The following is a 115,343-nucleotide window of genomic DNA, read 5'->3' on the forward strand; positions in this document are numbered from 1 at the left end:
CGGTCGGCATCGAGGACGTCGCGGACCTGCTCCGCGACCTGGAACGCGGGCTCGCCGCGGTGCGGTCCGCAGACGCAGCCACCGGCCTGGAGGCGCGAGGAGCGTCGGACGCGCACCGCACGGCAGTCGGTGGGCAGGCCCTCGACCGGCAGGAGCGCTGAATGGCCGAGCTGCAGCACTTCGGGTACTTCTTCTCGCGCGGCTTCGGCCCGCAGGCGTGGGGACGGTCCGACTGGGACTGGGGGCACGACTGGACGAAACCGGACCTGTACCAGCAGTCCGTCCGGACGCTCGAGCAGGCCGGCATGGACCTGGTCATCGCCGAGGACGCCGTCTCGCTCGGCTCCCCCGCGACCCTCGACCTGCGCATCCGGCAGGCGTACGGCGGCCCGAAGCACGACCCTCTGCTGCTCGCCCCGTACCTGTTCGCCGCCACCTCGCACATCGGCATCGCTCCGACCGTCAACGCGGGGATCACCCCGCCGTACCTGGCGGCCCGGCAGTTCGCGACCCTGGCGCACCTGTCCTCGGACCGGCTCGGGATCAACGTCGTCACCGACGTCGGCAGCGCACGGCACGCCGGCCTGCCGCCGCTGCCGCACGACCAGGCGTACGACCGCGCCGAGGAGTGGATCACCCTGCTCCGCCGGCTCTGGCACTCGTGGGGTGACGCGTACGTCGGCGCACCGGACTCCTGGCACTTCGCGGACGGCGACGCCCTGGACGCGTTCCATCACGAAGGCGCCCACTTCACCGCGGACGGTCCGCTCAACGCCCTGCCGCTGGCGTCGGACCCCGTGGTCGTCTCCCCCGGTGGCTCGGGTCGAGGGCTCGCGTTCGCTGGCACCCACTCGGACGTGCAGCTCGCGCTCGCGCCGCTGTCCGCCGACGCGGTGACGGACTACCGCGCCCGGGTGCTCGCGGCTGCGGAAGCCGCAGGGCGGTCGACCGCGGACCTGCGGATCCTGTTCGTGCTCAAGCCCGTGATCGTGTCCTCGCCGGAGGAGGCCGACCGCATCGTCGCGGCATCCGAGCACCCCTCCGACGACGCGCTGCGTGCGGCGGCGATCGCGTGGTCGAGTGACTCCGAGACCGACCTGCTCGCGCTGGACCTGGACGCACCGGTGCCCGACGGGACCTTCGGCGAGCACGTCTCGGCCGGCACGATCCGCGGGCTGCTCGGGGACACCCCGGACGCACCGCTGCGCGAGCTGCTCACCCGCAAGGCGCGGCAGGGGCGGATCCGGTCACGCTCGGGTTTCGTGGGGACCGCCGATGAGTTCGCGGACTTCATCGAGGAGCTCGGCAGCGACGCCGACAACGACGGCATCATCTTCTCGGGCGACCTGCACCCGGCGCAGATCCACCGGATGCTCGGCGACCTGGTGCCCGTGCTCCGGCGCCGTGGGCTCCTGCGACGGGAGTACGGCGCCGGAGGGATCCGGGCGAACCTGTTCGACTTCTAGCGGGGCGGCTGCGAGCTACTGCTTCTTGGACTTCTTGGAATCGTCCTGCTTCTTGGACTTCTTCTTGAGGTCGTCCTGCTTCTTGGACTTCTTCTTGACGTCGTCCTTCTTCTTGGACTTCTTCTCGTCGTCGTCCTTCTTGGACTTCTTCTTGGACTTCTTCTTCTCGTCGTCCTGCTTCTTCGACTTCGCCTTGCTCGCACCCGCCGGCAGCGGCAGGACGGCCGACACGGCCTCCGGCGACTCCACCCCGTCGATCGGCTCGACGACCACTGCCGAGCCGGTGTCCAGCTCGACGTCGACCGCGTGCTCCTCGAGCACCGGTGCCAGGGCATCGGCGACCCGCTCGACCGACAGGACCGCGTCCGCCTCGGCCAGTCGGAGCAACGCCTGCGCGGTCCGCACCCGGGTGGTCGTCTTGCGCTCGAGGACGTCGGACCGCGCCCCTTGAAGGAACGTGCGCAGCGCGCGTTCCACGGTGGAACGCCCGCGCGGGGCAGCGCGGTCGAGCCGATCGAGTTCCCCGGCGACGCCGGAGACGTCGTCGGCGACGTGCTCGTGGCGGACCGACTCGATGAGCGCGGCGATGGCGGCCGCGGCACGTTCGACCCCGGCGGAGCGCTGGTCGAGCACGACGAGCATCTCGACCACCGAGCCGTACGTCACGGTCTCGAGCCGCACCGGTTCGGCACCACGACCGCGCACGACCAGGCGGGTGTCGGGGTTCGGCAGCCATGTGGCGAGGGCGGCGACCGTGGCGACGGAGCCGACGATCCGCTCGTACTCGCTGAGCACCACTCGTTCCTGCTCCCGCAGACGGACACGGATCGCGATCTCCTGCACCACGTGCTGACCTCTCGTTCGGGTTCGACGCGAGCGTGTTCTGCGCGCCTGTTCCGGAGCGTAGTCCTCGGACGTGGCGGAACAGCGAACGCCCCGGCACTGTCCAGGGGACGGTGCCGGGGCGTTCAGGTGGCGCAGCATGACAGCGGCTCGTCGTCCGGCGAATGGTGGAGATGGGGGGAATCGAACCCCCGTCCATCGCTGCAATTCGACGTCTTCTACGGGCGTATCCGGATGGTTCGTTCTGCTCGGCCCCGTCCTTTGCTACCGGCTTCTAGGACGACGGGCCCAGTCTCAGTGCAAGTCCCGCACGGCCCTGAGGCGCAACCGTGCAGCAAGTCCTCTGGATGACGCCGGGATCAGGTTAGAAGACGGTCACCTGGCCGACGGACTTCATGTGCTGGGCTGCTTACGCAGCGAGAGCGAAGTCAGTGCGCTTGGAATTGGCACTTGTTGTTTTCCACGGATCGTTAACGAGATAACCGTGGGTCCTCGGCCCGCTTCCCGTCGGCACACAGGCAATGTCGAAACCGATCATCCCCATGCGGGCCGGACGTGCGAGCCGCTGTCACGCTGTTCAGTTGCCAATGCTCCTGTCGGAGCAGTCCCTCAGTCTAGCCGAGGAGGCGCATCGGCGCTACTCGCCGACGCGGTTCCGGGTGCGCATGGCCCGCTCGGCCTCACGCTTGTCGGTCTTCTCGCGCAGGGCCTGACGCTTGTCGAACTCGCGCTTGCCCTTCGCCACGGCGATCTCGATCTTGGCGCGACCGTCGTGGAAGTAGATCTGCAGCGGCACGAGGGTGTAGCCGCCCTGGGCAGTCTTGTGCGAGATCTTCACGATCTGCTGCTTGTGCAGGAGCAGCTTGCGCTTCCGTCGGGGCGAGTGGTTGTTCCACGTGCCCTCGGTGTACTCCGGGATGTGTACGGCGTCGATCCACGCTTCGCCACCGTCGATGTAGGCGTACCCGTCGACCAGGGACGCGCGCCCCATCCGCAGCGACTTCACCTCGGTGCCGGACAGGACCATGCCCGCTTCGTACGTGTCCTCGATGAGGTAGTCGTGCCGGGCGCGACGGTTCGTCGCGACGATCTTCTCCCCGCGTTCCTTCGCCATGACGACTCCTCTCGATGGTGACCGGTGCAGTGCGCTGCACGGGTGGTTCCGCGCAGCCCCACAGACTACTCAACACGAAGCGGGCGGCGCACCTTCCCGGCGCGCCGCCCGTTCGCGGATGCTGGCTGCGTCAGACCTTCAGGTACCGGCGGATGGCGATCGACGCCGACGCCGCGGCGAGGAGCACCCCGATCACGATCACCGCCGGGACCACGATGGCCGCGTCGCCCATGCCGATGAACGCCGTGCCGGTGAAGCGCTCCGCCAGGAAGTTCCGGACGAAGAACCAGACCACGGCGGTGATCGCGCCTCCGGCCAGGACGGCTCCGATGGCGGCGGCGATCACCCCCTCGAGCACGAACGGTGTCTGGATGAACCGGTTCGACGCACCGACGAGCCGCATGATGCCGAGCTCTCGCCGTCGACTGAACGCCGACAGGCGGATCGTCGTCGCGATGAGCAGCACCGCCGCCACGAGCATGAGCGCCGCGATGCCGATCGCCGTGTACGACGAGGCGTTGAGCAGGTTGAAGATCGGCTGCAGGTACCCGCGTTGATCGACGACGCTCTGCACGCCGGCGACCTTCGACAGGCTCTCGACCAGGACGTCGGCCTGCGAGGGGTTCTTCAGGTTCACCCAGAAGGTCTCGTTCAGGTACTCCGGCTTGACGAACTCCGTCGCCGCCGAGTCCTTGAACTGCTCCTTGAAGCGGGTGAATGCCTGGTCCTGGTTCTCGTAGTAGGTCTTCTCGATGTACGGCTTGAGCGTCGACGAGTCGAGCTGCGCCTGGACCTGCTCGCGCTGGTCCGCGGTGGCCTTCGCGCCGGTGCAGTTGCCCGTGGTGTCGGTGTCGGTGCACAGGTAGACGGCGACCTGCGCCCGGTCGTACCAGTACCCCTTCATCTGGTTGATCTGCATCTGGAGCAGGATCGCCGTACCGACGAAGGTCAGGGAGATGAAGGTCACGAGGACGACGGAGACGACCATCGACGCATTGCGCCGCAGGCCCGAGCCGACCTCGGACATGACGAGCCCGAGCCTCATCGGATGAGCCCCGGGATCGTCTGGATGCCGGTGGTGTTGGACACGGTGCCTCGCTGGATCGGGACGGCCTGGGTCTGGTAGCCGCCGGACTGTTCGTCGCGCAGGACGGTGCCGTTCGAGAGCTCGATGACCCGACGCTGCATCTGGTTCACGATGCTGGCGTCGTGGGTCGCCATCAGCACGGTGGTGCCTCCCTGGTTGATGCGTTCGAGGAGCGCCATGATGCCGGCGGACGTGGTGGGGTCCAGGTTCCCGGTGGGCTCGTCGGCCAGCAGGATCGCCGGCTTGTTCACGACGGCGCGGGCGATGGCCACGCGCTGCTGCTCACCACCGGAGAGTTCGTGCGGCATGCGGGTGGCCTTGCCGGCGAGACCGACGAGCTTCAGCACGTCGGTCACGGCCTCACTGATGAAGCCCTTGCTCTTGCCGATCACCTGCAGCGAGAACGCCACGTTGTCGAACACGTTCTTGTTCGGCAGCAGACGGAAGTCCTGGAAGACCACGCCGAGGTTCCGGCGGAAGTAGGGGACCTTCCGCGATGCCAGGGACCCGAGGCGCTGCCCGAGCACGTGGATCTGCCCGCTGGTGGGCTTCTCCTCCTTGAGCACGAGGCGCAGGAAGCTGGACTTGCCGGAACCGGACGCGCCCACGAGGAACACGAACTCGCCCTTGAGGATCTCGAGGGTGAGGTTGTCGAGCGCCGGACTCGGGTTGCCCGAGTAGACCTTGGTGACCTGGTCGAATTTGATCATGACCGGATCAGGGTAGGTCGCCCCGCTCGGAAAGCAAGCGAGGCGCGCGGCTCACGAACCCCTACTCGGCGGCGGATTGCTTGCGCCAGCGGATGCCCGCGTTGATGAAGCCGTCCAGATCGCCGTCGAACACGGCTGAGGGGTTGTTCACCTCGTGCTCCGTCCGGAGGTCCTTGACCATCTGGTACGGCGCCAGGACGTAGGAGCGGATCTGGTCACCCCAGCTCGCCGTGATGTTGCCGGCGAGTTCCTTCTTCTTCGCGTTCTCCTCTTCCTTCTTGAGGAGGAGCAGGCGTGACTGCAGCACGCGCATGGCGGCCGCACGGTTCTGGATCTGCGACTTCTCGTTCTGCATCGAGACGACGGTGCCGGTCGGGATGTGCGTCAGGCGCACCGCGGAATCGGTCGTGTTGACGGACTGCCCGCCGGGGCCCGACGAGCGGAACACGTCGACGCGGATGTCGTTCTCGGGGATGTCGATGACCGCGGTCTCCGGCATGAGCGGGATGACTTCGACCGCGGCAAAGGACGTCTGGCGCTTGCCCGCGGCACCGAACGGCGACATCCGCACCAGGCGGTGGGTGCCGGCCTCGACCGACAGCGTGCCGAACGCGTGCGGGGCGTCGATCTCGAACGTCGCGGACTTGATGCCCGCTTCTTCGGCGTACGAGGTGTCCATCACGGTGGTCTTGTAGCCGTGCTGTTCGGCGTACCGGAGGTACATGCGGAGGAGCATCTCGGCGAAGTCCGCCGCGTCGACGCCGCCGGCGCCGGCCCGGATCGTGATGACCGCCGGACGGTCGTCGTACTCGCCGTCGAGGAGCGTCTGCACCTCGAAGTCGCCGATCATCTTCTGAATCGCCTTGAGCTCGGCGAGCGCTTCGTCGGCGGACTCCTGGTCGTCGCCCTCGTTCGCCATCTCGACCAGCACCTCGAGGTCGTCGATGCGCTGCTCGGTGTCGGTGATCTTCTTCAGCTCCGACTGGCGGTGCGAGAGCGCGCTCGTCACCTGCTGCGCGTGGTCGACGTCGTCCCAGAGGTCCTGGGCCCCGGCCTGCTCGCTGAGGTCGGCGATCTCACGCTGCAGGCGGTCGACGTCGACCACCGAGCGGATGTTGCCGAAGGTCTCGCGAAGGGCGGAGAGCTGCTCGGTGAAGTCCAGTTCGACCATGGTCATCGATCCTACCGGCGCGAGTCCGACTCGGCCGACCGGGAGGCCCGGTGTGGGTCCGCCCCGCTGGTCACGGTCCCTCTCCGCGTGCCTCGCACCCCGCCCCGGCCCCGGGTGAGCGGCGCTTCGTCATCCGGGCCTGCGGTGCGACCTGGCGATCGCGTACCGTCGCAGCCGCACGCCCCCGCGGCGCTCGGTCGACAACAGGACGGCGTCGTAGTGCTCCAACACTCCGATGGAGCCGTCGTCGTCATCGCGGCAGACGGCGACCACCGGGTCGATCCCGACGCGCGAGGCGTGCGCGAGCACCTGGCCCAGCGCCCACGTCGCCACGCCCCGGCCCCTCGCCGACGGGCGGATCCCGTACCCGACGTGGCCGAATCGCTGCACGCCGGCCGCGTCTCCCGGGGCCCGGAGCGCGATCCCGCCCAGGACGCGGCCGTCCTCGACGATCCACCAGAGCGCCCCGGGTCTGGCGTGCAGTCGGCCCACCCAGGCGCGGAAGCCGTCCTCGTCGCCGACGTCGTCGTGGGCGGTGATCCCGAAACCGTCCTCGTGCACGCCCGACCCCCACTCGGCATGCGCTTCGGCCCATGCCTCGTACAACGCCGTCTGCGGTCTCACCAACTCGAGCATGTCCAAGTATCACAACGATGCGGGTCGGCCACGAGCCCCCGGTGGACATCGCGTCGGTTGCTTTGACTGCGTCGCGAGAGGCGCTGCCGAGCTACCATCGCGCGGTGGCTGGAACAGGTCTGCTCGCAGCGAGCATCGCGGTGTTGATGGGCACCGTCGCGATCTTCGTGTGGCGTGTACGGGACCCGATCTGGGTGCGTGACGCTCGGCTCACTCAGAACGCCAGTCCCGTGTCCAGTCTGCTCATGCTCGTCTTCGGTGCGCTCGTGACAGCCCTCGTCCTCGCCCTCGGGGTCTTCTGGATCGCAACCGGGCACACCGTCGTCGGGTGGGCGATGGTCTGTCTCGCTGCGACCGCCCTCTCGCACGTCTCGGTCGGCGCCTGGATCCGACGGCGGCCGCTTCCGTAGGCCGGTGGTCGAGCAGAGGATGCCCGGGGTCGACCACTACCGCCCGAGCAGCGGCTCCCGCGATGCCATCCCCGCGGCACCGGCCCGTGCGACAGCATCGGGCAGCGCCGTCAGGAACGCGTCGACGTCGGCATCGGTCGTCGTGTGGCCGAGCGTGATCCGGAGCGCGCCACGGGCATCCTGCTCCGACAGTCCCATCGCGAGCAGCACGTGCGACGCCTCGGGCACACCGGCCTGGCACGCCGACCCCGTCGAGACCGCGACCCCGGCGGCGTCGAGCAGGAACAGGAGCGAGTCGCCCTCGCAGCCGGGGAACGTGAAGTGCGCGTTGCCCGGCAGGCGGTCGACGGGGTCCCCCATCAACATCGCGGCGGGGACGGCCGCACGGACCCCGGCGACCAGACGGTCCCGCAGGGCGACGAGTGACGGGTGCGGCATCGGCTCGGCGACGACCGCGCTGGCCGCCACGCCGAAGGCCGCAGCCGCCGGGGCGTCCTGTGTGCCGCTCCGCACCTGCCGCTGCTGCCCACCACCGTGGATGAGGGGCTCGACGGTGGCCTTCCGTCCGAGCACGAGCGCACCGATGCCGACGGGCCCGCCGACCTTGTGCGCGGAGACGCTGAGGGCGTCGAGGCCGGACGCGGCGAACGACACCGGCACCTGCCCGTAGGCGGCGACCGCGTCGCTGTGCACGGGCACGCCGGCGGCGTGCGCGAGCTCGACGATCCGTGACACGGGCTGGATGGTGCCCACCTCGTTGTTCGCCCACAGGAACGTGACCAGGGCGACGTCCGAGGCGTCGGCGAGCCGTGCCTCCAGTCCGGCGAGGTCGACGCGACCCTGCGCGTCCAACGGGACCACGTCGATCACGGCGCCCTCGTGGGTCTCCAACCAGGTCAGGGTGTCGACCGTGGCGTGGTGCTCGCCGCCCGGGACGACGATGCGGGGCCGCTGGCGGTCGCGCTGGCGAGCCCAGAACAGGCCCTTCACGGCGAGGTTGATGCTCTCGGTGCCGCCGGAGGTGAACACGACCTCCACCGGGTCGGCGTCGAGCGAGCGGGCGACGGCGGCGCGACCGTCCTCGAGCAGCATCTTGGCGCGTTGACCGGCGCTGTGGATGGACGACGGGTTGCCGACGGTGCCCAGGGCATCGGTGAAGGCGGCGAGCGCCTCCGGCAGGATCGGCGTCGTCGCGGCGTGGTCGAGGTAGACCGACAAATGCACCCCCTGGATCGAGCAGTGTCCAGGATACGCGCCGGTCCTCGTACCCTTGTCGCGTGCACGAGACAGCGATCGACCTCACGCCGGGGTTCTCCCTGGGCGGGACCGTCCCCCGGTTCACCCTGCGGTCCGCGACGGCGACGAGCATCGTCCTGGTCGTGGCGGGCGCGGGGAGCGCCGAAGGCGCGGACGGGCACGACCGCTCCGACGGCCGGCCGACCCGGCACCCGCTCGAGCGCGTCCCCGACACGGACGTGTGGACCGGCGAGGTCCCCGGGGTCGTGCCCGGCGACCGCTACCACCTGCTCGTCGACGGGCCGGTCGGGCCGCGGCACGAGTTCGACCCGACGCGTCCGCTGCTCGACCCGTACGCTCGTGGCATCCTGCCGACCGGCGACGACGAGGCCGCCGGACCACGCTGGACCAGCGTGGTCGTCGACGACGCCTTCGACTGGGGCGGCGTCGTGAAGCCGCAGGTCCCGCTCGACCGTGCCGTCGTGTACGAGGCGAACGTCCGCACCCTGACGGCCGCGAACCCGCACCTGCCGGAACACCTGCGCGGCACGTACGCCGGGGTCGCCCACGAGAGCACGATCGCGCACCTGCACCGCATCGGCGTCACCACGCTCGAGCTGCTGCCCGTGCAGGCCTTCGACACCGAGCGGTGGCTCCGCGACGCCGGCCGGCAGAACGCCTGGGGCTACAACACGCTCGGGTTCTTCGCCCCGCACGCCGCGCACGCCTCGGCGCCGGCGCAGCAGGAGGGCGCCGACGCCGTCCTGCGCGAGTTCAAGGGCATGGTCCGGCTGCTGCACGAGGCCGGCATCCAGGTCGTCCTGGACGTCGTCTACAACCACACCGCGGAAGAGGGCCTGGGTGGTCCGACGACGAGTCTGCGCGGCATCGACGGCGCGAACCGCTACCGCTGGGCGCAGACCGACCCGCCCCGCCGGGACACCTACTACGACACCACCGGGTGCGGGAACACGCTCGACACCTCGGTCGAGGCGACGGCGGACCTCATCGTCGACAGCCTGGTGTACTGGGCACGCGAGGTGCAGGTCGACGGCTTCCGCTTCGACCTGATGGCCGCCCTGGCCCGCGACGGCGAGCACCGGTTCGACCCGTCGCACCCGCTGCTCGAGCGCATCCGGAACCACCCCGACCTGCAGGACACCCTGGTGATCGCCGAGCCGTGGGACGTCGGCCCGGACGGCTGGAAGACCGGTGCCTTCGGCGCGGCCGGTCACCGCACGAGCGAGTGGAACGACGGGTTCCGCGACACGGTCCGCCAGTTCTGGCTCACCGACATCGCCGAGGAGCGCCGCACCGGCCTGCCGCAGACCGGGATCGGCCGGCTGGCTGAGGCGTTGTCGGGGTCGAGGAGTGTCTTCGGTGCCGACCGCGGCCCGCTGGCGAGCGTCAACTTCGTCACCGCGCACGACGGCTTCACCCTGCTCGACCTGGTGTCGTACGACGGCAAGCACAACGAGGCCAACGGCGAGGACAACCGCGACGGCTCGAACGACAACCGCTCGTTCAACCACGGCATCGAGGGCGACACCGCCGACCGCGGGGTCCGTGCCGCGCGTGGGCGGTCGATGCGCAACCTGGTGGCGACCCTGATGCTGTCCGCCGGGGTGCCGATGCTCACCGCCGGCGACGAGCGGAGCCGCACGCAGCACGGCAACAACAACGCCTACGTGGTGTCTGACGACCTGACCCCGGTGGACTGGTCCGACGACGAGGACGCCGAGACGATGACCGAGGCCGTCGCCGCGCTGGCACGGTTCCGGCAGGCGCACCCGTCGCTCCGCCCCACCCGCTTCGGCGTCGAGGGGCAGGAGACCCCCGGGGCCTCGCGGATGTCCTGGTACGGGCCGGACGGGCACCCGATGACGATCGAGGGTTGGGACCAGCCCGTGCACCGCGCCCTGCAGTACTTCGTCGAGTCGACGCCGGAGCACGAGCCCTTCGACCGCGTCCTGGTGGTCGTGCACGGCAGCGGCCGCACCCGCGACCTGACCCTGCCGGTCCGCGAGGACGTCTTCGCGTACCGCCTGGCCTGGTCGAGCGAGAAGCACCGCGACCACGAGCGCCTCCGTCCCGCCGGGCAGGTCTTCACCGCCTACGGCCCCGGCATCCACCTGTTCGAGGTGGCGTAGCGCCGAGCAGGCGGGTGCGGCCCGGCGTCGCGAACGGGTGGCGGACGGGAGGCCCGTGGCGGCCCCGCCACGGGCCTCCCGTCCGGTCCTCAACAGGGTCCACGGCGCGCCCGGCCCGCCACAGCGGGCCGATCCGTCCGGTCCTCAACAGGGTCCACGGCGCGCCCGGCCCGCCACAGCGGGCCGATTCCGGGGAACGCGGAGCCGCTCGCCGGGTAGCGTCGCTTCCGTGGCCACCGCAGACCGACCCCGCCGCCCGAAGATCGGGCGCATCCCGATCACCGAGCTCGCCCCGAGGACGCCGAACGGCTTCCCCGGCAAGGCATTCGACGGCGAGGTGATCACGTTCGGTGCAACCGTCTTCCGAGAAGGACACGGCATCATCGGCGCCGACCTCGTCCTCGAACGCCCAGACGGTGGAACTCGCACCGTCCCCATGACCCTCGGTGCCCCCGGCACCGACCGCTACGAAGCCACGGTGCAGGTCGACCACGTCGGCGTCTGGACGTGGCACGTCGAGTCGTACTCCGACGACTGGGCGAGCTGGCTGCACGGCGCACGTCTGAAGATCGCGGCCGGCGTCGACACCGAGGCGACGCTGCTCGACGGCGCCGTGCTGCTCGACCGGCTGGCCGAGGAGACCGACTCCCCCGCCGCCACCCGTGCCGCCGCACGCGTCCGGGACACCGACCTCGACCCGGCCGAACGCCTGGCCGCCGTCGACGACCCACGCATCGTCGCCGAGGTCGAGGAAGCCCCGCTCACCTCGCTCCGGACCCACTCCGCCACCCAGCTGCTCGACGTCGAACGCACCCGCGCCGGCGTCGGCGCCTGGTACGAGTTCTTCCCCCGCTCAGAAGGTGCGAAGAAGAACCCCGACGGCTCCTGGAAGAGCGGCGACTTCCGCACCGCGGCCCGCCGTCTGCCCGCCGTCGCCCGGATGGGCTTCGACGTCATCTACCTGCCGCCGATCCACCCCATCGGCACCACCGCCCGCAAGGGGCCGAACAACACGCTCACGCCCGGGCCGCACGACCCCGGCAGCCCGTGGGCGATCGGCTCCCCTGACGGCGGGCACGACGCGATCCACCCCGACCTCGGCACCGAGGACGACTTCCGCGACTTCGTCGAGACGGCGAAGAACACCGGCATGGAGGTCGCGCTGGACTTCGCGCTGCAGTGCTCCCCCGACCACCCCTGGGTCACCCAGCACCCGGAGTGGTTCACGCAGCGTGCCGACGGCTCCATCGCGACCGCCGAGAACCCCCCGAAGCGGTACCAGGACATCTACCCGATCCAGTTCGACACCGACCCCGAGGGTCTGGTCACCGAGGTCGAGCGTGTCCTGCGCCACTGGATCGACTTCGGCATCCGGATCTTCCGCGTCGACAACCCGCACACCAAGCCGCTCTGGTTCTGGGAACGCGTCATCCGCGAGATCCGCGACGAACACCCCGACACCGTGTTCCTCGCCGAGGCGTTCACCCGCCCGGCGATGATGCGCGCGCTCGCCGAAGCCGGGTTCCAGCAGTCGTACTCGTACTTCACCTGGCGCAACACGAAGGACGAGATCGAGGACTACTTCACGGAGCTCTCCCACGAGACGAGCGACTACCTGCGCCCGAACCTCTTCGTGAACACCCCCGACATCCTCACCGAGTACCTGCAGTTCGGCGGCCGTGCCGGCTACAAGGTGCGCGCGGCGCTCGCCGCCACCGGTGCGCCGACGTGGGGCATGTACGCCGGGTACGAGCTCTTCGAGGACGTCGCCCGTCCGGGCTCGGAAGAGAACATCGACAACGAGAAGTACGAGTACAAGCCGCGTGACTTCGCCCTGGCCGAGGCAGAGGGTGCGTCGCTCGCGCCGTACGTGACGATGCTCAACCGCCTCCGAGCGGCGCACCCCGCGCTGCGACAGCTGCGGAACCTGCACGTGCACGCCGCCGAGGACCCGGCGATCGTCGTCTACTCGAAGCACCTGTCGGGCGAGTACATCCGGTCAGGACGCCCCGACACCGTGATCGTGGTCGCCAACGTCGACCCGCACTCCGCCCGTGAGACCACCGTGCACCTGGACCTCGCTGCACTCGGTCTGCCGACCGAGGGCCTGTTCGACGTCCGCGACGTCGTGACCGGTCAGCGCTGGACCTGGGGCGCGTCGAACTACGTCCGCCTGGATGCGTTCCAGGAGCCCGTGCACCTGCTCGTCGTGGAAGGACCCCACCGATGACCCCCGAACCGACCGACCCCACGAAGCGCGGACCGGCCGTCCCACCCGTACCGCCTCCGCCGCCGGCCGTGCCGCGGTACGAGCCGAAGGTGTCCGCGCCGGACGAGGACCTGCCCGGCGCTCCGCCGGCGCAGCGCGAGGCGCCCGACCGCGGCGTGGCGGAGTCCGCCACGCTCGCCGGGCATCCTGTCGACCCGACGCACCCGCGGCAGCCGTCCGTCGCAGCCGCGGCACCGTCGGACGCCCCGACGGCCCCGACCGGAGGCGCTGCACCCGTGGTCCGGCCTGCCTCCGTCGAGGCTCCGGCCGCCCCGAGCGCCGCTGCTTCGGCGCCGGCTCCGGCTGAGGTGTCGGCATCGACTCCGGCTGACGCCTCAGCTGCTGCCCCTGCCCCTGCCGGTACGGCCACGGATCCGCGTCCGGCTCCGATCGAGGACTGGCTGCGTCTGCAGGTGGCCGAGGGCCGCTGGTCCCAGCCGCACGACGTGCTCGGCCCGCACCCGGTCGACGGCGGCACCAGTGTCCGCGTCGTCCGGCACCTGGCCCGCGCGGTGCGCCTCGTGCGCCCCGACGGCGACGACATCGAGCTCACCCACGAGGGCGACGGGCTCTGGGCCGGCGCCACCGCCGATCCGCTCGGTCGCTACCGCGTCGAGTCGGAGTACGACTCCGACGAGTCCACGGACGAAGACGACGCCACCTGGACCACCGACGACGCGTACCGGTTCGCCCCGACGCTCGGCGAGCTCGACCTGCACCTGTTCGGCGAGGGCCGTGACGAGCAGCTCTGGCACCACCTCGGCGCACACGCCCGCACGGTCGACGGCGTCGACGGTGTCGCGTTCGCCGTCTGGGCGCCCCGGGCGACCGCCGTCCGCGTGATCGGCGACTTCGAGGGCTGGGAAGGCCGCACCACCGCGATGCGCCGTCTGAGCGACCTCGGCGTCTGGGAGCTGTTCTGGCCCGGCGCGGTCGTCGGGCAGCGCTACAAGTTCCAGATCCTCACCGACTCCGGTTGGGTGGAGCGGGCCGACCCGTTCGCCCGCGAGGCCGAGATCGCGCCGGCGACCGCCTCCGTCATCACCGAGTCCACGTACGCGTGGTCCGAGGGTGACGCCGCGTGGATGGAGCGCCGCGCGCAGACCACCACGCACGACGCCCCGATGAGCGTCTACGAGGTGCACCTCGGCTCCTGGCGCCCCGGTCTGTCGTACCGCGAGGTCGCCGACCAGCTCATCGGGCACGTGGAGTACACCGGCTTCACCCACGTGGAGTTCCTGCCGCTCGCCGAGCACCCCTTCGGCGGCTCGTGGGGCTACCAGGTCACCGGGTACTACGCACCGACAGCACGTTTCGGTTCGCCCGACGACCTGCGCTACCTGATCGACCGCCTGCACTCCGCGGGCATCGGCGTGATCATGGACTGGGTCCCCGGGCACTTCCCGAAGGACGAGTGGGCGCTCGGTCGCTTCGACGGCTACGCACTGTTCGAGCACCCGGACCCCCGCCGCGGTGAGCAGCTCGACTGGGGCACGTACGTGTTCGACTTCGGGCAGCCGCAGGTGCGCAACTTCCTGGTCGCGAACGCGCTGTACTGGCTCGAGGAGTTCCACATCGACGGCCTGCGGGTCGACGCGGTGGCCTCGATGCTGTACCTCGACTACTCCCGCACCGACTGGCTGCCGAACATCCACGGTGGCCGCGAGAACCTCGACGCGATCTCGTTCCTGCAGGAGACGAACGCGACGGCGTACAAGCGCTACCCCGGCATCGTGATGATCGCGGAGGAGAGCACCTCGTGGCCGGGCGTGACCCAGCCGACGAGCGCCGGTGGGCTCGGCTTCGGGCAGAAGTGGAACATGGGGTGGATGCACGACTCGCTCGAGTACGTGCAGCGCGACCCCGCGTACCGCAGTTACCACCACGACGAGATCACGTTCTCGTTCGTCTACGCGTTCAGCGAGCAGTTCACGCTGCCGATCAGCCACGACGAGGTCGTGCACGGCAAGGGCTCCCTGTACGGCAAGATGCCCGGCGACGAGTGGCAGAAGCTCGCCAACGTTCGTGCGTACCTGGCGTTCATGTGGGCGCACCCCGGCAAGCAGCTGCTCTTCATGGGCCAGGAGTTCGCGCAGCCCGCCGAGTGGTCCGAGGCGAAGGGCCTCGACTGGTGGCTCCTCGACCAGCCCGGCCACCGAGGTGTGCAGGACCTCGTCGCGGAGCTCAACCGCGTGTACAAGGACTCCCCTGCGCTCTGGACGCACGACTCGACAGCCGACGGCTTCGAGTGGCTCGAGGGCGGCGACGCACCGCACTCGACGCTCGGGTTCCTGCGGAAGGACGGCGACGATCGGGTCGCGGTGTTCGTGAACTTCTCCGGCGTGCCGGTGGAACGTCGCTTCGGGCTGCCGACCGCCGGTGATTGGCACGAGGTGCTCAACACCGATGCTGCCGAGTACGGCGGGTCCGGAGTCGGCAACCTCGGCGTCGTCACGGCGGAGGACACCCCGTGGGCGGGCCGCCCGGCCTCGGCGCACCTCGTGGTGCCGCCGCTCGGCGCCGTCTGGCTGAAGCTGGCCCAGTAGCCCGGCCAGCGTCCTCGACGCGACCGATGAACAGACGGGAGGCCCGGTGCCAGCTGGCACCGGGCCTCCCGTCTGTCTCGTGGGGTCAGTACAGGGCGTTCGCCAGGCGGCGACGCGCCGCGACGACGCGCGGGTCCTCGCTGCCGATGAGCTCGAAGTACTCGACGAGCCGGACACGCAGGGCCTCACGGTCGTCCCCGAACACCGTCGGTACGAGGTCGAGCAGCCGCCCGAAGGCGTCGTCGACGTGCCCGCCCGAGATGTCGAGGTCGGCGACCGCCAGCTGTGCCTGGACGTCCTGCGGGCCGGCGGCTGCTGCCGCCCGGATCTCGTCGGCCGTCCGACCGTTGAGCCGGTCGAGCAGTGACACCTGCGCGAGCCCGGCCACGGCCATCTGGTCGTGCGGGTCCTGCAGGATGGCGGTCTTGTACTCCTCGATCGCGCTGGCGTAGTCACCCCGCTCGATTGCGTCGTACGCGGCCTGGTGGTGCGGCGGGAGCGGCTCCGGCTCCGGCTCGCCCTGCTCGGCGTCAGCGGATGCGACTGCGCCGTCGACGGTCACGCGACCGGCCACGCCGTTCTGCTCGGCGGCCTGGAGCACCTGCTCGTAGACATCACGGACCTGCGCCTCGGGCAGCGCCCCGACGAAGAGCCCGAGCGGGCGTCCGCCGATCACGGCGGCCACGGTCGGGATCGACTGCGCCTGGAACGCCTGCACGAGCTGCGGGTTCGTGTCGGCGTCCACCTTGGCGAGCACCACGCGGCCGTCGTACTCTGCGGTGAGCTGCTCGAGGATCGGCGAGAGCTGCTTGCACGGCCCGCACCACTCGGCCCAGATGTCCACGATGACCGGGACGACGTTCGACAGCTCCAGGACATCCTGGAACGTCGCGTCGGTGACGTCGATCACGAGCGACGGGACGGTCAGGTCGGCACCGTTCACGGTGCCGGCTTCCGTGCCGGGAGCGGCTCCGCTGGCGGAACCCGCCGGGGCCGGAGCACCGGACGGCTGGGGCGGCCGCTGTGCGCGGTCGACGAGCGACGACAGGTCCACGGCTCCGCGGAGCCCGGACGGGGTCGGGGGGATGTTGCTCATTGCACCTCACTTGCTGCGGTCAGGCCCTGTGTGAACCCGAGCAGGACCACTTTGCCATCCGAGGCGACCGGCGGCACGTAGAAGAGCAACTGGACGCTGTAGGTCGCGCTGATGCCCTTCTTGCTCGTGTCCACGCCGGACAGTGCCTTGACGGCACCCTCGGTGTTCACCTCGGCACCCGACGCGGTCGGGGTCACCTTCTCGATCTCGTCCAGGTCCGCGGAGACCAGGGCGCCGGCGTCGTCCGTCGCGATGGCGACTGCGGAGTCGGCGGGCACCTCGGACGAGTACTCGATCTTCGCCGTGTCCGGCAGGGCCTTGGCCTTCTTGTCCTTGTACGCCTTGCCGATGGTGGTGCGGAGCGCGTCGCCCTCGGTCGCGAACAGGTCGGCGTACTCACTGGCGGTGTCCTTCGACAGGATGTCGCCGTAGGCGGTCGCGACCTGGTCGGGCTGGATCGTCAGGAGCTTCGACTCCGGCGCGAGCAGTGCTGCACCGATCGTCGTCGGGGCGAGGCTCGGGATCTTCGCGTCGGCCTCGAGCGAGACGTCGTACGCCACCTTGTACGGATCGCGGGCAGTGTCCTGCACCAGGGTCAGGGCCTGCGGTGCGGACTTGGCGTCACAGTCCTCGGCGACGATCGTGAAGACCGTGCGCGGCCAGGTGTCGGTCTGCTGCGGCAGCGCGACGCACACCTGCGCGGCCGAGATCGCCGGCGGTGCCTTGACGTCCGAGTCCTTGCCGCGGATCGAGTAGTTCGCCAGACGGAGATCGAGCGCCGCTCCGGAGAACCGGGTCCGGACCAGGTCGCGGTCGCGGGCCCCGTCGGCCTGCTCGGCGACGGCGGCGGTGCGCTGCACGATGCGGGTGATCTGCTGCTTGGTCGCAGCCGTCGGCTCCGTGGTCTCAGCAGCCCCCGTGGCGGTGGCCGTCGGGGTCGGCGTGGCGAGCGACGGGTCGCCACCCTGCGGCCAGTAGTCCGAGGAACAGCCGGCCAGGGTCAGGGCGCCGACGAGCAGCACCGGGACGCCGACGAGCGCACGCGTGCCGCGACGACCGCGGCGCGGCACCTGGGCTCCGGCGGCGGCGGCTCGACGGGACGCACGCACCCGCGGCGGGCGGCTGCCACCACTGCGACGGCGGGGACCGCGGCCACGGCGCTGGTGCAGGAAGGCGAGGACGAGCAGCACGAGACCTCCGAGGACGAACACGCCGCCGGCCACGAGCAGCGGACCTACCGCCGGCGTCGCGGTGTCCTGCGGCCAGGTGACGGACACGTCGCTCGGCGCTGCGGCCTTGCCGTCGCTCACGACGAGGACCGAGACGTCCTGCGGCAGGCGGACCGTGAACTGTCCGGCACCGTCGTACTCCTGGTACCAGAGGTCGCTGCCCTTCGGCGAGGGGACGCTGGTCTCGCTGCCCGAGGTCGACCCGATCAGCGAGCCCTTCTCGGCGTCGAAGCGGAGCGTGGTGTGCTCGGCGTCACCGATCCAGGCATCCACGTCGGCGGTCTTGCCGTAGGCCGCGAAGACCTTGCCGGAGCCGGACACGTTGATGCGCTGGTAGCCCGGGTTGGCGTTGAGCGTCGTCCCCGGGATCACGGTCACCGGGGCGGAACTGGTCGTCGAGCTCTCGGCCACGAGCGAGGACGGCGGCGCGAACACGGTCCGCTGTCCCACCGCCAGCGCCACGAGCAGCAGACCGATGACGAAACTGACGATCGCCAGGACGAATCGCACGAACTCTCTCCCTACCGCGCCGGGGTGGGGATGTCGGCGCGCGAATCAGCGACTCAGGATAGCGAGCAACGCTGGACAGCGCATCAATCCGCGCTGTCGCCGGACTCAGACGACCCGCTCCGGCCGCCACTACAATCGACCGCGGGCCGATCCAGGCCCTCCGCCGAGCACCCAGGAGCGACACGTGGCGAACGACGAGGCCGAGTTCGGGACCGAGCTGCGGGGGTACCGCCGCGACGAGGTGGAGCGTTCGCTGAACGACCTGCGCCGCGAGCTCATCAAGTCGAACAACGACCGCGCCGACGCCGCGAAGGAGATCCGTCTCCTGCAGGCCCGGGTCTCCGAACTGCAGGGCGAGCTCGACGAGGCCGGCACGCCCACGTACAGCGGACTGGGCACCCGCCTCGAGTCCACCTTGCGTGTGGCCGAGGAGCAGTCGACCCGGCTCATCAGCCAGGCGGACATCGACGCCCAGCGGCTCCGAGCCTCGAGCCGCGCCGAAGCCGAGCGCACCGTCCGCGAGGCCCAGGAGGAAGCGCGCGACACCCTCGAGGACGCCCGCACCCGCGCCACCAACGAACTGACCCGCGCCCGCGCCGAGGCAGCCGACACCGTCGAACGTGCCCGCGCCGAGGCCGGTCTGCTCACGCAGGACGCCCGCAACGAAGCCGCCTCGATCCGCGGGGCCGCCGTGACCGAGGCCGCCGAGGTCCGTTCCGTCGCCATCCGCGAGACGAACGCACTGCGCGCGCAGGTCGAGCACGAGGTCGCCGAGCTCCGCGAGATCGCCCAGCGCGAGTCCGCCGACGCCCGCACCGCCGCGGCCGAGCTCGACCGCGAGACCGAGCACCGCCGTTCCGTCTTCGAGGCCGACCACACCCGCCGCACCGAGGACCTCGACCGCGAGGAGACGACCCGGCGCGAGGCCCTCGAGCGCGAGGTCACCGAGGGCCGTGCCGCCTGGCACCGTGAGCGTGACGAGGAGCAGCAGGCACACGCCCTGGCACTCGAGACCGGTCGCGCCGAACTCGAGTCCGAGGTCACCCGCCGTCGCGCCGAGCTCGACACCGAGGTCGCGGACCGCCGCCGCGAGCTCGACGAGGAACTCGCCGCCGCCCGCGCCCAGTGGGACCGCGAACTGGCCGCAGCCCGCACCGCGCTCGAGCAGGAGATCGAGGCGGCCCACGCCCAGCTCCGTGTCGACGAGGAGCAGACCCGGGTCGAGAACGCGCGCCTGGTGCAGGAGACCGCCGACCGGATCGCCCGTGAGCTCGAGGAGCACGACGCCCGGATCGCGCAGGAGCGCGCCGAGGCCGACGCGGCAGCCGAGCGTGCCGTCCGGGAGCACGAGAACGCCATCGCCGCCCGACGCGAGCGCGAGCACGCCGAGGTCGACACCGAGATCGCCGACCGTCGCACCGCCGAGCTGGGGGTGCTCGAGGCCGAGCGCACCGCCCTGCGGCAGGAGATCGACACGGCCCGCGCCGCCCTGGTCAAGGAACGTGACGAGGTGCGCGCCGAGATCGCCCGGGAGCGCGACGAAGCGCGCACGACGCTCGAGTCGGAACTCGCGTCCCGCCGCGACGACGCCGAGCAGGACTACCTGCGGAAGCACCACGAGACCGTGACCGAGACGCAGAAGTACCTGGACGAGGCCAACCTGCAGCTCGCCGAGGCCACCCGCCGCGCGACCGAGGCCCGCGAGCGCGCCGAACGCCTGCAGCAGGAGGCCGACGACCTCGAGCGCACCAGCACGGCCGAGGCCCAGGAGCACGCCCGCACCATCATCGCCGACGCGCAGGACCGCGTGCACCGGATGGTCGCCGACGCCGAGGAGCGCACCGCCGGCGTCATCGCCGAGGCCGAGGACCGCCTGGCGGCGATCCGCACCGAACGCGAAGCCGTCGCTGGCTACCTCGAGAACCTCCGCGGGGTCCTCACGAACGCCACGGGCCTGCTCGGCACGGCACCCGCCGCAGCGTCCGCTGCGGACGCTGACGACGACGTGGACGCGACCGACCGCTGACGGTCCACGGCCTGGAGGCGTGACCCGCGCCTCCAGGCCGTCCCACCTGGTGCAGGTGGCGGGCTGCAGGGCTTCGTGCGGACGTGGTCAGACGGGCCAGTTGGTCGGCAGCGGGGCGCTGCCCGGCACGACGAGGTCGGCGATCGCGTCGAGGACGATCCGCACGTACCGCTCCCCCACCCACAGGTGCTTCGCGCCGGCCACGGGCACGACCCGGACGTTCGGGGCGAGCGCGAACCGTGCCGCGGCGGCTTCGGGCTGCAGGAAGTCGTCGTGTTCCGGGACGAGCGCCACGACCGGGACACCGACGGCAGCCCAGCGGGCGAGCTCCTCGTCCGAGGTGCGGTGCAGCGGTGGCGACAGCAGGACGACGCCGTCGACCGTGCCGGCCTCGACGTGTTCGAGCGCGTGCTTGAGGATCACCTCGGTGCCGAAGGACCACCCCACCAGCCACGGCGTCGGCAGGCCGCGGTCGGCGACCTCGGCGACGGCCGCGCGCAGGTCGAAGCCCTCGGACACGCCCTCGCCGAAGACACCCTCGGACGTGCCCCGGGGCGACGTGACGGACCGGAAGTTGAAGCGCAGCACCGCGATGTCGGCGAGGGCGGGCAACCGTGCGGCGGCCTTCTTGAGCACGTGCGAGTCCATGAACCCGTGCGCGGTCGGCAGCGGGTGGAGCGTGACGATGGTCCCGCGAGCCGGGGTGTCGGCAGGCTCGGCGAGCTCACCGACGAGCGTCAGGTGGTCGTCCGTGACGAGCTCGACCTCGGTGCGACGGGCCGGTAGCTCGGTGGCCGATCGGATCTCGGTGTCGTGCGTCACGTCACGCTCGGTCATGCGATGCTCCAGCAGTGGTTGTGCCAGTGCCGGCGCGACGCCAGGTCGGCAGCGTCACCGAGCACGCCGTCCGCACGCCAGACCACCACGTGGGCGGTGCCGGGCAGGACGGTTCCGCCGCACCCCGGGCAGATGTACTCCTTCTGCGCCGACGCGGCCGAGATCGGCTGCACCTGGTACTCACGACCGTGGCGGACCTCGGTGCGCTTCCACGAGCTCATCAGCCGGTCGAGGGTGGTCTCCTCGTCAGGCTCGACCTCGCGACCACGGGGACGCCGCGGTCGGTTGCTGCGCGGCACCCGAGCAGCCGATCAGTACCAGTTGTTGGCCTGGCTGTGCCCCCAGGCACCGCAGGGGGTGCCGTAGACGCCGGCGATGTAGTTGAGACCCCAGGTGATCTGCGTCGCCGGGTTGGTCTGCCAGTCGGCGCCGGCCGTGGCCATCTTGCTGCCGGGGAGGGCCTGCGGGATGCCGTACGCACCGCTGGGGTTGTAGGCGTTCACCCGCCAGCCGGACTCCTTGTTCCACAGCGAGACCAGGCAGTTGTACTGATCGGTGCCCCAGCCACGAGCCGTGACCTGCTGCAGGGCGATGGCCTGCGCGCTGCCCGGGTCGGGCGTCGCGGCGGTCGCGGCGAGCGTGTTGGCGGCCGAGACCGGCTGGGTCTCGGTGGCCGCAGCGTCCGCGCTGTCGTCGGTGGTCTCGGCGTCGGCGTCGGCCTCTTCGACGACGGGCTTGACGACCTTCGGGGCCGGGACGGTGACGTCGTAGCCGTCACGGTCGGCGGCGGCCACGGCGTAGGTGCCGTGCGCGGTGTACTGCTGCGGCGCCTGCGGAGTCTTCACGAGCACCGGGGTGTCGACGGCGGCCTGTGCCACGTCGGCCTGCAGCGGGTTGAACAGCGAGCCGCCGACGAAGAGAAATACGCCGACGAAGGACATCATCGGTGCGACCGCACGCTTGCGGGTCACAGCGTTCACCGACGAAGCGGCGGGCTTGCCGAGCTTCGGCGTCGCGCGGCGCTGCACCGTCGCGGTGCGCTGCTTCGCGGGACGCTGGTCAGCGTCAACCAGGGCATCGTGGGCGAAGGACGCCACACGCTCGTCGGAGACGCGGTTCGCCGCCACCGACTTCGGCATGGCGACCGGACCCGTCGCCGCGGGCGCTGCCTGCGGGGTCACCCCGAACGCCGACGTCTCCGTCGTGCGGGTTCGCTGCATTGCCGCGCGGCGCTCACCGGAAGCCTGGAGGCTGAGGTGCTCGCGGGTATCGCGGTCGGAGCTTGAGTCTGCCGTGTGCCTGCCCATGAGTAGGACCAGGGTAACGGAACGATCACGGAAAGCGAAGCACCTGGGGACAGCGCGTCGTCACCGGACAGCGAGCATCACTTCGACGACGGCGTCGAGCAGCGCATCGACCTGCGCCTCGCGGTACCCGCCGTGCTTCGGGCGGAAGACGATCGAGCGGACCTCGGTGAGGCTGAGCGGCTTGCCCTCGCGGAAGTACCCGGCCAGCCGGGCAGCGAACGCGTCGACGTCCTTCGGGTGGTACCCGGTGCCGAGCACGCTGACCCGGCTGAACCGTTGCCCGTCGGGCCGTTCGAGCCGCGCCACGACGTCGGAGGCCTTCGTCCGCGCCTCGGCGTACCAGGCCTTCTTGCCCACCTCGCTCATCTCCCGCTCACGCTCGCGGGCCGCGAAGGCGTCCTCGAGTCGCTCGAGTGCGGCGTCGACGTGCGACGTGGAGTACCCGCCCTTGCGCATCGAGAACGCCGTGGCGCGGATCTTCGCGGCTTCGATGCCGGGGGCGCTGTCGTCGGCGGAGTACGCGCGCCGGGCGTCCTCGAGGAAACGCTCGACTTCGTCGACGTCGTAACCGAGGGCGGAACGGGCTGCGGTCGGGAAGGTGGTGGCCACGGCGTCATTCTGCCAGTCCCCCGCCATGGCACAACCTGGACGCGCTGAGTGCGGCGTTCAGCCCGGGACGGGCGCGGTCAGTGGTTGACGATCAGGTACAGCACGTAGGCGACCGCGGCGGACGGCAGGATGCTGTCGATGCGGTCGAGCAGGCCACCGTGTCCGGGCAGGAACGACGAGATGTCCTTGATGCCGAGGTCACGCTTGATCATCGACTCGGTCAGGTCGCCGAGCGTGGCCGAACCGGAGATGAGCACACCGAGCAGGACACCGGTCCACCAGGGCAGCCCGAGCATGAACACGGCCACCAGGATGCCGACGACGATGCTCGCCGCCACGGACCCGGCGAAGCCCTCCACGTCTTCTTGGGGCTGATGCGCGGAGCCATCGGGTGCTTGCCGAGGTTCAGCCCGGTGGCGTACGCGCCGGTGTCGACCGCGACGACGACGAGGATGAACCCGATCACCCAGAGGTTGCCGTCGGGCTGGGCGGAGAGCAGCACGACGCACGCGCCGAGCAGCGAGATGTAGGCCTGGACGAACAGCCCGTTCGTGAGGTCTCGGGCGACGTTGCCGGCCGGGGGCTTCTGCCGCGCGAGGGCGACCTCGACCAGTCGCCAGGCGCTGATCAGGACGATGCCGCCGAGCAGGGTGAACAGCGCCGCCACCTGCCCGAGCAGGAACGCCGCCGGCACGACCGCGATCGCGACGGCGACGCTCGGGATCCGCGGGACGTCGCGCCCGGCGAACCGCATCGCACTCGTCAGCTCGTAGACGCCGACCCCGAGCAGGAACGCCGCGACCACCATGAAGGAGGGCGTGAACAGGAGCAGCGTGCCGAGCATCACGACCGCGAACGCGAGCGCGATGCCGATCGCCGCCGGCAGGTTGCGCCCGGTCCGCGCGGTCAGCGCTTCGTTGCGCGCGCCGAAGTCGGCCTTCCGCTGGCGGAGCTGCGCCTCGAAGTCGGTGCGCGCCGCTCGTGCACGCGCATCGAAGTCCTGACGGAGCCCCTTCTTCACGGGCCCGCTCGACGCGGGCCCGTGCTCTGCTGTGGGGCGGTCCTCGCCCTGGTCGGAGCGACGCATCAGACCTCGAGGAGTTCGGCTTCCTTCTTCTTCAGCGCGTCGTCGATCTGGTCGACGTGCTTCTTCGTCAGGGCCTCGAGGTCCTTGTCGCCACGCGAGATCTCGTCGTCGGAGATCTCACCCTTGAGCGCGTCGAGGTCGTCCTTGGCCTTGCGGCGGATGTTCCGGATGACGACCTTGTGGTCCTCGCCCTTCGTCCGCACGAGCTTCACGAACTCCCTGCGGCGGTCCTTGGTGAGCTCCGGGATCGTCACGCGGACGATGTCGCCGTCGTTCGTCGGGCTGGCGCCGAGGTTCGGGAACGTCGCGATGGAGCGTTCGATCTCCTTGAGCGCCGACTTGTCGTACGGCGTGACGATGAGCGTGCGGGCCTCGGGCGTCTGCAGGGACGCGAGCTGCGCGAGCGGCGTCGGCGTGCCGTAGTAGTCGACCGGGATCTTCTGGAAGAGCGCGGCGTTGATCCGGCCGGTACGGACGGTCGAGAAGTCGTCCTTGGCGACCTCCACGGCCTTCGCCATCTTCTCGGTGGCTTCGGTCAGGACATCACTGATCACGGTGTTACTCCTTCGGTACTGGCGTCGAGTCTAGTCAGCGCCGGGGGTCAGTTGCTGACGACGGTGCCGATGCGCTCGCCACGGATCGCGGCCTGGACGTTGCCGTCGCCCTCCATGCCGAAGACGTGCATCGGCATGCCGTTGTCCATGCAGAGTGAGAACGCGGTGGCGTCGACGACCTTGAGGCCCTTCAACAGCGCGTCCTGGTAGGTCACGTGGTGCAGTTTCTCAGCGGTGGCGTCCTTCTTCGGGTCGGCGGTGTACACGCCGTCCACGCCGTTCTTGGCGACGAGGACCTCGTCCGCCTTGATCTCGAGCGCACGCTGCGCCGCCACCGTGTCGGTGGAGAAGTACGGCAGTCCGGCACCGGCGCCGAAGATGACGACCCGGCCCTTCTCGAGGTGCCGCTCGGCGCGCCGCGGGATGTACGGCTCGGCGACCTGGGTCATCGCGATGGCGGACTGCACCCGGGTTGCAGCTCCCGCCTGCTCGAGGAAGTCCTGCAGCGCGAGAGCGTTCATCACCGTGCCGAGCATGCCCATGTAGTCGGCGCGCCCGCGGTCCATGCCGCGCTGCGAGAGCTCGGCTCCGCGGAAGAAGTTGCCCCCGCCGACGACGATCGCGATCTCGACCTCGCGCGCGGCGACGGCGATCTCCTTGGCGATGGTGCCGATCACGTCGGGGTTCACCCCGAGGGAGCCGGCGCCGAACGCCTCTCCCGACAGCTTCAGCAGAACGCGGCGTCGTCCGGTCTTCTCGTCGGTCATCTGGTCCGCACCCTTCGTCGTGGTCTCGTGGAAATGTACTCGCGGATGTGTCGCGCGCGTGTCGTGCCGGCGCGCGCGAAAAACGGGGCCAGGAACCTGGTTGGTTCCTGACCCCGTCACGGGTTCGTTACGCGCCGACCTTGACGCGGGCGAAGCCCTGGATCGTGATGCCGGCGTTCTCGGCGGCCTTCGCGACGGAGATCTTGTTGTCCTTCGCGTAGTCCTGGTCGAGGAGCGACACCTGCTTGATGTAGGCGTTCACCCGGCCCTCGACGATCTTCGGGAGCGCAGCCTCGGGCTTGCCCTCTTCGCGCGTGATCGCCTCGACGGTCGCACGCTCCTTCTCGATGGCCTCGGCCGGGACCTCGTCGCGGGTCAGGTACGTCGGGTTCGCGAACGCGACGTGCTGTGCGATCGAACGTGCCTCGGCGGCGTTGTCACCCTCGTACGCGATGACGACGGCGATCTGCGGCGGCAGGTCCTGGCTGGTCTTGTGCAGGTAGATCTCGAAGGCCGAGCCCTCGACACGGCGGACCGTGCGGACCTCGAGCTTCTCGCCCAGCGCAGCAGCCGACTCGTTGACGACCTCGAGGACGGTCTTGCCGTCCAGCGGTGCGGCGTTGGCGGCGGCGACGTCGGCGGCACCGGCAGCGGCGACCGCGCCCAGCACCTTGTCGGCGAGGGTCGTGAACTTCTCGTTCTTCGCGACGAAGTCGGTCTCGCTCGCGAGCTCGACGACCGTGGCGGCGCCGTTCTCGGAGGTCGCGACGACGACGCCTTCAGAGGTGGCACGGTCGTCGCGCTTGGCGACGGCCTTCGCACCCTTGATGCGGAGCAGCTCGACGGCCTTGTCGTAGTCGCCGTCGGCCTCGACGAGCGCGTTCTTCGCGTCCATCATGCCGGCGCCGAGGTCCTCGCGGAGCTTCTTCACGTCAGCAGCGGTGAAGTTTGCCATTGACTGGAGTCCTTTCTGGACTGTACGTGTGTGGAGAGTGGTGTGCAGTCGGGGCGCCGGACCCGGTGGGGTCCGGCGCCCCGGCGACTCACTCGGCGGGGGTGGTCTCCGCGGCTGCCTCGGCCTCGGCCGTCGGCTCCGCGTTCTTCGCCTCGTCGGCGATCGGCTCGCCGATCTCCTTCGCGGCGACCTGCGCGTCGGCATCGTTCTCCTCGACCGGGGCGGCGGGCGCCTCGGTCGTGGCGGCGGTCTCGCCACCGAGGAGCTCCTGCTCCCACTCGGCGAGGGGCTCGCTGGCCTCGTCCTCGTCGCCGCCGTTGTGGCGGGTCTTCAGGCCCTCGGCCGCGGCGTCGGCGACGATGCGGGTCAGGAGGCCGACGGAGCGGATCGCGTCGTCGTTGCCCGGGATCGGGTACGTGATCTCGTCGGGGTCGCAGTTGGTGTCGAGGATGCCGATGATCGGGATACCGAGCTTCTGCGCCTCGTCGACGGCGAGGTGCTCCTTCTTGGTGTCGACGATCCAGAGCGCGCTCGGGGTCCGCGTGAGGTTGCGGATACCACCGAGGGTCTTGTGGAGCTTGTCCAGCTCGCGCTTCTTGATGAGGAGCTCCTTCTTGGTGAAGCCCTTCGTCGTGTCGTCGAAGTCGATCTCCTCGAGCTCCTTCATGCGCGCGAGGCGCTTGGAGACCGTCTGGAAGTTCGTGAGCAGACCGCCGAGCCAACGCTGGTTGACGTACGGCTGGCCGACGCGGGTCGCCTGCTCGGCGATGGAGCCCTGGGCCTGCTTCTTGGTGCCCACGAAGAGGATCGTGCCACCGTGCGCGACCGTCTCCTTGACGAAGTCGTACGCGCGGTCGATGAAGGCCAGCGACTGCTGCAGGTCGATGATGTGGATGCCCGAGCGCTCGGCGAGGATGAATCGCTTCACCTTCGGGTTCCACCGACGGGTCTGGTGTCCGAAGTGGACGCCGCTGTCGAGCAGCTGGCGGATGGTGACGACGGCCATGTGCCGTCCTCCTTCTGTGTTCTCGGCGCGCAGCCGTGCTCTCGCACGTCGCTGCGGACCTGTTGCGGTTGTGTCGATCACGACCGTCGGTCGTGGTCCCTGGTGTCCTGGCACGCGACCGCCTGCTCGCGAGAGCAGGACCGGTGGTCGGGTACCGAGCCCCTGAGGGCTTGGTGGACACGCGAAGTCAGCGCGCGTCAGCACGCTGCTGGATAGATGCTAACAGAACGGAGGCCCGGATCACGCTCGCCTCGCGGCTGACGTGGTCCGGGCCTCCTGACCGGTGATCCGTGCGGAACGGACGCGGTGCGACCGGCCGATCAGGCCTTGGCGTCCACCGTGTCGCCGTCGGCGGAGATGCCCATCTCCTCGAGCGAGCGGCCCTTGGTCTCCGGGATCTTGGCGATGACGAAGAACAGCGACAGCAGCGCGAACAGCGCGTAGATGCCGTACGTGACCGTCAGGTTGAAGCCCGAGAGCACCGGGAACGAGATCGTCACGATGAAGTTCGCGATCCAGTTGGCGGCCGAGCCGACGCCCAGCGCCGTGGCGCGGATGCGGTTCGGGAACATCTCGCCGAGCAGGACCCACATGAGCGGACCCCACGTCGCGCCGAAGGACACCACGAAGAGGTTCGCGAAGACCAGCGCGATGACGCCCCACGAGCCGGGAAGGCTCGGGCTGCCGTCGACGATCGTCGCCTGCGAGAACGCGATGGCGACCATGGTGAGCGAGACGAACATGCCCGCGGAACCGGCGACGAGCAGCGGCTTGCGGCCGACCTTGTCGACCAGGAAGATCGCCACGAAGGTGACGGCGACGTTGACCACCGAGGTGATCGTGGAGATGAGGAACGAGTCCTCCTCCTTGAAGCCGACGGCCTGCCAGAGCGTCGTCGAGTAGTAGAAGATCACGTTGATGCCGACGAACTGCTGCAGCACGGCCAGGATGATGCCCACCCAGACGATCGGCTGGAGCCCGAAGCGGTTGCCCCGGATGGAGCCCTTCTTCTCGTTGGCTTCCTTCTTGATGCCGTCCTGGATCTCCTCGAGGCTCGTGTTCACGGTGTCGCGCGGGACGATCTTGCCCATCACGACGCGCGCATCGTCAGCACGGCCCTTGGTGAGCAGGTAGCGCGGGGACTCCGGCAGCGTGATCGCCAGGACGCCGTAGACGACCGAGGGGATCACCCCGACCAGGAACATCCAGCGCCAGGCGGCCAGACCCCAGACCTCGGCCGAGGCGCTGCCCGCGGTGACGGCGAAGAGCTGGTCGGACAGGAGCGCGGCGAAGATACCGAGCGTGATCGCCAGCTGCTGGAACGAGGCCAGCCGCCCGCGGATCGCCTTCGGGGACACCTCGGAGATGTACGCCGGTGCGATGACCGACGCGGTACCGATGCCGAGACCGCCGACGAGACGCCAGATCACGAGGTCCCACGTCGCGAACGCGAACGCCGAACCGATCGACGAGACGAAGAACAGCACGGCGGCCCAGAACATGATCCGGGTGCGGCCGTAGCGGTCGGCGAGGCGGCCGGCGAAGTAGGCGCCGAACGCGCAGCCGATCAGGGCCGATGCGACCGCGAAACCGCTGGCCGCGTCGGAGAGGTCGAACTCGCCCTTGATCGCGTCGACGGCGCCGTTGATGACGGACGAGTCGAAGCCGAACAGGAAGCCACCGACCGCCGCCGCGATGGCGAACAGGGTGACCTTCCCCTTGAACGCACGGTCTTCGCCGTGCCCGGTGGTCGTGGTGGACACGATGCTCCTGGGTTCTGCCGCCGTGCAGTTGTGCAGCACGGTGCCCCGGCGGTCGGCTGGTTCGCCGTCCGAGCGGCGTTGCGTGTTCCGGAGCGGCCCCGACTGTACTCCTCGCTCGGGATCTGGTCATAACCGGGGCGCGATCGGGACGGCGTGCGGTCGGTGCTGTCGCATCCGCCGCCCTCTTTTCCCTCCCCAGGCCTGGAGGCGCGACTCCCCCTCCACGGATCGCCCCCGCCCGCATCGGGGCCGGGTTCCGCCGCCCAGGCTGGGGAGATGCGATCGAGCGCACGTCCCGTCCTGCTGTCCGTGGTGTGCGCGGCGGTGCTGAGCGGGACGGTGCTGAGCGGAACCGTGGTGTTCGTTGCTGCGTCGTCGACCGGAGCCGGGTCGTCCGCGGACGCTGCGACCGATCGGGGCCGGGTCGAGGCTCGCTGGGTCTGGCCCACCGGATCGCGGGTGGTCGAGCGCGCGTGGGAGGCACCGTCCTCGGACTACGGCGCCGGCCACCGGGGCCTCGACGTCCCGGGCGCCCTCGGCAGCACTGCCTCGGCGGTGGACGACGGCACCGTGGCGTTCGCCGGCGCGGTCGGCGGCCGCACCGTCGTGACGATCGACCACGGCGACGGGCTGGTCAGCACGCTCGACTCGGTGACGCCCCTGGTGGCCGCCGGTGACGAGGTCGTGCGGGGCGCGCCGGTCGGCCGCGTCTCGGTCGGGCACTGTCCGACGTCGGCGCCGTGCCTGCATCTGGGTGCTCGCGTGGACGGTCACTACGTCGATCCGATGGCGTACCTTCCACCAGCCGAGTGGCCGGTGCTGTTGCCCGAGTCGGCCTGGCCCGGGTGAGCGGAGCCGACCGGGACGTACATCGGCGCACCGTCAGGCGCGCGGGTGTGCCGTCCGGTAGACCTCGCGCAGCCGGGCCGACGACACGTGCGTGTAGATCTGCGTCGTGCCGAGGCTGGCGTGTCCGAGGAGTTCCTGCACCGCGCGCAGGTCCGCTCCCCCGTCGAGCAGGTGCGTCGCCGCGGTGTGCCGGAAGGTGTGCGGCCCGCTCGGCCCCTCGCCCGGCAGGTCACCGAGCAACCGCGCCACCACGCGGTAGGCGCTGCGGACGCCGAGTCGCGTGCCACGGTCGCCGAGGAACAGCGCCGTGCCTGCCGGTCCCTCGGCCCGTGCGGCGAGGGCGGGCCGTCCGCGCTCGAGCCACGCCTCGAGTGCGTCCCGCGCCGGCACCCCGAACGGCACCACGCGTTCCTTGCCGCCCTTGCCGAGCACCCGCACGGTCAGGCGTCCCCGATCGACGTCGGTCACGTCGATGCCGACGAGCTCGCTGACCCGGATGGCCGCCGCGTACAGGAGCTCGACCAGGGCCAGGTCCCGCAGCGCCGTCGGATCGTCCGTCGCCGCTCGGGCACCGAGCCCGTCGAGCAGGGCGCGCACCTGGTCGGCCGACACCACGCGGGGAAGGTGTGCCCCACCCTTCGGGGCCCGGAGCCGGACCCCGGCGTCCGCCGCTGTCGCCCCGGTCTCGCTCGCCCAACGCGTGAACGCCCGCACGGACGAGGACCGCCGAGCGATGGTCGACCGGGCGAGCCCCCGGTGGTCGGCATCCCACAGCCAGTCACGCAGGAGCTCGAGCTCGACGTCGGCGACGCGGTCGACCCCTCGGGCGTCCGCGAACGCCACGAGCTGCTCGAGGTCGTTGGCGTACGCGCGGAGAGTCTGCTCGCTGAGGCCCCGCGCATGCCGGGCGTGCCCGAGGAAGGCGTCCACCGCCACCACGAGTCGACCGTCCGTCCGCGCAACCACGACGTCAGCGTACGGCTGCCGACCGTCATGCCCGACCCCACCCGCCGCCGCTCGCGACGACGAGTCCCTGCAGCTGCGCCAGCGCGAGCGCGTCGGCGACGTCGGACGTCGACATCCCGGCCCGGCGGGCGATCTCCGCCTCGGGCAGGGCGCGACGACCGAGCGCGTCGAGCACCCGGAGCACATCGGGGTCCTGCCGACCGGACAGGAGCGGTTCGTCCGGCACCGCTCCCCCGCTCATCCCGGTCGCCGGTCTCGCCGCCGCGACCGGATCGCCGGGGTGCACGACGATCTGCGCCCGCCCCTGTGCGATGAGTCGATGGCACCCGACCGATGCCGAGGACGCGAACGCACCCGGGACCGCGAACACCGGGCGACCGAGCTGCGCGGCGTGGTGGGCCGTGTTGAGCGCGCCGGACCGGGCGCCGGCCTCGACCACGACCGTGACGTCGGCGAGCGCGGCGATCAGCCGGTTCCGGGCGAGGAAACGCCACCGCGTCGGTCGCGTCCCCGGTGCGGACTCGGCGAGCAACGCCCCCTGCCGCGCCACGTTCTGGAGCAGCTGTGCGTTCCCCGCCGGGTAGAGCTGGTCGATGCCACCGGCCAGGACGGCGACCGTGGGCGTCCCGGCGGCGACGGCGACACGGTGCGCCACCGCGTCGATGCCGTAGGCACCCCCGCTCACGATGCGGACTCCCGCGTCCGCCGCCGTCGAGGTGATCTCCGCCGCGGCCTCAGCACCCGCCACCGTGTTCGCCCGGGACCCCACGACACCCAACGCCGACATCCCGTCGCCGAGGCGTGCACCCGAGCTGCGCGTCCAGAGGACCACCGGCGCGTGCGGCCCGAGGTCGTCCATCGCCGACGGCCACCCGTCGCTCTCGGGGACAAGGAGCCCGGCACCGACAGCACCGGCGGCCGCGAGCACGTCGCCCACCTCGACAGCGGCCAATCGGGGCCGCCAGCGTTCCACCGCGGTCTGCAGCACACCGAGCAGCACCGCGGGGTCCTCGGCACCCGGCACCTCGGCGTCGACGCAACATCCCAGCAGCGAATCGAAGTCCCCGTCCGCCGCGAGCAGCACCGCACCGAGCGCGCGCTCGGGTCCGAGGCCGGTGAGGAGCTCTCCGGCGACGGAGTCCCCCGGTTCGACGATGGCCGACCAGGCGACGCGGGCCGCGGCCTGCACCGGGTCCACCGCGGCGCCGCGGGGCCCGAGCAGGCGCGCCACGGTGTCGAGGAGCTCCGTGCCCGCCGGCATCACAGCGCGCTCCGCAGGGCAAGGGCACCGCGGACGTGCGCACCCGTGGGCCGCTCCACCGCGTCGAGGTCGGCCAGCGTCCACGCCAGTCGCATCACGCGGTCCCAGCCGCGCATCGTCAGGGTGCCGAGGTCGAGTGCGCGGTCGAGGTCTGCCGTCGACCCGGGTTCGATGCGCCCCTCGGCCCGGAGCCACGTCCCGGTGACCTCGGCGTTGCGCGTCCATCCCGTCCCGTGCAGTCGCTCCGCCATCCGGGCGCGGGCCGCCGCGACCGCTGCACGCGCGACCGCCGTGGTCGGGGTGTTGCCGTCCGCGTCCCGCATCCGGCCCGTCGTCACCCGGGGCACCCGTACCCGGATGTCCATCCGGTCCAGCAGCGGCCCCGACATCCGGCCGAGGTACCGGCGGACGGTGCTCGGGGAGCACTCGCACGGTTGCCCGTGTGCACCACCGGCGTTGCCGCACGGGCAGGGGTTCGCCGCCAGGACGACCTGGCATCGTGCGGGGAACTCGGCCGCTCCCGCCGCACGGTGGATCGTGATCCGCCCGGACTCGAGCGGTTGCCGGAGCGCGTCGAGCACGGCCCGTGGGAACTCCGGTGCCTCGTCGAGGAACAGGATGCCCCCGGTGGCGCGCGACACGGCTCCGGGGCGCAGGACCCCGGATCCGCCGCCGATGAGCGACACCGCCGACGCGGAGTGGTGCGGGGCTTCCCACGGTGGCTTCGTGCTCCACGACGCGGGGCCCAGCCCGGCGACGGACCGGACCGCGGCCACCTCGAGCGCGGTCTCGTCGTCGAGGTCGGGCAGCAACCCGGGCAGCCGTTCGGCGAGCATGGTCTTGCCGGCGCCCGGCGGCCCGAGCAGGAGTGCGTGGTGTCCACCGGCCGCCGCCGCGATGAGCGCTCGGACGCCGACCGGGTTCCCCACGACGTCCGACAGCTCGGCCACGGGACGCGGCACAGCCGTGACCGGAACCGGCAGCACCGGATCGACCTCGACCGTCGGCAGGAGCGCCCCGGCATCGATCGCCGCCGCACGCAACGAGTCCACACCACGGATCCGGACCCCGCTGACCACACGGGCCTCGGTCAGGTTGCCGACGGGCAGGACGACACGGTCCACACCGGCGTCGCGCGCGGCGATCAGCATCGGGATCACGCCGGGGACCGGACGCACCCGCCCGTCGAGGCCGAGCTCGCCGATGTAGACGATGCGCTCCGAGACGTCCGGCGCGAGACCGGCACCGGCGAGCACGGCCATCGCGATGGCGAGGTCGAACCCCGAACCGCGTTTCGGGATCGCCGCCGGGGTCAGGTTCACGGTGATCCGGCGGGCGGGCAGCGGACACCCCGCGTTCGCCGCTGCGGATCGCACGCGTTCCCGTGCCTCACCCAGCGAGGTGTCGGGCAGACCGATGATGCTGAACGTCGGGAGCTGACTGGTCAGGTGCGCTTCGACCTCGATGCGCCGACCGGTGACACCGAGGAGCGCGACCGCGGCAGCGCGCCCGATGCCGGTCACAGCACACCTGCCAGGTGCTCGACGACGGTGCGGGGACCGTCGACGTGGACCGCGATGACGTCCACCCGGACGGCACGCGCCGAGGTCTCGGGGTGCGCGTCGAACCACTCGGGCACGAGTCGCCGCATCCGGCTGAGCTTGGTCGCCGTGATCGCCTCGAACGGGTGACCGGTCGCGGCGCCGGAACGGGTCTTCACCTCGATGAAGGCGAGCGTGCAGGAATCCCACGCGACGATGTCGATCTCACCACGGGCACATCGCCAGTTCCGCTCGAGCACACGGAATCCCCGTGCTTCGAGCCAGGCCACCGCTCGTTCTTCACCGAATCGTCCGAGTCGGCCGTTCCGGAGCGACCGCCCCGGTGCGCGTTGCACGTCGTGTTCCATGTCGTTGCCTCCACGACAACGATCTCCGGAACGAACACCCCGATCGGCGGATGCGGAGAGTCTGTGGAATCAGTGCGGGCCAATTGCTCCTGTGGAGGAAGAAGAAGGACCCGGGCGATCGAGATCACCCAGGTCCTGCTGCAACGAGCGTCAGTGCGCTGCTGCGTAAGCTTCCTGCACCTGCGTCGAGATGCGGCCGCGGGACGAGACTTCGTACCCGTTCTCCTTGGCCCACTCGCGGATCTTGCCGAGTTCTTCCGAGTTGCCGCGCCTGGGGGCGGACTTCGGGGCGGAACCGCCGCCGGTGCGACGACCGGAGACCTTGCGCGCTGCGGCGATGTAGTCGGAGATCGCCTCGCGGAACTTGTCGACGTTGTCGTTCGACAGGTCGATCTCGTACGACGAGCCGTCGAACGCGAATTCGACCGTCCGGCCTTCACCGGTGGTGATGGGGGAATCGTCGAGGTCGTCGACGAGCTGGACGGTGACCTTCTGTGCCATGGGGTGCTCCTGTTCGTGGGGCGGTTATTTCCCCATCAGAATAGCGCCAACAATTCTCCGCCGTTCCGGATCAGCGGCGATTCATCGAGAAAGAAGCAGGAGAAAGGAAATTGACGATCACTCGTCGAGTGCGAGTTCCTTCGGCAGTTCGAGTTCCCGCGTCGTGAGTTCCTCGACGTTCACGTCCTTGAACGTGAGTACCCGGACACCCTTGACGAACCGGTCGGAACGGTAGACGTCCCAGACCCAGACGTCGTTCATCGTCAGTTCGAAGTAGAAGTCGTGCTCCGTGTCACGGCGCACGAGTTCGACCTCGTTCGCCAGGTAGAAACGGCGCTCCGTCTCGACCACGTAACGGAACTGCGACACCACGTCGCGGTACTCGCGGTACAGGGCCAGCTCGACCTCGCGGTCGTAGTCGTCGAATTCGTCCTCATCCATTGCGCCCACAGTCTACGGCGACGGAGGCCCGTGCGGACGACCGGCTCAACCGGCGACGGCGTCGAGTTCGTCGAACCCGTCCAGTGCGACGCTCGAGGCTTGGTGCAACCACGACTTGCGGTGCAGCGCGTGCGCCCCGATCGCCCGGATCGCGTCGTAGTGCGCCGTCGACCCGTAGCCCTTGTTCGACACCCACCCGTAGTGCGGAGCCTCGTCGTGCGCGGAGATCATGAGCGCGTCACGAGCGACCTTGGCCACCACGGACGCCGCAGCCACCGAGGCACAGTCGCGGTCGGCCTTGATCCGGACGACGACCTCGAGCGGATCTGCGGCCGGACGGAGCGACGTGGGCAGAGCGCGGCTCAGCCAGTCGAACGAGCCGTCGAGCACCACCACCGCACCGTCGAGGGACACCCCGTCGGCGACCAGGGAGCCGAGCGCCTGCGCACCGGCAGCACCGAGGGCGGGGACGATGCCCTGCTGGTCGACGAAGTCCGCCGAGGCCATGCCGACCGCCGTGCGCGCCCATCGCTGCACGACGGGCACGAGGTCGGTGCGGCGCGCTTCGGAGAGCAGCTTCGAGTCCGCGAGCCCCTGGGGCACTCGGCCGATGTCGAGCGTCACCGCGGCCACCCCGACGCCGACCGGACCGGCGATGGCGCCACGGCCGACCTCGTCCATGCCGATGACCGTCACGCGGCCCTCGGCGAGCAGACGCTTCTCGACCCGGAGCGACGGACGGACGGCGGTCACTCGTCGCGCTCCTCCACGCCGGCGAACACCTCGGGATGGTCGTCGAGCCACGTCCAGCGGCTCGCCGGCCACGAGATGACGAACGCGCGGCCCGTGACGTCGGACATCGGGACGAAGCCCTTCGACGGTGTGTCCCCGTTGTACCGGGAGTCCTTCGAGTCGTTCCGGTTGTCGCCCATCACCCAGATGGTGCCCTTCGGCACGGTGACCGAGAAGTCGGTCGCCGAGGCCGGAGCGCCGGCAGGCAGTTTCAGGTACGGCTCCTTGATCGGCACACCGTTCACCGACATCTGCCCGAGGTCGTTGCAGCAGGACACCTTGTCACCGGGCAGACCGATGACGCGCTTGATCAGGTGGTCGTCGCTGTCACCGGTGCCGAGACCGACCTGGGTCAGTGCCCAGTCGATGGCCTTCGCGGGCTGGGTGTCCGGCGTGACGCTCGGCACCTCGGACCCGGTGAGCCACCCGCCCGGGTCCTTGAACACGACGACGTCTCCCCGCTTCAGCGCCACGGCGCCGGGGACGAGCTCGTTGACGATCACCCTGTCGTTGATCTGGAGCGTGTTCTCCATCGACGCCGACGGGATGTAGAACGACCGGATCAGGAACGTCTTGACCAGGAACGACACGAGCAGTGCGGCGATGAAGATGATGACGAGGTCACGAAGGAATGTGAGGACTCCGTTCCGTTGCTTCTCGGCACGTGGCCTGCGCCCGGGATCCTCTGTCGTGTCCGTCATTTCCGCTCTCGTTCGAACCACTGTCTCCCCGCAATGGGAAGAGCCCCCCGTCGATGCACAACCGTACATGGACGAGGGGCTCGCAGCGGCGTCCGGCTCGCGGACGTTCACTGTGAAGGCGATCAGGCGTCGCGCTTCTCCTTGATCTTGCGGCGGGCCGCCTTGCCGCGGAGCTCGCGCAGGTAGTAGAGCTTCGCACGACGGACGTCACCCTTGGTGACGATCTCGATGTGGTCGATGATCGGCGAGTGCACCGGGAACCAGCGCTCGACGCCGACCTGGAAGCTCACCTTGCGGACCTTGAAGGTCTCGCCGATGCCGTGGCCCTGACGGCCGATGACGACTCCCTGGAAGACCTGGATACGCGAGCGCGTGCCTTCGATGATGTTGACGTGCACCTTGATGGTGTCGCCGGGACGGAAGTCCGGGACGTCGGTACGCAGCGATGCTGCGTCGACGTTGTCGAGGAGCTGGCTCATGGTGGGTTTCACTCTCTGCGGACGCGCACGGGTCGCCGCGGATCGAAGGTTCGGAAAGTGGTGGTGCGTGCCCGGTGTCGGCGACTCCCCCGTGGCAGAGTCCAGCCAGGGCACAGCGATCAATACTGCCACAGAGAGCGCGGGAGACAAAACGACGAGGATGGTCCCATGATCGAACTCCGCACCCCCGCCGAGCTGGACGGACTGCGCGTCGCCGGCCGGTTCGTGGCCGACGTCCTCGACGAGCTGCTCGAGACCGTCGACGTCGGCGTCAACCTCCTCGACCTCGACCGCGTCGCGGCCCGGATGATCGCCGAACGCGGGGCGGAGAGCTGCTACGTCGACTACCACCCGTCGTTCGGCATGTCGCCGTTCGGCAAGAACCTCTGCACCTCGGTCAACGACGCCGCCCTGCACGGCCTGCCACACGACCACACCCTGCAGGACGGCGACCTCGTGAGCCTGGACTTCGCCGCGAGCGTCGACGGCTGGGTCGCGGACTCCGCGGTCAGCGTCCAGGTCGGGACGCCGCGCGACGAGGACCAGGCGCTGATCGCCACGGTCGAACGGGCACTGGCCGCCGGCATCGCCCAGGCGACTCCCGGCAACAAGCTCGGCGACGTCTCGCACGCCATCGGTCGCGTCGCACACGAGGCCGGACACGAGGTGAACCTGCAGTTCGGCGGACACGGCGTCGGTCGCACGATGCACGGGGACCCGCACGTGCCGAACGACGGCCGTCCGGGTCGTGGCCTGAAGCTCCGGCCGGGACTGGTCGTCGCGATCGAGCCGTGGCTCATGCAGACCACCGACGAGCTCTACCAGGACGACGACGGCTGGACGCTGCGCAGCGTCGACGGCTCGCGTGCCGCGCACGTCGAGCACACGGTCGCGGTCACCGCGGCCGGCCCCGAGGTCCTGACCCTGCGTCGCGCCCAGCGCGCCGACCCGACCGCGTGACGGACTGGAGGCACGGTGCGGGCCCGCTCCGCGCCTCCGGTCCGTCACGCTTCGTCCCCATCCCACGGACGCGACAGATCTCGCGGCCCGCGGACCGTCACAACAGCGAAAGCGACAGATCTCCGCGGATGTTCCGCGGAGATCTGTCGCTTTCGCGAGACCGGCGAGGCTACTCGTCGGGCAGCAGGTCCGGACGGACGCGCCGCGTCCGCTCCAGCTGCTGCTCGTGCCGCCAGGCACCGACGCGGCCGTGGTGCCCGCTGAGCAGGACGTCGGGGACGTCGAGGCCGCGCCAGGACGCGGGCTTGGTGTACGAGGGGTACTCGAGCAGGCCGTCCTCGTGGGACTCCTCGACCAGCGACTCGGGGTTGCCGACGACGCCGGGGACGAGTCGTCCGATGGCCTCGATCATCGCCATCGCGGCGACCTCGCCGCCGTTCAGCACGTAGTCGCCGAGCGAGAGCTCGACGACGGTCGCCCGCGACGACGCCCACTCGAAGACGCGGGCGTCGATTCCCTCGTACCGCCCGCAGGCGAACACGAGGTGCTCCGACGTCGACGCGAGCGACCGCGCGATCGACTGCGTGAAGGGCGTGCCGGCCGGCGTCGGGACCACCAGGGTGGACGAGCCGTCGGGGCGGAAGAGCGCTTCGAGCGCCTGCGCCCACGGCTCCGGCTTCATCACCATGCCGGCGCCCCCGCCGTACGGGGTGTCGTCGACGGTGCGGTGCCGGTCGGTGGTCCAGGACCGTAGGTCGTGCACGTGCAGGTCGAGCAGACCGCCGGAGCGGGCCTTGCCCAGCAGGGACACGTCGAGCACGGAGAAGAACTCCGGGAAGATCGTGACGATGTCGATCCGCACGGGGACTAGTCCGTGACCGTCTCGGGGCGCGAGGTGTCCTCGGGGTCCTCGAAGAGCCCCTGCGGCGGCGTGACCGTGACGGTGCCGGCCGCGATGTCGACCGCGGGCACGATGGCCGAGACGAACGGCACGAGGACCTCGCCGCGGGACGGCGTGTCGATCGCGAGGAGGTCCTGAGCGGGCATGTGGTCCACGCGGGCGACCGTACCGACCTCGACGCCGTCACGCAGGACCTTGAGCCCGACGAGCTGGTGGTCGTACCAGGCGTCGTCCTCACCGGTCTCGGCGTCGGCGTCCTGCTCGACCCAGAGGATGATGCGCGCCAGGGACTCGGCCGCGGTCCGGTCGTCGATCCCGGCGAAGAACGCGACGGGGTGCCCGTTGTACCAGCGGAGTTCGTCCAGCTCGAGGGTCTTGCCCGACCACGGTGAGTCGTCGGGGACCTGGAGCGTGAAGGTGGCGCCCGGGGTGAACCGACGATCCGGGTCGTCGGTGTAGAGCTCGAGCTTGATGCCGCCCTTGAGCCCGTGCGCCTTCGTGATTCGACCCACCCGGAGCTGGGTCGTCTCCCTAGGAATCGGTGTCCACCACGTCGACCCGCACGCGCTTGCCGTCGGCCAGGGCCGTGACGAGCGTACGGAGCGCCTTGGCGGTGCGCCCGGCGCGACCGATCACGCGGCCGAGGTCCTCGGGGTGCACGCGCACCTCGAGGACCTCGCCGCGTGGGGAGGTGGAGCTGGCGACGCGCACGTCGTCAGGGTGATCGACGATCCCCTTGACGAGGTGCGTCAGCGCGGATTCGAGCAAGGACTACGCCTCGGTCGTCTCGTCGGCGGTCTCGGCGTCGTCGGCCTTGGCGGCGGGCGCCGTCTTCTCCGACTTCGGCTTGAGGACGGCCTTCTTCGAGGAGTCGACCTGGAAGGCCGGCTTCGGCTCGGCGACCTTGACCTTGGACTCGGTGTCCTTCTCGCCCTTGAACTTGGCCCAGTCGCCGGTCAGCTTGAGGAGGGCCGCGACCTGCTCGGTCGGCTGCGCGCCGACGCCGAGCCAGTAGAGCGCACGCTCGGACTCGATCTTGATGACCGAGGGCTCCTCGGTCGGGTGGTACTGACCGATCTCCTCGAGGACACGACCATCGCGCTTGGTGCGCGAGTCGGCGACGACGATGCGGTAGTAGGGCGCACGGATCTTACCGAGACGCTTCAGACGGATCTTGACAGCCACAATTGCTCCTGTTTGCTTTCGTTGTGGTTGAACTGGAACCGCGGGCGTGGGGGCACACACGGCGAAAGCTCGAGAGAGATCGCTCACAGCTGGATAGAGGGTCGAGCTGCGGCGATTCGACCGTTCATTCTTGCAGATTCCCGGCCGTGATGCGAGCCGACTCGCTACGGCGCGAGGCGCCGCACCGCTTCGAGGGCCTCGGACGTCGCCCGGACCGCGTCGACGCTCCGTGCGTCACGCGCGCCGCCGACGACGGCGTACGGCACGCCGGCGGCCTGGAGGCCCGTGGCGAGTCCGTCGGGCGCGTCGCCCTCGGCGTCGCTCGCGCGCTCCTGCCCGGCGCAGACCACGACGCTGTCCGCCGGGACGCCGACCTCGTCCCCGTGCTCGTCGCGGATCCAGAGCACCCCGGGTTCGATGCGCAGGTACTCCTGCACGCCGCCGACCATCCGCACCCCGGCGTCCCGCAGCCGGCCGATCGCGACCCAGCGCGAGGTGATGCCGATCCCCTGGCCGAACTTGCCCGAACGCCGGAGCACCGTCACCTGCGACCCCGGCCGGGTGGTGCGCTGCGCCGCGGGGAGCCGCTGCGGCACGTCGCCGACGAGCTCCTCGGACACGTCGAGGTCCCAGCGGGCCGCGAACTCCGCGGCCCGGACGACCTCGTCGGGCGACTCGGTCAGGAACGCCGCGGTGTCCACGCCGATGCCACCGCCGCCGATGATCGCGACGGTGCCCTCGGGGACCCCCTGGCGGAGTGCCTGCTCGTAGGACAGCACGTGCGGCAGGTCGCTGCCGGGGACGTCGATGCTCCGCGGGACCACCCCGGCCGCGAGCACGACGGCGTCGCTGTCGACGAGGTCCGCAGCCGTGGCCGGGCGTCCGAGGTGGATCGTGGCGCCCCGCTCCGTGAGCTCGGCACGGGCGGACCGCACCGTGGCGGCGTAGTCCTCCTTGCCCGGGACGAGTGCGGCGAGGCCGAACTGGCCGCCGAGGCGGTCGGAGGCCTCCCAGACGGTGACGTCGTGGCCCCGTCGGGCGGCGTCCACCGCGGCGGCGAGGCCGGCCGGTCCGCCACCGACGACGTCGACGCGCTTCGGGTCCGCGGTCGGCCGCGCGGGGAAGACCACCTCGCGGGCGGCTCGGGGGTTCACGAGGCACGACACCGGTGCGCCGATGATCGAGCGGTCGAGGCACGCCTGGTTGCAGCCGATGCAGGTGTTCACGAGGGCGAACCCGCCCGCGAGCGAGCGCGACACGATCGCGGGGTCGGCGAGGAACGGCCGGGCGAGGGCGACGGCGTCGATCAGGCCGTCGCTGAGGACGGCCTCGCCGTCGCGCAGGTCCGTCATCCGGTTCGATGCGATCACGCGGACGTCCGGGTGCGCGGACGAGCGCACCACCGCGGCGACCCGTGCCGCGTACGCCAGCCACGCCCCGTGCGGCACCGAGGCCTGCACGGTCGGGGTGCGGGACTCGTGCCAGCCGATGCCGACCGAGATGCCGTCGAGTCCGAGCGGCAGCAGGTCGTGCACGAGCGCGTCGACCTCGTCGTCGGTCGACGAGCCGGGCATCAGGTCGGCACCGGACAGCCGGATCGTCACGGCGAGCTCGGGCACCGCGGCGCGCACGGCTCGGACGACCTCGATCGCGAAGCGCCGACGCCGTTCCGCATCGCCGCCCCACTCGTCGTCGCGCAGGTTCGTCAGCGGCGACTGGAACTGGTTGATCAGGTACCCCTCGGACGCCATGATCTCGACGCCGTCGAACCCGATCGCGCGAGCGGTGCGGGCCGCGGCGGCGAAGTCCTCGATGGTCCGCTCGACCTCGGCCGACGTCAGCTCGGTCGGTACCACCCCGCGGGCGGCCGCCCACGGCAGGGCCGAGGGCGCCACGACGCGCTGCGGGTCACCGTGCCGGTCGACCATGCCCGACGCGAGCGCGTACCGCCCGGCGTGGAACAGCTGCGCGAGGATCGTCCCGCCCTCGTCGTGCACGGCGTCGACCGCCACCCGGAACCGCTCGTCGGCTCCCCCGACGCCGAACACCGCGAAGTCCGGACCGCCGCGGGCCTCGTCGTTCACCGCGATGCCGCCGGTGATGATGCACGCCACCCCGCCGGCCGCCCGTTCGCGGTAGAAGGCGGCCATGCCGGCTCCGCCGTCGTCGTGCACCTCGAGCCCGGTGTGCATCGACCCCATCACCACCCGGTTCGCCAGGTGCAGGGGGCCGAGGGTCCAGGGTGACGCGACGGTCCGGAGGGACTCCGGCACGACGGGGGCGGAAGCGACGCTGCTCATGCGCCTATTCTGCGGTGTCCGCGGCCGGGGCGTCGGCCGGCAGCACCGCGTCGCGGAGGGGCGACGTCGTGTCCGACCAGTACGGCGGGGCGATGACCGTGAGTCCGCCGTCGACCGAGAGCACCTGCCCGGTGATGTACCCGGCCTTGTCCGACAGCAGGAAGTCGACGGCGTCGGCCATGTCGTCGGCCGTCCCGGGGCGCTGCAGCGGGAGCTTCTCGAGCACCGTGTCCATCGGCGCCTGGCCGGGGACCTTCGTGTAGAAGTACTCGAGCGAGTCGGTGTCGATGAGGCCGCCGTTCACCGCGTTGACGGTGATCTGACGCGGACCGAACTCCACCGCCATGTACTTCATGTAGGCCTCGCTCATCGCCTTGGCGGCACCGAGTGCGGCGTAGGTCGGGAACGCCCGGAGCGATCCGTACGAGGTCACGACGACGATGCGGCCACCACGGTCCATCAGCTCGGCAGCGCGTTGCGCCCCGAGCACGAACGAGCGGGCGTTCGTGGCGTAGCTGCGGTCGAGGTGGTGCAGTTTGAGGTCCGCGACGGGCTTGAACGCGCTGGCGGCGGCGTTCGCGACGAACATGTCGAGGCGTCCGTAGGTGTCGCGCACCAGGTCGAACAGGGCGTCGATCGACTCCGGCTGCTCGATGTCGACCTGCGCGGTGATTCCGTCGCCGCCCGCGGCCTTGACGTCGGCCAGCGACTCCTCGGCCAGGTCGGCGTTGCCCTTGTACGTCACCACGACGGTGACGCCGCGCCTGCCGAGCTTCTGTGCGAGCAGGCGGCCGATGCCGCGCGAAGCGCCCGTGATCAGTGCGATGGGTGCGTTGGTGGAGTCGGTCACTGGTGTCCTCTGCTGACGTGGTTGCGGACGGACTGGAGGCGCGGGGCGGGCCCGCCACGGGCCTCCGGTCCGGTGGTTGGTGACGGTCTAGAACCCGGCCTGGCCGGTGACGACGGCGCGGCCGACGATCAGCTTCTGGATCTCGTTGGTGCCCTCTTCGAAGCGCTGCGCGCGTGCGTCGCGGTAGACGCGCTCGATGGCGTTGCGCTTCCAGTAGCCCTGCCCGCCGTGCACCTGCAGGGCCTTGTCGGTGACGCGCGCGAGCATGTCGACGGCGACCATCTTCGAGGCGCTGGACAGCGTGCCGGCGTCGGGGCGGTCTGCTTCGTAGGCGCGGGCGGCCTCGAGCACCAGGGCGCGGGCGGCGGCGATGTCGGCGTAGTTCTCGGCCAGGTAGAACTGGATCGCCTGGCGGCTGGAGAGCCGCTTGCCGAACGTCTCGCGCTTGTTGGCGTACTCGACGGCGAGCTCGTTCGCCCGCTCGGCGAGCCCGACGGCGCTCATCGCGACGGACACCCGGCTCGGCAGCAGGAAGCCGCCGAGCGCGACCTCGAGGCCCTGGCCTTCCGCGCCGAGGCGGGCGCTGGCGGGGATCGGGGTGTCGGTGAACCGCAGGATCGCGTGGTCGGTGCCGCGGATGCCCATCGTGTCGGAGTCGTCGATCACCTCGGCACCCGGCAACCCGCTGTTCGGCATGAGGAACGCGACCGTGCCGTCCTGGCCGGTGGTGCCCTCCAGCCGAGCGGCGATGAGCCAGTGGTCGGCCTGCACGCCGAAGGTGATGAGGTGCTTCTCGCCGTTCATCACGTAGGTGTCGCCCTCACGCCGGACCGTCGTGCGGATGTCCGCTCCGGTGCCCGCGGTGGCCTCGGTCAGGGTGAACGCGACGAGCGTGTCGCCGGCGACGCTCGGCTTGACGACCTGCTCGATCTGCTCCGGCGTCGCGTAGGGGGCCATCGCGCGCCAGGTGCCGTTGATGACGTGCACGAGCATGCGGATGGAGGCGTGCGAGCGGGAGATGACCTCCATGATCTCGAGGTACCGCGAGAAGGGGATCGCCCGTCCGCCGAGCTCCGTCGGGGCTGCGAGGCTGAGCCACCCGCGCTCCTTGAGCTCCTGGAACAGCTCCGGGGCGACCCGGCCGGTGCGTTCGATCTCGTCCGCCCACTCCTCGCCGGGGCCTCGGACCCACTCGGTGACCTCGGTCTTGAGCTGCTGGAAGGCGGCTTCGTCGAAGCCGGTGCTCGTCTGCTCGACGATCGTCATCGTGTCTCGTTCTCCTTCGTCGCGACGAGCGCGGCCGCCTGCTCGCGCAGGACGTTCTTCTGGACCTTGCCGACCGCGTTGCGCGGCAGCTCGGTGGTGTACTCGAGTCGTTCCGGCCAGTAGTACTTGCTCACGCCGGCCGTGTCGAGGTACTGCTGCATCCCGGCGAAGTCGAGCGGCTCGTCCGCGCGGGCGTTCACGACCCAGGCGCACGCACGTTCACCGAGCCGTTCGTCCGGCATCGCCACGATCGCGACGTCCGTGACCAGCGGGTGCTGGTACAGCAGGTTCTCGATCTCGACGACGGGGATCTTCTCGCCGCCGCGGTTGATGACGTCCTTCACGCGTCCGGTGATCGACAGGAAGCCCTTCTCGTCGACCTTCGCCAGGTCGCCGGTGCGGTACCAGCCGTCCGCGGTGAACACGTCGTCGGTCAGGTCCGGACGGTCGAGGTAGCCGGCGAACATCGTGGGCGAGTGCAGCTCGAAGTTGCCCTCGGTCCCGGCGGGCAGCTCGATCCCCGCGTCGTCGACGATGCGGATGGCGATGCCCGGCAGTGCCCGGCCGTCGTGGCCGTACGCGTCGGCGGGGTCGTCGCCCGGGCTGGACAGGGCCCCGAGACACGTCTCGCTCGTCCCGAAGGCGCCGAGGATGGCGCTGCCGAGCACCGTGCTCGCCCGCTGGGCCAGTGCGCGGGGCACCGCGGCCCCCGTCGGCACGAAGATCCGGAGCGACTCGGGCCGCGGAGCGCCGGCCTCGACCAGGTCGACGAGGTCGGTCAGGAACGGCGTCGCGCACTGCACGAAGGACGCCCGGGCGACGCCGAACGCCTGCTCGAGTGCGACCCGGCCGTCCCACACCGGCTGGATGACCTGCGGCGCACCGAGCCGGAACGCCAGCAGCATGCCGTACAGGAACCCGGTCTGGTGGGCGAGCGGCGAGGGGATGTAGATGCGGTCGGCGCTGGTCAGACCGGACTGCGCCACGTGCATGGCGGTCGCGAGCCCGAGCGTCCGGTGCGGGTGCTGCACGCCCTTCGGCTCCCCCGTGGTGCCGGAGGTGAAGAGCAGCTGGCAGACGTCGTCCGGACCGGGAGCGTGCGACGCGATCTCGTCGACGTCGACGTGCACGGCGGCGAGGGCGTTCTCGAAGTAGCGCCAGTGCCAGTCGCTCGCCACCACCCGCTCCAGGGCATCGGCGGGCAGCGGCGGCTGGTTCGTCGGGGTGTCCCCCTGCCCGCGGGCCTCGGCGCGGAGCACGATGACGTGCTCGAGCGACAGGCGGCGGTCCTGCGCGGCGGCCTCGTCGATGACGTCGAGGAGTTCGAGCGCGGGACGGCGCTTCCGGAACACGTTCGGCAGGAAGACCACGCGGGCCTTCGAACGCGCGAGCGTCATGGTGGTCTCGCGTGGACCGAACACCGGCATGATCGGGGTCGCGACGGCGCCGATCTGGATCGTACCGAGGGTGATCGAGACGAACTCGCGCCAGTTCGGCAGCTGCATCGCGACGGATTCGCCGGTGCGCACGCCGAGTTCGAGCAGCAGGGCGGAGACCCGGTCGGCCTCGTCCTGCAGCTCCTTCCACGTGGTGTTCACGGGCGTCGCACCGCCGACCTCGATCACCGCGAGGCCGTCGGGGTCGGTCTGCGACAGGGCACGGACCCGCTCGCTCAGGACGAGGGGGTCGGCGTCGACGCCGGCGAGCTCGGGCACAGCGACGGGGGGCGGCGGGGCGGGGGATTGCGGAGCGGCGGGCTCCGGGACGGCGGGCTGCGCGACCGGCTGGTCGGTGGGCTCGGGCACCGCCGACGTGTCGAGGTCACCGGCAGCCGCGCTGACCAGGGGCGTGCCCAGGTGCGTGCGGACCCCGTCGGCCTCGGCGGCGTCGATCCGGTCGTCCCGCGCCACCTGCGCTGCGAGCCGGTCACCGACGGACATGTCGAGCCCGACGGAGTTCATCGCCTCGAGGAACGTCGGGTAGGAGATCCGGTAGGCACGCGGGTAGGTCAGGCCGGACACCCCGTCGGCACCCGACGCAGCGACCGCGAGGGACATCAGCACGCGGTGGTCGTTGAACGAGGACATCGGCGCACCGTGCAACCCGGCTGCACCGACGCCGGTGACCCGCAGCTCGTCCGCACCCTGCTCGGCACGGCCGCCCATCCGGTTGAGCTGGAGCATCGCCGCGACGCGGTCGGACTCCTTCAGCCGGATGTGCGCCACGTTCCACAGCCGGCTGGTGCCCTCGGCGAAGGTGGCCATCGTCGACAGCACGGGCAGCAGGTCCGGGATCGGACGGCAGTCGACGTCGAGCGGCCGGAGCGGTGACCCGTCGTGCTCGATCCGGACGAAGCCGGTCTCCTCGTCGATCCGCATCGGCACGCCCATCGCGGTGGCGAGGTCGAGGAACTCGCTCTCCGGGTGGTCCGTCTCGGCCGTCGTCGTGGCCGTCATGCCGCGCAGCAGCACGTTCGACTCGCGGGTGCCGGCCGCCGCGATGCCGAACGCAGCGGAGCCGATGTCGGGCGGGATGACGTAGTCGTGCGGGGTGGCCTGTTGGCCCGCCGGGATCCGGTACTCGAGCCAGTCGTCGGAGACCTCCACCGTCAGGCCGAACTGCCGCATCATCCGCACGGTGAGCTCGACGTAGGGCTGCTCGTTGAGCCGTCCGCCGGTGATGTGGATCCGGGTCTCGTGCTCGGCGAACGGTGCCACCAGCAGCAGCCCGGACACCCACTGCGACAGCGTGCCGGCGATCGTCACGTCACCGCCGCGCGGGCGCCTCGGCTGCACGGTGACGGGCGGGCAGTCGTTCGTCGCCTCGAGCTCCACACCCATCTGCGTCAGCGAGGTGAGCAGCGCCTTGATCGGCCGGCGCTGGAAGTACTTCATGCCGGACAGGGTCATCGGGCGGTCGGCCAGCGAGGCGAGCCCGGTCATGAAGTAGAGCGTGGTGCCCGAGGACCCCATGTTGAGCAGGCCGTCGGCACCCCGCGAGCCGTGGTCCACCACGTCGGTCGCCTCGTACCGGCCGCCCAGTCCGGTCACGTGGTACGCGTTCCCACGACGCTTGACGTCCACCCCGAGCGCGCGGAGCGTGCCCACGGTCCACTCCACCTGTCGCGTCGCGCTCACCCCGGAGACGACACTCGTCCCCTTCGCGAGCGACGCGAGCACCAGCGCACGGTGCGCGTGGTACTTCGAGACCGGGATGTCAAGTTCTCCGACGAGCGGGGCGTTCGTCCCGCGGACCACCAACTGCATGCGTACCTCTTCCCTGTAGGAACATTTCAACGGTACGCCCGGTGTGGAACTAATTGCGGAAGGATCCGCACGATCGGGACAGTGCTTCGTTGTGCGTGTCCGACAAGGACCCGGGCAGGATGGACGGCATGGACATCCGCTTCACCGAGTCCCGCCCGTCGACCATCGGCGTCGAGTGGGAACTCCCCCTGGTCGACCGGGCGACCGGCGACCTCGCTCCCCGCGCCCCCGCCGTCATCGCCGCCGTGCACGAGCGGCTCGGTGACCACGACCGCGTCACCGAGGAACTCCTGACGAACACGGTCGAGGTCGTCTCGAGCGTCCACGACCGCGTGGGGGCTGCGACGAGCGAGCTGTCCGGCATCATCGGCGAGGTCATCGACGCCGCCGAGCCGCTCGACGCCCAGGTGATGTGCTCCGGCACGCACCCGTTCGCGGTGTGGGACCAGCAGGAGATCACCCCGGACAGCGAGCACTACACGACCCTCATCGACCGCACCCGCTGGTGGGGACGCCAGATGCTCATCTGGGGCGTGCACGTGCACGTCGGCATCGACGACCGCGACAAGGCCGTGCCGATCATGAACGCGATGCTCGCCTACGTCCCGCACCTGCAGGCGTTCACCGCGTCGAGCCCGTTCTGGGGCGGCACCGACACCGGGTACGCCTCGAACCGCGCACTCATGTTCCAGCAGCTCCCGACCGGCGGGCTCCCGCCGCAGCTCGGCGCCTGGGCGAACTTCGAAGAGGTCGTCGGCGACCTCACGCACACCGGCGTCATCGACGGGGTGAAGGACCTGCGGTGGGACATCCGACCGTCGCCGGGCTGGGGCACCCTGGAGAACCGGGTGTCCGACGGCATCTCGACCCTGCACGAGGTCGGCGCCGTCACCGCGCTCGTGCAGTGCCTGGTGACCGCTTGCTCGGACCGGCTCGACGCCGGTGAGACCCTGCCCACGATGCAGCCCTGGTTCATCCGCGAGAACAAGTGGCGCGCGGCCCGCTACGGCATGGAGGCCGAGATCATCACGAACGTCGCCGGCGACGAGCGGCTCGTGACCGACGAGGTGCACGACCTGGTGCAGCGGCTCGACCCGATCGCCGAGCGGCTCGGCTGCCAGGACGAACTGCACCACCTCGACACCATGATCGAGCGCGGCGCCTCGTACCAGCGGCAGCTGCAGGTCGCGCGGGAGAACGGTGGCGACCTGCGCGCCGTGGTCCGCCACCTGGTGACCGAGTTCCGCGAAGCGCTCTAGCCGCGACCGGCCCGCCCCCGAATCGGGCGTACCTGGTCGAATCGGGCGTACCTGGTCGTTTCTTTCGACCAGGGACGCCCGATTCCACTTTCCATCGCGCGTGCGATGGGAAGGAACGTCGCGGCGCGACCACGAACGGACGGGAGGCCCGGTGCCAGCTGGCACCGGGCCTCCCGTCCTGGGGGCATCGGCAGTCCACGGCGAACGCTACAGTTCCCCTGTGGCGGGGGAGGCAGCACGGCGCGGACCGGCGACGGTGATCCGTGCCGGCGCGCTCGTCGACGCCGGTCGACCGGAACAGGCACTCGCCGAGGTCAGGGCGGTCGAGCACGACGAAGGCGAATCGATCGCCGGACAGCGCGTGCGTGCCCTGGCGCTGCTCGCGCTCGACCAGCCGGACGCGGCGTGCGAAGCTGCTCGACGAGCGGTCGCTCTCGCGCCGGGTGACAGCACCTCCCTCCGTGTGCTGTCGACCGCCCTGCTCCGCTCTGGGGACCGGATCGGAGCCGTCGAGGCCGCCCGTCGTTCGGTCGCCGCGGACCCGGGATCGTGGCAGGCGCACGCTGCGCGAGTCGATGCCCTCTGGCTCGGCGAGCAGAACCGCTTGGAGGCGATGCGGGCGAGCTTCGAGGCCGTCCGCTTGGCTCCCACCGAACCGTTCGTGCACCGCCAGCACGGCGACCTCCTGCTCGCCGTCGGACGGCAACGGGAAGCGCAGGACGCGTACCGCCGGGGGCTCGCGCTCGCTCCGGAGGACCGAGGGGCACGGCACAACCTGGCGGTGGCACGGCTGCGGCACGGCCACGAGAGCGAGTCCGCGCTGGCCTTCGCGGGCATCCTGTCGACGAACCCGACGGACGCCACAGCACTGCGGAACCTCATGGTCGGCGTCGTCAACCCACTCGGCCGGATCCGGGTGACCCTCGGCGGCGGCGCAGTGTTCACCGGCTTGGAGTTCCTGGCGACGATCGACAGCGGGGATCCGGGGATGGTGCGGTGGGCCACCACCTTCCCGCCGGTGTTCGCCCTCGCCGTGATCGCCTTCATCGCCCTCCGGTTCACCTCCGAGGCACGGCCTCGACTCGCGTTCCTCGTCTCGGTCGCTCGACGAGCGGTACCGGGTTGGGGACTCGTGGCGCTGGTCCTCGGTGTCGCGACCGCGATCTCCGTGACCGGGCTGTTCCTCCCACCGGTCGTTGCCCTCGTCGCGCAGGGTCTCGTGTTCGTCGGGGTCGTCATCGCGTCCGTCCTGATGAAGCGCATCCTGCGCGCCTTCCCGAGGACCCGCCCAGCGGTGCACGAGGACGACGATGACGACGGGTGACGAGCTCGCCCTCGCGACCGAACTGCGCCTGGCCTGACGCCGCGTCGCGCGACACCACCGAACCGACCGCTCCGAGAGGACTCCCGATGAACGACGACCCGGTCCACGACGACCCGGTGATCGGCGCGCTCCGACGCGCGGTCGACAGCGCGCCCCACGACGTCGCACTGCGTGTCCACCTCGGTCGTCTGCTCCTCGAAGCCGGACGTCCGGCTGAGGCGACCGCCGAAGCGGCAGCCGCACTCGCCATCGCGCCGACCGACGTCGCGGCGGGCGCGCTCATGCTGGCGGTGCTGCGCCCGGGTGCCGCCACGGCACGCCCCGCGGACGCGCCGACCGACGCTCCCGCCGCTGGTGCACCGTCCGACTTCGACTGGCACGCCGCGGAACAGCAGGTCGAGCACATCGTCGAACCGTCCTTCGTCGAGGACTCGGCTCCCGACCCGGACCTGCCGTCGGCGTTCTCGGTCGAGCCGTCGGAGGTCCGGTTTGCGGACGTGGGCGGGATGGAGGCCGTCAAGCAGCGGCTCACCGTCGCGTTCCTCGCCCCGCTCGCGAACCCCGAGCTCCGGGCGTTGTACGGCAAGAGCCTCCGCGGCGGTCTGCTGCTGTACGGCCCTCCGGGGTGCGGGAAGACGTTCATCGCCCGGGCTGTCGCCGGCGAGCTCGGCGCACGCTTCATGAGCGTCTCCATCACCGACGTCCTCGACCCCTACCTCGGCGCGAGCGAGCAGAACATCAGGGCGGTCTTCGAGGCCGCACGGGCTGCGGCCCCGTGCGTGGTGTTCTTCGACGAGGTCGACGCGCTCGGCCAGCGACGGAGCCAGACCCGCAGCTCGCACGTGCGCGGGATGGTGAACCAGCTGCTCACCGAACTCGACGGCGTCGACGGCGGGAACGAGGGCGTGTTCGTGCTGGCTGCGACGAACCAGCCGTGGGACGTCGACCCCGCGCTCCGTCGTCCGGGCCGGCTGGACCGGACGGTGCTCGTCCTGCCGCCGGACGCCCCGGCACGCGACGCGATCTTCCGCGGGCACCTCCGCGACCGACCGGTCGAGGGCATCGACCCAGCAGCGCTCGCGAAGCGGACCGAGGGTTTCTCCGGTGCGGACATCGCCTACGTGTGCGAGGTCGCCGCCGAGCACGCGCTCATGGACAGCATCACGACGGGCACTGCACGGCTCATCGGGATGCCCGATCTGCTCGCCGCCCTGGGTGAGGTCCGGCCCTCCACGAGCGCCTGGCTCGAGACGGCTCGGAGCGTCGTCCTGTTCGGCGAGGACGACGGGACGTACGCCGACCTGCGCGCGTACCTCAAGAAGTCCAAGCGCTGAGAGACGGACGGGAGGCCCGGTGCCAGCTGGCACCGGGCCTCCCGTCCGTCAGGTGGTCGCGACTAGCGACCCAGGAACTTCTGCAGGCTCGCGAGCTCTTCCTCGGTCGGTGCCTTGCCGCCTTTGGCGCCCCCGAGTCCGAGGCCGGACCCCTGCGGGGCCTGCTGCGGCGCAGCCGCCGCGCCGGCAGCCAAGGCCGCGCGCTTGGCGGGGTTGCCCACCTTCGACTTCTTCTTGCCGCCCTGCTGCTGCTTCTTGCCGCCGTGCATGCCCGGGATCGGACCCATGCCCGGCATCTGCGGCACGCCACCGCGAGCGACGGTCTTCATCATCTTGGCGGCCTGCTCGAAGCGGTTGACCAACGCGTTGACCTCGGTGACGGTCGATCCGGCACCGCGCGCGATGCGCAGACGGCGCGAACCGTTCAGGAGCTTCGGGAGCTCGCGCTCCTGGGGCGTCATCGACTGGATGATCGCCTCGGTGCGGACGATCTCGCGCTCGTCGAAGTTGTCGAGTGCCTCGCGCATGCCCTTCGCTCCGGGGAGCATGCCGAGCATGCCCTTGATGGAGCCGGCCTTGCGGAGCTGCTGCATCTGCTGCAGGAAGTCGTTCAGGGTGAAGTTGTCGGTCGCGATCTTGTCGGCGACCTTGCGGGCCTCTTCCTCGTCGAAGGCGCCCTGCGCCTGTTCGATGAGGGACAGGATGTCGCCGAGGTCGAGGATGCGGCTCGCCATGCGGTCCGGGTGGAACGGCTCGAAGTCGTCGAGCGACTCACCCGTCGACGCGAACATGATCGGGCGGCCGGTCACACTGGCCACCGACAGGGCGGCACCACCGCGGGCGTCACCGTCGAGCTTCGAGAGCACGACGCCGGTGAAGTCGACGCCTTCCTGGAAGGCGCGGGCCGTGTTGACGGCGTCCTGACCGATCATCGCGTCGATGACGAAGAGGACCTCGTCCGGGTCGACGGCCTTGCGGATGTTCGCGGCCTGCTTCATCAGCTCGGCGTCGACACCGAGTCGACCGGCCGTGTCGACGATGACGGTGTCGTACTGCTGGTCGATCGCGGCCTTGACGGCGTTCTTGGCGACCTTGACCGGGTCGCCGACTCCGTTGCCGGGCTCGGGCGCGAAGACGTGCACGCCAGCCTGCTCGCCGACGACCTGCAGCTGCTGCACGGCGTTCGGACGCTGCAGGTCCGCCGCGACGAGCATCGGGGTGTGGCCGTCCTTCTTGAGCCACTTGCCGAGCTTGCCCGCGAGGGTCGTCTTGCCGGCACCCTGGAGACCCGCGAGCATGATGACCGTCGGCGGCTTCTTCGCGAACTCGAGCCGTCGCTGCTGCCCGCCCAGGATGCCGACGAGTTCCTCGTTGACGATCTGGACGACCTGCTGCGCCGGGTTGAGCGCGCGGTTGACCTCGTCGGAGAGGGCACGCTCGCGCACCGATGCGGTGAACGCCTTGACGACCTCGAGCGCGACGTCGGCGTCGAGGAGCGCCCGCCGGATCTCGCGGACGGTGCCGTCGACGTCGGACGGAGTCAGCCGACCCTTGCTCCGCAGATTGCGGAAGGTCTCGGTCAGCCGATCGGAGAGTGAACCGAATTGCGCCATGATCCGTCGATTCTACCGGTAGACGAGCAGATCACCTGATCCGGCGTCCAGCGCTCGGTATCGTCGAGGCATGCGCGCCGTCCCCGAGGAGCTCGACCCCGCGGTGGTCGCCGAGATCGACGGGCGCCTCGCGCGTCTGCAGACCGAGCTCGGCGTGACGATCCCCTGGGCGATCGAGAGCGGCAGCCGCGCCTGGGGCTTCCCGTCCCCCGACAGCGACTACGACTGCCGGTTCCTGTACGTGCGACGGCCGGACGACTACCTGTCGCTCTGGCCTAGCCGTGACGTCATCGAGACGCCGCTGGACAAGGTCTTCGACGTCAACGGGTGGGACCTCGCCAAGACGGTCCGCCTGGCCGTGAACGGGAACGCGACGGTCGGCGAGTGGCTGCGGTCACCGATCGTGTACTCGGGCGACGAGGGCTTCCGCGACCGCCTGCTGGCGTTCGTGGCGAGCGTCGCCGACCGCGGGCGCATCGGCCGGCACTACCTGCACGTCGCCGATCGGCAGTACGAGCGCGAGGTCACGCTGAAGCGCTTCTTCTACGTGCTCCGCACCGCGGCCTCGCTCCGTTGGCTGCGGGAGCACCCGGAGAGCGCCACGCCCCCGATGGACCTGCCGACGCTGCTCGCCGAGTCGACGGTCGACCGCGCGGTGGCCGACGCCACGACGGATCTCATCGCGGTGAAGGCGCGGACGCGCGAGGTCGGCACCGGCACCCCACCCGGTGTCCTCGTCCGCTTCGTCGACGCGGAACTCGGCCTGGCACGGTCCTTCGACGACCTGCCGCCCGAGAACTCCTCTGCCGACGCGCACGACCGAGCGGACGCGTACTTCCTCGGCGAGCTCGACCGGCTGCGCTGACGAGGACCCACGGGGCGGTCGGCACAGAGCAGGAGGGCTCAGCGGACCACGACCCCCTCGGCGAGCTCGACCGGGGCCGTCAGCCCGACGTCGAGGACCACCGGTGCCGTCGACGGAAGTCGGTCGCCCGTCGGGAACCACCGCCGCTCCGGCGACACCAGGATGACGAGACCGTCGACGTCACCGACCGCGGCGAAGCCCTCGCCGGGCGGGTTGACGTAGGGCTCGAGCCCGGCGTGGCGCAGGGTCTCGACGGCACCGAGGACGTCCGGGACGGGGATGCCGACCTCGCTGACCGAGACGAGCGGAACGGCGCCGGCGTGTGCCGGTGCGAGTGCGGCGCTCGCGGACCTGGTCGCGACGAGTTCGCGGCGCTCGATCAGCTCGAGCAGCTGCTGATCCGGACCCTCGAAGTACACCGATCGCGAGTTCCAGTTCGGCGGGCCGTCGAACTGGTCTCGGCCGGCGGCGTCGACCAGCACGATCGCGATCTCGGCGACCCACGCTGCAGCCGCGTCGAACGTGCCCGTCGGGATCGTGATCGCCAGGTGGAGCGCGCCGGTCATCCCCGGGAGCTCGCGGAACACGAGTTGTGTGGACCCGACGGCGACCTCGACCGCCCCGTCGACGAGCTCGACCGAGCAGCCGAGCCGTTCGTAGAAGCGAGCGGTGCCGTCGAGGGAACGGGTGGCGAGCTGAACCTGGCGGATATCCATGCGCCCATCGGAGCAGCTCAACCGATGTTGCGGTCAAGCTCCGGGTTGATGAGCCAGGAACTGTCGTCCGCCCGCGATCAGGACTGCCACGCCTCAGTGCGAGACCGCACGGCGAGGCGTGCGACGCAGCGCGACGACCGTGAGCGAGACGAGCACGAGCGTTGCGGACCCGATGACCATGATCACCGCGTCCGTGCGTTCGTTCGCGAACCACCGGAGGGCGATCGCCCCCGCGGCGCCCCAAGGGATCCAGGCGATGGAGAGCGAGGCCGCCAACTCCTGGCGCCGCTGCACGAGCAGCACGACCACGAGGATCGCAAGCAGGGCGCCGGCGGCCGCGAGCATCCAGGCGGGGGCCACAACGGTCCACATCGCACTGTCGGTCACTGTGGTCAGACGGAACGGGCGCCCGCTCGACGGGAACAGGACCGCGTAGGAGGCCAGGCCACCCCCGACGACCGCGAGTCCCCAGAGGAACGCGCCGCGGTGACGCGGATCGCCGCAGTTCGCGAGCAGGATCAGCAGCAGGGTCACACCGGTGGTCGTGGAGTGCGGGCCGTTCCAGGACTCGTCGGACCGCCCGAGCAGCCAGGCCGCTGCGGCACCGAGCACTGCGAGGACGGCCAAGAGGTATACGCCCCACCGCGACCGCACGGCCGCGGCGAGCGCCATCAGGGCGAGCGGGACGACGACGAGGATCCCGGCGTTCCAGAACGGCCCGAACGTGCGCAAGTCACCGGGGGTCTGCAGTGGGCGCGCGTCCCAGGGTCCCCACACCACGAAGACGCCGTATACGAGGGCGAACCCGAGGGCCGACCCCGCCCCGATCGACGCGGCAATCCCCCGGACCGCGGAGGGCACGACGGAGTCCGCCCAGGCGCGGAGGCCGTGCAGGCGGAGACCGACCACCTCGCCCCTCGCCGGTCGGGTGCGTCCGTGGGCGTCCGCGACGTCGAGCAGTGTCCCGAGCATCGCGACACCGTGCTCTCGTCGCCACCTCGGCGGGTACCACCGGATCGCAGCGCGGTACTCCTCCTCCAGCCTCGTGGTCGTCACGACGCTCCCCCCATCTGGATCGTCCCCGGTCGCCACGTCGACAGTCGCGCTCGCGCCACGGTGGCGTTCGCCTCCAGGCGCCGCACCTCAGCGGCGAGCGCCCGAGCGCCGTCCTCGGTCAGCTCGAAGTAGCGGCGCAGGCGCCCGTCCACGACCTCCTCGCCCGCCGTGCGGACGAGCTCCTGGTCGAGCAAGCGGTCGAGCACCGCGTACAGCGTGCCGACCTTCAGCTGCACCCGCCCGCCCGACAGCTCGGATGCCTCGCCGATCAACGCGTACCCGTGCTTCCGTCCGCCGACGAGCGCGGTCAGGACGAGCATCGTCGGCTCGCGCATCTCCGTGGTACTCATGCGGAAAGGATACTCATACAATCAGAGTATGCAAGCGGCGACCGCGAAAACGGGTTGATGTACGGAGTCCAGAAACTGTCGTACGCTGGCGCCCATGCCGGAACTCGAGATCGTCCGGGTGCCCGGGCTGCTCGACTACAACGAGGGCCTCGCACTGCAGCAGCGCCTGAAGGCTGACGTCGTCGCCGCGCGCTCCCCTGGCGCGGTCGTCCTGTGCGAGCACCCGTCCGTGTACACCGCAGGTCGTCGGACGCGGCCGAGCGACCTGCCGACGGACGGCTCCCCCGTGGTCGAGGTTGACCGCGGCGGGCGCATCACGTGGCACGGCCCGGGACAGCTCGTCGCCTACCCCATCCTGCGGCTCGCCGAGCCCCTCGACGTCGTCGCCTGGGTGCGTGACCTCGAGCAGGTCATCATCGACGCCGCCGCCGCGGTCGGCATCACGGCGGAGCGCATCGACGGTCGCAGCGGCGCGTGGGTGCCGACCTCGCCGCCGGCGAAGGTCGGCGCGATCGGGCTGCACGTCGCCGAGGGCGTCACGAGCCACGGGATCGCGATCAACTGCGAGAACGACCTCGAGGCCTACGCGACGATCGTGCCATGTGGGATCGCGGACGCGGGCGTCACCACGCTCTCGCGGGCCGCAGGACACCGGGTCGCCGCCGACGAGGTCGCCGACCGCGTCGCTGCCCGGGTGCAGGCGGCGTTCGACGGCATGCACACCGGCAACCGGATCGCCCGACAGGAGACCCTCGTATGACCCTCGCCCCCGAAGGCCGCCGCATGCTCCGGGTCGAGGCCCGGAACGCCGAGACCCCGATCGAGACGAAGCCCGCGTGGATAAAGACCCGTGCCACGCAGGGCCCCGAGTTCCGCGAGCTGTCGAGCCTGGTGCGCGAGAAGCAGCTGCACACCGTCTGCCAGGAGGCCGGGTGCCCGAACATCTTCGAGTGCTGGGAGGACCGCGAGGCCACCTTCCTGATCGGCGGCTCGCAGTGCACCCGTCGCTGCGACTTCTGCCAGATCGACACCGGCAAGCCGGAACCGCTCGACCGCGACGAGCCCCGCCGGGTCGCGGACTCCGTGGCGGAGATGGGGCTGCGGTACGCGACCGTGACCGGCGTCGCCCGCGACGACCTGCCCGACGGCGGCTCCTGGCTCTACGCCGAGACCATCCGGGCGATCCACGAACACTCCCCCGGCACCGGCGTCGAGATCCTGGTGCCGGACTTCAACGGGCGACCGGACCAGCTCGGCCCGGTGTTCGACGCCCGTCCCGAGGTCTTCGCCCACAACGTCGAGACCGTCCCGCGGATCTTCAAGCGGATCCGGCCGGCGTTCACGTTCGAACGGTCCCTCGACGTCATCACCCAGGGCCGCGACGCCGGACTGGTCACGAAGTCGAACCTGATCCTCGGCATGGGCGAGGAGCGCATCGAGATCGAGGACGCCCTGCAGCGTCTGCACGACGCGGGCACGGACATCATCACGCTGACGCAGTACCTCCGCCCGTCTCCCCGGCACCTGCCGGTCGCGCGGTGGGTCAAGCCGGAGGAGTTCGTCGAGCTCCGCCGGGTCGCCGAGCAGATGGGCTTCGCCGGGGTGCTCGCCGGACCGCTGGTCCGGTCGTCGTACCGGGCGGGCCGGCTGTGGGCGCGGGCGACGGTGGCCCGCGGCGGCTCGGTTCCCGAGCACCTGGCCCACCTGCTCGACGCGACCCCTGGTCGCCAGGCCGTCTGACGCTCCGGACGACGCCCGGACGGATGGGAGGCGCGGTGCCAGCTGGCACCGCGCCTCCTGTCCGTCAGGCGCTGACGACTACTTCGCGTCGGCCTCGACCGACTCCTTCGGCTCACCCGACGGGGTGAGCCCGCGCTCCTGGCGGCGCTTCGAGACCACGAGCGAGGCGATGGTCGCGACGGTGATCGTCAGCGCGATGAAGCCGAGCGAGAACCAGATCGGGATCTCCGGCGCCCACTCGATGTGCTCGCCACCGTTGATGAAGGGCAGCTCGTTGACGTGCATGGCGTGGAAGACGAGCTTCACACCGATGAACGCCAGGATGACGGCCAGGCCCTGGCCCAGGTAGATGAGCCGCTCGAGCAGCCCGGCGATCAGGAAGTACAGCTGCCGGAGCCCGAGCAACGAGAACGCGTTCGCGGTGAACACGATGAAGGCGTCCTGCGTCAGCCCGAAGATCGCGGGGATCGAGTCGAGCGCGAAGAGCACGTCGGTCAGGCCGATGGCGACCATGACGAGCAGCATCGGGGTGAACAGGCGCTTGCCGTCGACACGGGTGGTCAGGCGGTCACCGTCGTAGTGGTCCGACGTCGGGATGAAGCGCTTGAGGATCCGGATGAGCCGCGAATCGCCCTCGCTGCCGTGGTCGTTGCCGCTGCGGGCCTGCGACCAGGCGAGCCAGAACAGCAGCGCGCCGAACAGGTAGAAGACCCACGAGAAGTTCTCGATGATCGTGACGCCGAGGGCGATGAAGACGCCGCGGGCGACGAGCGCGATCGCGACGCCGACCAGCAGGACCTTCTGCTGGAACTCCTTCGGCACGGCGAAGCTCGACATGATGATGAGGAAGACGAAGAGGTTGTCGACCGACAACGCCTTCTCGGTCAGCCAGCCGGCGAAGTACTCACCACCGGCCTGCCCGCCGCCGAACACCAGGATCCCGATGCCGAACAGGATGGCCAGCCCGATGTAGAAGGCCGACCAGAACGCGGATTCGCGGATGTGTGGCACATGCGGCGTGCGGACGTGCGAGTAGAAGTCGAACACCAGCAGTGCGACGATGCCGGCGATCGTGATGAGCCAGACGAAGAGTGGGACGTCCACGGTTTCCTTCAGGTAGGGCGCGCCGCTGCTGTGCGGGTACGCCGAGGCCTGAAGGTCTCTTCCGTCGCACGGCACCGGAACCGGTGTCGCACGACCGGCGCCCCGGGGCCGGATCGTTCCGGACCGTACTGACGGGGTCACCGAGAGGGAATACTCCCCTTCGTGATCCCGAGCATACCGGGCACAGCGGACATGTGCCGCGCTCTAAGCTGGGAGCATGGCGAGTTCCTGGTCACTGTCCACACGGCTGCGCGGCCTCTTCCAGCGCAAGACGATCGACGAGACCACGTGGGAGGACCTCGAGACCGCCCTCATCGGCGCCGACTTCGGGCCCGACATCTCCGAGGAGATCATCGAGGACCTGCACGCCCGCGTCGACCGGTACGGCACGACCGACCCCGCCGACCTGCAGCGCATGCTCCGCGAGGTCCTCGAGGAACGGCTCTCCAAGCTCGACACCACCCTGAAGCTCAGCGCGCGGCCTGCCGTGGTGCTCGTCGTCGGGGTGAACGGCGTCGGCAAGACCACGACGATCGGCAAGTTCGCCAAGTTCCTGAAGACCTACGACCGCACGGTGCTCGTCGGGGCGGCGGACACGTTCCGCGCCGCGGCGGTCGAGCAGGTCGCCACCTGGGCCCAGCGCGCCGGGGTCGACGTCGTCCGTCCGTCGCAGCCCGGGCAGGACCCGGCGTCGGTGGCGTACCAGACCGTCGAGAAGGCGATCCGCGACCAGACCGAGATCGTCGTCATCGACACCGCCGGGCGGCTGCACACCAAGGCCGGCCTGATGGACGAGCTCACCAAGATCAAGCGCGTGGTCGAGAAGCAGACCGAGATCAGCGAGGTCCTGCTCGTCCTCGACGCGACGACGGGCCAGAACGGCCTCGCACAGGCCCAGGCGTTCATCGAGGGTGCCGGCGTGACCGGCCTCGTCATCACCAAGCTCGACGGCTCGGCCAAGGCCGGGTTCGTGCTGAGCGTGCAGGAGAAGACCGGCATCCCGATCAAGCTCATCGGACAGGGCGAGGGCATCAACGACCTCACGGGCTTCACGCCGCACGTGTTCGTGCAGAACCTCGTCGGCTGAGCGAACGCGTCGGCACGCCGAGGAGTAGCGTCCCTGACGGTCCGGGCATCTGCTCGGTCTCGTTCCAGGGATAGGAGACCCTCATGCCCGCACTGCTGATCATCGCGATCATCGTCGGCCTCGTCCTGCTCTTCAGCGGCATCTTCGTCGGTGCGCTGAAGTTCCTGCTCTGGGTGGGCATCGTGCTCATCCTGCTGGCGGTCATCGGCTGGCTGCTCCGGACGATCCGCGGTCGCGCGTAGCGACTCGGCGTCCTGTCCGGACGCACCTGACAAACAGGAGGCGCGGTGCCAGCTGGCACCGCGCCTCCTGTCTGCCGTCCGGTCGCGACCAGGACGCCTAGGCGACCGCGTCCGCCGGCTCGCGCTTCTGCACCCGCTGCCCGACGACCGCCGAGACGCCGTCCTGCCGCATCGACACCCCGTACAGGGCGTCGGCGATCTCCATCGTCCGCTTCTGGTGCGTGATGACGATGAGCTGGGACGACTCGCGCAGACGCTCGAACACGGTCAGCAGGCGGCCCAGGTTGGCGTCGTCGAGCGCCGCCTCGACCTCGTCCATGATGTAGAACGGCGACGGCCGAGCGGTGAAGATCGCGACGAGGAGCGCCACCGCCGCCAGGGACCGCTCGCCGCCGGACAGCAGGGTCAGGCGGTCGATCTTCTTGCCGGCTGGCTTCACCTGCACGTCGATTCCGGTGCCGAGCAGGTCGGTCGGGTCGGTCAGGTTGATGGACCCCGAGCCGCCCGGGAACAGGATCGGGAAGATGACGTCGAACGCTTCCTTCGTGTCGTTGAACGCGGACTCGAAGATCGTCTGCATCTTCGTGTCGAGCTCGTCGATGATCGTCAGCAGGTCCGTCCGGGTCTTCTGCAGGTCCTCGAGCTGCTCGGCGAGGAACGCGTGCCGCTGCTCGAGCGCCTGGAACTCCTCGAGCGCGAGCGGGTTCACCTTGCCGAGCTGTCCGAGGTCGCGCTCCGCGGCCTTGAGCCGGCGCTCCTGTTCGGCACGGACGTAGGGCACGGTCTCGACGTCGGCGGGGTCGATCTCGTCGGTCGTGTCGAACTCGGGCAGGGCCGGGCCGCCGGGCAGGGTGGACTCCGCGTCGACGAGGGCCACGTCGTCGGTGTCGGGACCTGCTTCTGCCGCAGCTTCCTCCGGCTCGGTCACGCCCGCGGCCTCGGCGGCGGCGGCCGCCGCCGCACGCTCCGCCTCACGGTGCTTCCGCGCACGCACCCGCGGGTCAACGAGCACGTCGACCGGCACCGGCACGTGCGGCCCGTACTCGGCCACCAGCACGGCCTCGGACAGCCCGAGCTCGCTCTGCGCCCGGTCGAGGACGCCGGACACGTGCAGCTTCTTCTCGTAGATCTCCATCTCGAGCGAGTGCACGCCGTCGGTGATGGTCTGCAGGCGGTCCCGGAGCTCGCGCTCCTCGTTGCGGATCGTCTGCAGCTCGGTGTTGCGCTTCGACCGCTCGGCTTCCTCCGTCGCCAGCTGCACCCGGGCCTCGGCCAGCGAACGGTCGACCGCACCGAGCACCCCGGGCAGGTCGTCGAGGACGGCTTCGGCGGTCCGGATCTGACCACGGCGGATGACGGCGAGCCGCGCGGCTTCCTCGGCCGCGGCGCGCTCGGCCTCGAGTTGGCGGTCCAGCTGTTCGGCGCGGTTCCGTTCGGCCCGCACGCGCTCGCGCACGGTCTCGACCTGGATCCGCTGCTCGACCTCGGCGGCACGTGCGGCTTCGAGCGCGTCCTGCAGCGCGGGGCGCTCGGAGGCGTCGACCACGGGACGCTCCTGGTCGGTGAAGGCACGGTACGCCGACTCGGCCTCGGCCAGCACCGCCTCGGCGGTCTCGACGGCGCCGTCGGTCTCGGCCAGCGCGGCACGCAGCCGCTCGACCTCGGCCGCGGCGTTCTCGGCCTTCGCCCGCGTCGACGCGCTCGTGCGGTCGTACTCGGCCTTCGCCCGCGTGTACGCGCGGGATGCTGCGTCGGCCTCGTCCGCACGGCGGCGCGCGTCCTCGACGGCACGGCGTGCGGCCTGGAGGCCCGTGGCCGCGTCCTCGGCGTCGGTCGCGATCGTGTCGCGCCGGGTCACGGCGTCGTCGCGCTCCGCGACGAGCTCGATGCGCGAGGTCACGCGCTCCCCGCCGCCGGTGACGCGGACCGCACGGACGAGGTCACCGGAGCGGGTGACCACCGTGACGTGCGGGGCGGCCGTGAGCACGGCCTCCAGGTCGAGGTCGTCGGTCTCCGCGACCAGCGTGTCCCGCAGGATCGACGCGAGCGCCGGCGGTCCCTGCACCAGGTCGGTGGCACGGCGGACGCCGGCCGGCAGGGTCTCGGGCAGGGCCGCGGGGACGGACGCGGCGTCCGCGACGACGACGTCGATCCGGCCGAGGTCAGCGGCGCGGGCGTGGTCGACGGCGTCGAGCGCCGCACCGCGGTCGTCGGCGAGGACGGCGTCGGCGAGTCCCTCGAGCGCGGTGGCGATCGCGGCCTCGAACCCGGGCGACACCGTCAGGCTGTCGGCCAGGCGACCGACGATGCCCGCGCGACCGGCGTCGATCAGGGCCTGCGAACCGTCGCGGACCTCGATCGACATGCCGAGCGCGGTGACCCGGGCGTCGAGGGCGTCCCGCTCGCGTTCGAGGGCGTGGAGCCGGTCGCGCTGCTCGTCCCGCGTGGTCTGGGCCCGTTCGAGCTCGGCGCGCGCCTGCTCGAGTGTCTGCGCGAGCGCGGTCTCGTCGACCCCCTCGGACGGGTCGACACCGAGTTCGGCGAGGGCCGCCGCGGCACGCTCGGCACGCTCCCCCGCCTCGGCCAGAGCCCGCTCCCGCCGCTCGCGGTCGGCGACGGCGGAACCGCGCTTCGACCGGGCGACGTCGACGGCGCTGGTGAGCCGCTGCGCCTCGAGGTCGTGCTGCGAGACCAGGGCAGCCTGGGCGGCGATGCGTTCGTCCAGGGCGTCCAGCGCGGCGCGTGCGTCCTGCACCGCGCGGGCGGTCGTCGCCGAACCGCCCTGCATCTCGTCGGCGCGGGCGGCGAGGCGGTCGGCCTCGGCACGGACCCCGGCGACCTGCTCCTGGGTGACGGTCGGGCCCTGCTGTGGTGCCTCGGCCTGCTGCGCGAGGAACATCAGGCGCTGGTTCGCCAGGCTCGACAGGCCGCGGAGGCGCTCCTGCACGCTCTCGAGCCGGTGCACGACGGTGCGGGCGCGGTCGACGTCGTCGCCGACCATGCTCTGCTCGACGTGCTGCTGGCGCACCCGGGTCTGGTCGAGCCGCTCGGTCAGGACGATCCGCTCGGACTTGCGGCCCGCCTCGACCTCCTGGTGGTCGTGCAGCTCACGGCGCAGGCGCACCACGTCGTCGGCGAGGATGCGGGCCTTGGCGTCGCGGAAGACCGCGGCCACCGACTGGGCCTTGCGTGCGACCTCGGCCTGCCGCCCGAGGGGCTTCAGCTGCCGCCGGATCTCACCGGCCAGGTCGGACAGGCGGGTCAGGTTCGTCTGCATCGCGTCGAGCTTGCGGAGGGTCTTCTCCTTGCGACGGCGGTGCTTCAGGATCCCCGCGGCCTCCTCGATGAAGCCGCGGCGGTCCTCGGGGGTGGCGTGCAGCACCTTGTCGAGCTGCCCCTGCCCGACGATCACGTGCATCTCACGGCCGAGGCCGGTGTCGCTCAGCAGCTCCTGGACGTCGAGCAGCCGGCAGTTCTCACCGTTGATGGCGTACTCGCTGCCACCGTTGCGGAACAGCGTGCGCGCGATCGTCACCTCGGAGTACTCGATCGGCAGCAGGCCGTCACTGTTGTCGATGGTCAGCAGCACCTGGGCGCGGCCGAGCGGACCGCGGGTCGAGGTGCCGGCGAAGATGACGTCCTCCATCTTGCCGCCGCGCAGGGTCTTCGCACCCTGCTCCCCCATCACCCAGGCCAGGGCGTCCACCACGTTCGACTTGCCGGAGCCGTTCGGGCCGACGATGCACGTCACGCCCGGTTCGAACGCGAACGTCGTCGGCTGCGCGAAGGACTTGAACCCCTTGATGGTCAGGCTCTTCAAGTACATGCGGTCTCCGGATGCTCTGGTTGGCGTCAGGCTAACGCGTGCGGGCGCGGGGACGGGGTTGGCACACGGGGCAGATGTGGCTCGACCGGTTCATGAAGGCCTCGCGCACGATCGTCGTGCCGCAGCGTGGACACGGCTTCCCCTGCTGCCCGTAGACGTTCAGGCGCTGCGAGAAGTACCCCGACTGCCCGTTGACGTTGACGTACTGGGCGTCGAAGCTCGTGCCGCCGTCCTCGAGCGCCCGGCGCAGGATGGCGCGGACCTCGTCGAGCAGCCGTCGCAGGTCGGCACGGCTGAGGCGGTCGGCGGCGCGGTCGTAGTGCAGCTTCGCGGCCCAGAGCGACTCGTCGGCGTAGATGTTGCCGATGCCGCTCACGACGCCCTGGTCGAGCAGCACCCGCTTGATGCCGCTCGAACGCTTCCGCGCCATCGCGGCGAACCGGTCGTCGTCGAACGCGGGGTCGAGCGGGTCACGGGCGATGTGCGACACCTGCCCGGGCACCCAGCGGCGCCACACCGCATCGGGGTCGATCGCGTCGACCTGCCCGCCGAACCCGGCGGGAGCCCCGTCGATCGTCGGCACCATCTCGTCGATCGCCATCGAGCCGAACGTGCGCTGGTCGACGAACTCGAGTTCCACCGGGGGCTCCGCCGCACCCGAGCGGTCGGTGCCCGCAGGCTGCACGTCGATGAGGATCCGCCGGTGCTTGGCAGCCGGTCGACCACGACCGAGCAGGATCTGCCCGCTCATGCCGAGGTGGGCGACGAGGGCCTCGGGGCGGTCCCCGTCCCGCTCGGGACGCAGCGGCATCCAGAGGAACTTGCCCCGGCGGACGGCGGCGGCGATCGTGCGACCGGTCAGTCGGTCTGCGAAGTCCTCGGCGGGGCCGTCGTGCCGGGTGAGGGCACGGTCGTCGACCACGTCGACGTGCAGGACCCGCGCGCCGGTGACGGCGGGTTCGAGGCCGGCGCGGACGACCTCGACCTCGGGGAGTTCGGGCACGCGGTCAGGCCGCTCGACCGGACAGCCGGGTCCAGGCGTCGAGCGCGGCGGCCATCTCGGCGGCCTTCTTGCTCGACCCGGTGCCGGTGGCGATGTCCTCACCCTGCAGCACGACCGTCGCCATGAAGGTCTTGTCGTGGTCCGGGCCGGTCTCGGTGACGCGGTACGCCGGGTTGCCGAGCGAGCGGCTCGAGGCGAGCTCCTGCAGGCTCGTCTTCGGGTCCATCGCGGCACCGAAGCGGTCCGGGTCGATCATGAGGGGTTCGACCAGGCGGAGCACGAGTTCGGTGGCCGGGTCCGGGCCGGCCGACAGGTACGTTGCGCCGATGACGGCTTCGACGGTGTCGGCCAGGATCGACGACTTGTCGCGCCCCCCGGTCTGTTCCTCGCCCTTGCCGAGGCGCAGGTAGCGGCCGAGCCCGATCATCCGGGCGATCTCGGCCAGCGCCACGGTCGACACCAGGCTCGCCCGTCGCTTGGCGAGGTCACCCTCGTCGAGGTCGGGGAACGACCGGTAGAGCTTCACGGTCACGGCCTGACCGAGGATCGAGTCCCCGAGGAACTCGAGGCGCTCGTTGTGCTTGATGCCCCCGTGCTCGTAGGCGTAGGAGCGGTGCGTCAGGGCGAGCTGGAGCAGCTCGAGGTCGATGTCGACCCCGAGGATGCCCTGCAGACGAACGACGTCCGGCCCCGCGGGGCGAGACCCCGCAGCGCCGGACGTTGTCGTCATGCGTTCGGTCCGATCAGACGTCGGCGACCTTGCGGCCCTTGTACTCCATGTACAGGGGCGTGCCGGCCGAGTCCTCGACGACCTTCGCGCGGTGCGGGAGGCTGTAGGTGACCTGGCCGTTCTCGATCGTCTTCACGAGCTGGATCGGCGTGGCCTTCCACTGCGAACGACGGGCGTGCGTGTTCGCACGGGACTGCTTGCGCTTGGGAACGGCCATGGTGAATCTCTTTCGGTTGGTCGGTGGTCGGTACGGGGGCTGGCGGTGTCGGGACCTACTCGGTCTCGGCCCGCTCCTCGCCCTCGGTGGTCTTCGGTGCGGTGGTGTCACCGTCGGTGCTGTCGTCGAGCTCGATCGCGCTGAGCGCTGCCCAACGAGGATCCAGCACCTGGCGAGCGGGCTGCTCGCCGAGGTCGGCCAGACGCTCACCCGTTACCGGGTCGAGTCCTGGGCAGTCCGGTCGGCAGACCGGCTGGAACGGCAGCGACAGCACCACCGCATCTCGAACGACCTGTTCGGTGTCCACGTGGTCATCGCGAACGAAGAAGTCGAAATCCTCCGAGGCATCATACGCGAACAGCTCGGCGAAATCGACCTCGATCGGTTCGCTGATGTCGATGAGGCAGCGCGAGCACTCCCCCGTGGCGTCGGCCGAAGCGTGTCCGGACACGAGGACACCCTCGTGCAGGCCTTCGAGTTTGACGTCGATGTGCAGTTCGGCACCCTGTCGGACGCCGATCAGACCGGCCCCCATCGCGTCGGGCACCTCGATGTCGAGCGAGTGCTCGCGCATCTCGCCCGGCCGGTGCGCGAGGTCGCGCACGCGCAGGGCGTAAGGGCTGTTCACGGGGGAAGACACGATCGACGAGCCTAGCGCGATCGGGGCCGAGAGTCGAGGTGGCGACAGGCGTGTCCGGACGCGGTGGGGTCAGTGCGCGAGCTGGGCGGGCGTGCTCAGCGGGCCGCGAGCGCGTCGGCGACCGTCTTCGGCACGTAGGGCGTGACGTTGCCGCCGAGGGAGGACACCTGGCGGATCAGCGAGCTCGACACGTGCGCCCGCGACGCCTCCGGCAGCAGGAACACCGTCTCGACGTCGGCCAGGTGGCGGTTCATGATCGCCATCGGGGTCTCGTACGCGACGTCCTCGCCGGACCGCACGCCCTTCACCAGGACCTTCGCGCCGACCTGCCGGCAGTAGTCCACCAGCAGCCCGGACGTCCACTCGCCCACCGTGACCGTCTCCGGCGCGCCGACCTCGACCAGCGAATCGCGGATGAGCCGCACCCGATCGACCGCCTCGAACATTGCCGGCTTCTTGTCGGGGTTGTGCACCACGAGGACGTGCACCTCGTCGAAGAGCCCGGCCGCGCGGCCGATGACGTCGAGGTGCCCGAGGGTGACGGGGTCGAACGAACCGGGGACCACCGCGATCTGCGCCATGGCAGCGACGATACCGCCCGCGACGCCGTGCCCCGGGGTCAGTTCTTGCCGAGGAACGCCGCGTCGGACTCGTCGAGACGCCGGGCGAGGGCGTCTCGGAGGGCCGGGGACCCCTCGAGCTCGGGATCGGGTTCGAGCACACGCTCCGCTTCCTCGCGCGCGTCGACGATGAGATCGGCGTGCTCGACCACCCGGAGCAGGTTGAGCGAGGACCGCCCACCGGACTGCCGTTCGCCCAGGACGTTGCCCTCGCGTCGGAGCTCGAGGTCGACCCGGGCGAGTTCGAACCCGTCGTCCGAGGCGGCCACCGCGTCGACGCGCTCGCGCGAGGTGGTCTCGAGCTCGGCCGAGGTGACGAGCAGGCAGACACCGGCCCACTGCCCACGACCGATGCGGCCGCGGAGCTGGTGGAGCTGCGAGACCCCGAACCGGTCGGCGTCGAGGACGGCCATCATCGCCGCGTTCGGCACGTCGACGCCGACCTCGATCACGGTCGTCGCGACGACCACGTCGACGTTGCCGGCGGCGAAGGACGTCATGACGCGGTCCTTCTCGTCGGCGGTCATCCGGCCGTGCAGGACCGCGATCGAGCGCCCTTCGAGCACGGGCATGGTGCGCATCCGCTCGGCGGTGGCGAGCACGGTCGCCGGGGCACGCTTCGGGGCGTCGTCCTCGCCCTCGGCCGGCTCCGGCTCGCCGTCGTCCTCGGTGTGGGCGTCGTCGATGGCCGGGCAGACGACGAACGCCTGGCGGCCCTTGGCCAGTTCTTCTGCCATGCGCGACCAGATCCGGGGTTCCCAGCCCGGGTGCTCCGCCAGCGGGACCGTGAAGGTCTCGACGCCGGCGCGCCCCGACGGCATGCCCGTGATGGTCGAGACGTCGAGGTCGCCGAACACCGTCATCGCGACGGTGCGCGGGATCGGCGTCGCGGTGAGCACGAGCACGTGCGGCGGGGTCGTGCCCTTGGTGCGGAGGGCCTCGCGCTGCTCGACACCGAAGCGGTGCTGCTCGTCGACCACCACGAGCCCCAGCTCGGCGAAGTCCACCCGGTCGCCCAGGAGCGCATGGGTGCCGACGACCAGCCGTGAGCTGCCAGACGCCGCGGCGAGCAGGGCACGGCGACGTTCGTCGGTCGACTGCGACCCGGTCAGGATCACCGGTCGGAGCTCGGCGGCCAGGTCCGGCCCGAGGAACTTCACGATGGAGCGGAGGTGCTGGGCCGCCAGCACCTCGGTCGGGGCGATGAGCGCGGACTGGCCGCCGGACTCGGCCACCGTGAGCATCGCCCGGATCGCCACGAGGGTCTTGCCGGACCCGACCTCGCCCTGGATCAGCCGGTGCATGGGCCAGGTACGGGCGAGGTCCTGGTCGATGTCGGCCCCGACGGCCCGCTGGTCGTCCGTCAACGTGAAGGGCAGGGTGGCGTCGAAGCGCTCGAGGATGCCGCCGGGGGCGGCCACACGCGGGGTGGCAGCAGTCCGACGGGCCGCGATCCGGCGCTGCACCAGGGCGGTCTGCAGCACGAACGCCTCGCGGTAGCGCAGGGCGTCCTGCGCGCGCTTGAAGTCGGCGACCTTCTCGGGGCGGTGCAGCAGCTCGAGGGCACGGCGGAACGGCACGAGGTCGAGCCGGGACCGCGCGGACGCCGGCACCGGGTCGGGCAGGTCCGGCAGGGTGTCGAGGACGATCCCGATGGACTTGGCGATCTGCCACGACGTGAGCGAGGCCGTGGCCGGGTAGATCGGGATCGGCTGGCGCGACCACCGGATCGCCTCGTCGGAACCGGGCTCGGCCGTGGCGCGGGGGTCGTCGGGGTCGAACAGCTCGTAGTCGGGGTGGGCGAGCTGCCGGGCACCGCGGTAGTCGCTGACCTTGCCGGAGAAGATGCCCCGGGCGCCGGGGAGGAGGTCCTTCGTGCGCCACCCCTGGTTGAAGAACGTGAGCGTGAGCAGGCCCTTGCCGTCGCCGATCTTCGCTTCGAGGATCGAGCCGCGGCGCGCGCGCATGGTGCGTTCACGGACGTCGACGACCTCGGCCACGATGGTGACGGGTTCGCCGATCGCGAGCGAGTCGAGGGCCGTCAGCGCACCACGCTCGGCGTAGCGGCGGGGCGCGTGCTCGAGGAACTCCCCCACCGTGCGGTAGCCGAAGGCCTTCTCGATCGCGGTCGCCGTCCGACCGCCGAGCACGTTCGCGAGCCGCGCGTCGAGCGGCGCCGGACCAAGGTCGGGCGCGGCCGGCGCAGCGGGGGTTCCGGAGGTGACCACGCTCCAACGGTACCGGGCACGACCGACCCCATCCGCGCCTCCCGAGCGGCCTGTGGAGAACACCGGACCGGACCCGCCGGGCCGATACGGTGGCTGCATGACCCGCATCATCGCCGGCGCCGCCGGCTCCCTGACGCTCCGGGTGCCGAAGTCCGGCACCCGCCCGACGAGCGACCGTGTGCGCGAGGCGCTGTTCTCGTCGCTCGAGGCACGGGGACTCGTCGAGGCCACGTCGGTGGCCGACCTGTACGCGGGGACGGGCGCGCTCGGGCTCGAGGCGGCGTCCCGCGGTGCGGCCGAGGTGGTCCTGGTCGACCGGGCATCCGCCGCCGCGCAGGCCTGCCGGGCGAACGCGAAGGCCGTGCAGCAGCGGGTGCCGGGCGTCCGGATCGACGTCCAGCCGCAGCCGGTGCTCGGGTACCTGCGCGGGACCGTCCGCACCTTCGACCTGGTGTTCATCGACCCGCCCTACGACGTCACCGAGCACGAGCTCGCCGAGGTGCTCGAGGCCCTGGCGCCGAAGCTGACGCCGGATGCCGTCGTGGTGGTCGAGCGGAGCAAGCGCTCCCCCGAGCCCACCTGGCCGGCCGGGCTCGCGCCCTTCAGCAAGCGCAGCTACGGCGAGACCGTCGCGTGGGAGGCGGTCGCTGCCGGCTGACGCAGCCGGCCAGCCGGGTCAACCGGTGGCGCCGTCCCAGTCCGCGTAGGGGTCCCAGCCGGTCGTCGGCACCGGCGACCCGGCACGCAGCAGGTCCGCGTCGCCACGCTCCCGCACGGCACCAATGCGCCGGAAGCCCCCGGGCAGGATCGTGTCGGCCGGGAACGTGGCGAGCAGTCCGTGGTCTTCGCCACCGTGCAGTGCGACCTCGTCGAGGTCGGTGGCGGCATCGAGTTCGAGCGTCACCCGGCTGGCACGGGCGAGCCGACCGGCGTCGATCGCCAGCCCGTCGGACAGGTCGAGCATCGCGGTGGCCCCGGCCGCGGCCGCGAGCGGCCCGTCGGCGATCGGGGGCACCGGTCGGCGCTGCCGTCCGACGTCGGGGTCGACGTCCGCACCGCTCGCGACCGTCGCGACGCGGTCCGGCTCGCCCCGGTCGTCGACGCCGTCGTGGAACAGCCGGGACAGCCCGCGCGCGGCACGTCCCAGCTCGCCGGACACCGCGAGCACGTCACCGACGCCCGCGCCCGACCGCAGCACGGGGGCGCGGCCCAGCAGGTCACCGAAGGCGGTGACGGCCACGGTGAACGTCGCCGAGGTGGAGAGGTCTCCCCCGACGACCCCGCACCCGGGCGCGAGTGCGTCGACGGCGAGTCGGAAGCCCTCGGCGATGCCCTCGAGGACGGCCACGGGGGTGTCCTGCGGTGCGGCGAGGGCGATCACGAGGCCGCTCGGCACGGCACCCATCGCGGCGACGTCGGAGAGGTTCGTGGCGGCCGCCTTCCAACCGATGTCCGTCGGCGACGACCACGCCCACCGGAAGTCCGGGCCGTGCACCATCATGTCCGTCGTCACGACGAACCGCCCGTCGGGAGCGGCGACGACGGCGCAGTCGTCACCGGGACCGAGGAGCGGCGTCCCCGCGGGCAGACGGCTCGTGATCCGGTCGAGGACGACGAGTTCGCCGAGCTCCCCCACCGTCGGTCCGGCCCAGGCGTCGTCCGTCGCATCCACACGAGAACGGTAGCCTGGACGGCGATGGACACCGCGCGCCGCACCCCTCGCACCCTCGCGATCCTGGGGGCCGTGATCACCCTCGCCGCCGGGTTGACCGGGTGCACGAACGCCGTGTCGATGTCCCCGGCCCCGTCGGCGAACGCCGCGGCGTGTGCGGCCGTGCAGGTCCGGCTGCCCGCGACCGTGGACTCGAAGTTCGACCTGCGGAACACGAACGCGCAGGCGACCGCTGCCTGGGGCGACCCCGAGGTGGCGATCTACCACTGCGGTGTCGCCGTCCCCACCGTGTCCGACCTGCCGTGCTTCTCGCAGGGCGGCGTCGACTGGATCCGCGACGACCGGGGCGACCAGGTCGTCTACACGACGTTCGGTCGGTCACCGGCGGCGCAGGTCGTGGTCGACTCGACGAAGACCACGTCCTCGGTCGTGCAGGAGCTGTCCGACGCCGTGTCGTCACTGCCGAAGGACGGACACGAGTGCCTCGACCCTGCTGACGTGCAGGGCTGACGCTCGCGCGCCGACCCGGTCAGCGCACGGCTGACGCTCGCGCGCCGACCCGACAGCGCAGGCTGGTCAGCGAACGGCGGCGCGACCCAGTTCGATGAGCTCGGTGATCAGCTCGCCGTAGGACAGCCCCGACGCCGCCCAGCAACGCGGGTACATCGACAGCGGTGTGAAGCCCGGCATCGTGTTGACCTCGTTCACGACGAAGCCGTCGTCGGTCAGGAAGCAGTCGACACGAGCGAGCCCCGAGCCCCCGATGGCCTCGAACGCGCGGGCACCGATGGAGCGGATCTCGTCGGTCTGGTCGTCGGTCAGCGGCGCCGGGCAGAGCAGCGACTCGTCGCCGCCCAGGTACTTCGAGGCGAAGTCGTAGAAGCCGTCCTCGGCCACGACGATCTCGCCCGGCAGGCTCGTGCGCGGCACGCCGTCACGGCCCTCGAGCACGGCGACCTCGACCTCGCGGCCGACCACGCGGGGCTCGACGATCACCTTGGAGTCGTGCTCGAACGCCAGGTCCATCGCGGCACCCAGCTGCGCGGGCTCGTCGACGCGCGAGACACCCATGCTCGACCCGGCGCGGGCCGGCTTGACGAACAGCGGCCAGCCGTGGGCGGCGATCGTCTCGGCAACGTCCACCGGATCGGCCGCCCACTGCCGGCGCAGCACCGTGGTCCACGGTGCGACCCGGAGCCCGGCGTGCTCGAGCACGGCCTTGGCGACGTGCTTGTCCATCGCCAGGGCGCTCGCGAGCACGCCGTCGCCGACGTACGGCAGCCCGGCGATCTCGAGCAGGCCCTGGATCGTGCCGTCCTCGCCGAAGGGGCCGTGCAGGATCGGGAACACCACGTCGACCGGGATCGCCGTGACCGTGCCGTCGGGGTGGGACACGACGAGTTCGTTGGTGGCCGGCGAGGTCGGGAACGCGATCCGCGTGCCGTTGTCGGGCACCGTCGGCAGCGCGCCGTCACGGATGGTCCACTGCGCGGGGTCGTCCGACTGCAGCGTGAAGGCACCCTCCCGGGTGATCCCGATCGGCACGAGGTCGTACTCGGCCCGGTCGACGACGTCCATGATGCCGCCGGCGGTCACGCAGCTGATCTCGTGTTCGCTCGAGCGACCGCCGAAGAGCACGGCGACGGTGGTCCTGGGCATGGGGGTTCCCTCGGGGATCGTGGGCACGGGAGTCCCTTCGTGACTCGGTGCGGGACCGGTCACTCGCCCTGCGGCTCGTCGGTCTCGGTGAGGTGCGGCGCGATGTTGCGCGGATCGAGCCTACCGGCGAGGACCTCGCCGACCTGGCTGACGATGGGCATGTCGACCCCGTTCGCCGCGGCCAGCTCGAGGATCGGGGCGACCGAGGCCAGCCCCTCCGCCGTCTGGTTCATCTGGCGGACGACCTCGTCGAACCGGTAGCCCTGGCCGAGCAGCCGTCCGGCGGTGTTGTTCCGCGACAGCGGCGACTGGCACGTGGCGATGAGGTCGCCGAGGCCCGCGAGCCCGGACAGCGTGGACGACTGCGCGCCGAGCGACACCGCGAAGTCGGTCATCTCGGCGAGGCCGCGCGTGATGATCGAGGCCTTGGTGTTCTCGCCGTAGCCGACCCCGTCGACGATGCCGATCGCGACGGCGATGAGGTTCTTCAGCACGCCGCCGAACTCGGTGCCGATGACGTCCGTGTTGATGAACGACCGGAAGTACGGGTTCGTCGCGACGGCGGCGACGTCCGTGGCGGTCGCCAGCGACGACGACGACACCACCGCGGCGGTCGGCTGCCGACGGGCGATCTCGAGCGCCAGGTTCGGCCCACTGGCCACCGCGATGCGGTCCTGGTCGATGCCGAGCCCCTGCAGCAGGACCTCGCTCATGCGCAGGCCCGTGCTCTTCTCGACGCCCTTCATCAGGCTGACGACCGGCACGTCGGCGGGCAGCAGCTCGCGGATCGCGGCGAGGTTCGAGCGCAGGGTCTGCGAGGGCACCGAGACGTACACCTGCGAGGCGCCGTCGAGCACGCGCTCGAGGGACGTCGACGCGGTCAGGGTGCGAGGCAGGTTGATGCCGGGCAGGTAGTCCGAGTTGCGCTTGGTCTCGGTGATCTCGCGGGCGACCTCGGGGCGTCGGGCCCACACCACGGTGGACGCTCCGCCCTCGGCCAGCACCTTCGCGAACGTGGTGCCCCAGCTGCCGGCACCGATCACGGCCACCCGGGGCTTGTCGGTCGACTGCATGACCACCCGGATCGCGGCGGTGTCGAAGGCCCCCGGAGCCGCGGCGGCGGGGTCGGGTCGGTCGTCGTGGGGTCGGAGGTCACTCAAACCGGCCGGTCTCCTTCTGGTTGTTCGCCGCCGGGTCCCAGCGGGTCGCGGGTGCCCGTTCGCCGCGGAGCACCTCGAGCAGCGCGGTGATCTCGCGCATGACGAGTTCGGTGGCCTCGCCGAGCATCTGCTGGTCGATCTGCCGACCGCGGTACGCCGACAGGTCGACCGGGTCACCGATGATCACGTCGACGCGGGACGGCGGGAACAGCCGGAGCTTCTTGCCGTACCGCGCCATGATGTTCTGCGTGCCCCAGTGGGCCATCGGGATGAGCGGCACGTCGTTCTCGAGTGCGATTCGCACCGCACCCGTCTTGCCGCGCATCGGCCAGAGGTCGGGGTCGCGGGTGAGCGTCCCCTCGGGGTAGACGATGATCGCACCGCCCTGCTCGACCAGGGACCGGCCACCCCCGAGCGGGTCGCTCAGGCGCGTCCGGCCGGAGCGTTCGACCGGGATCTGTCCCATGCCGGACATGAGCTTGCCGACCACGGGGACCGTGAACAGGGACGCCTTCGCCAGGAACCGCGGCGCCCGCTTCGAGATGTACACGGCGGTGCCCACGACCAGGGGGTCGATGTTCGTGAAGTGGTTCGGTGCGAGCACGAAGGCACCCTCGGCCGGCAGCCGGTTGGGGCCGTGCCAGTGGTACCGCGCCGAGAACCGGAACGTCGGGATGACGATCGAGGCGACGATCCGGAACGCGGTGTTCAGCTCGCCGCGGCGCCACCGGCGCCCACGCACGGGGAGGCCGGTCGCGACCTGCGCGTCGGAGCCGCCACGGGCCTCCAGACCGTCGCCGCTTGCTTCTGCCGGCACCGTGCCTACCCAGCGAAGTCGAAGTCGGCGCCGAGCTTGCGCAGCTTCGGGATGAAGTGCTCGTAGCCGCGGCTGATGATGCCGACGTTGGTGATGTGCGACTCGCCGTCGGCGGTCAGCGCCGCGATGAGGTGGCTGAACCCGCCGCGCAGGTCGGGGACGCGCACGTTGGCGGCGTGCAGCTTCGTCGGACCGGTGATGACGGCGGCCTGCTCGAACGGGCGGCGGGCGACACGGCGGTCGTGCCCGGGCAGCCCCTCCTTGTGCACGACGATGTCGGCACCCATCTCGTTCAGCGCGTCGGTGAAGCCGAAGCGGTTCTCGTAGACGGTCTCGTGCACGATGCTCTGGCCCTCGGCCTGGGTCAGCGCGACGACGAGCGGCTGCTGCCAGTCCGTCATGAAGCCGGGGTGCACATCGGTCTCGATGACGACGGGCTTCAGGGTGTCCAGCTCGCGGTAGAACCGGATGCCGTCCTCCTGGATGTCGAACCCGCCGCCGACCTTGCGGAAGACGTTGAGGAACGTCATGAGCTCCTGCTGGTTCGCGCCCTCGACGAAGATGTCGCCGTTCGTGGCGAGCGCGGCGGACGCCCAGCTCGCGGCCTCGTTGCGGTCGTTGATCGCGCGGTGCGTGTAGCCGCGGAGCGACTCGACGCCCTCGATGAAGATGACGCGGTTCGGCTCGACGGAGACGATGGCGCCCATCTTCTGCAGGATCGCGATGAGGTCCATGATCTCGGGCTCGATCGCGGCGTTCCGCAGCTCGGTGACGCCCTTCGCGAGGGTCGCCGAGAGCAGGACCTGCTCGGTGGCGCCGACGCTCGGGTACGGCAGCTCGATCGAGGCGCCCTTCAGGCCGTCCGGGGCCGTCAGGTGGATGCCGTTGACCTGCTTGTCGACGACCGCACCCATGGCACGCAGGGCGTCGAGGTGGAAGTCGATCGGACGGTCGCCGATGCGGCAGCCGCCGAGGTCGGGGATGAACGCCTCGCCGAGCTTGTGCAGCAGCGGACCGCAGAACAGGATCGGGATGCGGCTCGAACCGGCGTGCGCGTCGATCTCGGCGAAGTGCGCCGACTCGACCCGCGACGGGTCGAGGATGAGTTCGCCTCGTGCAGGATCGGTGATGCGCACGCCGTGCACCTCGAGCAGCCCGCGGACCACCTTGACGTCGGAGATGTCCGGCACGTCACGGAGGATCGACGGGGTGTCACCGAGCAGCGACGCCACCATGGCCTTGGTCGCGAGGTTCTTCGCCCCACGGACCTCGATGCGCCCCACGAGCGGCTTGCCCCCGCGGATGACGATCTCGTCCGACTTGAGGCCCACGCGCGCCCCTGCGGCCGCTGCGTCCTGTACGAGAGAGTTCACTACTTCACCGGCAATGTCTTCGGCCGCCAACTGGAGCGGCGGGATTCGAACTCCGTGATCGAGGTCTCGTCACGGAGGGTGAGCCCGATGTCGTCGAGCCCTTCCATCAACCGCCAACGAGTGTAAGCGTCGATCTCGAAGGGGACGTCCACATCCCCCAGCGACACGCGCTGCGTCACGAGGTCGACCGTCGCCTCGATGCCCGGGTTCGCCTCGATGGCGGCCCACAGGCGCTCGACCTCCGGTTCGGTCACGATCGCCGTGACCAGGCCCTGCTTGCCGGCGTTGCCCTTGAAGATGTCCGCGAAACGGGGCGAGACGACCACGGTGAAGCCGAAGTCACGGAGCGCCCACACGGCGTGCTCGCGGGACGAACCGGTGCCGAAGTCGGGGCCTGCGACGAGCACACGGGCACCCTGGTAGCGCTCCTGGTTCAGCACGAAGTCGGGGTCCTGCCGCCACCCGGCGAACAGGGCGTCCTCGAAGCCGGTCTTCGTGACGCGCTTCAGGTAGACGGCCGGGATGATCTGGTCGGTGTCGACGTTCGACCGCTTGAGCGGTGCGGCGATGCCGGAGACGGTGGTGATCTTGTCCATCAGAAGGTCCCCTCGGTGGCGGTGGCGGCCGTCGCCGCCGCGATCTCGTCGTCGGTCTCCAGGTCCCACGGGCTGGACAGCGTGCCGCGCACCGCGGTGGCCGCGGCGACGAGCGGCGACACCAGGTGGGTGCGGCCGCCCTTGCCCTGGCGACCCTCGAAGTTGCGGTTCGAGGTGCTCGCGCAGCGCTCCCCCGGTGCCAGCTGGTCCGGGTTCATCCCCAGGCACATCGAGCAGCCGGCGAACCGCCACTCGGCACCGAACTCGGTGAACACCTTGTCGAGCCCCTCGGCCTCGGCCTCGAGCCGGACCCGAGCGGACCCCGGCACCACCATGACCCGGACGCCGTCGGCCTTCTTGCGGCCGTTGATGATCGATGCGAAGGCCCGAAGGTCCTCGATGCGCGAGTTGGTGCAGGACCCCATGAACACCGCGTCGACGGCGATGTCCTTCATCGGGGTGCCGGCGGCGATGTCCATGTACTCCAGGGCGCGGCGTGCGGCGGCCTGGTCGTTGGGGTCGCTGTAGGCGGCCGGGTCCGGCACGCTCTCGGACAGCGAGACGCCCTGGCCCGGGTTCGTGCCCCAGGTGACGAAGGGCTCGAGCTCGTCCGCGTCGATGAACACCTCGGCGTCGAACACGGCGTCGTCGTCGGTCGCCAGGGTGTCCCAGTACGCGACGGCGTCGTCCCAGTCCTGGCCGGTGGGCGCGTGGTCGCGGCCCTGCACGTAGTCGTAGGTGGTCTGGTCGGGGGCGACCATGCCGGCGCGGGCACCGGCCTCGATCGACATGTTGCAGATCGTCATGCGGCCCTCCATCGAGAGCGCGCGGATCGCGGAGCCGCGGTACTCGAGCACGTAGCCCTGTCCGCCGCCGGTGCCGATCTTCGCGATGACGGCCAGGATGATGTCCTTCGCCGTCACCCCCGGGCGCAGCGTGCCCTCGACCGTGATCGCCATCGTCTTGAACGGCTTGAGCGGCAGGGTCTGCGTGGCGAGGACGTGCTCGACCTCGGACGTGCCGATGCCGAACGCCATCGCGCCGAAGGCCCCGTGGGTGCTGGTGTGCGAGTCGCCGCAGACCACGGTGATGCCGGGCATGGTCAGGCCGAGCTGCGGGCCGACCACGTGGACGATGCCCTGCTCCTTGTCGCCCAGGGAGTGCAGCCGGACGCCGAACTCCTCGCAGTTGCGACGGAGGGTCTCGATCTGGATGCGGCTCGTCGGGTCCGCGATGGGGCGGTCGATGGCGAGCGTCGGCGTGTTGTGGTCCTCGGTCGCGATCGTCAGGTCGAGGCGACGCACCGGTCGCCCGGCCTGCCGCAGGCCGTCGAACGCCTGCGGACTCGTCACCTCGTGCACGAGGTGGAGGTCGATGTAGAGGAGGTCGGGGTTGCCGTCCTCACCCTTGACCACGACGTGGTCGTCCCACACCTTCTCGGCGAGCGTCTTTCCCATGAGCTCAGCCCTCCTCGTCCTCGTCGTTGCGCCGCGACCGCGGCCCGATCAGGCGACTCTACCATTGGTATACCAACGCGCGGCACCCCGGCGCGACCCGGCTTGGAGGCCCGTGGCGACGCCCCGACACCTGTCGCGGTGGGAAGATGGTGACGACATGACGACACCTGCGCACTCGACCCGGACCATCAACCTCGAGGGCGCGGCACGCGCCGCGATCGCCGGTGGCGCACCGCTCGCGCTGCTCATCGCCCTCGGTGTGCCGGGGTACGCCGCCTTCGCCATGTTCGCCGGGTTCACCGCCATCTTCGGTGCGACCGAGCCCTACCGGCAGCGTGCCGTCACCACCGGCGTCGCGGGTGTGCTGCAGGCGCTCTGCATGTTCGCCGGCATCGGGGTCGGGCTCCTCGGGTCGCCGCTCTGGCTGCAGGCCGTGGGTCTCGTCGTCGTCCTGGTGGTCGCGGTCTGCACCCTCTCCGCGCTCCGGACGATCCCCGCGCAGCCGATCTTCCCGGTGTTCGCGTTCGTCGTGTCCGCACTCGTGCCGATGCGCCCGGCCGACGTCCCGCTCGTCACCACGATCATCGTCTGCTCGGTCGCCTGGGCCTGGCTCGTCGCGATGTCCGGTGCGGTGCTCCGCCGTGTGTTCCACCCGCATGCCCCGCACCGGTTCCGCCCGCTGGCCGACCGCAAGCACCGCTCAATCGCGGTCCTGCGGACGCCGGCGCTGTGGGAGACCGTCGCGCTCAACGTCGCCGGGTCACTCGTCGCCGGGGCCGTCGCGGAGTCGATCCCCGGGCTCGGGCACCCGTACTGGGCGGTCATCGCGGTGGTCTCGACCCTGCCGGCGATCCGCCAGCGGCACACCGTGGTCCGCGCCGGGCAGCGTGTGGTCGGCACGATCGGCGGCACGGTCATCGCGGTCGGCATCCTGCTGCTCGAGCCGTCGGCGTGGTGGATCGTCGTGCTGGCCGTCGTCGGACAGTTCTTCGCCGAGATCTTCGTCGCCCGGAACTACGCCGTGTGCCTGCTGTTCCTCACCCCGCTCGCCCTGGCGGTGTCGTGGCTGAGCCTGCCCGAGGCACCCCAGCTGCTGGCGCTCGACCGCATCGCACAGACCGTGCTCGGTGCCGTGGTCAGCGTGGGGCTGCTGCTCGTCGGGCGAGCGATCGAGCGCCGGCGTGGCCGTGCCCTCGGCGCGACGAGCGCCATCCGGACCGTCTGACGCCCCCGGTCGTCCCGGGCGTGCCGGGTCGAATCGGGCGTACCGGGTCGAATCGGGCGTACCTGGTCGAATCGGGCGTACCTGGTCGAATCGGGCGTACCTGGTCGTTCCTTTCGACCAGGAACGCCCGATTCCGCCTGGCATCGCGCGTGACAGGGGAAGGAACGGGCGCGGACGGCGGACGGGAGGCCCGTGGCGGCGCCGCCACGGGCCTCCCGTCCGTCCGTGGTCGCGACCACCGCGTCCGTCGCTGACGCGAGCCCGCCGGCCCCACCCGCGCGTCAGTCGCGCGGCTGGATGTTCCAGGCGTCGATGACGGGGCGGCCGTGCTCGTAGCCGAGGATGCTGACCGAGGCGGTGCCGAGCTTCAGCACGGCGCCGTCCTGCGGCGCGAGCCGGATCCAGGCGGCGCCGAGCGCCCGCAGCACGTGCCCGTGGGCGATGAACACCGCGTCGTGGCCCTCGGCGAGCACCGGACGGGCACGGTTCAGGATGCGCTCGACGCGGACCCGGACCTCGGCGGCGTTCTCACCGGGTGTGTCGCCGGCGGGGACCCCGTCGGTCCAGAGGTCCCACGGACCGTGGCGCAGCACCTTGATCTGCGGGGTGGTGAGTCCCTCGTAGGCGCCGTAGTCCCACTCGTACAGGTCCTCGTCGAGCTCCGGCTCGACGCCGATCAGGTGCGCGGTGTCACGAGCGCGCTGCAGCGGGCTCGACAGCGCCAGCGCGAACGACCGGTCCCCGAGGTACCGGCCCGCGCGCTTCGCCTGTTCGACGCCGTTGTCGGTGAGCGGGATGTCGGTCCGGCCGGTGTGCTGCCCGCTCTTCGACCACTCCGTCTCTCCGTGACGGACGAGGACGAGTTCGCCGGGGCGTTCCGAGGTCATGAGTTCCTTCCGATCCAGAGGCCGAGCGCAGCTGCGCCGACCGAGACGACGAGCATCCCGAGGCCGTTCAGGACGGCGAGCCGGGTCTTGCCGGATCGGAGGAGCTGTACGGTCTCGACGCTCGCCGTCGAGAACGTCGTGTACCCACCCATCATGCCCGTCCCGAGCACAGCGACCGTCGAGGCGGGGATGGTGCCGGCCTGCCCGAGGCCCGTCAGGACACCGAGCACGAGCGAACCGGACACGTTGATGAGCAGGGTCCCGACCGGGAACCCGGCGAATCGCGAACGGGCGACGCGGCCCTTGACGAGCCCGTCGAGCACGAAGCGCAGGGCGGCACCGGCTCCCCCGCCGACCGCGACCAGGACCAGTTCCACCGGGGTCATCGGGCATCCTGCAGGGGTTCGGGGCGGGAGCGGGGCCGGGTGGCCGCGGCGACTCCCAGACCGAGGACGACCGCGACGAGTCCGAGCGCGACCGACAGCAGCGCGTACCCGGTGCCCGCCGTCCAGCGCCCGAGGTCGAGCAGCTGCGCGGTGTCGTCCGCGAGCGTGCTGTAGGTCGTGAAGCCGCCGAGCACACCGGTGCCGACGAACAGCCGGACCGCGCGACGACGACCGACGTCCGGGCCCCGTCGGGCGAGTGCGTCGAGCAGGAAGCCGAGGCAGAACGCCCCGACGACGTTGATCCCGAGGATGGTCCAGCTGATCCCGTCGTGCGCGGGGAACGCCGTGGCGAGGAGTGCGCGGACGGCCGTGCCGATCGCGCCGCCGAGGGCGACGAGGGCGACGAGCCTCCAGCGCAGGTGCGGTGGGCGTTCGGCGTGCATCGTGCTCCCGTCGCGAGGCGATCGTTCCCCGGGCCACGGGGACGATCCAGGCTAGCCGAGACGACGAAACCCCCGCCGAGCCGGAGCTGGACGGGGGTTTCGTGTGCTGGTGACCCCAGCGGGATTCGAACCCGCGTTACCGCCGTGAGAGGGCAGCGTACTAGGCCGCTATACGATGGGGCCGCGGCTGTTGTCGGACTCGGAGCATGTCACCTGTGGTGACCCCAGCGGGATTCGAACCCGCGTTACCGCCGTGAGAGGGCAGCGTACTAGGCCGCTATACGATGGGGCCGTTCCGACAACTCGACAAGTATTGCACAAGGCTCGCATCCGCACCAAAACGGGGCGTGTCGCCCGGGTGTGCCGCCATGTCGGAGCAGGCATACGGTGGATCGATGACGGCCGACCACGACGCGATCGCCCGGGCCAGACACGTGAGCGGCTGCCCGTCGGCCACGGTGCGGATCGGCCTGTCCGGGTGGCAGTACGACGGCTGGCGCGGGGACTTCTACCCCGAGGGCCTCGCGAAGCGGCGGTGGCTCGAGCACGTGGCGTCGCGGTTCCCGACGGTGGAGCTGAACGGATCCTTCTACTCACTGCAGCGTCCGGCGCGGTACCGGGCGTGGCGTGCGGCCTCGGGCGGGCAGCCGTTCCGGTTCGCGGTCAAGGGCGGCCGGTACGTCACGCACATGCTCCGGCTGCGGAACGTCGAGACCGCGCTGGCGAACTTCTTCGCCTCGGGTCCGCTGGAGCTCGGGGACACCCTCGGGCCCGTGCTCTGGCAGCTGCCCGAGCGCCTGCTGCCGACGCCGGAGGTGCTCGACGAGTTCCTCGGGGTGCTCCCCCGGACGCACGGTGCGGCCGCCGGGCTCGCACGCCACCACGACGACAAGGTCCACGCCGAACCGGACGGTCTCGTGGAGCCGGAGGAACCGGCGAGGTCGATCCACCACGCGCTCGAGGTCCGGGCAGCCGGCTTCGGCGACGAGCACCTCGACGTGCTCCGCCGGCACCGCGTCGCCCTGGTCGACTCGCACGCCGGCGACTTCCCCCGCTTCCGAGCGGACACCGGGGCACCACTCGCGTACCTCCGGTTGCACGGCGCACCCCGGACCTACCACGACGGGTACTCACCCCGGGCACTCGGCGGGTGGGCGACGACCGTCCTCGAGCACGCCGAGGCCGGCCGTGACGTCTACGTGTACTTCGACAACGACGCCGAGCGGCACGCTCCGTGGGACGCCCTGACGCTCGACCGCCTGGTCGCGGCGCGATTTCGCCGCGCTTCGTGAGCAGGAATGGTCGCCTCGGGCGCACGGACCCGACCATTCCTGCACACGATGCGGACGGGAGGCGCGTGGCGGCGCCGCCACGGGCCTCCAGGCCGCGCAGCGCCGCGCAGCGCAGCGCAGCGCAGCCCTAGAGCGTCAGCGACTCCCCCGGAAGCAACACGACGAGCGACCCGGCGGGCTCGACGGCCTCGCGGAGCCGCCCCGTGTGCATGCCGAGGCCGACCTCCGACAGGGTGGCCTCGTGGATCGGGTACGCGCGGGACGGCGCGATCGCGGCGACGTAGTCCATCATCTCGGCGACCTTGAGCCACGGCGCCCCGACCGGTGCCGCGAGGACCTCGACCGGGACGCCCGGGTCCGTGTAGGAGTCGCCCGGGTGGAACAGCCGGCCGTTCACGAGCACGCCGGTGTTGTCGACGATCGGCACCGAGGCGTGGATCAGCTGATGCCGCGTGCCGTGGAAGGTGAGCGCGAACGGGCCGACCGTCCGGTGGTCGCCGTCCGTGACGACCTCGACGGCGATCTCCGCCTCGGCGAGCGCCGCGCGGACCCCCTCCGGTCCGATGACGACGGCACCGGGGTTCGCGTCGAGGATGCGGCGGACCTGCTCGGGGGTGACGTGGTCCGGGTGCTCGTGCGTGAGGACGACGGCGACGACCCCGGTGACGTCGACCGGTCGGGTGAAGTTGCCCGGGTCGAGGACCAGGCGGGCGTCCCCCTCGGTGATGACCTGGCAGGCGTGTTCGAGTTTGGTGACCTCCATGCGGGCGACCCTACGCGGCACCGTGCGGGCGGGGCCCCGTGGTCGCGCGGACGACGAGGTGCGCGGGTGCCGCCGCGATCGGGCCGGCGACACCGCCGTCGACCTCGGCGAGCACCGCCCGTGCAGCGGTCCGTCCCTGTGCCACCGGGTCCTGCACGACGGTGGTGAGTCCGACGGTGGCGCCGTACTCGTGGCCGTCGATCCCCATCACGGACACGTCCTCCGGGACCGCGAGGCCGGCTCGGCGTGCGGCCAGCAGGACACCGAGCGCCATCTCGTCCGAGGCGCAGAGCACCGCCGTCGGTCGTTCCGACGCGGGTTCGGCGAACAGCACGGCCCCGGCGGCGGTCCCGCCGGCGAACGAGAACCGGCCGTCGAGCGACCATCGTTCCGGTACGGCCTGTCCCGACGACCGCACGGCGTCGAGGAACCCGTCCCGCCGCAGGTGCGGCACGGCGACGTTCATGCCGGCCTCGTCCTGCCCGCCGACGTAGGCGATGCGCCGGTGGCCGAGGCCCCGCAGGTGCTCGACCGCGATCCGGGTGACCTCGCGGTCGTCGACGCCCACGTTCCGCAGGCCCGGTGCCGGGCCGCCGATGACGACGATGGGGTGCCGGCTGAGTTCGAGTTCGGCCCGTTCGGTGGCGTCGAGCACCAGGGAGAGCAGCACGAGGCCGTCGACGCGGTGCCGCAGCATCGAGCGCCGGAAGGCCCGGTCGCGGTCGCCGCCCGGGCCGCCGAGGTTGTAGAGGACCAGGTCGTACCCGGCCTGGCGAAGCTCCGCGTCGACACCGCCGAGCGCCTTGACGTAGAACCAGCGATCGATGACGGGCACGACCACCCCGACGGCGCGCTGACGACCGGTGGCGAGGCCGGCCGCCGCCGAACTCGGGACGTACCCGAGCTCGTCGGCGACCCGCTGCACCTGCTCGATCGTGGTGTCGGCCACGGTCGACATGCCGCGGAGTGCCCGCGACACCGTCGACTTCGACAGCCCCGTGACGGTCGCGATCTCCTGGATCCCCATCGGTGCGACCCGGGAGGCCCGTCAGCCGTCCGTGCCGTGCGTCACGTCCGCCGATGTGTCGGGTCCGCCCCGTCGGGCCGCCACCGCGGGCACGCCGCGGTCCGCCCGGCGTTGCGGGACCCGTGCGGGGCGCGCCGGCCGTCGTGCAGCCGGTGCGACCTCGTCCCAGCCCGCGTGTTGATGCACCCGTCCGTCCGCGCCGGGTCGGGGTCGGCGACCGGTGGGGTCGGTGACCGACGTGTGCACCGGGGCCACCGCGGGCGCAGCACCGACGCCCCGGGGTACGGACGCACCCGTGCCGTCCTGCGGTGCCCTCCGGCGGAGGACGGCGACCCGCCACCGGTCCAGGGCCACGACGCCGAGGACGCACACGAGCAGGGTGAGCGCCCAGCCGAGCGCCGGCCGCCCGGTGAGCTCGCAGAACACCGTCACGCCGAGGAACAGGACGCCGAACATGCCGACGAAGCCGATCGCCTCCTCGATGCGGGCGGTGGGACGGGTGGGGCCGCGCTGCGCCATGGTCGTCAGCCCTTCACGCCGCCGGCGGTGAGCCCCGCCACGATGCGCCGCTGGAAGATCAGCACGAGGATGACGAGCGGGATCGTGACGATCGTGCCGGCGGCCATCACCGCCGTGTAGGGCTCCTGGTGCGGCTGCGACCCGGCGAACGAGGCGATCGCCACGGTCACCGGCTGTGTCGCGTCGCTCGAGAGCTGCGACGAGATGAGGTACTCGTTCCAGCTCGAGATGAACGCCAGGATCGCCGTCGTGAACACCGCCGGCGCCGCGAGCGGCAGGATGATCCGCCGGAACGCCTGCACCCGGGTGCACCCGTCGATGCGGGCTGCCTCTTCGAGGTCCCACGGCATCTCGCGGAAGAACGACGCGAGCGTGTACACGGTCAGCGGCAGCACGAACGAGATGCTCGGCAGGATGAGCGCCTGGTACGACCCCATCCACCCGATGTCGGTGAACAGCTGGAACAGCGGCGAGATGAGGGCGACGCCGGGGAACATCGACGCGGCCAGGATCGCGCCGGCGATGAGCGACTTGCCGCGGAACTCGAGCCGGGCGAGGGCGTACGCCGCCGTGGTGCCGACGAGCAGGGCGATGATCGTCACGACCCCACCGATGAGCAGGCTGTTCGCGAGCGCCCGACCGAGGTGGTTGCCGAGCGACGTGGAGAACGCCGTCGCGTAGTTGTCGAGCGTGACGTGCGTCGGCCACGGGGTGGCGTCGAACGTGAACCCGACGTCGCGGAAGCTCGTGACCACCATCCAGTAGAACGGCAGGAGGCACCACACGGCGATGACGATCGCCTGCACGGCCGTGCGGATGCGCGGCCCGGTGTCGCGGCGCACGCGCACCTCGGTGCGGTCGACGGCGCGGTCGCGTGCTGCTGCGGAGGACCGGGGGCGGTCTGCTGCGAGGGTCACTTGAGTTCACCCTTCTGCTGGGCGGCCTGCGTCTGCACGACGTTGGCGCCGAGGAACCGGACGAAGACGAACGCCACGATGAAGATCACCAGGAAGGTGATGGTCGACAGGGCCGACGCGGAGTTGAAGCCCTGCCGGATCTGTTCGACGACCAGGATCGACAGGGTCGTGGTGGCGTTGCCGGAACCACCGCCACCGCCGGTGAGGATCGCGGGCAGGTCGTACATGCGCAGCGCGTCGAGCACGCGGAACAGGATCGCGACCATCAGGGCGGGCTTGATCAGGGGCAGGGTGATGAGCACGAAGCGCTGGAACGTCGACGCGCCGTCCATCTTGCCGGCCTCGTAGACCTCCTCCGGGATCAGCTGGAGCCCCGCCAGGATGAGGAGCGCCATGAACGGCGTGGTCTTCCAGGTGTCGGCGATGATGACCGCCCACCGGGACGCCCACTCGCCGCTCGTCCACAGGATCTGCTGCCCGAGGACGTGGTTCAGCACGCCGTTCGCGTCGAAGATGAAGTACCAGAGCTTCGCGGTGACGGCCGTCGGGATCGCCCACGGCACCAGGATCGCGGCACGGACGAGCGCGCGGCCCTTGAAGTTGCGGTTCATGATGATCGCCATCCACACGCCGATCACCGTCTCGGCGAGCACGGTGACGACGGTGAAGAAGAACGTGTTGCCCATCGATACCCAGAACTGCGAGCCGAGGCTGCCGGGCGGGCACGTGACGTTGCCGCACTGCTGGCCGAGCCAGTGCGCGTAGTTCGTGATGCCGGCGAACCCGCCCTGCACGAACAGGCCGGTGGCCTTGTCGAGGCCCTGGTCGAGCTGGAACGACTGGATGATCGCACTGACGACCGGGTAGCCGATGACGATCGCGAGGAGCAGGATCGTCGGGCCGATGAGGTACACGGCCCAGCGGCCGTGCTCGGCGTTGAGTCCGCCCTTGCGCCGTCGGCGCTTCGGTTCCATGCCCGTCGGGTTGGGGATGGCTGCGGGGATCTCGGTTGCTGCTGACACGTGTCGGCCTCCTTGCCGGGGGTGTCGGAACGCAAGTAGGGGGCGGACGGGAGGCCCGTGGCGGACCCGCCACGGGCCTCCCGTCCATCAAGCGGCGTGAGCCGCTAGCTGCTGGTCGCCGACTTGAGGGCGTCCTGCATGTCCTTCATGGCTTCGTCGACCGACTTCGATCCCTTGAGCGCCGCGTAGGTGTTGTCCTGGATCGCCTTCGTGACGGCCGGGTAGAACGGCGTGACCGGGCGCGGCTCCGCCGACTCGATCGACTTGAGCAGCGTCGGCAGGTAGGGCAGCTCCTTCGTCAGCTCGGGGTCGGTGTACAGGTCACCGACGACCGGGGCGAGCGAGCCCTGGGTCGCGAAGAACTTCTGCGTCTCGTCCGAGGTCAGGAACTCGAGGAAGTCGTGCGCCGTGGCCTTGTGCTTGGAGTACACGCTGATCGCGGCGTTGTGGCCGCCGAGCGTGGAGGCACCGACGCCGTCGGCACCGGGGATCGGCGCGATGCCGAAGGTGTCCTTGACCTTCGACGAGCCGTCGGTCTTGGCGAGGCTGTAGACGTACGGCCAGTTGCGCAGGAACAGCAGCTTGCCGGCTTCGAACGCGGTGCGGCCCTGCTCCTCCTGGTAGGTGATCGCCTCGGCCGGGATGTTCCCGTCCTCGAACGCGTCCACCAGGTTCTGCAGGCCGGCCTTCGCCTTGTCGGTGTCGACGTCGGGCGCACCGTCGCTGCCGAGCACCGAACCGCCGGAGCCGTTGATCGCCTCGGAGGCGTTCACCGTCAGGCCCTCGTACTTCGCGAACTGCCCCGCGTAGCAACCGATGCCGGCGTCCTTCGCGATCTTGCAGTCGTCCATCATCTCCTTCCACGTGGTGGGAGGCGTCTTGACGAGGTCCTTGCGGTAGTAGAGCAGTGCGCCGTCCGAGGTCTGCGGAGCGGCGTAGAGCGTGTCGTTGTAGGTGGCGGTCTTCACCGTCGACGGCAGGAGCTTCGAGGTGTCGAGCTTCATGTCGCCGGTCAGCGGCGTCAGCCAGCTCTTGGCGGCGAACTCGGCGGTCCAGACGACGTCCACGTCGACGACGTCGTAGTTCTCGTCCTTCGCCTGGAAGTGCTGCACGAGGTCGTCGTGCTGCTGGTCGGCCTGGTCGGACTGTTCCTTGAAGGTGACCTTCTCGTCCGGGTGGGCCTTGTTCCACTTCGCGATGAGCGGGCGGACGACGTTCGAGTTGTCCTTGCCCTGCACGTAGGTGATGGGGCCGCGGCTGTCCTGGCCGCTCTTGGCGTCGTCCGATCCGGCGCCGGAGCTCCCGCTCGAGCAGCCGGTGAGCACGAGGCCGATGACGGCGACCCCGGCAACGGATGCGAACCGCACCCTGGAGCGTGTTGTCTTCACAGCGTTGTCTCCTCGTTGAGATCACCAGGGGGCATCGATCGGGTTCGACGACACTGCCCTGGAGCAGGCGCCGCTGCCTGCTGGTGGAGGAAGCTACGCCCGGTCCGGCGGGAGCGCAACCGGTTGCATCGGTTCCGTGACCTGAGCGTGACCCATGAGGTTCCCGTGGCTTCCTGGGTGAGCGCTCACCCCCGACGGGGGCACACGCACCGCACTGCGGAACCCCGCACGAACCCCGCCACTGCTGGTCCGGTCCGTTGTCCGGACACCGCGGGCGGTCGTAGCGTCCCGACCATGACCCTGCACTCCTCCGTCACCGTGCCCGGCCCCCGTCGGGTCGTCAGCGTCGACCTCGACGCTCCGCTGCCGCGCCTGGTCGCCGACGAGTCGGGTTCCTCCGCGCTCGTCGTCGGCTACCGCGACGGCTTCCCCGTCACCACCCTCGACGTGCTGCTCACCGCGGACCCGGCCGACGCCGCCCGCGCGATGGCGCCCCTGGTGGACGGCCTCGCACGGACCTCCGGTGCGACGGAGACCCCCATCCCCGACCTCGACCTCCCGCTCATCTCGATCGTCGTGTCGACCATCGTCACCCGGGTCGAGGACATCCGGAAGCTGGTCGACTTCCTCGAGCACCTCGACTACCCGCGGTACGAGGTCATCCTCGTCGACAACCGCGTGAAGCTGCCCGAGGTCGACGCCCTGCCCGGGCTGCTCGAGGGCCGCGACGTCCGGCTGGTCACCGAACGCCGTCCGGGCTGCTCCGCCGGCCGCAACGCCGGGGTCGCAGCGGCGCACGGCGAGATCATCGCGTTCACGGACGACGACGTCCGGGTGGACGCACAGTGGCTCCGGTCCATCGGCACGCGCTTCGTCCGCGAGCCCGAGGTCGCCGCGGTCACCGGGATGATCCTGCCCGTCGAGCTCGAGACCCCCGCGCAGATCTGGTACGAGGCGTACTACGGCGGCTTCAGCGGCGAGCGCACCTTCCAGCCGGTGACGATCGTGCCGGACGACGTCCCCGGGGTCATGCGGCACGCGCAAGCCCGGGCCGTCCGCCCCGACGGCTCGGTGCAGAAGCACTTCGCCGTCTACGGCATCGGCGGCTACGGCGCCGGCGCGAACTGGGCGGTCCGACGGTCGGCGTTCGACGCCGTCGGCGGGTTCGACCCCGTGCTCGGTGCCGGTGTGCCCGCCCGCGGTGGCGAGGACCTGGCGATCTTCATCGACATCCTGTGGAGCGGTGGCCGGATCGGCTTCGAACCACGCGCGGTCGTGCACCACCGGCACCGGCAGGACCTCGCCGGGCTGCACGGGCAGCTCCACTCGAACGGCGTCGGGTTCACGGCGCTGATGTGCGAGCTCATCGCGAAGGACCGCCGGCACGCGATCGTGCTCGCGCGGCTGATGCCCCGCGCCGGCAAGATCAAGCTGAAGCAGCTCGTGTCACGACTGGCCGGCCGGCGTGACGCCGCGGCCGAGAGCATCACCGAGGCCTCCACGACCCGGATCCCGCGCTCGTTGGCCTACCACGAGTTCCGCGGCTTCCCGGCGGGCCCGGCGGCGTACTTCCGCAGCCGTCGGTTCTGGCGCGAGGTCGAGGAGGGCCGCTTCCGCCCGTAGGCGGAGCAGCAGACGTCCGCACCGGAACGGAGGGGAGGCCCGTGGCAGCGTCGCCACGGGCCTCCCGTCCGTTCCGGTACGTGCGTGCGTGCGTTGGAGAGCAGTGCACGCGGTGCGTGCCGTGCACGCGGAGCGCGGCCACCCGCGCCGCGGTCACCCGCGCCGCGACCGCCCGACGACGTACCGCCACGGTCCGCCCAGCGCCGCCACGAGCTCGACGCGCTTGAGGCCGGCCGTCGCCTCGCGGAACGCGTCGTCGACGGGCCACCCGCCGACGGCGTCCACCGCGGCGGACACCTGGTCCGCATCGGCGCCGGTGTTCTGTCCGAGCGCCCCGAGCTGCCGCAGCGCCCCGACCGCCCGACGGAGCACGGCCAGTGCGGTGCGCGGTCGCAGCATGAGCTTCGCGACCCACGCACCGAGACCGGTGCCGTAGCCGAGCGCCTGCGAGCGCAGCGCCGCACGGTCTGGCCGGTGCTTGTGCCAGACGACGGCCGAGGGCTCCACCGCGAGCGCACCGCCGGAGAACAGCACCCGGGTGAACAGGTCGGGGTCCTCGCCGGCGCGGGCCAGGGTGCCCGGGCCGAGTGCGACGTCGAACCCGCCCAGGGCGAGCGCGGCCGAACGGCGGAGCGACATGTTGGCACCGGTGCCGAACGCGCCGACGGAGAACGGGAACAGCGGCAGGTCCGCCGGCGGCGCCGACGTGCGGAACACCCGACGGTCGGTGTTGCGCGCCCAGGTCACGCGCTCGTCGAAGTACCGCTGCGTGGGGGTCCGGAGTTCGCCGCTGGGTACGAGGCCGGTCACGCAGACGACGTCCGCGTCGCGGGCGTACGCGTCGGCGAGCGCTGCGAGCCAGTGCCGGTCGACGACCACGTCGTCGTCGACGAAGGCGACCACGGCCCCGGACGCGAGGGCGAGTCCGGCGTTCCGTGCGCGCGAGACGCCGGGTCGGGCCTCCAGGACGTACCGCAGGCGCGGATCCGCGAGCGACGTGACCACGTCGCGGGTCGCGGTGGTGGTGGGCGCGTTGTCGACGACCAGCACCTCGAAGTCGTCGTGCTCGGACGCGAGCACCGAGCGCACGCAGCGGCGCAGGTCCTCGGGCCGGTCGCGGGTGCCGATGACGACGGAGACGCGTCCGACCGGCGTCCCCGCGGGGGCGGCCGGGAGGCCCGTGGTGCGCAGGGCGCGCAGGGCCGGTCCCAGCTCGGCCGGGTCCACGCCGCCGTCCGCGTCGACGCCGACGTCGACGAACCCGGCGATCTCGCGTCCGTCACGGACGAGCAGGCGGGCGCGGCGGAAGCCGGTGGCGCCGGCGAGTTCGACGGCGGACGCGGCGAGCGCCTCCTGTCGGTCGACGGCGCCGACCCAGGCCGCGCCGGCCCAGGCGGGCACGTCCGGGGACGGCATCGCGGGCGTGAGCGTGAGCACGCGGGTGGTGGTGGCCTGCTGGTCGGTCATGGTCCGATGCTCCGGTGGGGCTGCTGCAGGGTCAACGGCGGCCGCCCGCGGTTGCGGCGACGGTCGTCCGACTTGCGGTTTGCCGCCAGCACACGCCCCCGGACGGTAGGATCGTGAGGACGACTCGGCGGCAGCACGCCGGGCACGAGGAGGACGCATGTCGATGGGCCCCACCGACGAGCTCGGCGCCGTGCTCCCCTCGGAACAGAGCGTCTTCGTGGTCGACTCCGTGACCTGCGTCTGCGGCCATGTGCAGGACGCCCACGAGCACTACCGTCCGGGCACGGACTGCGCCCTCTGCGACTGCCAGAAGTTCCGCAAGAAGCGCTGATCAGGCCTTCCGGGCACTGATCGATCGGGGGCGGTGCGGGAAACCGCCGCTTCCCCGCAGACGGGCACGGGTCGCCTTGTCGGCCCCGGAACGGCGCGGTTAGCGTCGCGTCCATGGCCATCTCCCCCGCGGTCCCCGCGTGCATCGTCCTCGCCCACGAGGACCCGGCACACGTGCGCCGACTCGTCGAGGCGCTCGACCCGTTCCCGGTGTTCCTGCACTGCGACGCGCGCACCCCCGAGACGGTGTTCCGCGCCATGACCGACGGGCTGCCGGATCGTGTCCGGCTGCTCCCCCGGATCCGGACCGGCTGGGCGCGCTGGGAGAACGTCGCCGCCGAGGTGTCCGGCTACCGGGCTGCCCTGGCCGAGACCGACGCCTCGCACGTGGCCGTGCTGACCGGCAGTGACTACCCGCTGGCGAACCCCGCCGAGATCACGGCCCTGCTCGAGGCGCACCGCGAGGAGTCGTTCATCTCGGTCAACCCGCTGCCGTTCGCACCGTGGGGCCGTGACGGCGGCATCTCCCGCATCCGCTTCCGGCACTGGGCCTGGCGGAAGCACATGCTCCGACTGCCGGTCCCCCGCCGCGTGCCGGCGAACGTCTCCTTCGCCGGGGGCTCACAGCTCAAGGTCCTCGCCCGCCGGCACGCCGCCGCCGTCGTGGACACCGTCGACCACCGCCGGGACCTGGTCCGGTTCTGGCAGCGCACCTGGGTCGCCGACGAGACCTTCGTGCCGTCGGTGCTCAACTCGCCGTCGCTGACACCGGGGTTCGCCGACGAGCACGTCTCCCAGCCGCTCTGGTGGATCGGGTGGGACGGCACCGCGCGGAAGAGCCCGCCGTGGTTGACCGTCGCCGACGCGGGGCAGCTGCTCGAGCGTCGGACGGACGCGGACGTCGAGGTGCAGCACCTGTTCGCACGGAAGTTCTCAACCGACCGGAGCGGTGACCTGCTCGACGTCGTGGACGCAGCCTTCGGGCTGCGCCAGGGCGCAGCGACGGCGTCGGCGTCGGCACGGCAGGACGCGGCAGCGGTGGTCGCACCGTGAGCTTCCCCCCGCAGACCCGCCGCGAGGCCCGCGCAGCGCGCGAGGCCGAGGCTCCCGCGCCCATCGCCCGGGAGCCCATCGCCCCGGAAGCCGTCGCACCCTTGCCCGAGTCGCTCGACACCGGATCGGTCGCCGTGCGGAAGGGCGCCTCCGTCCTGTTCGGCCGCGGCCTGCTGTACGTCGTCGTCTGGTCGATGCAGCTCGTCGTCTCGTCGCTCATCTCCCCGGTGCTCGCTCACTTCATGCCGCCGGCCGAGTTCGGCGTCCTCGCCTCGGCCATCGCCCTGTACCAGGCCCTCGTCGTCCTGGCCGTCCTCGGCATCGACCAGGCGTCGGTGCTGCAGCGGGCCGAGGACGGCGACGACCGCCGGGCGCGCGGCCTGCTCGCCGTCGGCATGGTCACCGCGATCGTCGTCACCGTCGCGGCGCTCACCACGATCCCGGTCTGGGCGGACGCCGCCGGCTTCGTCGGCAACCACCCGCTGCTCCTCGTCGCGGTGCTCTGGACCGGCCCCGCCGCCATCGTGCAGATCTCCCTCGCGCTGCTCGTCGCCCAGGACCGCATCCGGGTCTTCGCGGTCACGAGCCTGCTGTCCTCGATCGGCGGCTCGGTCATCGGCCTCGGGCTCCTCACCTGGGTGCAGGCCGACGCGACCACCTACGCGTGGGGCGGCGTCGTCGCCCAGGGCGTGGCGATGGTCATCGGCATCGCGGCGACCCGTCCACGGCTCGCCGGCCTGTTCGACCGCAAGACCACCGCCCGGGCGTTCCGCCTCGGCGTGCCGATCGCCCTCGGCAACCTGTCGTACTTCGTGCTGAACGCCGGCGACCGGATCGTCGTCCAGCGGCTGCTCGGCCCGGACGAGGTGGCCCGCTACCAGATCGCCTACATCGTCGGCTCGGCCGTCATCCTGCTCCTGACCTTCACCAACCAGGCGTGGGCGCCGCACTTCGCCGCCCTCCGCGACCCGGTCGCCCGCCGGCAGCTCGCCATGCACGCCCGCGACGAGCTGTACAAGATGCTCGGACCGGTCCTGCTCGCCGTGACCCTGGTGTCACCGGTCGCGCTGCCGATCCTCGCCCCGGCGTCGTACCGCGTGCAGGAGCTCTCGGTCGTCGTCTTCGTCGTCGCGATCACCGCGTTCCCCGTCGTCGCCAGCGGTGCGACCGGACGCCTGCTCCTGGTCGAACGCCGCGGTGTCGCCGTCGGGGTGATCGCCGCGATCGCCGGCGCCGTGAACATCGGCGCGAACCTCGTGCTCGTGCCCGTGCTCGGCATCGCCGGCGCGGGCCTGGCCACCGTCGTCGCCTACGCGATCCTGGCCGCCATGCAGCTGCTGGCCCTGCCCGACCGCCGTGAGTGGCGCGGACCGGGTGCCCGGATCGTCCTGACGACCCTCGCCGCGCTCGTCGTGGCCGCCGCGTCCCTGCTCCTGCCGCAGGACGTCCTCTGGAACTGGGTCCGCATCGCCGGGGTGGTCGCCTGCCTCCCCTGGTTCCTCCGCCGACTGAAGACCGCAAGGGGTGGTGTCTCGTGAGACCGCGACAGACTGCACACGACGGCACCCGCCGACTCCGCGTCGGCGTCCTGGTGACCGGACTCGCCATCACCGGCGGACTCGAACGCTGTGTGCTCGAGGACACCCGCGAGCTCGTCGCCGCCGGCCACGAGGTCGAGGTCTGGCACCGGAACGCCCAGTCCCCGCGCGCCGCCGAGGGCCCAGCGCCCTACGAGGCGATGGGCGTGGAGCTGGTGGAGGCCACCGACTACCGGTTCGGGATCACGACCGCGCTCCGCGACGCCTGGCGGTTCGCCCGCGAGGGGCTGCGGATCCGACGATCACACCTCGACGTCCTCTGGTTGAACCGGCCCGAGTACCTGCCGTTCGGCCGGGTCGCGTCGCTCGTCTCCGGAGTCCCGCTCGCGGTGCACCTGCACCACGCGCCGAACTACCGGCGGCTCGGCCCGATCGCCGGCGGCCGCACCCGCTACTTCGCGGTCTCGCACGCGATGGCGCGCGCCTGGGCGGAGTCCGGCGTGCCGACGGACCGCATCACGATCGTGCCGAACGGTGTCGACACTGACGCGTTCCCGGCCGCCACCCCGGCATCGGTGCACGACGCCCGCGCGGCACTCGGCATCCCCGAGGACACCCCGACGGTGCTGTACTACGGTCGGCTCACCCGGTCGAAGGGCGTGCTCGCCCTCCTGGAGGCATGGGGTCGCGTCCGCACGGCCGCTGCGGCACGCGTGCCGGTCACCACTCCCCCCGTGGCCGGTCACGCGGCCCCCGCGCCGCTCCTCGTGCTGGCCGGTGCGCTCTACCCGGAAGAGGCCGACGCCGTGCACGCCGCGATCGACGCGCTCCCCGCCGGTTCCGTGCTCGTGCTCCCCGAGCGGGACGACGTCGTCCCGCTCCTGCACGCCGCCGACGTCGTGGTGGCGCCGTCCATCGAGCCCGAGGGCTTCGGGCGGGTCGTGGTCGAGGCGATGTCCGCCGGCCGTCCGGTCGTCGCCGCCGCATCGGGCGGCACCGGGGAGATCCTGTCGGGCGACTGGGCGCGGTACACCGTCGACCCGGCGGACCCCGACGCACTGGCGGAGAAGCTGCTCGACACCCTCGACGAAGCCGAGCTCGACCCGTCCCTCGCCGCACGGTGCCGCGCGTGGGTCCGTGACCGCTACGGGCGCGAGCCGCACGTGCGAGCGCTGTTGCTGGCGCTGCTGGCACACGCTCGGCGCTGACCGCGCCGGGCTCGCGCTGACCGCGCCGGGCTCGGCGCCGTCAGCCGGCGGCTGGGCCCGTGGACGGCAGCGTGGCCCGGGGGCTCTCGCCGTCGGCAGGCACGTCGATCGTCATCCAGTCGACCAGCAACGACCCGGCGGCGTCCCGGGGCGGCAGGCCCTCGAGGGATCCCGTCTGCACGACCAGGTGCATGCGTTCCACGGGGATGTCCTGCGTGGTGCTCCCGACGACCTCGTCGTCGACCAGGAACGACATCCGCGAGGGCGTCCACTCGATCGTGTACGTGTGCCAGTCGGCCAGCGACGCGTCGGTCTCGTGGTGGACGCACTTCTCGGCCGGGTCGACCAGGCAGTGCACGTTCAGCCAGGCGGGCGCACCGAGCGCGCCCTCGGGGAAGTCGATCTCGCCGTGCGCCCAGACGTTCTCGTCGCTCCAGAGCAGCACCGCCACCCCGTACCCGTCGACCTCGTCGCTCTTCATCCGGATGCTGTAGCGCCCGGAGGTCTGACCACCCCATCGTCCGTCGACGAGCGGGACGACCCCGCCGGCGAGCGGGGTGCCCGCCTTCGTGGTGCGCAGGTGCATGTCGAGCATCCCGTCGTGAGCGCTCAGCGTGGACGCCTGGTACCGGCCGGTCCCCGCGGTGTCCGCGAAGCCGTGGTAGACGGTGAACCGGTCGTCGTAGGCCGCCTCGAACCCGCCCGACGGGGTGGTGTCGTCGAAGTCCTCCGAGAACACCCGCTTCCAGCCGTCACCGTCGCCGGTCGGCATCGCGACCCCGCTGGGTCCGGGGCCGACGGACGTCGTGCCGGTGGTCGCCGCGGCGACGGCACCGACCGCGACCACCAGGGCCGCGGCCACGATCGCGACCCGTCGTCCTCGTGTCCGGAGCGGGGTGCGGTGGCGGGAGGCGCCGAGGCCGTGCGCCGGAGCGGCACCGTGCGCGGCGGCCGACTGCTCGGCGACGGGGCGGGGGCCGTCCTCGTCCGGGGTCATCCAGCTGCCCATGCGCGGACCTCCGAGAGACCGACGTTGATCGTGCTGTTCGACACCCCGGTGGTGGTGAACCGCACCCAGGTGACGTTCCGGGCGGTGAAGTCGACCGTCCGGGCGCTGCCGTCGTTCGGGAGTGCGCCCACGGCGACCTGGCTGCCGTCCGAGAACGTCAGCGTGCCGCTCGTGATCTGGTCGTCGCTGTTCGGACGGTCGTGCAGGACGATGCGCTGGAGCGCGACGGGGGCGGCCCAGTCGAGCTGGATCCAGATGCCGGTCCGTCCCCAGGGCACGGCCCACTCGGCGGTGTGGTCGACCGGGTGGCCGGACACCACGCCGTCGACGGCCTTCGCGACGGTCTGGCCGTCGGCCGGGTTGTCGGCGATCGCCGTCGGGGTGGCCGAGCCGGTGACGTCCCGCAGGCCCGGAGCGGGCGTGGGCGTCGGCGTCGGGGTCGGCGTCGGGGTCGGCGTCGGGGTCGGCGTCGGGGTCGGCGTCGGCGTCGGCGTCGTGCCGCCGCTGCTGCTCGCCGGGGCCAGCGCGCGGATCTCGGCGAGACCCACGTTCTGCGTCCCGCCACTGACCGACGTCACCGTGAACCGCACCCACGTGACACTGCGCGCCGCGAACGTGATCCGCTGCACCGCACCACCGTTGCTCAACGCCGGCACCTGCACACTCGAGCCGTCCGAGAACGTCAACGTCCCGCCCAGCACCTGGTCCACCGAGTTCGGCCGATCAGCGAGGTCGACCGCGTCCAACGCCGTCGCCTTCGCCCACCCGAGCTGGATCCACGTCCCCGCACGACCAGACGGTGCGACCCACTCCGCCGTCGGCGCATCCGGGTACCCGCTCACCACACCGTCGACCGCCTTCACGGCCGTCTGACCGTCAGCCGGGTTCTCCGCACTCGCCGTCACCGACGCCGAACCCGTCACGTCCGTCCGCGTCGGGGTCGGCGGCGGCGTCGTGTCGGCCGGGGCCAGCGCGCGGATCTCGGCGAGACCCACGTTCTGCGTCCCGCCACTGACCGACGTCACCGTGAACCGCACCCACGTGACACTGCGCGCCGCGAACGTGATCCGCTGCACCGCACCACCGTTGCTCAACGCCGGCACCTGCACACTCGAGCCGTCCGAGAACGTCAACGTCCCGCCCAGCACCTGGTCCACCGAGTTCGGCCGATCAGCGAGGTCGACCGCGTCCAACGCCGTCGCCTTCGCCCACCCGAGCTGGATCCACGTCCCCGCACGACCAGACGGTGCGACCCACTCCGCCGTCGGCGCATCCGGGTACCCGCTCACCACACCGTCGACCGCCTTCACGGCCGTCTGACCGTCAGCCGGGTTCTCCGCACTCGCCGTCACCGACGCCGAACCCGTCACGTCCTCGTGGGCGGGGGTCGGGTCGGTGGGGTCGGTCGGGTCGGTGGGGTTCGTCGGCACCGGCGAGCCGACGGTGTACTGCCGGCTGAGCCACGAGGTCTCGGGTCGCGCCGAGCAGGCCTGGTACGACGCGCAGGTCTCACTGTCATGGGCGGCGTAGGTGAAGAACGCGTCGGCCTTCGCCTGGGTCTGGGCCGTCGTCAGGTTCGCCGGACGGTCGGCGATCGGGTACCCCATGTACCCGGTGAAGCCGTGCGCGCCGGTGTACTGCCGCTGCACCTGGTCGGTCAGGTACGCGACCGTGTGGTGGTCGCTGTGGTCCCCGTCGCCGTACTCGCCCTCGTGGTCGAGGGTGTGGATGTCCGTCGGTGCGAAGTCCTGCACGATCCCCTGCAGCGTCGCCCGGAGCTGCGCGAGCGTGTACGTGGCGCTGTGCGGGGCGTCGGCGACGGTGTGCAGCGTGTCCATGTCGCCCGTGTACAGGCGCTGGAGGCTCTCGTAGCCGTTCGCCCAGAAGCCGTTGCCCTCGACGTTGCCGTCCGGCAGGTCCATGAAGACCAGGCTGATCCGCGGGTCGGCAGTGAGGGTCTCGGTGAGCAGGGTCCGTCCGGCGACCGTCGTGGAGCCGGTCGTCGACGCCGGGTCGACGCCGGCCATGCTCGCGTAGGCGGCCATCAGCCCGACCTGGCGTTCCTGCCAGTACCAGTCGGGCTTGCCGGCGTCACCGGCGGTGACGATCACCGAGCGCACGCAGCGCCCCGCGTCGATGTCCTTCCGCAGGTCCGTGCCCTGGAAGAGCAGGTCGTCGTCGGGGTGGGCGACGACGTTGAGCACCCGCCCGGCGCTGCAGTCCGCGGCCGCGGCCACGGCGGGCTGGACCGCGAGGTTCGGCGCGACCAGCACGGCGAGCACCGTGGCGACCACGCCCGCGACGGACGCGACGGTGGCCCGTCGCGTCCGTCGCGGTCTGTCGGAGGTCGGTTCAGTCGGTTGCATGGCGCAGGCCCTCCGTCGTCAGTTCGTACATCGCGGTCGTCCCCGACGACCAGACCCGCTTCCAGTAGGGCGAGGACGCCATGGCGGCGGCGAGCTCCTGGTAGTCGGCGTCGCTCTGGTAGCCGTACCGCTCGTCGTAGGCGCCGAAGGGCTCCGCGACCAGGGCGTAGTAGCCGGTGGCCGACCAGTTCACGACCAGTTCCCGCGTCACGTTCGACAGGTCGGCCTCGGCGTCGTAACCGCCGGTCGGGTCCGGGTACGGGCCGAGTGCTTCGCGGGACAGGTAGCCCACGTCGAAGTACCGTGCGCCGGTGTTGCTCGGGACGGCGTTGGCCGAACCGGTGAGCAGCATCACGGAGCCCGCGGGTGCCGTGCGGTCGTAGTACTGCGTCGCCGCGGACTGGCTCCGGGTCATGACGCGGTTCCAGTCGAGCGAGGTCTGCCCGAACGCACCGATCGCGACGAGCGCCGCCACCGCTGCTCCGGCGACCGCGAACCGCACGGCGGACGGGCGCATCCCCCGCTGCAGGACCGCCCCGACCGGGGCGAACCGACCGGCGGGCACCGGGAGCGCCGCCGCCAGGATCGCGATCCACGGCGTCGCGAAGAGCACGACGCGGAAGACGCCTTCCTGGCCGTAGTTCGTGGCGACGAGCAGCGAGATCGGGCTCGCGGCGGTGGCGAGGAGCGCCCAGTGCGTCCGGTCGCGCCGCATCAGCACGGTCACCAGGGCGATGAGCCCGAGCACCACGAGCGCGGCTGCCGGGATGTCGAACGCCAGGCGCGTGACGAGCGGCTTCGGCAGGACGGTCATGTCGTGCGCGGGCGGCTGCACGTTGTCGAGCACGCGTCCGACCGCCGCGAGCGACAGGAACCGTCCGAGGATGTCACCGTTCAGCGCGGCGAAGACCACCGCCGGCACGAGCACGACGACGGGCAGCCACCAGGGGCGGAGCATCCGGAAGACGATGAGCGTGACGAGTGCGGCGACCGTCAGGTACGGCGAGATCTGGTGCGTCACGGCGAGCACGATGCCGATGAGGGTGATCGCGATGATCCGCGAGAGCCCCACCCGCCGTGCCCGCGGCTTGGCGGCGACGGAGCCGTCGGCGGTGGTGACGGCGGCGTCGCGCAGCGGTCCGGTGGCGAGCACGAGGATCACGATCGACATCAGGATGCCGGTCGACTGCGGCGAGAAGTACGTGGTGTTGAGCGAACCGGTCATCGCGGTCAGCAGCGCTGCGATCCACGGCCGACGGGCGCCGGGCAGCCAGTGCGCCGCCAGGACCCCGACCGCGATGGTCGTGCTGAACGCGAGCAGCACCGGCACCCAGGCGGCGATGAGGATCGTGTTGACGATGCCCCCGACGTCGGCGACCCAGGCAGCGCCCGCGAACAGGCCGGACCAGGTCTGGAAGATGTCGGCCGACGGGTTGGTCCCACCGAACTGGCGGATGTACTCGACGACACCGATGTGCCGGGCGGCGGCGGTCACGGTCGGCACGCCGTACGTGATCGCCTGGGCGAGCTGCACGACACCGCCGAGCACGACGACGGGCACGGCGAGTGCGCGGCCGCGCACCAGGGCGATGACCGCGGCGGCGACGACGAGCACGAGGCCGACGACCAGGCCCGGTCCGAGCGAGCCGAACAGGCCGGCGGGCACCGGGTCGCCCATGTGGGTGAGCGCGGCGACGACCACGACGACGAGCCCGCCGAGCGAGAGCGCCGTCACGGTGGCGGTCGTGCTCCACCGGGGCCGAGCGGTCGCACGGTGCACGAGTCCGGCACGACGGAGCTCCGCCACGTCACGGGGTACCGAGACGGCGAGCGCCGCCGCGGTGAGCACGACGACACCGACGAAGGGGACCGTCGGCGCCCAGATGTGGAAGGTCGCCATGGTGTACCCGATGGCGATCGTGCCGACGAGCGACCCGGTGACGGCGAGGACGGCGAACCGTGCGAGGGACATCGGACGGACGAGCAGCATCGGGGCGACCCCGAGCAGGGCGAACAGGAAGACCGCGACGGCGCTCGCCCGCAGCGTGGGCAGCTCGACGACGCTGCCGACGGCGGCCAGCACGAGCGTCAGCACGACGATCGCGGCGGCACCGAGTCGCGCCGCCGGCCCCATCGCGCCACCGGGGGTCGGTCGCGCCGGCCCCGCGGTGTCGAGGCCGCGCTGCAGCTCGTGGCGGCCGTGCGCCGTGCGGTCGATCGTCCCCGCGCCGCCCATGCGTTCCCGGAGCGCCAGGACCGGAGCGGTGAGCACGGAGCGCCGCTCGACGCGACGCAACCGACGCTTCGTCGCCGCGAACTCCGCGTCAACGGCGTCGACGGCGTCGACGGCATCTGCGTCGCGCGCACCGCCCGTCCCGTGGCCGTTCGCCGGAGCAGCGTCGGCAGCGTCGTCGCCCTGCTCGAGGCCGAGGCGCGCGAAGGCGCTGATGGCCTCCGGTGCCGCGTCCACCGAGGCGGTCAGCGTGTCGCGGTCGAGTGCGTTCTTGGTCATCCAGGCTCCGAGTCCGTGGCCGTGCGCGGCAGCGGCGGCGCGGAGCGACGCGACGTCGTCCGCCGATCGCTGCCACGCGATCGCGGCCGGTTCGACGGCGATCGCGGATCCGGCGAACAGCAGTCGTGTGAAGAGGTCGAGGTCGTCGCCGCCGCCGACGCGGGTACCGGGGCCGAAGGCGGTGTCGAACCCACCGATCCGGAGCGCGGTCGCGCGGTGCACGGCGAGGTTCGCGCCGGTGCCGTAGGCCGAGGCGGCGAAGGGGTGCAGCGGGAGGTCGTCGACCGGGTCGTCGAGCCGGAACACCCGGCGGCGGACGGTCCGCCCGCCGGGGGTGCGGTCGTCGTGCCAGCGCTGCGCCGGCGTCCGGAGCTCGGCACTCGGCACGAGCCCGGTGACGCAGGCCACGTCCGGGTCGGCCGCGAAGGCACGGGCGATCGCGGCGATCCAGCCGCCGTCCACGACGGCGCCCTCGTCCACGAACGCGACGACGTCGCCGGTCGCGACGAGCAGGCCGGCGTTCCGCGCGGCGGCGAGGCCGCCGTCGGGCGCGGGAATGGTGGTGACGCGGTGTCCGCCGATGTCGACGGTCGCCACACCGTCGTCGTCGGCGCCGTGCGAGACGACCACGACGTCGAAGTCGGGGTGTCCGTTCGCGAGCACCGACCGCATGGTCGTGCCGGCGGCGCCGTCCGTGCAGAGCACCACGGTGACGGACGGCAGCACCAGACCTGCTGCCGGCCGACGCTCGGGTGCCGGCATGGGCCGGATCGCGCGCTGCAGCGCACGGACGTCGATGGTGCCGCCGATGCGGCGGCGTTCGATGATCTCGGCCTCGACGAAACCGAGGGGCTCGCCGTGGTCGCGGACGAGCAGGCGGGCACGCCCGTACCCGGCGGATCCCTGCAGGGCGATGACGTCCCGGTGGCTCGACGCGTGCACGTCGGCACGGTCCACCTCGCCGACCCAGAGCGCGCCGTCCCAGGTGGGGACGAGCGGCCCGGTCACGACCGGCGAGAGGACCATCGCCAGGGTCGCGCGGGTCACGGTGTGCCCACCGGCTGCGGGAGCGGTGCGGGTGCGGGCGGGGTCCGCACGACGACGGTTCCGAGGACCCGGCCGACGGCGTAGCCCGCGACCGTCGAGACGACGGAGAGCGCGATGGCGTACGCCCGCAGGCCTCCGCCACGACCGACGTGGCGCAGTTCGCGCAGCACGGCGCCCGGGATCACGCGGGTCAGGTAGGTCGACTCGCTGGCGAGCGAGTCGCCGGTGCCGACCCGACGGCTCAGCACCGCCTTCGAGATGCCCTCGTAGTAGCTGCGGCGGCGCAGGTAGCGCATCGTCACGCGGTCCGGGGAGACCCGGTGCGAGACGTTCGAGCGCGGTTCGTGCCGGATCCGCGCGCCGGGACGGGCCTGGGCGATGCGGATGCAGAGTTCGGTCTCCTCGCAGCCGAGCGGCTGGTTGCCGACGCGGCCGATGCCGGAGCGGAAACCGCCGGCGAGCAGGATCGCGTCGCGGCGGAACGCCATGCTCGACCCGATGACGTTGCGCACGTCGCCGGGGGTCTCCGGCAGGCCCCGGTACGAGCAGCCGACGATCCAGAGGAGCTCGTCCGCGTAGGGGCCGGCACCGGTGGCGGTGGGCCAGGACGGGGTGGCACGACCGCCGACACCGACGACATCGGGGTCCTCGAGCGCGGTGAGCATGTGCCCGAGCCAGTCGGGGTCCGCGGTGGCGTCGTCGTCCAGGAACGCGACGACGTCGGCGTCGGTCAGGGCGACACCGGTGTTCCGGGCCCCGGAGAGTCCGCGGTCCTCGGTGTTCGGGACGACCCGGAGTTCCGGCCAGCGCGCGGCGGCGCGGGCCAGGAGCTCGGGCTCGTGGTCGATGACGACGACGACCTCGGGGCCCTCGGGCTGGCGCTTGGCCGACTCGACGCTGTCCTGCAGGTCACCCCAGCGCTGCTGGGTGTAGGCGCAGATGACGACCGCGACGGTCGTCACGCGACGTCCTCCTCGAGGGCGACGACGGACGCGACGACGGCTGCCCCGGCAACGGACGCCCCGGCGACGGCGGACGCAGCGACGGGGGTCGCGACGGACGCAGCGACCGGCGCCGCAGCGACGGGAGCAGCAGCAACCGGCGCAGCAGCCGGCGCGGCGAGCTGCTCGGCCGGCGGCACGACGCTCATCGCCGCGCGACGGACCTCGGCACGGCCGATCGCGGCACGACGACGCTCGTGCATGATCGACTTCAGCACGCGGATGCCGTCGGTCACGGCGTTGAGGTTGCTCGAACCGTGCACGCGGAGCTTCTCGTGGCTCGGCACCTCGGTGATCGCGAGCTCGGCGGCCGACCAGCGGCAGGTCAGGACGGTCTCGATCTCGAACCCGTCGCCCCACAGCATCGAACCGTCGGCCGGCTTCGGCAGCTCGGACGACAGCAGACCGATCTCCGGCAGGACGTCCGCCCAGAAGGCGTTGTAGCCGTAGCAGAGGTCGCTGTAGCGGGTGCCGAGGATGATGTTGCAGAGCATGTTCAGGCCGCGGTTGCCCATGTTCCGGACGATCGTGATGTCGTCGCTGCCACCGCCGAGCGAGTACCTGGTGCCCTTCGCGACGTCGGCGCCGTCGACGAGTGCCTGGACGAACCGCGGGATCTCGTCGGGGTCCGCGGAGCAGTCGGCGTCGAACATGACGACGATGTCGCCGGTGACGGCCTCGAAGCCGCAGGCCAGGGCGTTGCCCTTGCCCTTGCGGGTCTGGTGCACGACGCGGATGTCGGGCATCACGCGCTGGGCGGCGGCGATGGTGTCGTCGACGGAGTTGCCGTCGACCAGGATCACCTCGTACACGGGCGGGAGCTTCGGGAGGATGATCTCGAGGTTGCGGGCCTCGTTCCGTGCCGGGATGACGACGGAGACCCTCGGGTCTGCAGGGCGAACGGTACGTGCGGGCATGGCGCGGTCCTGTCGGGTCAGGGTTGCTGTCGGGTGGTGGCTCGTCGAGACGAGCGGCGCGTCCTCGGATGACGCATCGACGACGGTGACCGTCGTCGGTCGAGCAGCGGGACGCGGGTACGACGCCGCCTGCTTGCCGCGGGTGAGTGGGTACTCTCCCCCGCGGTTCCAACCATCGCCGTGGCCAGCGGGAGGGTCAATGCGCGGTGCGGTCCCTTGCGGACACCCGGGTGCGGATACGGAAACCCGCAACCCTCGTGCAGGTCGGCCCTCCGGCGCGGCGGCCGGCGGGTGGTGGACGCAGGACGAGCGGACGGGAGGCGCGGTGCCAGCTGGCACCGCGCCTCCCGTCCGGTCGTGGGCCGGTCTCAGACCTGCGGCACGTCCGCCGTCTCGAAGGCGGCCCGCAGCGCGACCGCCAGCTCGGCGACGTGCGGTTCCCGCAGCAGCGACGTGTGCTCGCTCGCGATCCGCACCATCTCGGTGGGCCCGCGCAGCAGTGCGGACCACCCGGCGGCGTCGGGGTTGGCGTCGGCGAGGACGTAGGTGGCCCTCCCGTGGAACGGCGTCGGGTGGTGGCGCCTGGTGACGATCTCGGCCTGGTCGAAGAAGGCGTCGAAGTCCTTCTGCCCACCGTGCCGCAGCACGCCGGCGGTGTACGCCCGGAGCCGCTTGGCGAACAGCGCCCCGTACGGCACACCCGCGGGCAGGACCCGCCGGACGGCGCGGTCGAGCCCCCGCTGCACGGCGCGGACGGCGGAGTTCGGCTGGTCGCGCGGCTCCATTCGGCCGAAGTGCAGGCGGGCCTGTTCGGACTTCGTGCGGGGCAGGTAGGTGTCGAGCAGGACGACGTGCTCCACCTGCTCGCCGCTCTCGGTCAGGAGCCGGGCGATCTCGAGCGCGACGAGTCCGCCGAGCGAGTGCCCGACGAGCAGGTACGGGCCGCGGGGCTGCACGATGCGCATCAGGGCGAGGTAGCGGCGGGCGCTCCGCTCGATGTTCCAGTCCGGCATCCCACGGCGCTCGAGGGCGTGCTGCTGGAACGCGTACAGGTCGTGCGCGGGCAGGTGCCGCGAGAGCGGCAGGAACGTCAGCGCCAGGGCACCGCCACCGGCGAAGCAGAACACCGGCGGACGGCCGCCCTCGCGCGCCTCGGAGACCTTCACGACGTCGGGGTGGCTCGGCAGCGCGCTCGTGCCGCTCCGCACCCGTCGGGCGAAGGCGCGGAGCGTCGGGTGCTCGAGCACGTCCGAGGAGCGCAGGTCGACCCCGAGCCGGTCCTGCACGACGGCGAGCATCTCCTCGGCGGACAGCGAGTCGCCGCCGAGCGCGGAGAAGTCCTCGTCCAGGTGCACGCCCCGGAGCCCGAGCACCTCGGCCCAGATCTGCCCCACGACGAGCTCCCACTGGTCGTACTCGCCCTCGACCATCTCGGTCTCGACGCTCGGCGCCCCGGGGAGTTCGGCCCGGTCGACCTTGCCCCGCTCGTTCCGCGGTAGTTCGGTCATCGGCACGATCGACGCCGGCACCATGTACTCGGGCAGCCGCTCACGGAGCGCCCGCCGGAGCGCGCCCGGTGCCGGGGTGCGGTGCCCCGGGCGACCGACCACGTAGGCGACGAGCCGGGTGACGGAACCGGGGTCGACCTGTGCCGTCACGACCGCGTCGTGCACCTCGGGGACCGCGCGGAGCGCCGCCTCGACCTCACTCGGCTCGACCAGGTAGCCGCGGACCTTCACGGCGTCGTCGGATCGGCCGAGCAGCACGAGCCGCCCGTCGGGGTCGACGCGGGCCAGGTCGCCCTGCCGCCAGCTCGGGGTCCCGACGGGGATGCCGGCGACGGCCTCGGCTTCGCCGGTGTGTCCGGCCCGTTCGGCGGTCTTCTCCGGCGCGCCCCAGTAGCCCGCGGTCAGGGCGTCGGAGACCACGACGAGCTCGCCGGTCTCCCCCGGGTCGGCAGGGCTGCCGTCCTCACGGAGCACGAGGACCGTCTTGCCGGGCAACGGCCACCCGGCGGGCACGACGCCCTCGGGCACCGGCTCGCCCGGGGCCACCGGGCAGTAGGCGACGCACGCGGTCTCGCTCGAGCCGAAGGCGTTCAGGAGCAGCGTGTCCGGGTCCAGGTGGGGTCGAGCCGCGGCGAGGTCGGCGCCGGTGACGGACTCGCCCGTGGTCATCAGGAAGCGCAGCCCGCCGAGCACCGGTGCGGTCCCGGCTGCGGTCCCGTGCGACCCGGGGGCGCTCTGCGATCCGATGATCGAGCGCAGCAGGTGCGGGGTGCAGACGAGCACGTTCACGTCGTCGTCCCGGAACCGCCCGAGCAGCCGCTCGACACCGAGTTCACGCGGTTCGAGCAGCACGATGGTGCCGCCGCAGAGCAAGGTGTCGAACGAGAACAGGAGCCCGGCCGCGAACGACAGCGGCAGGACGACACCGAGCCGATCACCCGGGCCCAGGCCGAGTGCGGCCGCGTCCTGCTCCGCGTTGGCGATCTGCTGCCGGTGCGTCAGGACCACGCCCTTCGGCATGCCGGTCGAGCCGGAGGTGAAGACGATGGCGAAGGGGTCCCGCCCGCCGGGGCGCACGCCGACGGTGTCCGCCGACGGGGCCGCGCCGGGACCGCCCGCGTCCAGCGGTTCGCCCGTGTGCAGCAGTTCGCCCGCGTCCAGCAGTTCGCCCGCGTCCAGCAGCTCGCCCGCGTCCAGCAGCTCGCCGAGTGCGTGCACCCGGCCGTCCCGTTCAGCGATGACGTCGGCGGCCAGCACCGCACGCTCGGCGTCGGCCAGGATCTCGTCGACGCCGGCGAGGCGGGCCACGTGCGCCAGGCGTGCTGCGGGCAGGTGGTCGTCGAGCACCACCACGGTCCGTCCGGCACGCACCAGCGCGAGGATGCCGATCACGGCCTCGGTCGACTGCCCCGCCATCAACCCGACCGGCTTCGACGCCCCGCCCGGGGTGTCGCCGACGCCGGCGCCGCTGTGGTCGTCGGGTCGGAGCGTCACGGCCAGGGCTGCGGCCAGCGCGCGCGAGGCTCGGTCCGCTTCGGCGTAGGTGTACGGACGGCCGTCGCCCGCGAGCGCGGCGGCGTCGCCCCGGAGTGCCACCACGCGGTCCCAGCGGTCCAGCACGGAGTGGTCGGCCGCCGCGGGCACGGCTGCGGGGTGGTTCCAGGGATCGACGGTCGTCAGCGGGTCGACGGAGGTCACGATGACACCTCGGGTGCTCAGCAGCGGACCGCCACGACTCCCGCGACGGTCTTCCGACCGTAGGTCCGCGCTCCCCCCGCCCGCGAGCAGTCGAGAGCCCGGTGCGGGGAACCGCAACCGGTCTGGAGGCGCTGCCTGCGCCCGCCACGGACGGTACGACTCCGGAACGACCGGACCACCGCCGTGCGGCGCCTTCCGCACGGCGGCTCGCCCCGGCTCGGGGATCGTGCGGTTCCGCGCAACCTCCGGATCAGCCGTGGCGTGACCGTGGATGAGCCGTGCATCCCCGATGAGGACGCTCGGAACCAGCACGGCCGCGAACGAGAACAGCCCGGAACGAGAACAGCCCCCGGGAGATCCCGGGGGCTGTTCATCGAGTGCTGGGGTACCTGGACTCGAACCAAGAACGACGGTACCAGAAACCGCTGTGTTGCCAATTACACCATACCCCAAAAGGCCTGTCGGCCTTCTGGCCCGGTCACCCGGGGCACGATCAACTACTGTACAGCATCCCGGAGGTCCGCAAGACCACCCACCAGGTCTCGGTGAACGGCGGCGGCGGTCGCGGCTCCGTGTCCGGCGGCGACGATGAGCTGCTCGGGCCCGGGAGGCGTGACGTCTCCCACGGCGTAGAGCCCCGGGACGGACGTCCGGCCCACCCGGTCGACCACGAGGAGTCCCTGCGTGTCGCGCTGGAGCCCCTCGAGCGCTCCGGGCGTGTCGCCGTTCGCGGCCGTGTTCCCGCTCGTGGCGTCCGTGGCGCTCGTACGCGTGGTGGCGCTGGTGCGCAGCCAGTCGAGGTCGGCGTGCCACACCGGTCGGACGAACCCACCGGTCCGCGGCTCGACGTGGCCGTCGGCGAGCCGGACGCCGGTCATTCCGGAGCGATCGCCCTCGAGGTCCTCGACGACCCGCTCGTCCACGACGATCCCCGCCGACGCGAGCCGAGCGCGGCCCGCGTCGTCGAGCGGCGCCACCCCGTTCGTGTAGACGATCAGGTCGTCGGTCCAGGAGGCGATGAGCAGCGACCGGTCGACCACGTCGTCGGTCTCGCAGATGAACGCGAGCGGCTGGCCGGCCTTGTCGTACGCATCACACTCGACGCAGCTGTGCACCGCGGTGCCGTAGAACGCGCGGAGCATCGGCAGCGCCGGGAACTCCTCACGCAACCCCGTCGCCACGACGACCGTCCGGGCGCGGGCCTCGAGCTCGGTGCCGCGCCACGAGCCGTGCACCCGCCAGGTGTCCGTGTCGGGGTCCGGGGCCACCAGGTCGACGACGGACTGCACGACCGTCGCTTCCGGGTACCCCTCGACCTCGGTCCGCCCGAGCTTGCGGAGCTCGAGCGGCGAGATGCCGTCCCGCGTCAGGAACCCGTGCGACCGCAGCGTCGCGGCGTTCCGGGGGCGGTTCGCGTCGACGAGCAGCACGGTGCGCTTCGCCCGGACCAGGTTGAGCGCAGCGCTCAGCCCGGCCGGACCGGCGCCGATGACCGCGACGTCGTGCACGACCGGGTCGGCGTGCTCCGTGCTGCCCATGATCGGTCAGCGCGCCGCGAGGGCACGGAGCCGGGTCAGGGTGGACGCCTTGCCCAGGATCTCCATCGACTCGAACAGCGGCGGACTGATCCGGCGTCCGGACACCGCCACCCGCAGCGGACCGAAGGCGACGCGGGGCTTCAGGCCGAGCTCGTCGATGAGAGCCGCACGGAGCGCACCCTCGATGGCCTCGGTGGTCCAGTCCTGGACACCCTCGAGCGCGGCGATGCTCGCCGTCAGGACCGTTGCCGTGTCGCCCTTGAGCGAGGCCAGCGCGTCGTCCTCGACCACCAGGTCGGCGTCGGAGGTGAACATGAAGCCGAGCATCGCCGGTGCCTCGCCGAGCAGCTGCACGCGCTCCTGCACGAGCGGAGCCGCCTTGGTCAGGACCTCGAGCTGCTCCTGGGTCGCCGGGTCGCTGATGAACTCCGACAGGTACGGCAGCAGACGCGACCGGAAGTCCTCCGGCGCCAGCAGACGGATGTGGTCCCCGTTGATCGCCTCGGCCTTCTTGTGGTCGAAGCGGGCCGGGTTCGGGTTCACGTCGGTGACGTCGAACGCCGCGACCATCTCGTCGATCGAGAACACGTCGCGGTCGGGGCCGATCGACCATCCCAGCAGCGCCAGGTAGTTGACGAGTCCCTCCGGGATCATGCCGGCAGCACGGTGGTGGAACAGGTTCGACTCGGGGTCACGCTTCGAGAGCTTCTTGTTGCCCTCCCCCATCACGTACGGCAGGTGCCCGAACACGGGGATGGAGGGGGCGAGGCCGATCTCGTACAGCGCCTCGTACAGCGCGATCTGGCGCGGGGTCGACGACAGCAGGTCCTCACCCCGGAGCACGTGGGTGATGCCCATCAGGGCATCGTCCACCGGGTTCGTGAACGTGTAGAGCGGCTTGCCGTTCGGGCGGACCACCACGAAGTCGGGGAACGTGCCCTGCTTGAAGGTGATCTCGCCGCGCACCAGGTCGTCGAAGCTCAGGTCACGGTCGGGGACGCGCAGACGGAGCGCCGGCTCCCGGCCCTCGTCCCGGAACGCCTGGCGCTCAGCGTCGGACAGGTCGCGCTCGTGGTTGTCGTAGCCCTGCTTCGGGTCACGACCCACGGCCTTGTTGCGGGCCTCCATCTCGTCCGGCGTGACGAAGGACTCGTAGATGTGGCCCGACTCCTTGAGCTTCGCGATCACGTCGTCGTAGATCCCGGTGCGCTCGGACTGCCGGTACGGTCCGTGCTCACCACCGGCGTCCACGCCCTCGTCCCAGTCGAGCCGCAGCCAGCGGAGTGCATCGAGGATCTGCGCGTACGACTCCTCGCTGTCGCGGGCGGCGTCAGTGTCCTCGATGCGGAACACGAGCTTGCCGCCGGTGTGCCGGGCGTAGGCCCAGTTGAAGAGCGCGGTGCGGATGAGCCCCACGTGCGGGGTCCCCGTCGGGCTCGGGCAGAAGCGGACGCGGATGTCGGAGCCGGAGGCAGTGGTGAATGGCGCAGTCATGACCCGACAACCCTACCGCGGAGCCTGTCCCTCCAACCTGCCCTGTGGACGGGCCGTAGAACGCAGAAAACCCCTGACCAGTACTGGTCAGGGGTTCCCTGGTTCTTCACGTTAAGTCCGGCGGCGTCCTACTCTCCCACAAGGTCCCCCTTGCAGTACCATCGGCGCTGAGAGGCTTAGCTTCCGGGTTCGGAATGTGACCGGGCGTTTCCCTCTCGCTATGACCACCGGAACACTCTCGACCATGGATCTTGGTCTCAAAGCTGTCCCGACTGCTGTCTCCCGTGTGGAAGACAGAGCGGTGTATTCAGTTTCGATTCCCGATCGTCTGTCGGGAACCACAAAGTGGACGCGAGCCCGTGCAACACGTGCACGGAAATCAGTGTGTTATCAAGTCTTCGGCTTATTAGTACCGGTCAGCTCCACGGGTCGTTAGTCCCCGCTTCCACATCCGGCCTATCAACCCAGTAGTCTGCTGGGAGCCTCTCACACTCAAGGTGCATGGAAATCTCATCTCGAAGACGGCTTCCCGCTTAGATGCTTTCAGCGGTTATCCGGTCCGAACGTAGCTAATCAGCGGTGCCCTTGGCAGAACAACTGACACACCAGAGGTTCGTCCATCCCGGTCCTCTCGTACTAGGGATAGATCTTCTCAAATTTCCAACGCGCGCAGCGGATAGGGACCGAACTGTCTCACGACGTTCTAAACCCAGCTCGCGTACCGCTTTAATGGGCGAACAGCCCAACCCTTGGGACCTACTCCAGCCCCAGGATGCGACGAGCCGACATCGAGGTGCCAAACCATGCCGTCGATATGGACTCTTGGGCAAGATCAGCCTGTTATCCCCGAGGTACCTTTTATCCGTTGAGCGACAGCGCTTCCACAAGCCACTGCCGGATCACTAGTCCCGACTTTCGTCCCTGCTCGACCTGTCAGTCTCACAGTCAAGCTCCCTTGTGCACTTACACTCGCCACCTGATTGCCAACCAGGTTGAGGGAACCTTTGGGCGCCTCCGTTACTCTTTGGGAGGCAACCGCCCCAGTTAAACTACCCATCAGGCACTGTCCATGAACCCGATCAGGGTCCTACGTTAGACATCCAAAGTGACCAGAGTGGTATTTCAACAATGACTCCACGAACACTAGCGTGCCCGCTTCACAGTCTCCCACCTATCCTACACAAGCCACTCCGAACACCAATACCAAACTGTAGTAAAGGTCACGGGGTCTTTCCGTCCTGCTGCGCGTAACGAGCATCTTTACTCGTAGTGCAATTTCGCCGAGTTCGCGGTTGAGACAGCTGGGAAGTCGTTACGCCATTCGTGCAGGTCGGAACTTACCCGACAAGGAATTTCGCTACCTTAGGATGGTTATAGTTACCACCGCCGTTTACTGGGGCTTAAATTCAGAGCTTCGCCCAAAGGCTAACCCTTCCTCTTAACCTTCCAGCACCGGGCAGGCGTCAGTCCGTATACATCGTCTTGCGACTTCGCACGGACCTGTGTTTTTAGTAAACAGTCGCTTCCCACTGGTCTCTGCGGCCTTCAACGCTCACGGAGTACATCCGGTCACGCGTCCGGCCCCCCTTCTCCCGAAGTTACGGGGGCATTTTGCCGAGTTCCTTAACCACGATTCTCTCGATCTCCTTGGTATTCTCTACCTGACCACCTGAGTCGGTTTCGGGTACGGGCGGCTGCAACCTCGCGTCGATGCTTTTCTCGGCAGCATAGGATCACTGATTTCCCCTTACGGGTACGCGTCGGATCTCAGACATACAGACGACGGATTTGCCTATCGTCAGCCCTACATCCTTACACCAGGTTCACCTTACGGATACCATCGCCTGGCTCAGCTACCTTCCTGCGTCACACCTGTTCATACGCTAACCGCACCAGCATGGGGTCGAGCGTTAGACCGGCCACCATCACCCCGAAGGGATCCGGTTGCACCGGGTTAGGACTCTTAGCACCACTGGATTAGCTTGGGCGGTTGTTCGCCGGTACGGGAATATCAACCCGTTGTCCATCGACTACGCCTGTCGGCCTCGCCTTAGGTCCCGACTTACCCAGGGCGGATTAACCTGGCCCTGGAACCCTTGGTCTTTCGGAGGACGGGTTTCTCACCCGTCTTTCGCTACTCATGCCTGCATTCTCACTCGTGTAGCGTCCACGGCTGGATCACTCCGCCGCTTCACTCGCCACACGACGCTCTCCTACCACTCCGCACGACTGAACCACGAAGGCTTGTCTATAGTGCGAAATCTACAACTTCGGTGGTGTGCTTGAGCCCCGTTACATTGTCGGCGCGGAATCACTTGACCAGTGAGCTATTACGCACTCTTTCAAGGGTGGCTGCTTCTAAGCCAACCTCCTGGTTGTCTGTGCAACTCCACATCCTTTCCCACTTAGCACACGCTTAGGGACCTTAGTTGGTAGTCTGGGTTGTTTCCCTCTCGACGATGAAGCTTATCCCCCACCGTCTCACTGCTGCGCTCTCACTCACCGGCATTCGGAGTTTGGCTGACGTCAGTAACCTGTTGAGGCCCATCGGCCATCCAGTAGCTCTACCTCCGGCGAGAAACACGCAACGCTGCACCTAAATGCATTTCGGAGAGAACCAGCTATCACGAAGTTTGATTGGCCTTTCACCCCTATCCACAGCTCATCCCCTCCATTTTCAACTGAAGTGGGTTCGGTCCTCCACGACGTCTTACCGTCGCTTCAACCTGGCCATGGATAGATCACTTCGCTTCGGGTCTAGAACATGCGACTCAAACGCCCTATTCAGACTCGCTTTCGCTACGGCTGCCCCTCACGGGTTAACCTCGCCACATATCACTAACTCGCAGGCTCATTCTTCAAAAGGCACGCCGTCACCCCTACTAAGGAGGCTCCGACGGTTTGTAAGCAAACGGTTTCAGGTACTATTTCACTCCCCTCCCGGGGTACTTTTCACCTTTCCCTCACGGTACTTGTCCGCTATCGGTCATCTGGGAGTATTTAGGCTTATCAGGTGGTCCTGACAGATTCACACGGGATTTCTCGGGCCCCGTGCTACTTGGGATACACATCCGGCCATAACACCATTTCGTCTACGGGGCTGGCACCCACTACGGCCCGGCTTTCAAACCGGTTCGACTATGATGCGCTGTAACCGCCCCAGTCCGGCAGAACTGAGTGACGTGTCCCACAACCCCGACCATGCAACGCCCGCCGGCTATCACACATGATCGGTTTAGCCTCATCCGCTTTCGCTCGCCACTACTCACGGAATCACATGTTGTTTTCTCTTCCTGTGGGTACTGAGATGTTTCACTTCCCCACGTTCCCTCTACCCGCCCTATATATTCAGGCGGGAGTCACCAGGTCGCAAAACGCCTGGCGGGGTTTCCCCATTCGGAAATCCTCGGATCGAGGCTCGATTATCAGCTCCCCGAGGCTTATCGCAGATTTCTACGTCCTTCATCGGCTCCAGATGCCAAGGCATCCACCGTTTGCTCTTAGAAACTTGACCACAAAGATTAAAATTGCGATCCAACGTCACCACACCAACCCGAAGGCTGATCATGGATGACGCGAATCAAAGATGCTCGCGTCCACTGTGTAGTTCTCAACATACGATCGGCACCAGCACTCCCCCACCAGAAAGGTAGGTTCACCCTGGCCCGACGAAGGACCCGTAGGCCCAACCCCCACCACCACTCACGCGGCAGCAGGAAGCCTGGTCCCTCAGGACCCAACAACGTGCACCAGCCAGCAGCTCCACCCTCGACCCGTCCCAACTCTGCAAGCAGAGCGTACTGAGGTCGGAAGCATCACTCCCAACTGCACTGTCAATGTTCCACCCATGAGCTACCCGTCGGACACGTTCGGTCCGAACCAGGCGCCTGGATCAGCAACCAACCACCCATGAAGGGCGACCAGCACTGACCAGATGCTCCTTAGAAAGGAGGTGATCCAGCCGCACCTTCCGGTACGGCTACCTTGTTACGACTTAGTCCTAATCACCGATCCCACCTTCGACGGCTCCTTCCACAAGGGTTAGGCCACCGGCTTCGGGTGTTACCGACTTTCATGACTTGACGGGCGGTGTGTACAAGGCCCGGGAACGTATTCACCGCAGCGTTGCTGATCTGCGATTACTAGCGACTCCGACTTCATGAGGTCGAGTTGCAGACCTCAATCCGAACTGAGACCGGCTTTTTGGGATTCGCTCCACCTTACGGTATCGCAGCCCTTTGTACCGGCCATTGTAGCATGCGTGAAGCCCAAGACATAAGGGGCATGATGATTTGACGTCATCCCCACCTTCCTCCGAGTTGACCCCGGCAGTCTCCTATGAGTCCCCGGCATAACCCGCTGGCAACATAGAACGAGGGTTGCGCTCGTTGCGGGACTTAACCCAACATCTCACGACACGAGCTGACGACAACCATGCACCACCTGTACACCGACCACAAGGGGGC

The 115,343-nt window shown here is 70.7% G+C and carries 98 protein-coding genes, 3 tRNA genes, 3 rRNA genes, 1 other RNA gene and 1 pseudogene (2 of these 106 only partly in view); 26 read left to right on the forward strand and 80 right to left on the reverse strand.

Annotated elements, in window-relative coordinates:
• Together OE229_RS13060 and OE229_RS13065 are read left to right on the forward strand one after the other, a co-directional pair.
• A protein-coding gene (locus OE229_RS13060) for an O-acetylhomoserine aminocarboxypropyltransferase/cysteine synthase family protein (RefSeq protein ID WP_262138374.1) crosses the window boundary here: on the forward strand, positions 1-161 show its end. The gene continues 1,225 nt to the left of window position 1, outside the view; 161 of the gene's 1,386 nt are visible here — the last part of the coding sequence; its start codon lies beyond the left edge, outside the window; it ends in the stop codon at positions 159-161.
• The gene (locus tag OE229_RS13065; protein WP_262138376.1) at positions 162-1,466 is read left to right on the forward strand and encodes an LLM class flavin-dependent oxidoreductase; all 1,305 of its coding nucleotides are present in this window, start codon (positions 162-164) and stop codon (positions 1,464-1,466) included. It begins immediately after the preceding gene.
• A gap of 15 nt (positions 1,467-1,481) precedes the next feature.
• On the opposite strand, the gene OE229_RS13070 is transcribed toward OE229_RS13065, so the two are convergent.
• From OE229_RS13070 to OE229_RS13100, 7 genes are all read right to left on the reverse strand, one after another.
• A complete protein-coding gene (locus OE229_RS13070) occupies positions 1,482-2,312 on the reverse strand; it encodes a hypothetical protein (RefSeq protein WP_262138378.1) in 831 nt (276 codons plus the stop codon).
• A 162-nt stretch (positions 2,313-2,474) separates the two neighbouring features.
• Positions 2,475-2,851: a transfer-messenger RNA gene (ssrA, locus tag OE229_RS13075) on the reverse strand.
• A 95-nt stretch (positions 2,852-2,946) separates the two neighbouring features.
• A complete protein-coding gene (gene smpB, locus OE229_RS13080) occupies positions 2,947-3,423 on the reverse strand; it encodes an SsrA-binding protein SmpB (protein WP_027465851.1) in 477 nt (158 codons plus the stop codon).
• Between the two features lie 130 nt (positions 3,424-3,553).
• Positions 3,554-4,468, reverse strand: a complete 915-nt coding sequence (ftsX, locus tag OE229_RS13085; protein WP_027465852.1) for a permease-like cell division protein FtsX — start codon at positions 4,466-4,468, stop codon at positions 3,554-3,556.
• Positions 4,465-5,220: a cell division ATP-binding protein FtsE gene (gene ftsE, locus OE229_RS13090; RefSeq protein WP_017888215.1), complete on the reverse strand. Its 756-nt coding sequence runs from the start codon at positions 5,218-5,220 to the stop codon at positions 4,465-4,467. Before ftsE ends, ftsX begins: the two co-directional genes overlap by 4 nt.
• Positions 5,221-5,281: 61 nt before the next feature.
• Positions 5,282-6,391 carry a peptide chain release factor 2 gene (gene prfB, locus OE229_RS13095; protein WP_182065640.1) on the reverse strand — a complete coding sequence of 370 codons (1,110 nt, stop codon included), beginning with the start codon at positions 6,389-6,391 and terminating at the stop codon, positions 5,282-5,284.
• Between the two features lie 129 nt (positions 6,392-6,520).
• Entirely contained in the window at positions 6,521-7,015 is a 495-nt protein-coding gene (locus tag OE229_RS13100) for a GNAT family N-acetyltransferase (RefSeq protein WP_262138379.1), read from the reverse strand.
• A gap of 116 nt (positions 7,016-7,131) precedes the next feature.
• On the opposite strand from OE229_RS13100, the gene OE229_RS13105 reads away from it, so the two are divergent.
• Positions 7,132-7,437, forward strand: coding sequence for a hypothetical protein (locus OE229_RS13105; protein ID WP_259578131.1), 306 nt, complete (start codon positions 7,132-7,134; stop codon positions 7,435-7,437).
• Between the two features lie 36 nt (positions 7,438-7,473).
• Here the strand turns inward: OE229_RS13105 and OE229_RS13110 are convergent, their stop codons facing one another.
• Positions 7,474-8,655, reverse strand: a complete 1,182-nt coding sequence (locus tag OE229_RS13110) for a cysteine desulfurase family protein (protein ID WP_262140151.1) — start codon at positions 8,653-8,655, stop codon at positions 7,474-7,476.
• A gap of 59 nt (positions 8,656-8,714) precedes the next feature.
• Between OE229_RS13110 and OE229_RS13115 the strand changes: the two genes are divergently transcribed.
• From OE229_RS13115 to glgB, 3 genes are all read left to right on the forward strand, one after another.
• Positions 8,715-10,823, forward strand: coding sequence for a glycogen debranching protein (locus OE229_RS13115; RefSeq protein WP_262138381.1), 2,109 nt, complete (start codon positions 8,715-8,717; stop codon positions 10,821-10,823).
• Between the two features lie 229 nt (positions 10,824-11,052).
• The gene (locus OE229_RS13120; protein ID WP_182065619.1) at positions 11,053-13,053 is read left to right on the forward strand and encodes an alpha-1,4-glucan--maltose-1-phosphate maltosyltransferase; all 2,001 of its coding nucleotides are present in this window, start codon (positions 11,053-11,055) and stop codon (positions 13,051-13,053) included.
• Positions 13,050-15,638, forward strand: coding sequence for a 1,4-alpha-glucan branching protein GlgB (gene glgB / locus OE229_RS13125; RefSeq protein WP_262138384.1), 2,589 nt, complete (start codon positions 13,050-13,052; stop codon positions 15,636-15,638). Before OE229_RS13120 ends, glgB begins: the two co-directional genes overlap by 4 nt.
• Before the next feature lie 85 nt (positions 15,639-15,723).
• Here the strand turns inward: glgB and OE229_RS13130 are convergent, their stop codons facing one another.
• Together OE229_RS13130 and OE229_RS13135 are read right to left on the reverse strand one after the other, a co-directional pair.
• Positions 15,724-16,734: a tetratricopeptide repeat protein gene (locus tag OE229_RS13130; RefSeq protein WP_262138386.1), complete on the reverse strand. Its 1,011-nt coding sequence runs from the start codon at positions 16,732-16,734 to the stop codon at positions 15,724-15,726.
• Positions 16,731-18,473, reverse strand: coding sequence for a hypothetical protein (locus tag OE229_RS13135; protein WP_262138388.1), 1,743 nt, complete (start codon positions 18,471-18,473; stop codon positions 16,731-16,733). The genes OE229_RS13130 and OE229_RS13135 overlap by 4 nt, the downstream gene beginning before the upstream one ends.
• 184 nt (positions 18,474-18,657) lie before the next feature.
• Here OE229_RS13135 and OE229_RS13140 point away from each other — a divergent pair, with 184 nt between their 5' ends.
• Positions 18,658-20,499, forward strand: a complete 1,842-nt coding sequence (locus OE229_RS13140; protein ID WP_182065615.1) for a coiled-coil domain-containing protein — start codon at positions 18,658-18,660, stop codon at positions 20,497-20,499.
• A gap of 87 nt (positions 20,500-20,586) precedes the next feature.
• Here the strand turns inward: OE229_RS13140 and OE229_RS13145 are convergent, their stop codons facing one another.
• From OE229_RS13145 to OE229_RS13195, 10 genes and pseudogenes are all read right to left on the reverse strand, one after another.
• A complete protein-coding gene (locus OE229_RS13145) occupies positions 20,587-21,336 on the reverse strand; it encodes an alpha/beta hydrolase (protein ID WP_262138391.1) in 750 nt (249 codons plus the stop codon).
• Positions 21,333-21,635, reverse strand: coding sequence for a hypothetical protein (locus tag OE229_RS13150; RefSeq protein ID WP_262138392.1), 303 nt, complete (start codon positions 21,633-21,635; stop codon positions 21,333-21,335). The genes OE229_RS13145 and OE229_RS13150 overlap by 4 nt, the downstream gene beginning before the upstream one ends.
• Before the next feature lie 12 nt (positions 21,636-21,647).
• Positions 21,648-22,556 carry a lytic transglycosylase domain-containing protein gene (locus OE229_RS13155; protein WP_262138394.1) on the reverse strand — a complete coding sequence of 303 codons (909 nt, stop codon included), beginning with the start codon at positions 22,554-22,556 and terminating at the stop codon, positions 21,648-21,650.
• 147 nt (positions 22,557-22,703) lie between these two features.
• Complete coding sequence (locus tag OE229_RS13160; protein ID WP_071406375.1) at positions 22,704-23,252, reverse strand: DivIVA domain-containing protein; 549 nt, start codon at positions 23,250-23,252, stop codon at positions 22,704-22,706.
• Positions 23,253-23,329: 77 nt separating this feature from the next.
• Positions 23,330-24,339 (reverse strand): annotated as a pseudogene (locus tag OE229_RS13170) (phosphatidate cytidylyltransferase).
• Positions 24,339-24,893 carry a ribosome recycling factor gene (frr, locus tag OE229_RS13175; RefSeq protein WP_262138397.1) on the reverse strand — a complete coding sequence of 185 codons (555 nt, stop codon included), beginning with the start codon at positions 24,891-24,893 and terminating at the stop codon, positions 24,339-24,341. The pseudogene OE229_RS13170 and the gene frr overlap by 1 nt, the downstream one beginning before the upstream one ends.
• Before the next feature lie 47 nt (positions 24,894-24,940).
• Positions 24,941-25,660, reverse strand: a complete 720-nt coding sequence (gene pyrH / locus OE229_RS13180) for a UMP kinase (protein WP_071406376.1) — start codon at positions 25,658-25,660, stop codon at positions 24,941-24,943.
• Between the two features lie 127 nt (positions 25,661-25,787).
• Positions 25,788-26,615, reverse strand: a complete 828-nt coding sequence (gene tsf, locus OE229_RS13185) for a translation elongation factor Ts (RefSeq protein WP_027465873.1) — start codon at positions 26,613-26,615, stop codon at positions 25,788-25,790.
• Positions 26,616-26,703: 88 nt separating this feature from the next.
• Positions 26,704-27,621, reverse strand: coding sequence for a 30S ribosomal protein S2 (rpsB, locus tag OE229_RS13190; protein ID WP_027465874.1), 918 nt, complete (start codon positions 27,619-27,621; stop codon positions 26,704-26,706).
• A gap of 320 nt (positions 27,622-27,941) precedes the next feature.
• The gene (locus tag OE229_RS13195) at positions 27,942-29,384 is read right to left on the reverse strand and encodes a sugar porter family MFS transporter (protein WP_259362783.1); all 1,443 of its coding nucleotides are present in this window, start codon (positions 29,382-29,384) and stop codon (positions 27,942-27,944) included.
• A 276-nt stretch (positions 29,385-29,660) separates the two neighbouring features.
• Here OE229_RS13195 and OE229_RS13200 point away from each other — a divergent pair, with 276 nt between their 5' ends.
• Positions 29,661-30,233, forward strand: a complete 573-nt coding sequence (locus OE229_RS13200) for a murein hydrolase activator EnvC family protein (protein ID WP_262138399.1) — start codon at positions 29,661-29,663, stop codon at positions 30,231-30,233.
• Positions 30,234-30,266: 33 nt separating this feature from the next.
• Here the strand turns inward: OE229_RS13200 and OE229_RS13205 are convergent, their stop codons facing one another.
• From OE229_RS13205 to rplS, 9 genes are all read right to left on the reverse strand, one after another.
• Complete coding sequence (locus OE229_RS13205) at positions 30,267-31,199, reverse strand: tyrosine recombinase XerC (protein ID WP_262138400.1); 933 nt, start codon at positions 31,197-31,199, stop codon at positions 30,267-30,269.
• A 25-nt stretch (positions 31,200-31,224) separates the two neighbouring features.
• A complete protein-coding gene (gene dprA / locus OE229_RS13210; RefSeq protein WP_262138401.1) occupies positions 31,225-32,460 on the reverse strand; it encodes a DNA-processing protein DprA in 1,236 nt (411 codons plus the stop codon).
• On the reverse strand, positions 32,460-33,983 hold the full coding sequence (locus tag OE229_RS13215) for a YifB family Mg chelatase-like AAA ATPase (protein ID WP_262138403.1): 1,524 nt from the start codon (positions 33,981-33,983) through the stop codon (positions 32,460-32,462). Before OE229_RS13215 ends, dprA begins: the two co-directional genes overlap by 1 nt.
• Positions 33,980-34,369, reverse strand: coding sequence for a YraN family protein (locus OE229_RS13220; protein ID WP_262138404.1), 390 nt, complete (start codon positions 34,367-34,369; stop codon positions 33,980-33,982). Before OE229_RS13220 ends, OE229_RS13215 begins: the two co-directional genes overlap by 4 nt.
• 150 nt (positions 34,370-34,519) lie before the next feature.
• Positions 34,520-34,870: a histone-like nucleoid-structuring protein Lsr2 gene (locus OE229_RS13225; RefSeq protein ID WP_262138405.1), complete on the reverse strand. Its 351-nt coding sequence runs from the start codon at positions 34,868-34,870 to the stop codon at positions 34,520-34,522.
• 117 nt (positions 34,871-34,987) lie between these two features.
• The gene (locus OE229_RS13230) at positions 34,988-35,311 is read right to left on the reverse strand and encodes a DUF2469 family protein (RefSeq protein ID WP_017888251.1); all 324 of its coding nucleotides are present in this window, start codon (positions 35,309-35,311) and stop codon (positions 34,988-34,990) included.
• Between the two features lie 45 nt (positions 35,312-35,356).
• Entirely contained in the window at positions 35,357-36,064 is a 708-nt protein-coding gene (locus tag OE229_RS13235) for a ribonuclease HII (protein ID WP_262138407.1), read from the reverse strand.
• The gene (lepB, locus tag OE229_RS13240) at positions 36,061-36,804 is read right to left on the reverse strand and encodes a signal peptidase I (protein WP_182065606.1); all 744 of its coding nucleotides are present in this window, start codon (positions 36,802-36,804) and stop codon (positions 36,061-36,063) included. The genes OE229_RS13235 and lepB overlap by 4 nt, the downstream gene beginning before the upstream one ends.
• A gap of 122 nt (positions 36,805-36,926) precedes the next feature.
• A complete protein-coding gene (gene rplS, locus OE229_RS13245; protein WP_017888254.1) occupies positions 36,927-37,283 on the reverse strand; it encodes a 50S ribosomal protein L19 in 357 nt (118 codons plus the stop codon).
• A gap of 168 nt (positions 37,284-37,451) precedes the next feature.
• Between rplS and map the strand changes: the two genes are divergently transcribed.
• The gene (map, locus tag OE229_RS13250) at positions 37,452-38,243 is read left to right on the forward strand and encodes a type I methionyl aminopeptidase (RefSeq protein WP_262138409.1); all 792 of its coding nucleotides are present in this window, start codon (positions 37,452-37,454) and stop codon (positions 38,241-38,243) included.
• A 169-nt stretch (positions 38,244-38,412) separates the two neighbouring features.
• On the opposite strand, the gene trmD is transcribed toward map, so the two are convergent.
• From trmD to aroA, 8 genes are all read right to left on the reverse strand, one after another.
• Positions 38,413-39,105, reverse strand: a complete 693-nt coding sequence (trmD, locus tag OE229_RS13255; RefSeq protein WP_262138411.1) for a tRNA (guanosine(37)-N1)-methyltransferase TrmD — start codon at positions 39,103-39,105, stop codon at positions 38,413-38,415.
• A gap of 5 nt (positions 39,106-39,110) precedes the next feature.
• Positions 39,111-39,656 carry a ribosome maturation factor RimM gene (rimM, locus tag OE229_RS13260; RefSeq protein WP_171907871.1) on the reverse strand — a complete coding sequence of 182 codons (546 nt, stop codon included), beginning with the start codon at positions 39,654-39,656 and terminating at the stop codon, positions 39,111-39,113.
• Positions 39,657-39,675: 19 nt separating this feature from the next.
• Complete coding sequence (locus OE229_RS13265) at positions 39,676-39,912, reverse strand: RNA-binding protein (RefSeq protein WP_017888258.1); 237 nt, start codon at positions 39,910-39,912, stop codon at positions 39,676-39,678.
• A gap of 3 nt (positions 39,913-39,915) precedes the next feature.
• Complete coding sequence (gene rpsP / locus OE229_RS13270; RefSeq protein ID WP_027465884.1) at positions 39,916-40,329, reverse strand: 30S ribosomal protein S16; 414 nt, start codon at positions 40,327-40,329, stop codon at positions 39,916-39,918.
• A gap of 164 nt (positions 40,330-40,493) precedes the next feature.
• The gene (locus OE229_RS13275) at positions 40,494-42,629 is read right to left on the reverse strand and encodes an oxidoreductase (RefSeq protein ID WP_262138413.1); all 2,136 of its coding nucleotides are present in this window, start codon (positions 42,627-42,629) and stop codon (positions 40,494-40,496) included.
• A gap of 4 nt (positions 42,630-42,633) precedes the next feature.
• The gene (locus tag OE229_RS13280) at positions 42,634-43,479 is read right to left on the reverse strand and encodes an SDR family oxidoreductase (protein WP_182065603.1); all 846 of its coding nucleotides are present in this window, start codon (positions 43,477-43,479) and stop codon (positions 42,634-42,636) included.
• A gap of 87 nt (positions 43,480-43,566) precedes the next feature.
• Positions 43,567-44,745, reverse strand: coding sequence for an acyl-CoA dehydrogenase family protein (locus tag OE229_RS13285; protein WP_182065602.1), 1,179 nt, complete (start codon positions 44,743-44,745; stop codon positions 43,567-43,569).
• Positions 44,742-48,011 carry a 3-phosphoshikimate 1-carboxyvinyltransferase gene (gene aroA / locus OE229_RS13290; RefSeq protein ID WP_262138420.1) on the reverse strand — a complete coding sequence of 1,090 codons (3,270 nt, stop codon included), beginning with the start codon at positions 48,009-48,011 and terminating at the stop codon, positions 44,742-44,744. The genes OE229_RS13285 and aroA overlap by 4 nt, the downstream gene beginning before the upstream one ends.
• Positions 48,012-48,130: 119 nt before the next feature.
• On the opposite strand from aroA, the gene OE229_RS13295 reads away from it, so the two are divergent.
• From OE229_RS13295 to OE229_RS13305, 3 genes are all read left to right on the forward strand, one after another.
• A complete protein-coding gene (locus tag OE229_RS13295; RefSeq protein ID WP_209135513.1) occupies positions 48,131-49,270 on the forward strand; it encodes a glutamate--cysteine ligase in 1,140 nt (379 codons plus the stop codon).
• 220 nt (positions 49,271-49,490) lie between these two features.
• Positions 49,491-50,594 carry a tetratricopeptide repeat protein gene (locus OE229_RS13300; RefSeq protein ID WP_262138422.1) on the forward strand — a complete coding sequence of 368 codons (1,104 nt, stop codon included), beginning with the start codon at positions 49,491-49,493 and terminating at the stop codon, positions 50,592-50,594.
• 86 nt (positions 50,595-50,680) lie between these two features.
• Complete coding sequence (locus OE229_RS13305) at positions 50,681-51,928, forward strand: ATP-binding protein (protein WP_262138424.1); 1,248 nt, start codon at positions 50,681-50,683, stop codon at positions 51,926-51,928.
• A gap of 62 nt (positions 51,929-51,990) precedes the next feature.
• Here OE229_RS13305 and ffh read toward each other — a convergent pair whose 3' ends face one another.
• Positions 51,991-53,541, reverse strand: coding sequence for a signal recognition particle protein (ffh, locus tag OE229_RS13310; protein WP_182065600.1), 1,551 nt, complete (start codon positions 53,539-53,541; stop codon positions 51,991-51,993).
• 70 nt (positions 53,542-53,611) lie between these two features.
• Between ffh and OE229_RS13315 the strand changes: the two genes are divergently transcribed.
• Positions 53,612-54,406 (forward strand): nucleotidyltransferase domain-containing protein, encoded by a 795-nt coding sequence (locus OE229_RS13315; protein ID WP_262138426.1) that lies wholly within the window; start codon positions 53,612-53,614, stop codon positions 54,404-54,406.
• 38 nt (positions 54,407-54,444) lie between these two features.
• On the opposite strand, the gene OE229_RS13320 is transcribed toward OE229_RS13315, so the two are convergent.
• The 3 genes from OE229_RS13320 to OE229_RS13330 form a co-directional block, all read right to left on the reverse strand.
• Entirely contained in the window at positions 54,445-55,122 is a 678-nt protein-coding gene (locus OE229_RS13320; RefSeq protein ID WP_262138428.1) for a VOC family protein, read from the reverse strand.
• Positions 55,123-55,215: 93 nt separating this feature from the next.
• Positions 55,216-56,094, reverse strand: coding sequence for a hypothetical protein (locus tag OE229_RS13325; RefSeq protein WP_262138430.1), 879 nt, complete (start codon positions 56,092-56,094; stop codon positions 55,216-55,218).
• A gap of 80 nt (positions 56,095-56,174) precedes the next feature.
• On the reverse strand, positions 56,175-56,528 hold the full coding sequence (locus OE229_RS13330; RefSeq protein WP_262138431.1) for a PadR family transcriptional regulator: 354 nt from the start codon (positions 56,526-56,528) through the stop codon (positions 56,175-56,177).
• 94 nt (positions 56,529-56,622) lie between these two features.
• Between OE229_RS13330 and lipB the strand changes: the two genes are divergently transcribed.
• On the forward strand, positions 56,623-57,288 hold the full coding sequence (lipB, locus tag OE229_RS13335) for a lipoyl(octanoyl) transferase LipB (protein ID WP_182065595.1): 666 nt from the start codon (positions 56,623-56,625) through the stop codon (positions 57,286-57,288).
• Complete coding sequence (gene lipA / locus OE229_RS13340) at positions 57,285-58,268, forward strand: lipoyl synthase (protein ID WP_262138433.1); 984 nt, start codon at positions 57,285-57,287, stop codon at positions 58,266-58,268. Before lipB ends, lipA begins: the two co-directional genes overlap by 4 nt.
• 78 nt (positions 58,269-58,346) lie before the next feature.
• On the opposite strand, the gene OE229_RS13345 is transcribed toward lipA, so the two are convergent.
• Entirely contained in the window at positions 58,347-59,372 is a 1,026-nt protein-coding gene (locus OE229_RS13345; RefSeq protein ID WP_262138435.1) for a TerC family protein, read from the reverse strand.
• Between the two features lie 217 nt (positions 59,373-59,589).
• On the opposite strand from OE229_RS13345, the gene ftsY reads away from it, so the two are divergent.
• Together ftsY and OE229_RS13355 are read left to right on the forward strand one after the other, a co-directional pair.
• Positions 59,590-60,459 (forward strand): signal recognition particle-docking protein FtsY, encoded by an 870-nt coding sequence (gene ftsY, locus OE229_RS13350; RefSeq protein ID WP_017888268.1) that lies wholly within the window; start codon positions 59,590-59,592, stop codon positions 60,457-60,459.
• An 83-nt stretch (positions 60,460-60,542) separates the two neighbouring features.
• The gene (locus OE229_RS13355) at positions 60,543-60,701 is read left to right on the forward strand and encodes a hypothetical protein (RefSeq protein WP_171907827.1); all 159 of its coding nucleotides are present in this window, start codon (positions 60,543-60,545) and stop codon (positions 60,699-60,701) included.
• Positions 60,702-60,798: 97 nt separating this feature from the next.
• Here OE229_RS13355 and OE229_RS13360 read toward each other — a convergent pair whose 3' ends face one another.
• From OE229_RS13360 to OE229_RS13390, 7 genes are all read right to left on the reverse strand, one after another.
• Positions 60,799-64,527 (reverse strand): AAA family ATPase, encoded by a 3,729-nt coding sequence (locus tag OE229_RS13360; protein WP_262138436.1) that lies wholly within the window; start codon positions 64,525-64,527, stop codon positions 60,799-60,801.
• A gap of 31 nt (positions 64,528-64,558) precedes the next feature.
• Positions 64,559-65,530 carry a bifunctional DNA-formamidopyrimidine glycosylase/DNA-(apurinic or apyrimidinic site) lyase gene (mutM, locus tag OE229_RS13365; protein WP_262138438.1) on the reverse strand — a complete coding sequence of 324 codons (972 nt, stop codon included), beginning with the start codon at positions 65,528-65,530 and terminating at the stop codon, positions 64,559-64,561.
• 4 nt (positions 65,531-65,534) lie between these two features.
• On the reverse strand, positions 65,535-66,260 hold the full coding sequence (gene rnc / locus OE229_RS13370; RefSeq protein WP_247738016.1) for a ribonuclease III: 726 nt from the start codon (positions 66,258-66,260) through the stop codon (positions 65,535-65,537).
• A 13-nt stretch (positions 66,261-66,273) separates the two neighbouring features.
• Entirely contained in the window at positions 66,274-66,477 is a 204-nt protein-coding gene (gene rpmF, locus OE229_RS13375; RefSeq protein WP_017888273.1) for a 50S ribosomal protein L32, read from the reverse strand.
• Between the two features lie 55 nt (positions 66,478-66,532).
• Positions 66,533-67,105 carry a YceD family protein gene (locus OE229_RS13380; protein WP_071405664.1) on the reverse strand — a complete coding sequence of 191 codons (573 nt, stop codon included), beginning with the start codon at positions 67,103-67,105 and terminating at the stop codon, positions 66,533-66,535.
• Between the two features lie 107 nt (positions 67,106-67,212).
• Positions 67,213-67,698: a pantetheine-phosphate adenylyltransferase gene (gene coaD / locus OE229_RS13385; RefSeq protein ID WP_259578174.1), complete on the reverse strand. Its 486-nt coding sequence runs from the start codon at positions 67,696-67,698 to the stop codon at positions 67,213-67,215.
• A 38-nt stretch (positions 67,699-67,736) separates the two neighbouring features.
• Complete coding sequence (locus OE229_RS13390) at positions 67,737-69,965, reverse strand: ATP-dependent DNA helicase RecG (RefSeq protein WP_263344566.1); 2,229 nt, start codon at positions 69,963-69,965, stop codon at positions 67,737-67,739.
• Positions 69,966-70,062: 97 nt separating this feature from the next.
• Here OE229_RS13390 and OE229_RS13395 point away from each other — a divergent pair, with 97 nt between their 5' ends.
• Entirely contained in the window at positions 70,063-70,623 is a 561-nt protein-coding gene (locus OE229_RS13395; RefSeq protein ID WP_027465899.1) for an RsmD family RNA methyltransferase, read from the forward strand.
• Positions 70,624-70,641: 18 nt separating this feature from the next.
• Here OE229_RS13395 and thiL read toward each other — a convergent pair whose 3' ends face one another.
• Positions 70,642-71,637 (reverse strand): thiamine-phosphate kinase, encoded by a 996-nt coding sequence (gene thiL, locus OE229_RS13400; protein ID WP_262138442.1) that lies wholly within the window; start codon positions 71,635-71,637, stop codon positions 70,642-70,644.
• A gap of 24 nt (positions 71,638-71,661) precedes the next feature.
• On the opposite strand from thiL, the gene OE229_RS13405 reads away from it, so the two are divergent.
• Entirely contained in the window at positions 71,662-72,147 is a 486-nt protein-coding gene (locus OE229_RS13405; RefSeq protein WP_182065586.1) for a DUF3515 family protein, read from the forward strand.
• A 66-nt stretch (positions 72,148-72,213) separates the two neighbouring features.
• Here OE229_RS13405 and OE229_RS13410 read toward each other — a convergent pair whose 3' ends face one another.
• The 6 genes from OE229_RS13410 to leuC form a co-directional block, all read right to left on the reverse strand.
• A complete protein-coding gene (locus OE229_RS13410) occupies positions 72,214-73,296 on the reverse strand; it encodes a D-alanine--D-alanine ligase family protein (RefSeq protein WP_262138443.1) in 1,083 nt (360 codons plus the stop codon).
• Positions 73,297-73,355: 59 nt separating this feature from the next.
• The gene (locus OE229_RS13415) at positions 73,356-74,369 is read right to left on the reverse strand and encodes an NAD(P)H-dependent glycerol-3-phosphate dehydrogenase (protein WP_182065633.1); all 1,014 of its coding nucleotides are present in this window, start codon (positions 74,367-74,369) and stop codon (positions 73,356-73,358) included.
• A gap of 79 nt (positions 74,370-74,448) precedes the next feature.
• A complete protein-coding gene (locus OE229_RS13420; RefSeq protein ID WP_182065584.1) occupies positions 74,449-75,273 on the reverse strand; it encodes a lysophospholipid acyltransferase family protein in 825 nt (274 codons plus the stop codon).
• Between the two features lie 5 nt (positions 75,274-75,278).
• Positions 75,279-76,646 carry a UDP-N-acetylglucosamine 1-carboxyvinyltransferase gene (murA, locus tag OE229_RS13425; RefSeq protein WP_071244875.1) on the reverse strand — a complete coding sequence of 456 codons (1,368 nt, stop codon included), beginning with the start codon at positions 76,644-76,646 and terminating at the stop codon, positions 75,279-75,281.
• Complete coding sequence (gene leuD / locus OE229_RS13430; protein WP_110859117.1) at positions 76,646-77,242, reverse strand: 3-isopropylmalate dehydratase small subunit; 597 nt, start codon at positions 77,240-77,242, stop codon at positions 76,646-76,648. The genes murA and leuD overlap by 1 nt, the downstream gene beginning before the upstream one ends.
• Positions 77,242-78,699 (reverse strand): 3-isopropylmalate dehydratase large subunit, encoded by a 1,458-nt coding sequence (gene leuC / locus OE229_RS13435; protein ID WP_182065583.1) that lies wholly within the window; start codon positions 78,697-78,699, stop codon positions 77,242-77,244. The genes leuD and leuC overlap by 1 nt, the downstream gene beginning before the upstream one ends.
• 157 nt (positions 78,700-78,856) lie before the next feature.
• Here leuC and OE229_RS13440 point away from each other — a divergent pair, with 157 nt between their 5' ends.
• Complete coding sequence (locus tag OE229_RS13440; protein WP_262138445.1) at positions 78,857-79,924, forward strand: FUSC family protein; 1,068 nt, start codon at positions 78,857-78,859, stop codon at positions 79,922-79,924.
• Positions 79,925-80,205: 281 nt separating this feature from the next.
• On the opposite strand, the gene OE229_RS13445 is transcribed toward OE229_RS13440, so the two are convergent.
• The 5 genes from OE229_RS13445 to OE229_RS13465 all read right to left on the reverse strand — a co-directional run bounded on the left by OE229_RS13445 (position 80,206) and on the right by OE229_RS13465 (position 81,932).
• A complete protein-coding gene (locus OE229_RS13445) occupies positions 80,206-80,811 on the reverse strand; it encodes a histidine phosphatase family protein (protein ID WP_027465908.1) in 606 nt (201 codons plus the stop codon).
• Positions 80,808-81,197, reverse strand: coding sequence for a fluoride efflux transporter CrcB (crcB, locus tag OE229_RS13450; protein WP_259578188.1), 390 nt, complete (start codon positions 81,195-81,197; stop codon positions 80,808-80,810). Before crcB ends, OE229_RS13445 begins: the two co-directional genes overlap by 4 nt.
• Positions 81,194-81,640, reverse strand: a complete 447-nt coding sequence (locus tag OE229_RS13455) for a fluoride efflux transporter FluC (RefSeq protein WP_262138447.1) — start codon at positions 81,638-81,640, stop codon at positions 81,194-81,196. Before OE229_RS13455 ends, crcB begins: the two co-directional genes overlap by 4 nt.
• A 107-nt stretch (positions 81,641-81,747) precedes the next feature.
• Positions 81,748-81,823: transfer RNA gene (locus OE229_RS13460), tRNA-Glu, on the reverse strand.
• 33 nt (positions 81,824-81,856) lie between these two features.
• Positions 81,857-81,932: transfer RNA gene (locus OE229_RS13465), tRNA-Glu, on the reverse strand.
• Positions 81,933-82,035: 103 nt separating this feature from the next.
• Here OE229_RS13465 and OE229_RS13470 point away from each other — a divergent pair.
• The gene (locus OE229_RS13470) at positions 82,036-82,932 is read left to right on the forward strand and encodes a DUF72 domain-containing protein (protein WP_262138448.1); all 897 of its coding nucleotides are present in this window, start codon (positions 82,036-82,038) and stop codon (positions 82,930-82,932) included.
• A 127-nt stretch (positions 82,933-83,059) separates the two neighbouring features.
• Here OE229_RS13470 and OE229_RS13475 read toward each other — a convergent pair whose 3' ends face one another.
• From OE229_RS13475 to OE229_RS13500, 6 genes are all read right to left on the reverse strand, one after another.
• Positions 83,060-83,695, reverse strand: coding sequence for an MBL fold metallo-hydrolase (locus OE229_RS13475; RefSeq protein ID WP_262138450.1), 636 nt, complete (start codon positions 83,693-83,695; stop codon positions 83,060-83,062).
• Positions 83,696-83,705: 10 nt separating this feature from the next.
• Positions 83,706-84,722: a LacI family DNA-binding transcriptional regulator gene (locus OE229_RS13480; RefSeq protein ID WP_262138452.1), complete on the reverse strand. Its 1,017-nt coding sequence runs from the start codon at positions 84,720-84,722 to the stop codon at positions 83,706-83,708.
• A 21-nt stretch (positions 84,723-84,743) separates the two neighbouring features.
• Positions 84,744-85,241: a hypothetical protein gene (locus OE229_RS13485; RefSeq protein ID WP_262138453.1), complete on the reverse strand. Its 498-nt coding sequence runs from the start codon at positions 85,239-85,241 to the stop codon at positions 84,744-84,746.
• Between the two features lie 5 nt (positions 85,242-85,246).
• The gene (locus OE229_RS13490; protein ID WP_241660376.1) at positions 85,247-86,089 is read right to left on the reverse strand and encodes a carbohydrate ABC transporter permease; all 843 of its coding nucleotides are present in this window, start codon (positions 86,087-86,089) and stop codon (positions 85,247-85,249) included.
• Positions 86,090-86,154: 65 nt separating this feature from the next.
• Positions 86,155-87,132, reverse strand: coding sequence for a carbohydrate ABC transporter permease (locus tag OE229_RS13495; protein WP_027465915.1), 978 nt, complete (start codon positions 87,130-87,132; stop codon positions 86,155-86,157).
• Between the two features lie 152 nt (positions 87,133-87,284).
• Positions 87,285-88,568: an ABC transporter substrate-binding protein gene (locus OE229_RS13500; protein ID WP_138803690.1), complete on the reverse strand. Its 1,284-nt coding sequence runs from the start codon at positions 88,566-88,568 to the stop codon at positions 87,285-87,287.
• Between the two features lie 294 nt (positions 88,569-88,862).
• On the opposite strand from OE229_RS13500, the gene OE229_RS13505 reads away from it, so the two are divergent.
• On the forward strand, positions 88,863-90,191 hold the full coding sequence (locus OE229_RS13505) for a glycosyltransferase (RefSeq protein WP_262138455.1): 1,329 nt from the start codon (positions 88,863-88,865) through the stop codon (positions 90,189-90,191).
• Positions 90,192-90,344: 153 nt separating this feature from the next.
• On the opposite strand, the gene OE229_RS13510 is transcribed toward OE229_RS13505, so the two are convergent.
• Positions 90,345-91,658, reverse strand: a complete 1,314-nt coding sequence (locus OE229_RS13510) for a glycosyltransferase family 2 protein (protein ID WP_263344571.1) — start codon at positions 91,656-91,658, stop codon at positions 90,345-90,347.
• A 157-nt stretch (positions 91,659-91,815) separates the two neighbouring features.
• On the opposite strand from OE229_RS13510, the gene OE229_RS13515 reads away from it, so the two are divergent.
• From OE229_RS13515 to OE229_RS13530, 4 genes are all read left to right on the forward strand, one after another.
• Positions 91,816-91,989 carry a hypothetical protein gene (locus tag OE229_RS13515; RefSeq protein ID WP_155896838.1) on the forward strand — a complete coding sequence of 58 codons (174 nt, stop codon included), beginning with the start codon at positions 91,816-91,818 and terminating at the stop codon, positions 91,987-91,989.
• A 113-nt stretch (positions 91,990-92,102) separates the two neighbouring features.
• Positions 92,103-93,041, forward strand: coding sequence for a beta-1,6-N-acetylglucosaminyltransferase (locus OE229_RS13520; protein WP_262138460.1), 939 nt, complete (start codon positions 92,103-92,105; stop codon positions 93,039-93,041).
• A complete protein-coding gene (locus OE229_RS13525) occupies positions 93,038-94,579 on the forward strand; it encodes a lipopolysaccharide biosynthesis protein (RefSeq protein ID WP_262138462.1) in 1,542 nt (513 codons plus the stop codon). The genes OE229_RS13520 and OE229_RS13525 overlap by 4 nt, the downstream gene beginning before the upstream one ends.
• The gene (locus tag OE229_RS13530) at positions 94,576-95,787 is read left to right on the forward strand and encodes a glycosyltransferase family 4 protein (RefSeq protein ID WP_262138464.1); all 1,212 of its coding nucleotides are present in this window, start codon (positions 94,576-94,578) and stop codon (positions 95,785-95,787) included. Before OE229_RS13525 ends, OE229_RS13530 begins: the two co-directional genes overlap by 4 nt.
• 40 nt (positions 95,788-95,827) lie before the next feature.
• Here the strand turns inward: OE229_RS13530 and OE229_RS13535 are convergent, their stop codons facing one another.
• The 12 genes from OE229_RS13535 to OE229_RS13590 all read right to left on the reverse strand — a co-directional run.
• Positions 95,828-96,796 carry a glycoside hydrolase family 16 protein gene (locus OE229_RS13535; RefSeq protein WP_111056285.1) on the reverse strand — a complete coding sequence of 323 codons (969 nt, stop codon included), beginning with the start codon at positions 96,794-96,796 and terminating at the stop codon, positions 95,828-95,830.
• Complete coding sequence (locus OE229_RS13540) at positions 96,781-99,162, reverse strand: PIG-L family deacetylase (RefSeq protein WP_262138466.1); 2,382 nt, start codon at positions 99,160-99,162, stop codon at positions 96,781-96,783. The genes OE229_RS13535 and OE229_RS13540 overlap by 16 nt, the downstream gene beginning before the upstream one ends.
• A complete protein-coding gene (locus OE229_RS13545; protein ID WP_263344576.1) occupies positions 99,149-102,721 on the reverse strand; it encodes a glycosyltransferase in 3,573 nt (1,190 codons plus the stop codon). The genes OE229_RS13540 and OE229_RS13545 overlap by 14 nt, the downstream gene beginning before the upstream one ends.
• Entirely contained in the window at positions 102,718-103,683 is a 966-nt protein-coding gene (locus OE229_RS13550) for a glycosyltransferase family 2 protein (protein WP_209082531.1), read from the reverse strand. Before OE229_RS13550 ends, OE229_RS13545 begins: the two co-directional genes overlap by 4 nt.
• On the reverse strand, positions 103,680-104,639 hold the full coding sequence (locus OE229_RS13555; protein WP_111047116.1) for a glycosyltransferase family 2 protein: 960 nt from the start codon (positions 104,637-104,639) through the stop codon (positions 103,680-103,682). Before OE229_RS13555 ends, OE229_RS13550 begins: the two co-directional genes overlap by 4 nt.
• 368 nt (positions 104,640-105,007) lie before the next feature.
• Positions 105,008-107,845 (reverse strand): AMP-binding protein, encoded by a 2,838-nt coding sequence (locus tag OE229_RS13560; protein ID WP_262138471.1) that lies wholly within the window; start codon positions 107,843-107,845, stop codon positions 105,008-105,010.
• Positions 107,846-108,225: 380 nt separating this feature from the next.
• Positions 108,226-108,297: transfer RNA gene (locus tag OE229_RS13565), tRNA-Gln, on the reverse strand.
• A gap of 45 nt (positions 108,298-108,342) precedes the next feature.
• Positions 108,343-109,383, reverse strand: a complete 1,041-nt coding sequence (locus OE229_RS13570) for an NAD(P)/FAD-dependent oxidoreductase (RefSeq protein ID WP_262138472.1) — start codon at positions 109,381-109,383, stop codon at positions 108,343-108,345.
• 6 nt (positions 109,384-109,389) lie between these two features.
• The gene (gene gltX, locus OE229_RS13575; protein ID WP_262138473.1) at positions 109,390-110,877 is read right to left on the reverse strand and encodes a glutamate--tRNA ligase; all 1,488 of its coding nucleotides are present in this window, start codon (positions 110,875-110,877) and stop codon (positions 109,390-109,392) included.
• Between the two features lie 115 nt (positions 110,878-110,992).
• Positions 110,993-111,109, reverse strand: a 5S ribosomal RNA gene (gene rrf, locus OE229_RS13580).
• A 154-nt stretch (positions 111,110-111,263) separates the two neighbouring features.
• Positions 111,264-114,391: ribosomal RNA gene (locus OE229_RS13585) — 23S ribosomal RNA — on the reverse strand.
• Between the two features lie 431 nt (positions 114,392-114,822).
• Positions 114,823-115,343, reverse strand: a 16S ribosomal RNA gene (locus tag OE229_RS13590) (it continues 1,001 nt past the right edge of the window).
• Together the 16S, 23S and 5S rRNA genes form the textbook arrangement of a ribosomal RNA operon.

It is taken from the genome of Curtobacterium poinsettiae, assembly GCF_025677645.1.
Taxonomy (GTDB): Bacteria; Actinomycetota; Actinomycetes; order Actinomycetales; family Microbacteriaceae; genus Curtobacterium; species Curtobacterium poinsettiae_A.

Coding starts and splice junctions, on each gene's coding strand:
- rpsB (WP_027465874.1), bottom strand. CDS start 27,621: ATGGCCGTCGTCACCATCCGCCAGCTGCTCGACAGCGGCGTCCACTTC.
- coaD (WP_259578174.1), bottom strand. CDS start 67,698: ATGGCGCAGATCGCGGTGGTCCCCGGTTCGTTCGACCCCGTCACCCTC.
- OE229_RS13305 (WP_262138424.1), top strand. CDS start 50,681: ATGAACGACGACCCGGTCCACGACGACCCGGTGATCGGCGCGCTCCGA.
- OE229_RS13485 (WP_262138453.1), bottom strand. CDS start 85,241: ATGGCGCAGCGCGGCCCCACCCGTCCCACCGCCCGCATCGAGGAGGCG.
- OE229_RS13395 (WP_027465899.1), top strand. CDS start 70,063: ATGACCCGCATCATCGCCGGCGCCGCCGGCTCCCTGACGCTCCGGGTG.
- OE229_RS13570 (WP_262138472.1), bottom strand. CDS start 109,383: ATGGGCAGCACGGAGCACGCCGACCCGGTCGTGCACGACGTCGCGGTC.
- OE229_RS13405 (WP_182065586.1), top strand. CDS start 71,662: ATGGACACCGCGCGCCGCACCCCTCGCACCCTCGCGATCCTGGGGGCC.
- OE229_RS13320 (WP_262138428.1), bottom strand. CDS start 55,122: ATGGATATCCGCCAGGTTCAGCTCGCCACCCGTTCCCTCGACGGCACC.
- OE229_RS13275 (WP_262138413.1), bottom strand. CDS start 42,629: ATGAGCAGCGTCGCTTCCGCCCCCGTCGTGCCGGAGTCCCTCCGGACC.
- OE229_RS13330 (WP_262138431.1), bottom strand. CDS start 56,528: ATGAGTACCACGGAGATGCGCGAGCCGACGATGCTCGTCCTGACCGCG.
- leuD (WP_110859117.1), bottom strand. CDS start 77,242: ATGGACAAGATCACCACCGTCTCCGGCATCGCCGCACCGCTCAAGCGG.
- OE229_RS13220 (WP_262138404.1), bottom strand. CDS start 34,369: ATGGAACACGACGTGCAACGCGCACCGGGGCGGTCGCTCCGGAACGGC.
- lipA (WP_262138433.1), top strand. CDS start 57,285: ATGACCCTCGCCCCCGAAGGCCGCCGCATGCTCCGGGTCGAGGCCCGG.
- OE229_RS13555 (WP_111047116.1), bottom strand. CDS start 104,639: ATGCCCGCACGTACCGTTCGCCCTGCAGACCCGAGGGTCTCCGTCGTC.
- rnc (WP_247738016.1), bottom strand. CDS start 66,260: ATGACGACAACGTCCGGCGCTGCGGGGTCTCGCCCCGCGGGGCCGGAC.
- prfB (WP_182065640.1), bottom strand. CDS start 6,391: ATGGTCGAACTGGACTTCACCGAGCAGCTCTCCGCCCTTCGCGAGACC.
- crcB (WP_259578188.1), bottom strand. CDS start 81,197: ATGACCCCGGTGGAACTGGTCCTGGTCGCGGTCGGCGGGGGAGCCGGT.
- OE229_RS13145 (WP_262138391.1), bottom strand. CDS start 21,336: ATGACCGAGCGTGACGTGACGCACGACACCGAGATCCGATCGGCCACC.
- OE229_RS13225 (WP_262138405.1), bottom strand. CDS start 34,870: ATGGCACAGAAGGTCACCGTCCAGCTCGTCGACGACCTCGACGATTCC.
- ftsE (WP_017888215.1), bottom strand. CDS start 5,220: ATGATCAAATTCGACCAGGTCACCAAGGTCTACTCGGGCAACCCGAGT.
- OE229_RS13480 (WP_262138452.1), bottom strand. CDS start 84,722: ATGGGGATCCAGGAGATCGCGACCGTCACGGGGCTGTCGAAGTCGACG.
- OE229_RS13065 (WP_262138376.1), top strand. CDS start 162: ATGGCCGAGCTGCAGCACTTCGGGTACTTCTTCTCGCGCGGCTTCGGC.
- lepB (WP_182065606.1), bottom strand. CDS start 36,804: ATGACGGACACGACAGAGGATCCCGGGCGCAGGCCACGTGCCGAGAAG.
- rpmF (WP_017888273.1), bottom strand. CDS start 66,477: ATGGCCGTTCCCAAGCGCAAGCAGTCCCGTGCGAACACGCACGCCCGT.
- OE229_RS13230 (WP_017888251.1), bottom strand. CDS start 35,311: ATGGATGAGGACGAATTCGACGACTACGACCGCGAGGTCGAGCTGGCC.
- OE229_RS13415 (WP_182065633.1), bottom strand. CDS start 74,369: ATGCAGTCGACCGACAAGCCCCGGGTGGCCGTGATCGGTGCCGGCAGC.
- map (WP_262138409.1), top strand. CDS start 37,452: ATGATCGAACTCCGCACCCCCGCCGAGCTGGACGGACTGCGCGTCGCC.
- smpB (WP_027465851.1), bottom strand. CDS start 3,423: ATGGCGAAGGAACGCGGGGAGAAGATCGTCGCGACGAACCGTCGCGCC.
- OE229_RS13360 (WP_262138436.1), bottom strand. CDS start 64,527: ATGTACTTGAAGAGCCTGACCATCAAGGGGTTCAAGTCCTTCGCGCAG.
- OE229_RS13325 (WP_262138430.1), bottom strand. CDS start 56,094: ATGCTCGGGACACTGCTCGACGTCGCGGACGCCCACGGACGCACCCGA.
- OE229_RS13155 (WP_262138394.1), bottom strand. CDS start 22,556: ATGCAGCGAACCCGCACGACGGAGACGTCGGCGTTCGGGGTGACCCCG.
- lipB (WP_182065595.1), top strand. CDS start 56,623: ATGCCGGAACTCGAGATCGTCCGGGTGCCCGGGCTGCTCGACTACAAC.
- OE229_RS13510 (WP_263344571.1), bottom strand. CDS start 91,658: ATGACCGACCAGCAGGCCACCACCACCCGCGTGCTCACGCTCACGCCC.
- aroA (WP_262138420.1), bottom strand. CDS start 48,011: ATGCAGTTGGTGGTCCGCGGGACGAACGCCCCGCTCGTCGGAGAACTT.
- glgB (WP_262138384.1), top strand. CDS start 13,050: ATGACCCCCGAACCGACCGACCCCACGAAGCGCGGACCGGCCGTCCCA.
- OE229_RS13475 (WP_262138450.1), bottom strand. CDS start 83,695: ATGGAGGTCACCAAACTCGAACACGCCTGCCAGGTCATCACCGAGGGG.
- pyrH (WP_071406376.1), bottom strand. CDS start 25,660: ATGACCGACGAGAAGACCGGACGACGCCGCGTTCTGCTGAAGCTGTCG.
- leuC (WP_182065583.1), bottom strand. CDS start 78,699: ATGGGAAAGACGCTCGCCGAGAAGGTGTGGGACGACCACGTCGTGGTC.
- gltX (WP_262138473.1), bottom strand. CDS start 110,877: ATGACTGCGCCATTCACCACTGCCTCCGGCTCCGACATCCGCGTCCGC.
- OE229_RS13540 (WP_262138466.1), bottom strand. CDS start 99,162: ATGCAACCGACTGAACCGACCTCCGACAGACCGCGACGGACGCGACGG.
- OE229_RS13200 (WP_262138399.1), top strand. CDS start 29,661: ATGCGATCGAGCGCACGTCCCGTCCTGCTGTCCGTGGTGTGCGCGGCG.
- OE229_RS13440 (WP_262138445.1), top strand. CDS start 78,857: ATGACGACACCTGCGCACTCGACCCGGACCATCAACCTCGAGGGCGCG.
- OE229_RS13410 (WP_262138443.1), bottom strand. CDS start 73,296: ATGCCCAGGACCACCGTCGCCGTGCTCTTCGGCGGTCGCTCGAGCGAA.
- ftsY (WP_017888268.1), top strand. CDS start 59,590: ATGGCGAGTTCCTGGTCACTGTCCACACGGCTGCGCGGCCTCTTCCAG.
- dprA (WP_262138401.1), bottom strand. CDS start 32,460: ATGCCGGCGGGCACGGAGCTCCTCGACACCGTGGCGCGCCTGCTCGGG.
- OE229_RS13535 (WP_111056285.1), bottom strand. CDS start 96,796: ATGGGCAGCTGGATGACCCCGGACGAGGACGGCCCCCGCCCCGTCGCC.
- OE229_RS13455 (WP_262138447.1), bottom strand. CDS start 81,640: ATGCACGCCGAACGCCCACCGCACCTGCGCTGGAGGCTCGTCGCCCTC.
- tsf (WP_027465873.1), bottom strand. CDS start 26,615: ATGGCAAACTTCACCGCTGCTGACGTGAAGAAGCTCCGCGAGGACCTC.
- ffh (WP_182065600.1), bottom strand. CDS start 53,541: ATGGCGCAATTCGGTTCACTCTCCGATCGGCTGACCGAGACCTTCCGC.
- OE229_RS13515 (WP_155896838.1), top strand. CDS start 91,816: ATGTCGATGGGCCCCACCGACGAGCTCGGCGCCGTGCTCCCCTCGGAA.
- OE229_RS13520 (WP_262138460.1), top strand. CDS start 92,103: ATGGCCATCTCCCCCGCGGTCCCCGCGTGCATCGTCCTCGCCCACGAG.
- OE229_RS13285 (WP_182065602.1), bottom strand. CDS start 44,745: ATGACGATCGTCGAGCAGACGAGCACCGGCTTCGACGAAGCCGCCTTC.
- OE229_RS13505 (WP_262138455.1), top strand. CDS start 88,863: ATGACCCTGCACTCCTCCGTCACCGTGCCCGGCCCCCGTCGGGTCGTC.
- OE229_RS13315 (WP_262138426.1), top strand. CDS start 53,612: ATGCGCGCCGTCCCCGAGGAGCTCGACCCCGCGGTGGTCGCCGAGATC.
- OE229_RS13355 (WP_171907827.1), top strand. CDS start 60,543: ATGCCCGCACTGCTGATCATCGCGATCATCGTCGGCCTCGTCCTGCTC.
- OE229_RS13470 (WP_262138448.1), top strand. CDS start 82,036: ATGACGGCCGACCACGACGCGATCGCCCGGGCCAGACACGTGAGCGGC.
- ftsX (WP_027465852.1), bottom strand. CDS start 4,468: ATGAGGCTCGGGCTCGTCATGTCCGAGGTCGGCTCGGGCCTGCGGCGC.
- OE229_RS13445 (WP_027465908.1), bottom strand. CDS start 80,811: ATGACCTCGGAACGCCCCGGCGAACTCGTCCTCGTCCGTCACGGAGAG.
- OE229_RS13295 (WP_209135513.1), top strand. CDS start 48,131: ATGGACGGCATGGACATCCGCTTCACCGAGTCCCGCCCGTCGACCATC.
- OE229_RS13130 (WP_262138386.1), bottom strand. CDS start 16,734: ATGAGCAACATCCCCCCGACCCCGTCCGGGCTCCGCGGAGCCGTGGAC.
- rplS (WP_017888254.1), bottom strand. CDS start 37,283: ATGAGCCAGCTCCTCGACAACGTCGACGCAGCATCGCTGCGTACCGAC.
- OE229_RS13495 (WP_027465915.1), bottom strand. CDS start 87,132: ATGGAACCGAAGCGCCGACGGCGCAAGGGCGGACTCAACGCCGAGCAC.